This is a genomic window from Thauera phenolivorans (assembly GCF_001696715.1).
Classification (GTDB): Bacteria; Pseudomonadota; Gammaproteobacteria; order Burkholderiales; family Rhodocyclaceae; genus Thauera; species Thauera phenolivorans.
This window is the reverse complement of sequence record NZ_MBFM01000002.1, coordinates 332,894-421,310: the sequence shown is the minus strand read 5'-3', so window position 1 is coordinate 421,310 and position 88,417 is coordinate 332,894. Positions and strand designations below refer to the sequence as shown.

Here is an 88,417-nt window from a genome sequence, read left to right as displayed (position 1 = left end):
TTGATATACTCACGCGCTTATGTCGGAGCAAAGCGTTCAATCCTCTTACATTGCCGACCCGTTCCGGTTCGCGGCCGAAGGCCGAAGCCTGTCCGGGACGGTGGCTGTTGCACGGCTCGTCCGTCTCGCGGATGCGCTCGCGGACGACAGCGGGACGGTGGTCTTCGGGATCGTTGGCCGGCTCGATGCCGAGCGCAGGCCGCAGTTGCGGCTGACGGCGCAGGGCGTGCTGAATCTGCGCTGCCAGCGCTGCCTCGGCGCGATCGCCTGGCCGCTCCAGCTCGACAGCGTGCTGCAGCCGGTGCGTTCGGGCCAGCCGATCCCGGAAGAGGAGCTGGAAGACGACGAGGTCGATGCGATCGAGGTGGATGGCGAACTCGGCGTGCTCGGTCTGGTCGAGGACGAAATCCTGCTTGCGCTGCCGATCGCACCACGACACCAAAACTGTGATTCGCTCCGCCCCGACGGCGGAACGGTAAAGGAATCGCCTTTTGCCAAGCTGTCCGCGCTACGCGGCACGGGCAAGAACTAGGCGCAAACATTTGTATCAGGAGCATTAATCATGGCCGTTCAGCAGAACAAGAAATCCCCCTCCCGTCGCGGCATGCGTCGTTCGCACGACGCCCTCGGCACCCCCGCGCTGGCCGTCGAGTCGACCACCGGCGAAGTGCATCTGCGTCACCACGTGAGCCCGAACGGTTTCTACCGCGGTCGCAAGGTCATCGCCACCAAGGGCGAGTGACCGGCTCCGCTGCCTGATCCCGAGGGCGGCGCAGCGCATCCGGCGCTGCGCCGCCTTTTTTTCCCTGAAGAATTCCTGATTCACGCGAGATGCCGATGGATGTCACCATAGCAGTGGACTGCATGGGTGGCGATCACGGTGCGGTCGTGACCGTTCCGGCCGCACTCAATTTCCTGCGTGCCCACCCCGCAGCCCGCGTCATTCTGGTGGGGCGTGAAGAACTCATCCGCCCCCTGACCGAACAGGCCGCCGCCCGGTTCGGTGATCGTCTGCGCATCCGCCACGCTAGCGAGGTCGTCATGTCCGACGATCCGCCCGCGATCGCGATGCGCACCAAGAAGGATTCCTCGATTCGTGTCGCGGCCGACCTCGTGAAGGCGGGCGAGGCCGATGCGGCCGTCTCCGCCGGCAACACCGGCGCGTTGATGGCGATTTCCCGTTTCGTCCTGAAGACCCTGCCCGGCATCGACCGGCCGGCGATCGCCTCCGTGCTGCCCAACCTGCGCGGCCACTCCTATGTGCTCGATCTCGGCGCGAACGTGGACTGCTCGGCCGAGCATCTGCTCCAGTTCGGCGTCATGGGCGCGATGCTGGTGGCGGCCATCGAGCACCGCGAGCGCCCCAGCGTGGGCCTGCTCAACATCGGCGAAGAGGCGATCAAGGGCAACGACGTCGTCAAGGAGGCGGGCGAGCTGCTGCGCGCGAGCGGGCTCAACTTCTACGGCAACGTCGAGGGCGACGACATCTACAAGGGCACGGTCGATGTCGTGGTGTGCGACGGCTTCGTCGGTAACGTCGCGCTGAAGACCTCCGAAGGTCTTGCCCAGATGCTCGGCACTTTCCTGCGCCAGGAGTTCACCCGCAACTGGCTCACCAAGCTGACGGCGCTGGTGGCGATGCCCGCGCTCAAGCGCTTCAAGCAGCGCGTCGACCATCGCGTCTACAATGGTGCGCCGCTGCTCGGCCTGCGCGGGGTGGTGGTCAAGAGCCACGGTTCGGCCGACGCCTTCGCCTTCGAGCAGGCGATCAACCGGGCGGCCGAGGCGGCGGGCAACAGGCTGATCGAGCGCATCAGCGAACGCATGGCGAGCATGAGCGAGGGGAAAGCATGATTCATGTAAGGATTGCCGGCACGGGCAGCTATCTGCCGGGCGAGCCGGTCAGCAACGACGACCTGGTCGCACGCGGCATCGACACGTCGGACGAGTGGGTCGCGGCCCGCACCGGGATTCGCGCCCGCCACCTGGCCGCGGCGGACGTGGGCGCGAGCGACCTCGCGCGCGTCGCTTCCGAGCGCGCGATCGAAGCGGCCGGCTGCGACCCGGACGATATCGACCTCATCATCGTCGCCACCTCGACGCCCGATTACATCTTTCCCAGTACCGCGGCCCTGCTCCAGTCCAAGCTCGGCATCCGCAACAGCTGCGCCGCCTTCGACGTGCAGGCGGTGTGCGCCGGCTTCATCTACGGGCTGACCATCGCCGAGAAGTTCATCCGCTCGGGCAGCCACAAGCGCGCCCTCGTGGTCGGTGCCGAAGTCTTCTCGCGCATCCTCGACTGGTCCGATCGCAGCACCTGCGTGCTCTTCGGCGACGGCGCGGGCGCGGTGGTGCTCGAGACCTCGGACAAGCCCGGCATCCTCGCTTCCGCGCTGCATGCCGATGGCAGTCACCACCCGATTCTGTGCGTGGCCGGCAGCGTCGCCTCGGGGCAGGTGATCGGCGATCCCTTCCTCCGCATGGACGGGCAGGCGGTGTTCAAGTTCGCGGTGAAGGTGCTCGGCGAAGTGGCCTCCGAGGTGCTCGACAAGGCAGGCGTATCGGCCGAATCGGTCGACTGGCTGATCCCGCACCAGGCCAACCTTCGCATCATCCAGGCCACCGCGAAGCGGCTCGGGCTGTCGATGGACAACGTGATCACCACCGTAGCCCGGCACGGCAACACCTCTGCGGCGTCGATTCCGCTCGCGCTCGACGTCGCCGTTCGCGAAGGGCACCTGCAGCGTGGCCAGCGGATCGTCCTCGAAGGCGTCGGCGGCGGTTTCACCTGGGGCGCGGCGCTGATCGACTTCTGAGCGCCCGTACGCAATCTCGAAAAGCGGAGAAATAATGGCTTTTGCACTGGTTTTTCCCGGTCAGGGGTCGCAGTCCGTCGGCATGATGAATGCTTATGGCGAGTCTGCGGTGATTCGCGAGACCTTCGCCGAGGCGTCCGAGGCGCTCGGTGAGGACTTGTGGCGGATGGTGTGCGAGGGGCCGGCCGAGCGCCTCGCGCTCACGGTCAACACCCAACCGCTGATGCTCACTGCCGGCGTCGCCACCTGGCGCGCCTGGCTCGCCGCGGGCGGTCTGCAGCCGGCGATGGTCGCCGGTCACAGCCTCGGCGAGTATTCCGCCCTGGTCGCCGCCGGCGCGCTGGCCTTTGCCGATGCCGTGCCGCTGGTGCGATTCCGTGCACAGGCGATGCAGGAGGCGGTGCCGGCGGGCGACGGCGCGATGGCGGCGCTGCTCGGCCTCGAGGTCGATGTGGTGCGTGAAGCCTGCGCCGAAGCGGCGCAGGGCGAGGTGGTCGAGGCGGCCAACCTCAACGCGCCGGGCCAGATCGTCATCGCCGGCGCGAAGGCGGCGGTGGAGCGCGCGGTCGACGCCGCCAAGGCACGCGGCGCCAAGCGCGCGGTGCTGTTGCCGGTGTCCGCGCCTTTCCATTGCGCGCTGATGCGTCCGGCGGCCGAACGGCTCGCCGAGCGCCTCGCGAACGTCGCGATCGCGACGCCGCAGATCGAGGTGCTCAACAACGTCGATGTCGCGGTCCGCACTGCGCCGGACGAGATCCGCGACGCCCTCGTGCGCCAGGCCTTCTCGCCGGTGCGCTGGATCGAAACCGTGCAGGAGATGGGGCGCCGCGGCATGAGCCACGTCATCGAATGCGGTCCGGGCAAGGTGCTCGCGGGCATGACGAAGCGCATCGCGAAGGAAGTGGAAGGCGGCTCGGCGCACGATGCGGCGAGCCTGGAACAATCGATTGCTGCGGTGAGGGCCTGAGCATGAGTTTTTCGCTTGAAGGGCAGGTCGCCCTGGTAACCGGCGCGTCGCGCGGCATCGGTCGTGCGGTCGCGCTCGAGCTCGGCCGCCTCGGCGCAACCGTGGTCGGCACCGCCACCTCCGAGGCGGGCGCCGCCGACATCGACAAGGCGATCGCCGATGCGGGTATGAAGGGCGCGGGGATGATGCTGAACGTCACCGACGCCGCCGCCTGCGAGGCGCTGGTGGGCGAGGTGGAGAAGCGCTTCGGCGTCGTCGGCATCCTGGTCAACAACGCCGGCATCACCCGCGACAACCTCGCGATGCGAATGAAGGACGAAGAGTGGGATGCGGTGGTAGACACCAACTTGCGCGCCGTCTTCCGCATGAGCAAGCTGGTGATGCGCGGGATGATGAAGGCGCGCGCAGGCCGCATCATCAACATCACCTCGGTGGTGGCGTCGTCGGGCAACCCCGGCCAGGCCAACTATGCGGCGGCGAAGGCGGGCGTGGCGGGCATGGCCCGCGCGTTGGCGCGCGAGTTGGGCAGCCGCAACATCACGGTCAACTGCGTGGCGCCCGGCTTCATCGACACCGACATGACGCGCGCATTACCTGACGCGGCGCGCGATGCCCTGCTGGGCAATATCGCGCTCGGCCGCCTCGGGCGTCCGGAGGAGATCGCCGGCGCCGTCGCCTTCCTCGCTTCGCCCGCCGCCGCCTACGTGACGGGTACCACCCTGCACGTCAATGGCGGCATGTACATGTCCTGATCGCAGGCGGGATAGCGGTTCCCCGTCGTTTTGGTAGAATACGCCGGCTTTTCCCAATTTACAGACCATAGGGTCTAGAAGGAGTTTTTCATGGAAAATATCGAGCAGCGCGTCAAGAAGATCGTCGCTGAGCAACTTGGCGTGAACGAATCGGAGATCAAGAACGAGTCCTCGTTCGTGGACGATCTCGGCGCGGATTCGCTGGATACCGTGGAACTGGTGATGGCGCTCGAGGAAGAGTTCGAGTGCGAGATCCCCGACGAGGAAGCCGAGAAGATTACCAGCGTTCAGCAGGCGATCGACTACGTGAACGCCAACGTCAAGAAGTAACAACGTCAACGCTTCCTTCCGGGTCCCGCGCACCGCGGGGTCCGGATCGAATCATCATTTCCTCCGCCTTGTTTCCATACGGAGCTGCCAGTGTCGCGTCGTAGAGTCGTCGTGACCGGTCTGGGACTCGTCTCGCCGGTCGGTAATACTGTTCCCGAAGCGTGGGAGAACCTGCTCGCGGGCAAGAGCGGCATTACCGAGATCACCCGCTTCGATGCCAGCACCTTCCCGGTCCGAATTGCCGGCGAGGTGAAGGGTTTCGACGTGGCAGCCTATCTGTCGCCGAAGGAAGCGCGTCGCATGGACGTGTTCATCCACTACGGCATGGCGGCGGGGATTCAGGCCATTCGCGACTCCGGGATCGAGATCACCGACGCGAATTCGGACCGGATCGGCGTCAACATCGGGTCTGGCATCGGCGGCCTGCCGATGATCGAAGACACCCACAACGACTTCCTCAACGGGGGTCCGCGCAAGATTTCCCCCTTCTTCATTCCCGGCACGATCATCAACATGATCTCCGGCAATCTCTCGATCATGTTCGGCCTGAAGGGGCCGAACCTCGCCGTGGTGACTGCCTGCACCACCGGCCTCCACGCGATCGGCATGAGCGCGCGGATGATCGAGCACGGCGACGCCGACCTCATGGTCTGCGGCGGCGCCGAATCCACCGTCACCGCGCTGGCGATCGGCGGCTTCGGCTCTGCGAAGGCGCTGTCAACGCGCAACGACGACCCCGCCACCGCGAGCCGCCCATGGGACAAGGATCGCGACGGCTTCGTGCTCGGCGAGGGGGCGGGCGTGATGGTGCTCGAAGAGTACGAACACGCGGTCAAGCGCGGGGCGAAAATCTACGCCGAGGTCGCCGGCTTCGGCATGAGTGGCGACGCCTACCACATGACCGCGCCGGACACCGACGGTCCGCGCCGCAGCATGGTCAACGCGATGCGCAACGCAGGGATCAATCCCGACGAGGTCCAGTATCTGAACGCCCACGGCACCTCGACGCCGCTCGGCGACAAGAACGAGACCGAAGCGATCAAGCTCGCCTTCGGCGTCGATCTCGCACGCTCGCTGGTGGTGAACTCGACCAAGTCGATGACCGGCCACCTGCTCGGCGGCGCCGGCGGCCTCGAGTCGGTGTTCTCGGTGCTCGCGGTGCACAACCAGGTCTCGCCGCCGACGATGAACATCTTCGAGCAGGATCCGGAGTGCGATCTGGACTACTGTGCGAACGAAGCGCGGCAGATGAAGATCGAGTACGCGATGAAGAACAACTTCGGTTTCGGTGGCACCAACGGCACCCTCGTCTTCCGCCGCGCCTGAGCGGCGGGGCATGGCAAGGCCATGCGTCTGCCGCTGAGGCTCGAACTGCGCCCCTCGAGGGGCGTGATGGCGTCAGTCCTGCTCGTCCATGTGGCGGCGGCACTGACGCTTTTTCATGTGCTCGCGGGCGGGAGCGGCGGTGACTGGGGCTGGTCGCCCGCCGTCACCGCGGTGTTCCTCGGCGGGGTGCTTGCGGCGTCCCTGGCGCAGGCGCTGCGCGGGGAGCTCCGCCGTGCGGGCCGCGCGATGACGCTGGCTGCCGACGGCGGCGTGACGCTGATCGAAGGCAGGCTGGAAGTGGCGTGCCGGGTTCGTCCGGGCGCGGTGGATTTCGGCTGGGCGGTGTGGATGACGCTCGAGCCCGTCGTCGGCGATCGAGCCGGCGAGCGCCCGCGGGCGCGGGCGATGATGCTGGTTCCGGCCAACCTGCCGTCAGGAGGCTGGCGACCGCTCCGGATCTGGCTCCGGCACAAGGCCGGAGCGGCAGCGACGGGCTAGCGGGCGCGCTTGCGCCGCGGCGGGCGGAGGAGGGTGGGGCGCGGGTCGGGCAGGGTCTCGGGGTAGTCGGCTGAAGAGTGCAGGCCCCGGCTTTCCTTGCGCAGCAGTGCGCAGCGCACGATCAGGTCGGCGGTCACCACCAGGTTGCGCAGTTCGATCAGGTCGTTGCTGACGCGGAAGTTGGAATAGAACTCGTGGATCTCGCTCTCCAGCAGCCGGATCCGGTGCTGCGCGCGTTGCAGCCGCTTGGTGGTCCGCACGATGCCCACGTAGTCCCACATCGCCTGGCGCAGTTCTGCCCAGTTGTGGGTGATCACCACTTCCTCGTCGGCGTCGGTCACGCGGCTCTCGTCCCACTCGGGCAGGGTAGGGACGGGCGTCTGCGGCTGCGACAGGATGTCCTTCGCGGCGGATTCGCCGAACACCAGGCACTCGAGCAGCGAGTTGCTGGCCAGCCGGTTCGCGCCGTGCAGGCCGGTGAAGGCGGATTCGCCCACCGAGTACAGGTTGGGCACGTCGGTGCGGGCAGCGAGGTCGGTGACGATGCCGCCGCACGAATAGTGCGCGGCGGGCACCACCGGGATCGGGTCCTTGGTGATGTCGATGCCGAGCTCGAGGCAGCGCGAGTGGATTGTCGGGAAATGCTCGCGAATCCATTCCGCAGGCTTGTGCGTGATGTCCAGATAGACGCAGTCGAGTCCGCGCCGCTTCATCTCGCGGTCGATCGCCCGGGCGACGATGTCGCGTGGCGCGAGTTCGGCACGCGGATCGTGGTCGGGCATGAAGCGGGTGCCGTCGGGCAGGCGCAGCACACCGCCTTCGCCACGCACGGCCTCGGAGATGAGGAAGGACTTCTCCTGCGGGTGGTACAGGCAGGTGGGGTGAAACTGGATGAACTCCATGTTGCCCACCCGGCAGCCGGCGCGCCAGGCCATTGCCACGCCGTCGCCGGTGGCGACGTCCGGGTTGGTCGTATACAGGTAGACCTTGCCGGTGCCGCCGGTGGCGAGGACCGTATTGCGCGCGCCGAAGGTCACCACCGTGCCGGCCTCGATGTCGAGGACATAGGCACCCACGCAGCCCAGTTCGGGGTGGCCGATCTTGTCGCCGAGCACGAGGTCGATCGCGATGTGGTGCTCGAAGATGTCGATGTTCGGATGGGCGCGGACCTGCGCGCCGAGCGTCGCCTGCACCGCGGCGCCGGTGGCGTCCGCGGCGTGGATGATGCGGCGGTGGGAGTGGCCGCCCTCGCGGGTGAGGTGGTAGCCGATCGCGGATTCGTCTTCGCGGGTGAAGGGCACGCCGCGTTCGATCAGCCATTCGATCGCCCGACGGCTGTTCTCCACCACGAAGCGGGTGGCCACCGGGTCGCACAGGCCGGCGCCGGCGGTGAAGGTGTCCTGGATGTGCGCCTCGACGCTGTCGGTGGCGTCGAGCACCGCGGCGATGCCGCCCTGGGCCCACGCGCTTGCGCTGTCGGTGAGCTCGCGCTTGGTGACCAGAGCGACGCGCTGCTGGTCGGCGAGGCGCAGGGCGAGCGACTGTCCAGCCGTGCCGCTTCCGAGAATGAGGACGTCGTACTGTTTCACCCTGTATCCATCCGGCCGATGCGAGAAGGTGAAAAATATAGCACGCGGCGGTTCCCCCAGCATGCCGACATGGGCTCGACGAGGCGGGGTGTGCGCTGCGGTAAAAGCCCTGTCGGCGTCTGAACTAATTGCGGAGGGGCCTGTCTTCAGAACAGGTGTCGTTTTTTGGATTGGGGCGGGCGCTCGCGTATACTCGGATGGTTTTCGTCATCCGAAGCCAGAGACCCATAACCCCATGAGCGATCGTGAAATCGATCAGCAGCTTGTCGAGCGCGTTCAGCGCGGTGACAAGCAGGCGTTCGGCCTGCTGGTAACGAAATACCAGCGGAAGCTGAACCGTTTGTTGTCGAGGCTGATCCGCGATCCTGCCGAGGTCGAGGACGTGGCACAGGAGACCTTCATCAAGGCCTATCGGGCGCTCGGGTCCTTCCGTGGAGACAGTGCGTTCTATACCTGGCTCTACCGGATCGGCATCAACACCGCGAAGAATTACCTGGTGTCCCAAGGGCGCAGAGCGCCCACATCGACCGGATTCGATTCGGAGGAGGCAGAAGGCTTCGAGGATGCATATCAGCTGCGCGACATCAATACGCCCGAGCGGCTGCTGATGTCGAAGCAGATTGCCGAAGTCGTCGACGAGGCGATGGCGATGCTTCCCGAAGAGCTGAGGACGGCGATCATGCTGCGCGAACTCGAGGGCCTGAGCTACGAGGAGATCGCGAACATCATGGATTGCCCGATCGGCACGGTTCGCTCGCGCATCTTCAGAGCGCGCGAGGCGATTTCGGAAAAACTGCGGCCGTTGCTCGATACGGCCCCTGACAAACGTTGGTAGGTGTTGGCATGAAGGACAGACTCTCGGCATTTCTGGATGGCGATCTGGACGGGCAGGCGGGAACGCCGCTACTGGACCGGCTGCGCAAGGATCCCGCGTTGAAGAAGGACTGGGAGGCTTACCACCTGATTGGCGACGTGTTGCGCGGTGAGTCGGCCGGGTCGAGAGATTTCGTCGATCGCGTCATGGCGAAGATCGACGGCGAGCCGGTGCTGTTCGCGCCGGGGGTGGCATCCGCGGCGGCCGCCGGCCGCTCGCGTGGCGGCTGGCAGGCGCTGATGGCCGTCGCCGCCTCGGTGATGGGCGTGGCGGCAGTCGGCATCGTCGCTGCCTCGCTCTATTCGGGTGAGCCGAGAGTGGCGCAGATGGCGGAGATGAAACGAAGTGCGCCGGCGACGCCGGTGCTGGCCCAGGCGCAACCGCGCGATCGCCTGCCGATGCGCAACGTGGCCGCCGACCGCAACATCGAATACGTCTTCGCCCACCAGGGCTTGAGTGGCAGCGGGGCGATGCCCGGCGCCGTGCAATATGTCAGGGCGGTGTCCTCGGTGGTGCAGGATCCGGCCCGATGAGGAAGGTCCTCGTCGCGGTCGCCGGCTGTTGCTTACTGCTCGCGTCCTCGATCGCACGCGCCGACATGCCGGGCGACCCGCTGTCCTGGCTCGGACGCATCGCCTCCGCAGCGGAGCGGGTCAATTTCACCGGCACCTTCATGTACCAGTCGGGCGCGCATTCCGAGACTTCACGCATCGCGCACCGGGTCGACGAACACGGTCAGTTCGAGCGCCTCGAGGTCCTCGACGGCAGTCCGCGTGAGGTGATCCGTGTCGGCAGCGAAGTCCGCTGCGTGCTGCCCGACGAGCGCACCGTGATCATCGATCGGGCCAACTCGCGCCGCGTGTTTCCGGTGCGCCTGCCCGAGACCTTCGGTTCGCTCGCCGAGAGCTATCGCATCAGCAAGGGCAGGGTGAGCCGCGTCGCCGGCTACGAGGCGCAGGCGATCTTGCTCGAGCCGCGCGACAACCTCCGCTACGGCCGCACGCTGTGGGCGGAGCGCCAGACCGGGCTGCTGTTGAAGTCGCGCATCGTCGACGAGGACGGCGGGGTGGTGGAGCAGATCACCTTCAACGACGTTCGCATCGGCGGTGAGATCGGCGAGGAGTTGCTCACCCCGCGCTTCGAATACAACGACAGCTGGCGTGTCGTCCATGCCGGCGGCAACGAGATCGGTCGTGAGGAAACCGGCTGGGGGGCGACGCCGCCCCTGCCGGGCTTCGCCCCGGTGTCGGCGATGAAGCGCCCGCTCGGGCAGGACCGCGGGGAGGCGATCCATCTCGTGTTCAGCGACGGCCTCGCCTCGATATCGGTGTTCATCGAGCCGCTCTCCGCCGAAGCGCCGCAGGACCAGCTCGGCGAGCAATCGAACGGCGCGATCAACATCTACAAGCGCGCCGCCCACGGCCACCTGATCACCGCGCTCGGCGAGGTGCCCGCGCGTGCGGTGCGCCGCCTGGGTGACGCGGTGCAACCCGGCGCGCACTGACATGGAAGCTTTCGCTCGCGTCCAGCGCATCGACAACGATCGCGTCTGGTTGAAGGTGCTCGACGCCGGAGGCGGTTGCGGCCGCTGTCACGAACCGGGCGGTTGCCGTTCGGTGCAGATCACCCAGGCCTTCGGCCTGCCGCGTGACGAGTTCGCCCTGCCGCGCAAGGACGGCGTCGGGGTGGGCGACCGGGTGCGGATCGCGATCGCCGACGGTGCACCGCTGCGTGCGGCGCTCTTGAGCTACGGGCTCGGGGCGGCCCTGCTGCTGATCGGGGCTGCGGTCGGCGCCGGGGTGACGGACGGCAATGCGGACCTCGGTGCGGGCGCCGGGGCACTCGGCGGGCTCGCGCTGGCGGTGCTGTTCAATCGTATCCTCCCGCGCAGCCGCACCTGGCGCGCCGGCCTGCAGATGGAGATCGCTCCCGAGACCGCCTGCCTGCACCCGGACGGGAAGGGCAGCCGATGATCCTCGCGCTGCGCCGGATGCTGGTCGGGGTCACGCTGTCGATGCTGCTGGCCGGCAGTGCGCAGGCGATCGAGTCGCTGCCGGACTTCACCCAGCTCGTCGAGCGCCACGGTGCGGCGGTGGTCAACATCAGCGCCCGCCAGCCCCAGTCCCGGGGCCAGCCGCGCCTGCCGTTCCCGCTTCCCGGGATCGAGGACGACGACCCGGTCTTCGAGTTCTTCCGGCGCATCCTGCCCCAGCTGCCACCCGGCAGCCTGCCGCGGCCGGAGGACGACTCGCTCGGCTCGGGCTTCATCATCGACGCCGACGGCTACATCCTGACCAATGCCCACGTCGTGGAGGACGCCGAGGAGATCCGCGTCAAGCTCGCCGATCGCCGCGAATTTCGCGCGACCCTGGTCGGCGCCGATGCGCGCAGCGACGTGGCCTTGCTGAAGATCGAGTCCAAGGGGCTGCCGCACGTGGTGTTCGGCGACCCGAACGCGCTCAAGGTGGGCGAATGGGTGCTCGCGATCGGCTCGCCGTTCGGCTTCGAGCAGTCGGCCACTGCGGGCATCGTCAGCGCCACCGGCCGCAGCCTGCCGGAGGAGAACTTCGTCCCCTTCATCCAGACCGACGTGGCGATCAACCCGGGCAACTCGGGCGGGCCGCTCTTCAACCTGAAGGGCGAGGTGGTCGGCATGAATTCGCAGATCTACAGCCGCACCGGTGGCTACATGGGGCTGTCGTTCGCGATCCCGATCGATGTCGCGATGAACGTCCAGCAGCAGCTGCGCAGTCACGGCAGGGTGCAGCGCGGACGCATCGGGGTGGCGGTACAGGAGGTGACGCGCGACCTTGCCGACAGCTTCGGCCTGCAGGCCCCTGCGGGCGCGCTGGTGAGCGGGGTGGAGCCGGACGGCCCGGCGGCGCGCGCCGGGCTGCAGCAGGGCGACGTCATCCTGCGCTTCAATGGCGAGGCCGTCGAGCGCTCTGCCGAGCTGCCGCGCATGGTGGCGGCGGTACGTCCGGGCGAGCGTGCGAAGCTGACGATCCATCGCAACGGCGTGATTCGCGAACTGAGCGTCCGGGTCGGCGAGTGGGCGGACGAGGGCGAGGCGCCCGGCGGCGAGGAACCCGAGCCCGAGGAGGCACCCAACCCGCTCGGGCTGGTCGTGGTCGAGCCCAGCGAGGCCCAGCGGCGCGAGCGCGGCATCGAGCACGGCCTGCTGGTCGAGCGCGTGCTCCGCGATGTGGCGGGCGGCGACATCCGCGCCGGCGACGTCCTGCTCGCGATCGTCATCGGCGGCCGTCAGACCCGGCTCGACACGCTGGCGGACTTCGAGCGCAAGGTGCTGCCGCTGTCGCGTGGGCAGCAAGTGACACTGCTGGTCCAGCGCGAGAATTCGAGCTTCTACCAGACCCTGAGGGCAGAGTGATGACACCGACGCGCGAACTGACCGTGATGAGCCGGGAGTGGTGCCATCTCTGCCACGATCTGGTGGACGCCCTGCAGCCGCTGGCGTCCGAGCTCGGCTGGTCGCTTCGGGTGCTCGACGTCGACCAGGACCCCGCGCTCGAGGCGCGCTGGGACGAGCTCGTGCCGGTGGTGCTGCACGGGGAGGTCGAACTCTGCCATTACCATCTCGACGAGGCGGCGGTCCGTGCCTATTGCACCGCTTTCAGCTAGAATCCGCGGCTTGTCAAGGCCAACTCTTCCTCATCGGGTGCCGCGAGGCACCCTTTTTGTGTTCGCATGAACCATATCCGAAACTTCTCCATCATCGCCCACATCGACCACGGTAAATCGACCTTGGCCGACCGACTGATCCAGTTCTGCGGCGGCCTCGCCGAACGCGAGATGGAAGCGCAGGTGCTCGACTCGATGGATCTCGAGCGCGAGCGCGGCATCACCATCAAGGCTCAGACCGCGGCGCTGCACTACAAGGCGAACGACGGCAGGATCTACAACCTGAACCTGATCGATACCCCGGGGCACGTCGACTTCTCCTACGAGGTGAGCCGCTCGCTCGCCGCCTGCGAGGGCGCGCTGCTGGTGGTCGATGCCTCGCAGGGCGTCGAGGCGCAGACGGTGGCGAACTGCTACACCGCGCTCGACCAGGACGTCGAGGTGGTGCCGGTGCTCAACAAGATCGACCTCCCGGCGGCGGACCCCGAGAACGCGCGCCAGGAGATCGAGGACGTCATCGGGGTGGATGCCTCGCATGCGATCCTGACCTCGGCCAAGACCGGCCTCGGCATCCAGGACGTGCTCGAGGCGATCGTCGCCCGCGTGCCGCCCCCCAAGGGCGATCCCGAGGCGCCGCTGAAAGCCTTGATCATCGACTCCTGGTTCGACAACTACGTCGGCGTGGTGATGCTGGTGCGCGTGGTCGACGGCGTGCTGCGTCCCAAGGAAAAGATCCGCTTCATGGCCACCGGCGCCAACTACCTGTGCGAGCAGGTGGGGGTGTTCAGTCCGAAGTCGGTGGAGCGCCAGCTGCTGAGCGCGGGCGAGGTCGGCTTCATCATCGCCGGCATCAAGGAACTCGAGGCGGCCAAGGTGGGCGACACCATCACCAGCGCCACCCGCCCGGCCGCCGCGGCGCTGCCCGGCTTCAAGGAGATCAAGCCGCAGGTGTTCGCCGGCCTCTACCCGGTGGAGTCGTCCGAGTATGACCAGCTGCGCGACTCGCTCGAGAAGCTGCGCCTGAACGACGCCTCGCTGCAGTTCGAACCCGAGGTCTCGCAGGCGCTCGGCTTCGGCTTCCGCTGTGGCTTCCTCGGGCTGCTGCATATGGACATCGTGCAGGAACGCCTCGAGCGCGAGTTCGACATGGACCTGATCACCACCGCGCCGACGGTGGTGTACGAGGTCGTGCTCAACAGCGGCGAGCTGATTCGCGTCGAGAACCCGGCCAAGCTGCCCGACGTCGGCAAGTACACCGAGATCCGCGAGCCGATCATCACCGCCACGATCTTCCTGCCGCAGGAGTACGTCGGCCCGGTGATCACGCTGTGCAACCAGAAGCGCGGCGTGCAGATCGACATGCGCTACCACGGCCGCCAGGTGCAGCTGATCTACGAACTGCCGATGAACGAAGTGGTGATGGACTTCTTCGACAAGCTGAAGTCGGTGTCGCGCGGCTACGCCTCGCTCGACTACGAGTTCAAGGAATACCGCACGGCCGACCTCGTCAAGCTCGACCTCATGGTCGGCGGTGAGAAGGTCGATGCGCTGTCGGTGATCGTGCACCGGGCGAGCGCCCAGTACCGCGGCCGCGAACTCGCGTCCAAGCTGCGCGGCCTGATTCCGCGCCAGATGTTCGACGTCGCGGTGCAGGCGGCGATCGGCTCGCACATCATCGCGCGCGAGACGATCAAGGCGCTGCGCAAGAACGTGCTCGCCAAGTGCTATGGCGGCGACATCACGCGCAAGAAGAAGCTGCTCGAGAAGCAGAAGGAAGGCAAGAAGCGGATGAAGCAGGTCGGCAACGTCGAGATCCCGCAGGAGGCCTTCCTCGCGGTGCTGCGCGTCGAGGACGGCAAGTAAGGCCCGGCCGCTCCCGGCCGCGCTCCTGTTGATGTACACCGGCGCCGCTCGGCGCCGGCAAGCGATGGAGTTTGCGTGAATTTTGCACTGATCCTGTTCCTGCTCCTGGTGATCACCGGCGTGCTGTGGGTGATCGACCGCTTCTTCGCCCGCAGGAACCGGGCGCCGGGCGCCCCCGCGCCCTGGTGGGTGGAGTACGGCGCGAGCTTCTTTCCGGTCATCCTGATCGTTTTCGGCCTGCGCTCCTTCGTCGTCGAACCCTTCAAGATCCCCTCGGGCTCGATGATCCCGACCCTGCTGGTGGGCGACTTCATCCTGGTCAACAAATGGACCTACGGCATCCGCCTGCCGGTGGTGAACAAGAAGCTCATCGAGGTAAATCAGCCGCAGCGCGGCGAGGTCATGGTGTTCCGCTATCCGGCCGACCCGTCGATGGACTACATCAAGCGCGTCGTCGGCCTGCCGGGCGACCGCGTCGAGTACATCGACAAGCGGCTGACGATCAACGGCGAGGCGGTGCCGCTGGCGGAAGCCGGCAGCTATCTGCATCCGGACCGGCTCTACTACTCCCCGCAGTTCAGCGAGAAGCTCGGCGAGACCGAGCACTCGATCCTGATCGAGCGCGATGCACCGCCCTTCCTGAGCCAGGTGATGAACTTTCCGCAGCGCGAAAACTGTACCTATACTAGCGGCGGCGTGCGTTGCACGGTCCCCGACGGTCATTACTTCGTCATGGGCGACAATCGCGACGCGAGCAGCGACAGCAGGATGTGGGGCTTCGTGCCTGACGAGAACATCGTCGGCCGCGCCTTCTTCATCTGGTTCAACTTCAACGACCTGGAGCGGATCGGCCGCTTCCACTGAACCATGGGAATGCAGATGGACAAGAAAGGACAGCGCGGACTCAGCCTCATCAGCGTGCTGATCGTCGGCGCGCTGGCGGCCTTCGTGCTGGTGATCGGTTTCCGCACGGTGCCGGCGGTGAATGAGTACATGGCGGTGCAGCGCATCGTCAAGATCCTCGCCGACGACGCCGAGAACGGCACCTCGGCGAGCGAGCTGAGGCGCAGCTTCGACCGCCGCAGCGACGTCGACGACGTCACCAGCGTGACCGGTGCGGATCTCGACATCGAGCGTGTCGGCGGCAAGACGGTGGTCTCGGTCGATTACGAGCGCCGCGTGCCGGTGGTCGCCAACGTCAGCCTGCTGCTGGAATTCAGTGCCTCAAGCGCGAACCCCTGAGTCGATGTCGATCGATCGCCTGCAGGCCAGGCTGGACTACCGCTTCGCGGATCCCGAACTGCTGCACCAGTCGCTGACGCATCGCAGCTTCGGCCAGGCGAACAATGAGCGACTCGAGTTTCTTGGCGACAGCATTCTCAACTGCGTGGTGTCGATCGCGCTCTTCGCCCGCTTCGGCGGGCTGCGCGAGGGCGAGCTGTCGCGCGTGCGTGCCTCGCTCGTGCGCCAGGACGCGCTCTACCGCATCGCCCTCCAGCTCGAGCTCGGCGACTGCCTGCGGCTGGGCGAGGGCGAGCTGAAGTCGGGCGGTTTCCGCCGGCCGTCGATCCTCGCCGATGCGCTCGAGGCGGTTTTCGCGGCGGTCTTCCTCGACAGCGATTTCGACACCGTGCGCGCCGTCATCGATCGGCTCTACGCGCCGCTGATCGAGGAGATCGACCCCGGCCGCCCGGCCAAGGACCCCAAGACGGCGCTGCAGGAATGGCTGCAGGCGCGCAAGGTGGCGCTGCCGAGCTATTCGATGGTGAACGTGATCGGGGAGGCGCATTCGCAGGAATTCGAGGTCGCCTGTGAGGTCGAAAAGTTCGGCGTGCGCACCCTCGGCCGCGGCACCAGCCGCCGCGCCGCCGAGCAGCAGTCCGCCGAACTCGCGCTTGCCGCACTGAGGAAGAAATGAACGACGACATCCACACCGCCGAAGGCGGCCCCGAACAGGCGTTCCGCACCGGCTTCGTGGCCATCGTCGGGCGCCCGAACGTGGGCAAGTCCACCCTGCTGAACCGGCTCATCGGGCAGAAGATCAGCATCGTTTCCAGCAAGGCCCAGACTACCCGCCACCGGGTCACCGGCATCCTCACCGAAGGCGCGGCGCAGTTCGTGTTCGTCGATACGCCGGGCTTCCAGACCCAGCACCGCAACGCGCTCAACCGCTCGATGAACCGCACGGTGTCGCAGGTGCTGGCCGATGTCGACCTGGTGTTCTTCGTCGTCGAGGCCGACCGCTTCACCGACGACGACGCCCGCGTGCTCGAGGTCATTCCCGCCGACGCGCGCGTGGTGCTGGTGATCAACAAGGTCGACCAGCTCAGGGACAAGGCGCGTCTGCTGCCCTTCATCGACCGCATGCAGGCGCTGCGCGACTTCGTCGAGATCGTGCCGCTGTCGGCCGAGCGCGGCACCAACGTCGACGCCCTGATCGCGACGGCGACGCCGCTGCTGCCCGAAGGCACGCCGATGTACGGCGAGGACGAGGTCACCGACCGCAGCGAGCGCTTCCTCGCCGCCGAGTTCCTGCGCGAAAAGCTCTTCCGCCTGCTCGGTGACGAGCTGCCCTACGGCATCGCGGTCGAGATCGAGAAGTTCGAGGTCGAGGGCAAGCTGCGCCGCATCTTCGCCGCGGTGATCGTCGACAAGGCCGGTCACAAGGGCATCGTCATCGGCAAGGGTGGCGAGAAGCTCAAGCGCATCTCGTCGGAGGCCCGCGCCGAGCTCGAGCGTCTGTTCGACGGCAAGGTCTATCTCGAGGTCTGGGTCAAGGTGAAGAGCGGCTGGGCCGACGACGAGCGCGCGCTCAAGAGCCTCGGCTACGAATAAGGCCTGCCCGCCGTGGCGCCCAGACAGCGCGTCGAGCAGCAGCCGGGCTGGGTGCTGCACACCTTGCCCTGGCGCGAGACCAGCCTGATCGTCGAGGTGTTCTCGCGCGATCACGGCCGGGTGGCGCTTGTCGCCAAGGGTGCGCGGCGGCCACAGTCGGCCCTGCGCGGCGTTCTGATGGCCTTCCAGCCGCTGCTGCTCGACTGGTCCGGCGGCGGCGAGGTGAAGACCCTCGCGCGGGCCGAATGGCAGGGGGGGCAGCCGCTGCTGGTCGGCCGCGCGCTGCTGTGCGGCTACTATCTCAACGAGTTGCTGGTGCGCCTGACCGCGCGCGAGGATCCGCATCCCGGCCTCTTCGAAGCCTTCGGTGCGGCGATGGGCTCGCTGGGGCGCGGCGAGAATCCGGCCTTGCTGCTGCGCCGCTTCGAGCTCGCCCTGCTGCTGGAACTCGGCTACGGGGTGCAGCTCGACACCGAGGCGGAGGGGGGCGAGCCGATCCGGCCCGAGGCGAACTACCTCTATATAATCGAGCGCGGCCCGGTCGCCCTGGGCGAGGCCTATGCGGCGCTCGGTGACGAGCTCACCGTTGCGGGCAGCACCCTGCTCGACATGGCGGCGGGCGAATTCTCCGGCGCGCAGACCCAGATGCAGGCCAAGCGCCTGCTCCGCGCGCTGATCAATCATTACCTCGGCGGACGGATCTTGCAGTCGCGCCGGGTGCTCAAGGAGTTGCAGGAACTGTGATCGAACTCGGCGTCAACATCGACCACGTCGCCACCCTGCGCCAGGCGCGCAAGACCTGGGAGCCGGATCCGGTCTGGGCCGCGGTCGAGGCCCATCTCGGCGGCGCGGACGGCATCACCGTGCATCTGCGCGAAGACCGTCGCCACATCAACGACGACGACGTACGCAGGCTGCGCGAGCTCACCCAGGTCAAGCTCAACCTCGAGATGGCGGCCACCGACGAGATGGTCGGCATCGCCTGCGGGCTCAGGCCCGAGATGGCGATGCTGGTGCCCGAAGGCCGCCACGAGGTCACCACCGAGGGCGGGCTCGACGTCCTCGCCCAGGAGGCGCGGTTGCAGGGTGTGGTCGGCCGGCTGGCCGAAGCGGGCATCGTCACCAGCGTCTTCATCGACGCCGAGATCCCGCAGATCGAGGCCGCGGCCCGCATCGGTGCCCGCGTGTGCGAGGTGCATACGGGGCCCTACGCCCATGCCTTCCATGGCGTCGGGCGCGACGCCGAAAGCCCCGCGGTGCTCGCAGAGCTGGCCAAGGTCGCGGCCGCGGGCGAGGCGATCCGCGCGCTCGGCATGCGCTTCAACGCCGGTCACGCGCTCAACTACTACAACGTGCAGCCGATCGCGCGCCTTGCCGGGGTGCGAGAACTGCACATCGGCCATTCGATCGTCAGCCGCGCGGTATTCTGCGGCCTGCGCGAGGCGGTGGCCGAAATGAAGCGGCTGATGCGCGCAGCGGCCGGGCAGGGCGCCTGAGCGGCGGCGCCATGATCCACGGCATCGGCACCGACATCGTCCGCATCGAACGTGTGCGGCGCGCGCTCGAGCGCCACGGCGAGCGCTTCGCCCATCGCATCCTCGCCGGCGCCGAGCGCACGGCGTGGGCCGAGAGCGTCGATCGGGCGCGCTTCCTCGCCAAGCGCTTCGCTGCCAAGGAGGCCTTCGGCAAGGCGCTCGGCACCGGCGTCGCGGTGCCGGCCACGCTGCACGCGGTGCGGGTGGGGCACGACGCCGCGGGCAAACCCGATTTCGAGTACGACGAGGCGCTCACCGCCTATCTCGCCGAGCGCGGCCTCGGCGCACACCTCAGTCTGAGCGACGAGGACGACTACGTGATCGCCTTCGCCGTCATCGATCGACGTATCTGAGCAGGACTTCCCGATGCAAGCCCATCCGCTCCATCTCCCGCGCGGCCCGCTGATGCTCGACGTCGCGGGCACCGAGCTCGCCGACGAGGAGCGCCAGCGACTGTGCGATCCACTGGTCGGCGGCGTGATCCTTTTTGCGCGCAACTTCAGCGGATCCGATCAGTTGCGCGCGCTCACCGCCGATATCCGCAGCCTGCGCGAGCCGGCGCTGATCGTCGCGGTCGATCACGAAGGGGGCAGGGTGCAGCGCTTCCGCAGCGACGGTTTCACCCGCCTGCCGTCGATGCGCAGCCTCGGCGCACTGTGGGACCGCGACCACCTCGGCGCGCTCGAGGCCGCACGTGCGACCGGCTTCGTGCTCGCCGCGGAGCTGCGTGCGCACGGTATCGACCTCAGCTTCACTCCGGTGCTCGACCTCGACTATGGGTGCAGTCGTGCGATCGGCAATCGCGCGTTCCATCGCGACCCGCAGGCGGTTGCCGCACTCGCCCAGGCGCTCGCCGCCGGCATGGCGGAGGCGGGCATGGGCTGCGTCGGCAAGCACTTCCCCGGGCACGGCTTCGTCGAGGCCGACTCGCACCACGACATCCCGGTCGACGAGCGCGACTTCGACGCCGTCTGGAACGAGGACATCGCTCCCTACCGGCACCGTCTCGGCCGCCAGCTCGCCGGCGTGATGCCGGCCCACGTCATCTACCCCAAGGCCGACCCCGGCCCCGTGCCCCAGCCCGCCGGCTTCTCGTCCTTCTGGCTGAAGGACGTGCTGCGCGGTCGCCTCGGCTTCACGGGGGTGATCTTCAGTGACGACCTCAACATGGAAGGCGCCCGCGTCGCTGGCGACATCCTCGGCCGCGCGCAAGCCGCCTACGCTGCAGGCTGCGACATGCTGCTGGTGTGCAACCGGCCCGACCTCGCCGCCGAGCTGCTCGACCGCTGGGCGCCCATGCTGGACGTGGAGAACCTCCGCCGCCTCGCCGCCGTCGTCCCGCCGGCCGAGGCCCCCGCCTGGCTCGCAGACCCTTTCGCCCTCGAACTCAGCGCGGCCTACCTGCAGGCCCGTGAACGCGTCGCCGCGATCGTTGACGACGCGGGCGCGGCGCCGACCATGACCGCCGCCACGATCGGCGACCGACGCACCGAAGTCCTGCACAAGAACGGATAATCGCGCAGTGCAGGCGCGTCACCGCCGCGATTGCGGCGGTGACGCGGCGCTCGCCGCTCCTACCGGCGTGCGCCGGCCTGTATGTTCATGGGTGTTGCCCCCCGCAACGCCAGATCCAATTTCGCACATGACCGACCCGACGCCCACGCCCCCCGCCTTCGACCCCAGGCCCTTCCTGCGCACCCTCACCGAGGACCCCGGCGTCTATCGCATGATCGGCGCCGACGACAAGGTGCTTTACGTCGGCAAGGCCAAGAACCTCAAGCGCCGAGTCTCCAGTTACTTCCAGAAGACGCTGTCGAGCCCGCGCATCGCGATGATGGTCGCGCAGGTGCAGCGCGTCGAAACCACCGCGACGCGCTCCGAGGCAGAGGCCCTGATCCTCGAGAACAACCTCATCAAGCGCCTCGCGCCGCGCTACAACATCCTCTTCCGCGACGACAAGACCTACCCTTACATCGAACTCTCGGCCGACGAGTTTCCGCGCCTGGCCTATCATCGCGGCGCCTTCGCCAAGGGCGCGCGCTACTTCGGTCCCTTCCCGAACGCCTGGGCGGTGCGAGAGAGCATCCACCTGTTGCAGAAGACCTTCCAGCTGCGCACCTGCGAGAACACCGTCTTCGCCAACCGCTCGCGCCCCTGCCTGCTGCACCAGATCAAGCGCTGCACCGCACCCTGCGTCGGTTTCATCGAGCACGCGGCCTATGCCGCCGACGTCAGGCTCGCGACCCGCTTCCTTGACGGCCAGGCGAGCGAAGTCATCGACGACCTGAGCGCGCGCATGCAGGCCGCGTCCGAGCGTCTCGACTTCGAGCAAGCCGCCGCCTGCCGCGACCAGGTGCGCGTGCTGCAGGCGGTGCTGCACAGGCAGTTCGTCGACAGCCGCAAGGACGAGGACGTCGACATCCTCGCCGCGATCGAGGAGGACGGGCTTACCTGCGTGAACATCGCCATGGTGCGCGGCGGCCGTCACCTCGGCGACCGACCGCAGTTCCCGAGCGGCGCGGCGGTGTCGGGCGCGATGGACAGCCTGCTCGCCTTCGTCGAACAGCACTACAGCCAGCACCCCATCCCGGCGCGCATCCTGGTGAATCTCCCCGCCGAGGCCGTCAAGGAAACGCTGGCCGAGATCACCGACCGCCCGCCCGGCGTGGTGTCGCCGCGCTTCGCCGCCGAGAAGGCGTGGATGGAAATGGCGGAAAAGAACGCCCGCCTCGCGATCCAGGCGCGCGCGCGCGACACCGGGCGCATCGAGCAGCGCCTCGAAGCCCTGCGCGATGCGCTCGGCATGGACGAGGCGCCCCAGCGCATCGAGTGCTTCGACATCAGCCACACCATGGGCGAGGCCACGGTGGCGTCCTGTGTGGTGTGCGAGGCGGGCGCGATGAAGCGCGCGGAATACCGCCGCTACAACATCGGCGGCATCACCCCGGGCGACGACTTCGCGGCGATGCGCCAGGCGCTCGAGCGGCGCTACGGCAAGGTCGCGGCGGGCGAGGGCGTGTGCCCCGACCTGATTCTGATCGATGGCGGCAGGGGGCAGGTGAGCGCGGCGCGCGCGATCCTCGCGGAGGTCGGGCTGGAGTCGGTAGCGATGGTCGGCGTGGCGAAAGGGGAGGGGCGCAAGGCGGGCCTCGAGACGCTGATCTTCCCCGACGGCCGCGAGGGCCTCGCGCTCGGCGGAGAATCGGCCGCGCTGCACCTGATCGTGGAGATCCGCGACGAGGCCCACCGCTTCGCGATCACCGGCCATCGCGCCAAGCGCGGCAAGGCGCGGGTGGGCTCCAAGCTCGAGGACATCCCGGGCGTCGGTCCCTCGCGCCGGCGCAACCTGCTCGCCGCCTTCGGCGGACTCGACGGCGTGCGCGAGGCGACGGTCGAGGACTTGTGTCGGGTCGACGGCGTCAGCCGGCGGCTGGCCGAAGCGATATACTCGGCCCTGCACTGAAAGGAGGCGCGGCGCGCCGCAACAATGCCGATCAACATCCCCAATTCACTCACCCTCGCACGCATCGTGCTGATCCCGGTCTTCGTCGGCATCTTCTACGTGCCCGATGCCTGGCTCGGCGTCGCCGACAAGAACCTGCTGGCGACGATCGTATTCGTCATCGCCGCGGTCACCGACTGGTTCGACGGCTACCTCGCGCGTGCCCTGGGCCAGACCTCGGCCTTCGGCGCCTTCCTCGACCCGGTCGCCGACAAGCTGATGGTCGCCGCGGCGCTGATCCTGCTGGTGCAGCTGGCGCGGGTCGATGCGCTGATCGCGGTCATCATCATCGGCCGCGAGATCACGATCTCGGCCTTGCGCGAATGGATGGCGCGGGTGGGCAAGTCGGCCAGCGTGGCCGTCGCCTACGTCGGCAAGCTCAAGACCGCCGCGCAGATGACCGCGATCCCGCTGCTTCTCTACAATGCCCCGCTGCTGTACCTCGATGTCCGGCTCGCCGGTCAGGTGCTGATCTACGTGGCGGCGGCGCTCACCCTGTGGTCGATGGGCTACTACCTGCGACGGGCGCTTCCGCTGCTCGCAGAACATGGCGAGTGAGCGCCGGAACCGGACGTTGACACCTACGATTTACTGCCTATAATGGCGGTCTTTCCCGAGCGGGAATAGCTCAGTTGGTAGAGCGCAACCTTGCCAAGGTTGAGGTCGCGAGTTCGAGCCTCGTTTCCCGCTCCATCATTCAGGAACCAGATCCGCTCTGGTTCCAGCGGTCCCGGCAGCGAGGGATCGACGAGCAGCTGGTCATGGCGCGATGGCAGAGTGGTTATGCAGCGGCCTGCAAAGCCGTGTACCCCGGTTCGATTCCGAGTCGCGCCTCCATTGAATCAAAGCAGAAAGCCCGCCTTGTGCGGGCTTTCTGCTTTGGCGTGCCGGGCAGCGCAACCGCCCCCGTCTTGTTGCCATTCGCTGGCTTCTTGCTCATCATTCGCGGTTCCATCATGTCGTCGACCACCTCCCGAATGCCCCGGCTCGACGGTTGAACGCTGAACCGCGTCCTCAGCGGTCGGCGCCTCATGGTCGACTGCGGCAAATGGGGGACGCGTGTGGCGGTCCAGGAGCGCAGGCTCGAAAGGGCTCAATTGAGTCAATACGGTGACGAATAATGGATTTTCTCGTTGCTGAGCTTCTCGTCGGCCTCGGCGACGCCCGCGAGGTCGGGCGTTCGTTGCTGCGTCTGACGATCGCGCTGCTGTGCGGTGCGATCATTGGCTACCAGCGTGAGCGGGTCGGCAAGGCTGCCGGCCTGCGCACCCACATGCTGGTCGTCACGGGCGCGGCACTTGTCGTGGTCGCCGCGATCGAGGCCGACATGAACGACGACGCGCTGTCGCGCGTCATCCAGGGGCTGGTGACCGGCGTGGGCTTCCTCGGTGCCGGCACCATCCTCAAGCGGGAAAGCCAGGCGAGCATCCGTGGGCTCACCACCGCGGCCGGTATCTGGATGACCTCTGCGATCGGCGTTTGCGCGGCCCTCGGCCGCTTCGGCACCGCGCTGGCGGCTACCGTCCTTGCGTGGTGCGTGTTGTCGCTGCTGAACCGGTTGGAGGAGAGGCTGGAGGCGGCGCAGCCGTCCGGATCGAATCCGGGCCGTATCGCGGCAGGGCATCACCCTGCGCCTGGGAGGCGCAAAAGAGCAAAGGAGACGACCATGAAGCACAATCCGCACAGTACCGCACCGCGCACCGACGTCAGCGAACCCAAGCCGAAGGGCGAACACGTCGAGGATCTGATCGACGAGGCGATCGAGGAAAGTTTTCCGGCCAGCGATCCGCCGGCGGTTTCGCCGAAGAAGGCCCCGGTGGACAACCCGCCGCCGCCGAAGAAGCAGCCGCCGGGGTGAGCCGGTCCGACCCGGGCCGGTTCGGGCAGCGGGGCGGGAACTCAGGCTCGGCGCTTCCCCGGACATTGAGCTAATCTGGGATGTGTCGCAATGCGAATTTCGCGCTCGCTTCGCGGACGGCGTTGCGGTCGCCGTAGGAACGGCGTGAGTCGCTGAGCACCGCCCTGGTCGAATGCATGCGGCCGCCGCGGCTTGCCGCTTGCTGCCGTTTCGCGCTCTCGTCGATGAAGCATCGCAAGGAGACAAGGCATGAACGACTATCGCCACCACGTATCCGGATTCTTCGCCAACCGGGTCGACGCCGAAAGGGCGCTTTCCCTGCTCTTGGGGCGTGGCTTGCCCCGCGAGCGGCTGTACCTGCTCGACGCCGAGTCGGTGCAGTCCCTTCCCGAACCGAAAGAGGACAGCAACGCGGTATTGAAGGACGTGCTCGTCGATGGCGCCGTCGGCACCGCGGTGGGCACCGGGCTCGGCGCCCTTGCTCAGGTCGCGTTGGTCGCGGGGAGCACGAGCCTGTTCATTGCCAGTCCACTTCTCGCGCCGCTGGCGATGCTGGGCTGGGGCGCCGGCATTGGCGCCCTCGTCGGTGCGGGCGTCGGTGCCACCGCCGGGGGCGGCGGCAAGACCGGGCCGCTGGCGGACCTGGTCCATGACGCGATCGTCAGTGGTCAGGTCGTGCTGGTGGCCGAGACACGCAGTGAGACCGAGACGGCCATCGCCCGGGAGGTCATTGGCGGCGAGGTGGGCGACTACACCGACCTCCTCGCCGAAGGATAGAATCCGTCCGCTTGCTCAGGGTAGCCGGCACGCCGATCTGCGCCCCCCGGCAACCGACTTTTCAGCGAGCCCGCCGCGTGCGGGCTCGCTGCTTTGCAGGGCCTTCACGCACGTCCGACAAGTTGCCTCTTGCATCCTCGTTGCGGCGTGCCCATAGTGCTGGCAAATGCACACAGGAGCCTGACTTTTGAGCGAACTTTTCTCCCGCCGCGTGGCGCTGTTCGACACGGCCGAATCCCGCGAACTGCTGCGCCACTGCCGGCACGGTCTGGAAAAGGAGAGCCTGCGCGTCGATCGCGATGCACGCCTGGCGACGACCCCGCACCCGGTCGCACTCGGATCGGCGCTCACCCATCCGCAGATCACCACCGACTACTCGGAGGCGCTGATGGAATTCATCACCGCCGCCGAGGAGAATCCCGAGGACACGCTCGCCGAGCTCGATGCGATCCACCGTTTCACCTACGGCCGGCTCGGCGCCGAGCGCCTTTGGCCGCTGTCGATGCCCTGCGAGCTCCCCGACGAGGCCGACATCCCGATTGCCTGGTACGGCACCAGCCACAGCGGCCAGATCAAGCATGTGTATCGCAAGGGGCTGGCGGTGCGCTACGGCAAGGCGATGCAGTGCATCGCCGGCGTCCACTACAACTTCTCGCTGCCCGATGCGCTGTGGCCGTTGCTGGACGGCGCTGCCGCCGCGAATTCGGCGGCCGCCCACCAGTCCGCCTGCTACATCGCGCTGATCCGCAACTTCCGCCGCTACAGCTGGCTCCTGATGTACCTGTTCGGCGCTTCGCCGGCGGTCGGCGCGAGTTTCCTGCGCGACCGGGTGCACGACCTCGAGCCCTTCGACGAGAACACCCTTTACCTGCCATGGGCGACCAGCCTGCGCATGAGCGATCTCGGCTACCAGAACAATGCCCAGGCGAGCATCGAGCCCTGCTACAACACCCTGGAGGCCTATCTCGACAGCCTGCGGCGCGCGGTGTCGACGCCGTACCCGCCGTATGAGGCAATCGGCACCCGGCGCAACGGCGAGTGGGTGCAACTGAACACCAACCTGCTGCAGATCGAGAACGAGTTCTACTCGTCCATCCGTCCCAAGCGCGTCGCCCGGCGCTGCGAGCGGCCAATCCAGGCGCTCGGCGCCCGCGGTGTCCAGTATGTCGAGGTGCGCTGCCTCGACATCGATCCCTTCGTGCCACTCGGCATCGAGCTGTCGACCGCGCGCTTCCTCGACGCCTTCCTGCTCTACTGTGCGCTCGAGGAGAGTCCGACGATGTGCGGTGCGGAATGCCGTGAGAGCACGGCGAACTTCGCCCTCTCGGTGAAGGAGGGGCGCCGTCCCGGTCTGTCGCTACGGCAGAACGGCGAGCCGCGCAGCCTCAGGAAGTGGGGCGAGGCGCTGCTCGAGGGCGTGACCGTGTGTGCGGGGCTGCTCGACGGCGCGCAAGGCGGCGAGGCGCACGCGCAGGCGGTTGCGCTGCAGCGCGCCAAGCTGGCCGATCCGGCCCTGACCCCCTCCGCGCGGGTGCTGGCGGAAATGCGCAGCGAGCGGCTCGGCTTCCTCGAGTTCGGCCTGCGGCAGTGCGAGCGCCATACCGAGTGGTTCCGCGGGCGTCCGCTGGAGGCCGCGGCGGAGCAGGGCTTCGAGCAGTCGGCGCGTGAGTCGCTGGCGGCGCAGGCGGAGATCGAACGCACCGACGAGGGCGATTTCGCGGACTATGTCGCACGCTACATGGCGGCCGTCGGCCCGAGCCGCTGTTGAGTCGGCGGGCGCCGGCCCTTGCGGACCGGCGCCGGCTTCACGCCCCGGTGTGCAGCCGCACCCAGGCGGCGTAGGTGTCCATCCAGCCCTGAACGAACTTGCGGCTACGCTCGCCGATGTTGCCCTCGGCGTCGAACAGGCTGTCGTTGGCCTGGATGAAAGCCTCCGGGAGGCCGAGCGTCGGCATGCCGAGACAGGCGAGGATGTTGCGCAGGTGCTGCTGGGCGAGCGCGGTGCCGATCGCGCCCGGCGACACCCCGATCACGCCCGCCGGCTTGTCCTTCCACGAGCTGTCGCCATACGGCCGCGAGGCGTGGTCGATCGCATTCTTGAGCACGCCCGGGATCGAGCGGTTGTACTCAGGCGTCACGAAGATCACCCCGTGGGATGCGGCGATTTCGGATTTCAGGCGCTTGACCGGCGCCGCCTGATTGTCGTCGTCGTCCTGGTCGTAGAGCGGCAGGTCGCCGATTTCGAGCTGGACGAAGCTGAAGTCTGCCGGGCCCAGGCGGGCGAGCGCGGTCGCGAACTTGCGGTTGAACGAGTCGCGCCGAAGGCTGCCGACGATGACGGCGATCCGGTAGGAAGCCATATCGATCTCCTTTTCTCTCGATGGGGGAAGGCCGGCCCGAGGGTCGACCGCGGCCCATTGTGCCCGGGTTCGCGCTCCTGCGCCGCCTCGCGCTGCGGGCGGCGCCGATTCACTCGCGGCGGAAGACGAGGCTGAAGTTGTTGGCCGGCATCGCCGTCACCTCGTCGAGGCGGAAGCCGCAGGCTGCGGCGGTATCGGCCACCGTCTCGAGGTCGCGCACCCCGAAGCGCGGGTCGATCTGCTTCAGCCACGCGTCGAAGGCCTCGTTGCTCGGCGCGGTGTGGGCACCGCCGCGGCGGTAGGGGCCGTAGGCATAGATCGGCGCCCCGGCGGGCAGCAGTCGCGCCGCGCCCTCGAACAGGGCAGGCGTGCATTCCCAGGGCGAATAGTGGATGACGTTGATGCACACCAGCGCGCCGGCCGCGGCCAGCGGCCACGTCGGCGCGAGGACGTCGAGCAGCACGGGCGGGGCGACGTTGGCGAGGCCGGCATGCGCGATCCAGGACTGGATCGAGGCGAGCGCCTCCGGCTCGCGTTCGCTCGGCTGCCATTCGAGGTCGGGCAGTTGGGCGGCGAAATATACCGCGTGCTCGCCCGTGCCGCTGCCGATCTCGAGCACCCTGCCGCGGTCGGGCAGCACGCGCCGCAGGATCGGCAGGATGAAGTCGCGGTTGCGTTCGGTGGCGGGGGCGAAGCGGCGCAGGTCAAACTGCATCTTCAGCGGCCCGCTCTCATTCCTGGATGTGTTCCTTGCGGCGCAGCACCAGCGGACGGCCCTTGTGGCTCTTGTTGACCATCCAGGTCGCGAGCGCGGAGTCCATGTAGTCGGCGTGGCCCGGGAACCAGTCAATCAGGGCGTGGGCCAGTTCGCGCGCGATCTCGTAGTTGCCCTGCGCGACCAGCTCCTGCACCTCGCGCACCGAGGCCATCACCTTGGCGTGCTCGTCGATGTGGCAGTCGCGCGCGGGGAACTCGCCCTCGGTCATCCAGCCGTCTTCCTGGGCGAAATGCGCCTCGGCATGGCGGGCGAAAGCCTCGAGTGCGGCGCCGACCTGATCGTCGCTCGCCCGCAGCAGCGCGTCCACGCAGTCCACGAACTCCCGATGGGTGTCGTCGATCGGGTTGTAGCCGAGGAGGTAACGGTCGCTCCAGGGGAATTCGGGGGTATTGCTCATTGTTTTCAATCCTTTCCAGGGGGCACGCGAGTGCGCGTGCCGGTTCGACCCGCAAGGGTAGACGATGCGTGGCGGCATGGCAAAACATCGCCCTCGACGCCAGCTGCAGGAGCCCTGCCCCCAGGGCGATGACCGGTCACGTCTGCTGCAGGGCGCGTGCGATGAAGTGCCTGGCCACCCGCGGTCGCGGCACGCGCTCCTCGAACCAGCTGCGGACATCGGTGTCGAGGCCGATGCCGTGCATGTAATTGTAGAGCGCCTTGTTCAGCGCGCGGCCGAGCGCGTCGTGGTCGACACCGGTGGGGTCGATGAAGCCGACGTCGTTTTTCGCGAAGCTCACTTCGGGCAGCGGCACCAGCGCCACCCCGTACTCCTCCGGGTTCATGCCCACCGGTGAATGCACGGTGCACGCGAAGCGGTGGAAGAAGCCGGACTGGATGCAGCCGGCCTCGAACAGCTGGCGCACGTACTCGAGCGCGTCGACCGTGTCGTGCACCGTCTGCGTCGGGAAGCCGTACATCAGGTAGGCATGGACCAGCACGCCGGCCTCGGTGAAGGCGTGGGTGACGCGCGCCACCTGATCGACCGACACGCCCTTCTTCATCAGCTTGAGCAGGCGGTCGGAGGCCACCTCCAGCCCGCCCGATACCGCGATGCAGCCACTGTCGGCGAGCAGCCGGCACAGCTCGGGGGTGAAGGATTTCTCGAAGCGGATGTTGCCCCACCACGAGATCGCCAGCCCGCGGCGCAGCAGCTCCTCGGCGAGCGCGCGCAGCGCCTTGGGCGGCGCCGCCTCGTCGACGAAGTGGAAGCCGGTCTGGCCGGTCTCGGCGATGATCGCCTCGATGCGGTCCACCAGCAGGGCGGCCGGGGCGCCGTCGTAGCGGCCGATGTAGTCGAGGCTGACGTCGCAGAAGCTGCACTTCTTCCAGTAGCAGCCATGCGCCACGGTGAGCTTGTTCCAGCGCCCGTCCGACCACAGCCGGTGCATCGGGTTGAGCATGTCGAGCACCGACAGGTAACCGTCGAGCGGCAGGCCGTCCCAGGTGGGGGTGCCGACCTCGGCGAAGGGCACGTCGGGCTCGACGAGGTTGATGTAGCGCACCGCGGCGTTCGTCGTCGCGCCTTCGGGCTGGCGCACGAAGGTGCGCACCAGACGTGATCTGCCGCGCCTGCCCTGCAGGTGCTCGAGCAGGGCGAGCAGCGGACGCTCGCCGTCGTCGAGCGTGACGTAGTCGAAGAAGTCGAACACCCGCGGTTCCGAAAGCTCGCGCAACTCGGTATTGACGAAGCCGCCGCCGAGCACGGTCACGATTTCCGGCTGCGCCGCCTTGATCGCCTGCGCGATGCGGAAGGCGCCGTACACCGAGCCGGGGAAGGGGGTGGAGACGAGCACCAGCTGCGGTGCGTGGCGGGCCAGGGCCTCGAGGGTGAGGTCTTTCAGATACTTATCCACCAGCGTGGGCGGGGCCGCCAGCGCGGCGGCGAGCGGCTCGAAAGTCGGCTGGCTCATCGCCAGGGTCTCGGCGTAGCGCACGAACTCGAAGCGGCCATCGACCGCATCGCGCAGGATGTCGGCCAACTCGTTGAGATACAGCGTCGCGAGATGGCGCGCACGGTCGGCGAGGCCGAGCGCGCCGAAGGCCCAGGCGAGCGGATCGCCGCCCTCGGGATCGTCCGGGTCGACATAGGCGTCCAGCGTATCGAAGCGCGGGCCTTCGGGCAGGAAGGTCCGGCTCGCGATGCGGTGGGCGATGGTCGGGTCGCGGCCCTGCAGGAAGGCGATCGTCGGGCCGATCGTGTAGCGGTAGCGGGCGAAATGCTCGAGAAAACCCTGCACCAGCGGCGTGCGCCGCTTCCTCGGCAGGGCCTCGGCGCGGTCGCGGATCGCGTCGAGGCCGGCGGGCGATAGCAGGCGCAACACGAGCGCGAGCGCAAGGTCTTCCTGCACCGCATCGACCCCGCGCGAGCGCAGGAAACCGGTGAGGTAGGCGGTGGAGGGGTAGGGCGTGTTGAGCTGGGTCATCGGCGGGATGACCGACAGCACGCGCATCGTCCGTTCCGGCATCGGGGTCGCGGCCGGTCCGCTCAGGCGGCGCCGGCCAGCGCCTGCTCGAGATCGTCGATCAGGTCCTGGGCGTCCTCGATGCCGACCGACAGCCGCAGCAGGTCGGCGGGGCAGCGCGTGCCCGGGCCTTCGACCGGGGCGCGGTGCTCGATCAGGCTCTCGACCGAGCCGAGCGAGGTGGCGCGCTTGAACAGGCGCACGCGCGCGGCGACCTCGCGCGCCGCGGCCTCGCCGCCGGCGACGCGCAGCGACAGCATGGCGCTGAAGCCGCCCTGCATCTGGCGCGCGGCGATCTCGTGACCGGGATGGGACGCCAGCCCGGGGTACAGCACGCGGGCGACGCCCGGGTGGTGCTCGAAATGGCGCGCGATGCGCAGCGCCGATTCGGCCGCGAGGCGCACGCGCGCAAACAGGGTGCGCAGGCCGCGGTTCAGCAGCCAGGCCTCGAAGGGGCCGAGCACCGCACCGCCGGCGGCGCGCGCGGCGCGGATGCGGGCCCAGAAGTCGTCGGCCGCGCGCGTCACCAGCACGCCGGCGACGACGTCGGAGTGGCCGTTGAGGTACTTGGTGGCCGAGTGCATGACGATGTCGGCGCCGAGCGTCAGCGGCCGGGAGAACACCGGAGTGGACACGGTGGAGTCCACCACCAGGCGGGCACCCGCGGCATGGGCGAGCGTGGCCGCGCGCGCGATGTCGGTGATCTCCCAGGTCGGATTGGCCGGGGTCTCCACCCACACGAGGTCGGCGGGCTGTTGCAGGCGGGCGGCGAGTTCGTCCTCGCCGGCGTAGAAGTCGAGCGCGATCTGCCAGTTGGCAGCGAACTCGATCAGCCACTTGCGCAGGCTCCAGTACATGTCGTGCGGGGCGACGATGCGCGCGCCCGGCCGCAGCGCGAGCAGCACCGCCGAGGCCGCCGCCATGCCGGAGGCGAACAGCGCCGCCGCTTCGCCCTGCTCGAGCTCGCGCAGCAGGGTCTCGGCGGCGTCGTATGCCGGGCTGGCGTCACGCGAATAGAGGCGGCCGCCGGGCAGACTGCCGTCGGGCGCGCGCTCGAAGGTGGTGGCGAGGTGGATCGGCGGCACGACGTCGCGATAGGGCAGGGCCGGCTCGCCAATCCCCTGGGCCGCCAGGGTGTCGGGTTGAAGGGGGCGGTGTTGCGGGCTCATGTCAGGGTTCCTGGTGCCGTTGCGCAGGGGGCCGAGGCTACTACAAGCCGCACTCGATGGTGTGCAGGAGCGCAGCCCTCTGCGCGATCAGGGGGGCTGTGCTGGCGATGACGGCCGTCATCGCCCTGGGGGCAGGGCTCCTACGGTGCCTGCGTCAGAGGTTGGACCGACTGTAGGAGCGCAGCCCTCTGCGCGATCAACGGCGGCCGAGCGGGCGATGTGTCGGCGCGGCGATCCCGCCGTTCGCCCGGTGGTAGACTCCGATCCCTTTCGGCACACTCCGGAAAGCGCTTCGTGATCCACATCGAGAACCTCCACAAGACCTATCGCGTCGACGGTCGCGAAATCACCGCGCTGCAAGACATCGACCTGCACATCGGCAAGGGCGAGGTGTTCGGCATCATCGGCCGTTCGGGCGCGGGCAAGAGCACGCTGATCCGCACCCTGAACCTGCTCGAGCGCCCGAGCGCCGGGCGGATCGTCATCGACGGCGAGGACATCACCCGCTTCGACCGCGAGGCGCTCTTCCAGCTCCGCCAGCGGACCGGCATGATCTTCCAGCACTTCAACCTGCTCAATGCCAAGACCGTGGCGGGCAACATCGACTGGCCGCTGAAGACCACCGGCCGCTTCGGTGCCGCCGAGCGCGCCGCGCGGGTGGCGGAGATGCTCGAGCTGGTCGGGCTCGCCGAGCACGGCAGCAAGTATCCCGCGCAGCTGTCGGGCGGGCAGAAGCAGCGGGTGGGCATCGCCCGTGCGCTCGCCAACCATCCCAACCTGCTGCTGTGCGACGAGGCCACCTCGGCGCTCGACCCCGAGACCACGCAGGCCATCCTGCGCCTGTTGCTGGACATCAACCGCCGGCTCGGCCTCACCATCGTGCTGATCACCCACGAGATGGAAGTGATCCGCACGATCTGCGACCGCGTCGCGGTGATCGATGCCGGGCGCATCGTCGAGAGCGGGCCGGTGTCCGAGGTCTTCCTGCATCCCAAGCATGCGGTCACCCGCAGCATGGTGGCGCAGAGCGACGCGCTCACCGCCGCGCTGCTCGACCCCGCAGGCCTCGGTGCCAAGGTGCGCGGCCTGCCGGTGCGGCTCACCTATCTGGGCGACGTCACCTACCAGCCCATCCTCAGCCATGTCGCGGCGATCAGCCCGGCGCGGATCACGATCCTGCAGGGCACGGTGTCCACGATAAAGGACCAGCCCTACGGTCAGCTGCTGGTCGAGATCGACGGCACCGCCGAGGAGGTCGAGGCGGTGTTCCGCGCCTTCGACGCATTCAAGATCCACCATGAGGTGCTGCAGTAATGGACCTTTCCCTGATCGACTGGGGCGACATCTGGCAGGCCACCTGGGAAACGCTGGCGATGACCGGCTTCTCGCTGCTGTTTACCGTGCTGATCGGCCTGCCGCTCGGCATCCTGCTCTTCGTCACCAGCAAGAACCAGCTGCTCGAGCAGCGCGGGCTGTATGTGGTGCTGTCCTTCGTGGTCAACGTGCTGCGCTCGGTGCCCTTCCTCATCCTGCTGATCGTGATGATCCCGGTGACCGTGCTGCTGATCGGCACCTCGCTCGGCGTCGAGGGTGCGATCCCGCCGCTGGTGGTGGGCACCGCGCCCTTCTTCGCCCGCCTCGTCGAGAACGTGCTGCGCGAGATCGACCGCGGCGTCATCGAGGCCTGCCAGGCGATGGGTATCCGCACTCACCGCATCATCTTCGGCGCGCTGCTGCCCGAGGCGCTGCCCGGCCTGATCGCCGCCACCACGGTGACCGCGATCACGCTGATGTCGTATGCGGCGATGTCGGGCGTGATCGGCGGCGGCGGCCTCGGCGACCTCGCGATCCGCTTCGGCTACCAGCGCTTCCAGACCGAAGTGATGGTGATCACGGTCGCGGTGCTGGTCGTGCTCGTGCAGTTGCTGCAGTATTCGGGCGACCGACTGGTGCTGTATTTCACCCGCAAGTAAACCCGTTCCCGTGAAGAAGGAGTCGTTCATGTTCCCCTCCCTGCGCAAGCTGCTCGCCGCCTCGCTCGGCTGCCTCGCCGTGGCCGGCGCGGCCCACGCCGCCGACAGACTCGTCATCGCCGCCACCCCGGTGCCGCACGCCGAGCTGCTCGAGTTCGTCAAGCCGATGCTGGCGAAGGACGGCGTGGAGCTCGAGGTGAGGGTGTTCACCGACTACGTGCAGCCCTCGATGCAGACCAACGAGAAGCGGGTCGACGGCAACTTCTTCCTGCACGGCCCCTACCTCGAGGAGTTCAAGAAGAAGCAGAAGAACGACATCCAGGCGGTGGTGGCGAAGATCCACGTCGAGCCCTTCGCCGGCTATTCGACCAAGCACGCGTCGGTGCAGGACATTCCCGAAGGCGGCACGGTGGCGATCCCGAACGATCCCTCCAACTCCGGTCGCGCGCTGCTGCTGCTCGCCCGCCAGGGTCTGGTGACGCTGAAGGACCCGGGCAACATCTCGGCGACCCAGAAGGACATCGTCGACAACCCGAAGAAGCTCAGGATCCGCGAACTCGAGGCCGCCACCCTGCCGCGCATCCTGAACCAGGTCGACCTCGCGCTGATCAACACCAACTATGCGATCGAGGCCAAGCTGAACCCGCTCGAGGGCTCGCTCTTCATCGAGGACGCCAGCTCGCCCTACGCCAACCTCCTCGTCGGCCGCACCGACAACGTCGACAGCCCGGCGATGAAGAAGCTGGCCGCGGCGCTGACCTCGCCCGAAGTGCGGCAGTTCATCCTCGACAAGTACAAGGGCGCGGTGGTGCCGGCGTTCTGAAGCCGGCGGGGCGGATCGCCGCCGATGACGCGGCGTTTGCCGCTGCTACGGGGGGCGCACTTTCTTCGCCCGGCGGGGTCTCATTGGTGTTGGCTGGCATCGGGAGCCCGCACCATGAAGGACGATGAAGACGATCTCACCGTCTACTACGATGGCGCCTGCCCGAGCTGCGTGCGCGATCGCGCGTTCTACGAGCGGCTCGCCGCGCGCGACGGCAAGCCCACCGACTGGGTGGACATCACCGGTCGCGAGGCCGAACTGAGTGAGCTCGGCATCGACCCCGGTCAGGCCTTGCGCGAGTTGCACGTACGCGATGCGGATGGCACGGTACATCGTGAGCTGGACGCCTACATCCTGCTGATGTCGCGGATCGTGGTGCTGAGGCCGCTTGCGTGGCTGATCGGGCTGCCCGGCATCCGTTCGCTCGTGTCCCGGCTGTACCGGCGCATGGTCATGCGTCGGCTGCGCGCAACGCGCCGGCTCTGAACACGGCAGGAGGCACCAAGTGGATTCCAATTCTCCGATCACCGTCGTCACCGGCGCGAGCCGCGGGCTCGGACGCGCAGCGGTGCAGCGCCTGGCCAGCGTAGAGGGCCACCACGTCATCGCCACCGCGCGCGACCCGGCCCAGCTCGAGCCGATGCACTCGCGCCTGGCGATGCTCGGCTGCAGGATCGACTGCCACCCGCTCGACGTCACCGACGACGCGTCGGTCGCCGCGTTGCGCGACTGGCTCGCCGAGCGCTTCGGCCGCATCGACGTCCTGATCAACAACGCCGGGATCTCGCCCGAGCGCTTCGACACCAGCCTGCTCGAGCTGCCGCTCGACACGCTGCGCAGCACGCTCGAGACCAACTTCTTCGGCGTGCTGCGCGTGACCCAGGCCCTGCTGCCGCTGATGCGTGCGAGCGCGGCGGGCAGGGTGGTCAATCTCGCCTCCTCGATGGGGCGGCTGTCGGCGATGGCGCCGGGCGCGCCGGCGTACCGCATCTCCAAGGTCGGGGTGAATGCGCTCACGACCCTCCTCGCCGCCGAGCTCGCGGGCAGCGACATCAAGGTCAACTCGGTCTGTCCCGGCTGGTGCCGCACCGATCTCGGCGGCCCTGACGCGCCGCGTTCGCCGGAGGAGGGCGTCGACACCGTCGTTTGGCTCGCCACCCTGCCGGACGACGGGCCGAGCGGCGGCTTCTTCCACGACCGCCAGCCGCTCGCCTGGTAGCGGGGGTCGTCGCGGGTGCGGGGGCCGCTATCGCGCACAGGGGTGCGCTCCTACGGTGCCCTCGATCAACGCTCCCGCTGCAGGAGCCCTGCCCCCAGGGCGAGAGCAGCCGTCGTCGCCGGCATGGCCGCCGCTATCGCGCACAGGGGTGCGCTCCTACGGTGCCTTCGATCAACGCTCCCGGTGTAGGAGCCCTGCCCCCAGGGCGACAGCAGCCTTGGCTTCGCTTGTGGCGCTGGAGGCGGCGGGGGCATACTCGGGGCACTGCCGCAGGGGGCGGGTCGCGGGCGTCGCTGCCACGACGCGCGCCCGCAGCGCTCACGCAAGGACGACCCAATGCCCCCCGTGATCGACAGCCTGCTCGACACCGACCTCTACAAATTCACGATGTGGCAGGCAATGCTGCATCACCACCCGGCAACCCAGGCGGAATACACCTTCGTCTGCCGCAACACGCCCGCCTACCCGCTCGCCGAACTGCTCGGCGAGGTCGATCGCGAGCTCGATCAGCTGTGCACCCTCGGCTTCGCGCGCGACGAGCTCGACTATCTCGGCGGGCTGCGCTTCATGAAGTCGGACTTCATCGACTTCCTGCGCATCTTCCGTTTCCAGCGCGAGTTCATCACCGCGCGCGCGGTCGGCGACACGCTAGAGATCATGGCGAAAGGGCCGCAAGTGCATGTGATGGCCTTCGAGATCTACCTGCTCGCGATCGTCAACGAACTCTATTTCCGCCGCTTCGACGCGGACGCCGCGCTCGCCGAGGGGCGCGCCCGGCTGCAGGCCAAGATCGAGCGCCTGCGCGCGCTGCCGGCCGAACCGGCGCGCCGCCACCCCTTCGAGTTCTTCGATTTCGGCGTGCGCCGGCGCTATTCGCGGGCCTGGCAGCGCGAAGTGCTGGCGACGCTGCACGCCGAGCTGCCGCAGTACTTCAAGGGCAGCTCGAACGTCATGTACGCGCGCGAGCTCGGCCTGGTACCGATCGGCACCATGGCGCACGAGTACCTGCAGACCTTCCAGGCGCTCGGCGTGCGCCTGCGCGACTCGCAGAAGGCGGCGCTCGAGACCTGGGTGCAGGAGTACCGCGGCGACCTCGGGGTGGCACTCACCGACGTCGTCGGCATGGACGCCTTTCTCGCCGACTTCGACCTCTACTTCGCCAAGCTCTTCGACGGCCTGCGCCACGACTCGGGCGACCCGATCGTGTGGGGCGAAAAGGCGCTCGCTCACTACGCCAAGCTGCGCATCGATCCCCACACCAAGCGCCTGGTGTTCTCCGACGGGCTCACGGTCGAGCGCGCGCTCGACATCTACCGCCATTTCGCCGACCGCACCCAGCTCGGCTTCGGCATCGGCACCAGCCTCACCAACGACGTCGGCCTCGAGCCGCTCAACATCGTCATGAAGCTCACGCGCGGTAACGGCCAGCCGGTCGCCAAGCTGTCGGACAGCCCGGGCAAGCTGATGTGTGACGACCAGACCTTCCTGGCCTACCTGCGGCAGGTCTTCAACGTGCCGGCGCCGGAGGCGGGTCGTGGCTGACATTCCCGTCCTGCCGCTCGCGGTCGTCGCGCGCGAGCTCGAGCGCTTCCGCGCCGCGGCGCCGCTGGTGCACGTGCTGACCAACGAGGTGGTGCAGGAGATCAGCGCCAACGTGCTCCTCGCCGCCGGCGCCTCGCCGGCGATGGTGGTGGCGCGGCAGGAAGTGCGTGCCTTCACCCCGATGGCGGGCGCGCTGCTGATCAACGTCGGCACCCTCCACGAACAGCGGCTCGAGTCGATGCGCCAGGCTGTCGCCACGGCCAAGCTCGCCGGCGTGCCGTGGACCCTCGATCCGGTGGCGGTGGGCGTGCTCGCCTATCGCACCGAGGCCTGTCGCGCGCTGCTGGCGCAGGGCCCGGCGGCGATCCGCGGCAACCCGTCGGAGATTCTCGCGCTCGCTGGCCTGGCCGGCGGCGGTCGCGGCGTCGACAGCACGGTGGGCTCGGAGGCCGCGGTGGAGGCGGCGATCGCGCTCGCGCGCGCCTCCGGCGCAGTGGTCGCGGTGACCGGCGAGACCGACTACATCAGCGACGGGGCGCGCAGCTGGGCCACCCCGTGGGGCGATCCGATCATGACCCGGGTGGTCGGTACCGGTTGCGCGCTGTCGGCGCTGGTGGCGGGCTTCACCGCGCAGGCGCCCGACCGGCTCGACGCGGTGGCCGCGGCCTGCGCGGTCGCCGGTCTGTGCGGTGCGCGGGCCGCGGCGAAGGCCGAGGGACCGGGTTCGTTCAAGTGGAATTTCCTCGACGCGCTCTACCGGCTGCAGCCGGCGGAACTGCTCGCCGGCGAGATCGGTGTCTGAATCCGGATCGGCCCCGAGGGGCCGGTGAGCGCCGGCCGCCGCTTTCCCGCCACGCCGAGCGCGTGGCGCCTGCATGTGCTGCGCCTGGCGGTGCCGATCGTGCTCGCCAACCTCACCCAGCCGATCCTCGCCGCGGTCGACACCGCGGTCGCCGGCCATCTGCCGGATCCGGCGGCGCTCGGTGGCGTCGCCCTTGGCGGGGTGCTGTTCAGCTTTCTGTTCTGGGGCTTCGGCTTCCTGCGCATGGGCACCACGGGCCTGATCGCGCAGGCGCACGGCGCCGACGACCGCGCGGGCCTGCGCGAGGCGCTGCTGCGCGCGCTGCTGCTGGCGGCGGCGATCGGCCTCGGCCTGCTCGCGGTGCAGGGGCCGCTGATCGCCTCGGGCCTGACCCTGCTGGGCGGTGGCGAGGCGGTGCAGGCGTACGCGGCGAGCTACGCCGGTGCGCGCATCTGGTCGGCGCCGTTCGCGCTCGGCAACTACGTGCTGCTCGGCTATCTGCTCGGCCGCCAGTGGGTGAGGGTGGGCCTGCTGCTGCAGGTGTGGATCAACCTGATCAACATCGCGGCCGTGTTCGTGCTGGTGTATCGGTTCGACTTCGGCGTCGCCGGCATCGGCGCGGCGACCGCGGTGGCGGAGGCGAGCGGCTTCGTGCTCGGCCTCGGTCTGTTGTGGCGCCTGCGCGAGCCGATGCCGGCCGGGACGGCGCGCTGGCCGGGCTGGCGGCCTCTGCTCGCCGGTGCCGCGCTGCGCCGGCTGATGATGGTCAATCGCGACATCTTCCTGCGCACCGTCTGCCTGCTCGGCTGCTTCGCCTGGTTCGCGCGCGCCGGCGCGCAGCAGGGCGAGCTGGTGCTCGCCGCCAATGCGCTGCTGCTGAATTTCCAGTCCTTCATGGCCTATGCGCTCGACGGCTTCGCCCATGCCGCGGAGACGCTTACCGGCGCCGCCGTCGGCGCGCGCGACCGCCAGGCGCTGCGCTCGGCGATCCGGATGTCGATGGGCTGGGCGGTGGTGTGCTCGGCGGGCTTCGCGCTCGCCTATGCGCTCGGCGGCGGCGCGATCGTTGCCCTGCTCACCGACCAGCCCGCGCTGCGCGAGGCGGCCGCGATCTACCTGCCGTGGGCGGCGGCGCTGCCGCTCGCCTCGGTGTGGGGCTTCGTGCTCGACGGGGTCTTCATCGGCGCCACCCGCACCCGCGAGCTGATGCAGGCCATGGTGCTGTGCGCCGCGGCCTTCCTCGCGCTCGCGCTCACGCTGCAGCCGGCGTTCGGCAACCACGGCCTGTGGCTCGCCTTCCTGCTCTTCATGGGTCTGCGCGGGCTGGTGCTGTGGCGGATGCTGCCGCGCCTGTTCAGTTCCCGAGCAGGTGCAGCCGGAAGTGCTTGCGGATGAACTCCTGGAACTGCGCGACACCGTCGAGCGCGAGCTTGAGTTCGCCCTGTTCCATCGCGTTGAGCGTCTCGACCGCGATGTAGTTGTCCGGCGTGCGGCCCTGGCGCAGGGCCTCGACCTGGCCGCGCAGCCGCATCAGCACGAGGAAATCGAAGCTCGCCTGCAGGTCGGCGGCCTGGCGCTCGCCGAGCACGCCTTCGGCGGCGAGCATCTCGATGCGGTCGTGGGTGCTGCCGTCGAGCCGGCCGGCCTCGAGCGCGAGCGACTTGATGCCGTCGGTGATCGCGAAGATGCCCGCCTTCTTGATGTCGACCTGGCCGCGGTGCTCGCCGTCCTTCTCGACCTTGAGGCGGCCGAACCAGCCGATCGGCGTCGCGAACCGGGTCATGTTCTGCGCCATGCGCATCAGGAACACCGGATTGTCGCGGGTGTAGGCGTAGATGTGGCGCTTGAGCGCGAGCTCGAAGGCGGGGTCGCCATAGAGCGTGCGCAGGTCCATGAACATGCTGCCGGTCATGACGTTTTCCGGGGTGGGGGTGGCGAGCCACAGGTTGAGCTCGCTGCGCCAGTCCCCGAGGCTGCGCCGCCAGTCGGCGTTCTTCGCCATGATGCCGCCGGGGCAGGGCGGCACGCCGATCGAGATCAGGGCGTCGATCAGCGCCCGCGAAAAGGCCTCGACGTGGGCCACCTCGTCCGGGCCGAGGGCGTCGTCGTAGATGATCGCGTTGTCCTGGTCGGTGGACAGGGTCTGTTCGCTGCGCCCCTCGCTGCCCATCACCACGAAGGCGAAGCTGTCGGGCAGATCGGCGAACTCGTCCGCGCGCAGGATCTGGATGAGCCGCACCTGGATGCGGTCGTTGAGGCCGGCGATCAGCTTCATGATCTCGCGCACCGGGATGCCGGTGGCGCTCAGGTGCAGCACCCGCTCCTGGATGTTGGCGTGCAGCGCGCGCAGGTCGTCGAGCGAAGCGGCGTTCTCGATGTCGAGCACGAGCTGGTGCGGCGAGTGCGCCTGCAGGCGCAGGATGTCGGTGTCGGTGACGATGCCGGCGAGCGCGCCCGCTTCATCCACCACCGCCAGTCGATGGATGTTCCGCCGCGACATGCGGTAGAGCGCCTCGTAGAGGACGTCGTCCTCGCCGATCGTCCATAACGGCGCGTTCATGATGTCGGCGACCCGCAGCCCGTCGGGCGCGCGGCCCTCGGCGACGACCTTGTTGCGCAGGTCGCGGTCGGTGAAGATCCCTTCCGGCATGCCCTCGCGCACGACCACCACCGATGAGATGCTTCTGTCACGCATCGTGCGCACGACCTCGAGCAGGGCGTCGTCGGCCTCGCAGGTGACGACCTGCTGGCGGCAGAAATCCCGAACCGGGCGAAAGAAGTGGTTGTCTTCGGCCATGAGGGCGGCGCTCCGGGCGATTGCAGAATAAGCGGAGATTATAGATCGCGGATGCGTTGACACGGCGTCCGCGTTCGGGTGTAGGAGCGCAGCCCTCTGCGCGATAGACGGCGGTCGTGCGTGTGATGACGGCTGTTATCGCCCTGGGGGCAGGGCTCCCACGGTTCGTTCGTCGACCGCAGTGGTACCGACCTTAGGAGCGCAGCCCCCTACGCGATTGGGGTGCGGGGGCGCGGGATCAGGCGGTGAGGGCGACGGCCTGGGGCAGGGCGGCGAAGGCGGCGTCGGCGTCGATGACTTCGCCGATCATGATCAGCGCCGGTGGCTGGAGGCGCGCCGCCCGCACGTGCGCCGTCAACTCGCCGAGGGTGCTGCGCACTTCGCGCTGGGCGGCGGTGGTGGCCGCGTGCACGACTGCGGCGGGCGTGCTCGCCGGCAGGCCGTGGGCGATCAGCTGAGTGCAGATGATCTCGAGCGCGCCGAGGCCCATGTAGATCACCACCGTCTGGTGGGGACGGGCCAGCGCGGGCCAGTCGAGATCGACCGTGTCGTCCTTCAGGTGGCCGGTGGCGAACACCAGGGTCTGGGCGTGGCTGCGATGGGTGAGCGGGATGCCGGTGGTGGAAGCGGCGCCGGCGGCGGCGGTGATGCCGGGCACGACCTCGCACTCGATGCCGGCCTGCAGACACGCCGCGCGCTCTTCGCCGCCGCGGCCGAAGATGAAGGGGTCGCCGCCTTTCAGCCGGATCACCTCGAGCCCCTCGCGCGCGAGTTCGACCAGCAGGGCGTTGATCTCCTCCTGTGGCAGCGCGTGGTTGCCGGCCTTCTTGCCCACGTACACCCGCCGCGCACCCGCGGGGATCATTTCGATCACCGCGGCGCCGACGAGGGCGTCGTACACCACGATCTCGGCGCCCGCGATCAGTCGGGCCGCCCTTACGGTGAGCAGGTCGGGGTCGCCCGGTCCCGCACCGACCAGGACGACCTTGCCTGGCCGTGTCCGGCGCTGGCCGGACCGTGCTGAACGCTGTGCCTTCGTCATTGACTCGTCGATCATGCCTCGCGCTCCGCCTCGCCGGTGAATGGTCCGAAAGCGCCGGCAATTGCACCGCACGCTACGCCACTTGGATGGCCCGCACTTTATCCCCTCAGACCGTGGGGAAAATTAACCAAGATCAAGGATCACCGGTAGTGCATGAATCGATACTTGCCGCCAGCAGTTGAGGTTGAACATCCGTGCGTCGAACGAGGAGAGAGAAATGCAAACGAGAAAGTGGCTTGGCAAGACCCTGACGCTCGCCCTGTTGCCCCTGGCGATGTCTTCCGCCTGGGCGCAGGACGAGCACAAGGCCGTAACAGAGTCGGAGATGAAGTACCAGGCCGGCACGTCGCCGCTCGGCGACGTCGAGATGCACCAGGACGTGAACCCGAAGGCGCCGAAGATGAGCGCCGAGGAGTTCGAGAAGGCGCGCCAGATCTACTTCGAGCGCTGCGCCGGCTGCCACGGCGTGCTGCGCAAGGGCGCCACCGGCAAGCCGCTGACGCCAGACATCACTCTCGAGAAGGGCACGGAATACCTCAAGGTCTTCATCAACTTCGGCTCCCCGGCCGGCATGCCGAACTGGGGCACCTCGGGCGAACTCTCCGAAGCTGACGTCGACATGATGGCGCGCTACGTCCAGCAAACCCCTCCGACGCCGCCGGAATTCGGCATGGCCGACATGAAGGAGACCTGGAAGGTCCTCGTGCCGCCGGAGAAGCGGCCGACGAAGAAGATGAACAAGTACAACCTCGACAACATCTTCTCGGTGACGCTGCGCGACACCGGCGAGGTGATGCTGATCGACGGCGACACCAAGGAAGTGGTCAACATCGTCAAGACCGGCTACGCGGTGCACATCTCGCGCACCTCGGCCTCGGGCCGCTACCTGTACGTGATCGGCCGCGACGCCAAGATCAACCTGATCGACCTGTGGATGGAGAAGCCCGACAACGTCGCCGAGATCCGTACCGGTCTCGAGGCGCGCTCGGTGGAAACCTCCAAGGCCAAGGGCTTCGAGGACAAGTACGCGATCGCCGGCTCCTACTGGCCGCCCCAGTTCGTGATCATGAACGGCGACACCCTCGAGCCGCTCAAGATCGTCGCGACCCGCGGCATGACGGTCGACACCCAGGAATACCACCCCGAGCCGCGCGTGGCCTCGATCGTGGGCTCGCACGACAAGCCCGAGTTCGTGGTCAACGTGAAGGAAACCGGCAAGATCCTGCTGGTCGACTACACCGACATCAAAGCGCTCAAGACCACCGAGATCGAGGCGGCCCGCTACCTGCACGACGGCGGCTGGGACAAATCCAAGCGCTACTTCATGGTCGCTGCCAACAACTCGAACAAGATCGCCGCGGTCGACGTCAAGGAAGGCAAGCTGGCCGGCCTGATCGACGTGGGCGCGATCCCGCACCCGGGTCGCGGCGCCAACTTCGACCATCCGAAGTACGGTCCGGTGTGGGCGACCGGCCACCTGGGCGATGAAACCATCGCGCTGATCGGCACCGACCCCGAGAAGCACCCGGACAGCGCCTGGAAGATGGTCGAGTCGCTGAAGGGCCAGGGTGGTGGTTCGCTGTTCCTCAAGACCCACCCGAAGTCGAAGAACCTGTGGGTCGACACCGCGCTCAACCCCGACGAGGCGATCAGCCAGTCGATCGCGGTGTATGACATCGAGAACCTCGACAAGGGCTTCGAAGTGCTGCCGATCGCCGAATGGGCGGGCGTGGGCGAAGGCGCCAAGCGCGTCCTGCAGCCCGAGTACAACGTCGCGGGCGACGAGGTGTGGTTCTCGATCTGGTCGGCGAAGAACCAGGAGTCGGCGATCGTCATCGTGGATGACAAGACCCGCAAGCTGAAGCACGTGATCAAGCATCCGAAGCTGATCACCCCGACCGGCAAGTTCAACATCTACAACACGCAGCACGACGTTTATTGATCGTCCCGGCGGCCGCCCTGCGGGGCGGCCGCAGCGACCTTCGACCGAGGGGGCCGGCGCCGCAAGCGTCGGCCCCTTTTCCATGGGGGCGGGTGGGTTGATGGCAGTCAAGGCAGCGCCCGGCCGCAGCCCGCATCCTGATGACCGATGCAAATCAGCGGATGCCGCGATGAAAACCCCGTCTTCCTTCCCGCCGCCCCGTTTCAGGGCGATCCTGTTCGCCGCCGCGCTCGCCGCCACCGGACCGCTCCTCGCCGCCGAGGTCGTGCCCGAGCCCGATCCGCTGCGCACCCGCGAGCTGATCCACATCGTGCGCCAGGACTGCGGCTCCTGCCACGGCCTCACCCTGGCCGGCGGTCTCGGCCCCGCGCTCACGGCCGCCGCGCTCGCCGACAAGCCCGCCGAAGGCCTGGTGGCGACCATCGTCAGCGGCCGCCCCGGCACGCCGATGCCGCCCTTCCTTGGCATCGTCAGCGAGGCCGAGGCCGTCTGGATCGTCGATCAACTGATGCGCGGATTCCCCGCCGACGGTGGCGCCGTGCCCACCGCCCAAGCCCGCTGAACCGTCCGGAGCCAGCAAGATGAATCACAAGAAAACCGCTCGTAGCGAATCCCGCTCCTCGACCCGGCTCGCGCCGGTGGCCCTGTGGGGCCTGGTGCTGCCCGCGATCGTCGCCCTGCTGTCGGCCTGCAGCAGCGTGCCCGCGCAGCACACGGTGCGTGGCACGGGCGATCTCGGCGTGGTCATCGAGCGCGCCGACGGCCGCGTGCAGGTGGTCGAGACCACGGGCCGCAGCGTGCTCGCCACCGTACCCGGGGTGGGCGATCTGTCGCACGCCTCGGTGGTGTTCTCGCGCGATGCGCGCTACGCCTACGTGTTCGGCCGCGACGGCGGGCTGACCAAGGTCGACCTGCTGCTGGCGCGGGTGGACCGCCGCGTGGTGCAGGCCGGCAATGCGATCGGCGGCTCGATCTCGCACGACGGCCGCATCGTGGTGGCGCAGAACTACGAGCCGGGCGGCATCAAGGCCTTCGACGCCGACACCCTCGAGCTGCTCGCCGAGGTGCCGGCGGTGACCGAGGACGGCACCCGCTCGAAGGTCGTCGGGCTGGCCGACCTCTCCAGCAACCGCTTCATCTATTCGCTGTTCGAGGCGGGCGAGATCTGGATCACCGACCTCTCCGATCCGAGGAACCCGAGCACGCAGCGCCTGGCCGGCGGCAAGCAGCCCTACGACGCGCTGGTCACCCCCGACGGCCGCTACTACATCGCCGGCCTGTTCGGCGAGGACGGCCTGGCGATGGTCGACCTGTGGAACCTCGACAAGGGCAGCCGCAAGATCCTGTCCGGCTACGGCCGCGGCGAAACGCCGCTGCCGGTGTACAAGATGCCCCACCTGCGCGGCTGGTCGATCGCCGGCGGGCGCGCCTATCTGCCGGCGATCGGCCGCCACGAGGTGCTCGTGGTCGATACCGACAGCTGGCAGGAGGTCGGCCGCATCCCGGTGCGCAGCCAGCCGGTGTTCGTGATGGCGCGGCCCGACGGGCGCGAGATCTGGGTGAACTTCGCCTTCCCCGAGAACGGCTGGGTGCAGGTCATCGACACCGTCGGCGGCAAGGTCACCGACACCCTGCAGCCGGGGCGGGCGATCCTGCACATGGAGTTCCTGTCGAAGGGCCACGAGGTGTGGCTGTCGGCGCGCGACGACAACAAGGTGGTGATCTACGACACCGCCACCAAGCAGCCGATCAAGACGCTCGACTCGGCCAGCCCGAGCGGGATCTTCTTCACCAGCCGCGCCGCGCGCACCGGCTTCTGATGACGCGCACGCTCACGCTGCCGCAGGCGGTGGACGCCACCGCCTTCCGCCTGCTCAACGACTGGCAGCGCGACTTCCCGCTCGTGCCGCGGCCCTTCGCCCGCATCGCCGGGGCGCTCGGCATCGGCGAGGCGGAAGTGGTCGAGCGCTATCGCAAACTCGCCGCCGAGGGCGTGCTGAGCCGGATCGGCCCGGTGTTCACCCCGCGCCGGCTCGGCGCCAGCGCGCTCGCCGCGCTCGCCGCGCCGCCCGCACGGCTCGAGGAAGTGGCGGCGCGCGTCAGCCGCGAGGCGACGATCAACCACAACTACGAGCGCGAGCACCGCTTCAACCTCTGGTTCGTCGTCACCGCGCCCTCGGCCGCCGAGCTCGACGCGGTGGTCGCGCGCATCGAGGCCGACACCGGCTGCGCGGTGATGGTGCTGCCGCTGGAAGAGGAGTTCCACATCGACCTCGGCTTCGACCTCACTGGCGCGGGCGCGCGCCGGCCGAGTCACCGCGGCGCGAGCGCGGCGCAGGGCGCCGGGCGAGGCGGCGTGCGACGCTGCGACGCGAGCGCGCTGCCCGAGGCCGAGCGCCGCCTGATCGCCAGCCTGCAGGGCGGGTTGCCGCTGGAGGCCGCGCCCTTCGCCGCGGTCGCCGCCGCCGCCGCATCGGACGAGGCCTCGGTGCTCGGCCAGATCGCGCACTGGCTCGACATCGGCTTCATCCGCCGCTTCGGCGCGGTGGTGCGCCATCACGAGCTCGGGCTCGACACCAACGCGATGTGCGTGTGGGACGTGCCCGACGCCGAGGTGTCGGCGCTCGGCCGCGCGCTCGCCGCCGAGCCGGCGGTCACCCTGTGCTACCGCCGCCGACGGGTGCCGCCCGACTGGCCCTACAACCTCTTCTGCATGATCCACGGCAGCTCGCGCGAGGAGGTGCTCGCCGCGCGCGGCGCACTCGTGGAACGCCACCGCATGACCACGCTGCCGCACGCGGTGCTGTTCAGCCTGCGCCGCTTCAAGCAGCAGGGCGCCTGCTACCTGCCGCCGAAGGAGTCCGCCGCCCATGTCTGAACGCCGCCGCCTCGCCGCGGCCCGCGCGCCCGACGAAACCGATCGCCGCCTGATCAACGCGCTGCAGGGCGAGTTCCCGCTCTCGGAGCGACCCTTCGCCGAGGTCGGCGCCGCGCTCGGCCTCGCCGAGGACGAAGTCATCGCCCGCCTGCAGGCCATGCTCGACGACCGCGTGCTCACCCGCTTCGGCCCGATGTACCAGATCGAGCGCATGGGCGGCGCCTTCTGCCTGGCGGCAATCGCGGTGCCGGAGGCCGACTGGGCGCGGGTGGTCGAGGCGGTCAACGCCTTCCCCGAGGTGGCGCACAACTACCGCCGCGAGCACCGGCTCAACATGTGGTTCGTGCTCGCCACCGAAACGCCGGGTGGCATCGCCGACGTCGGCCGGCGTATCGAAGCCGCCACCGGCCTGAAGGTGCATCTGTTCCCGAAGGAAAAGGAATACTTCGTCGAGATGAGGCTGGAGGCTTGATGTCGGCACAACGGTTTTCTCCCGGCACTGGCGGGCAGGACCACGGGGCCCGGCGGCAGGCTGGGCCGGAGGACGCGCTGCAGGCGCTCGACCGCAGCATCGTGCTCGCCACCCAGGGCGGCCTGCCGCTGGTGCCGCGACCGTGGGCGGCGGTGGCCGAGCGGCTCGGCGTCGATGAGGCGCTGCTGCGCGCGCGGGTGGCGGCGATGCTCGAGACCGGCGTCATCCGCCGCATCGGCGCCGTGCCCAACCACTACGCGATCGGCTACACCGCAAACGGCATGAGCGTGTGGGACATCGACGACACCGTGATCGACGCGGTGGGCGAGCGGGTGGGCGGGCTGGCCTTCGTCACCCACTGCTACCGCCGCCCGCGCCACCTGCCCGACTGGCCCTACAACCTCTTCGCGATGGTCCACGCCGCCAGCCGCGAGGCCGCGCTCGAGCGCGTCGCAGAGATCGCGACGCTGATCGAGGATGTGTTCCCGGGGGTCTGCAGGGGGCGGGACGTCCTGTTCTCTAACGGGATTCTGAAAAAGACGGGGTTACGGATCGGGGGGTGACCGCCTCACCGTGGTGCCTGCTATCGCTGTACCGCCGCCGCCAGCTTGTCTCGGATGCAGCGCACGAGGTCAGCGTGCCCGAGCCGTTCGGCGAGCGACAGCGCTCCTTCACCGTTGCGGCGGAGCGGGCGCACATCTGCTCCGTGCTCGAGCAGCAGCATTGCGATGTCGGGCGACTCACCGGAAATCGCTAGCATCAGCGGCGTGTTGCCCAGCGGGTCGCGCACGTTCACCGCCGCGCCCTTTTTCAGCAGCATGGCCACTGCGTTGCCATAGCCCACGGTCGCCTTTCCGCACGCAACCAGCAGCGGGGTGAGGCCGAGGCGATCCTTGGCATTGGGGTCGGCGTTCGCGCCCAGCAGGATCTGCGCGATGATGGTCAGGCCGCGCTTGAGAGCGAACAGCAGGGGCGAGGAGCCATCCTCGAGCGGCATGTTCACATTGAAATTGGCGCGGACGAACAGGTCCACGAGTTCCTTGTCCCCGCGTTCCAGGGCCCGGACGAAGTTCTCTGGCAGGAAGGCGACGCCACGCCGGGCGATCTCGGCCAACGCATACTCGGCAAGCTCTGCGCGCCTGAAGCTCTCCAGCTCGTGCGTATCGCGCAACTGGATGATGTCGGCTACCACCTCGGCTGGAAAACCCTTGCGTCCGCCTCGCCTGTCGATCAGCAGGTCGCTGAAGTAATCGTGGATCTCGGGTGTATCCCAGAGCGCCTCGATCTTGAGCAGGATGCGCTCGAACGAACGCTCGAGGTGAATGGGGTAGCTCGCCCCCATGAACGCAAAGAAGGAATGTTTCATGAGTCCACAGCTTGGATTTTAGGGTTGATTTTTACAACCAAGGCGCCGGTCTGACTAGCCTTGGTCAGCCTCGGTCGTGACCGCGATCACGAAGCCGGTTGGTTCAGCCGGCGAGGGGGTAATGCCGCCGCGGCTCGAGCGCGTCGGATCGATTTCGCATACGCTACCATCAGCCCGCTGCGGCATTTGGCATTTTTCCCCCGTCTACCAGAAAGAGACTCCGTCGATGATGTTGCTCAAGTGCCGCTCCGCTTACGCGAGCTTACTGGGCCTGTTCATATGTGCCCATACCCTTCCGGCGCTGGCAACGGAGGTCGCCTTGGTGGGGCGGATTGGAAGCCGCGCGATTCTCTCGATCGATGGCGGCACGCCGATCACCCTGGCCGTCGGCGCTAAGACGCGCGAAGGCATCCGCTTGTTGGTACTGGACGGAGACCGTGCCGTGGTCGAAGTGGGCGGGCGAAGGCAGCACCTCGAACTCGGCACTCAGCCGGTACGGGTGGACTCGGGCGGAGCCCAGGCAATCACCCTGTACGCCGACCCGCAGGGGCACTTTTTTAGCGAAGTCTTGATCAATCGTGCGCGCGTGCCGTTCATCGTCGATACGGGCGCGACGCTGCTATCACTCGCCGCGAGCGACGCGACGCGTGCAGGAATCGATTTCCGCTCGGGCGAAAAGGCAAGCGCGGTCACCGCTGCGGGCGTGGTGGATGTATGGCGGGTGAAAGTGGAGCGCGTCCAGTTCGGGCCATTCACCTTTCACGGTGTCGAGGCCGCCATTTTCGAATCGGGCCTTCCGGTCGGCCTGCTCGGGATGAACGTGCTGAACCGGCTGGAGATGCGGCGCGAAGGCCAGATGATGAGGCTGGAAAGACGCTACTGAGCCACCCGGTGGGGGGGCGTTTATCCGAATCGCTTGTCCTGAGTATCTCAAATGCATATCCTCGCGTCTCTTCGCACGTGAGGCGGCTGGAGGCGGGGCGATCGTTTTTCCGTTCCTCCCAAGCATGCATTGCCGTCTCGTGCCCATCCTTGCGGGAGGTCGCGAATGCACCGGCGGCAGCTTGGTTTCAACCTTGTCGAACTCAGCGTGGCGACGACGATCCTGGCGATCCTGTCTGCCCTTGCGCTGCCTTCCCTTGCCAGTCTCGTGAGTGCGCATCGCCTTGCAACGGTGACCAACGAGTTGCACACCTCGCTCGTCTTCACCCGTTCGGAAGCGATCAAGCGGGGCCGACGGGTGAGCCTGTGCACCAGCAGCGACCTCGAACGCTGCGTCTCCGGCGTCGGCTGGCACAGCGGCTGGATCGTATTCGAAGATCCGAACGGCAACGCGCAGCGCGAGGAAGGGGAGACGGTTCTGTATGCTGCGCGAGCGGCGGAGGGCGGGGTTGTGGTCACTGGCAATACGCCGGTTCGCAACTACGTTTCTTATCTGCCTTCGGGCCGAACGGCGCTGACCGACGGCGCCCTGCAGATGGGTACCATCACCGCCTGCGGGGAAGGTCGGGCACGGCGGATCGTGATCAGCGCGACCGGGCGGGCCCGCCTGGTGCGTGAGGCTGAATGCGGAAAGGGATGATGCCCCTTTGCCCGGCCGGGACCGCGCCGCGTGCCTCGAGCGGTCCGCCAGAGGTCGCGTGACATTGGTCACATCGATGATGTTTATGTGATCTTTGGGTGCCAACGCTGTATTGCGTGGCGCATACAATCACACATGAGCGCAGCCTGCGTGATCGGCGGGGACCTCCCCGGGCAGCGTGCGCCACCCGTACCATCGAACCGCATCCATCGCAAAAGGCCCAATGAAACCAGCCAGCATCATCGGTACTGCCTCATCAGCCGCTAGCGGTTCCGGCAGGCCTGCGGAAGGGGCAGGCCGCGTGGCTGGCCGCACTGAGGGCGAGGCGGGCGCCCCAGGCGGCGCGCGGTGGATCGATCCGCGTAGGACCGCGCCGGTTCGCAATGGGTTGCCGGTGAGGCAGTAGGAGGTACGCGGTGATCATCTTTCGTCTGCATTTCCTGCGCAAACGCGGGCGCGAGCGCGGCGTCACGCTGGTCGAACTCATGGTCGTGATCGCGATTGCGGCAATTCTTGCGACGATCGGCGTTCCGTCGATGCTCACCTTCATCCAGAACAACCGCCTGGTGTCGCAGGCCAACATCCTGCTTGGCAGCCTGAACGAGGCAAGGAGCCATGCGGTCGCCCGTGCGCGGCCGGTGACCGTGTGCGGCAGCGCCGACGGCGGCGCCTGTAATGGAAACTGGAGCGCAGGCTGGATGAGCTTTGTGGATACGGATGGCAATGGCGCACGTGCAGCGGGTGAGGAAGTGCGGGCTTTCGTCAGTGGCGTTCCCGACGGCGTGGCGATCCGGCTTGCGGGAGAGGTCGTCAGCATACGGTTTACACGGGAGGGAAGCGTGGCAGAGGAGCGTCGTCACACCTTCTCGATCTGTGACGGCCGTGGCAGCGGCAGTGCGCGCGGGGTCATCGTGTTGCCGACGGGCGGAACGCGAGCGGCGACCGACGCCGACGGTAACGGCGTACGCGATGATGCGTCCGGCAGTGACATCCAGTGCTGAAGGGGCAGGCATGACGGTCGGTGTGCGGAAATCGCAGCGCGGCTTCTCGATGATCGAGGTGCTCGTCGCATTCGCGGTTCTCTCCGTCGGGATGCTCGGCATTGCCGGGCTGTTGATGAGCGGCCAGCGCTCCGGCCAGGCTTCCTTCGATCGCACCCAGGCAGTTGCGCTGGCCTCAGACATGCTCGAACGAATCCTGGCGAATCCGGGCGGCGCCGCGGCCTACGAAACCGGGATGGGCAGCAATGCGCTCGGGCGCGGGAACGCGGTTTCGCAGCCGGCAGCCTGCGTGGCAACCGAGTGCACCGCTGCCGAAACCGTCGCCCGCGACCGCTGGGAGTGGGACCGCAGGCTGGACGGCGCGAGCACAAGGGTTGGCGGCAACGCGATCGGCGGCCTGATCCAGGCGAGCGGCTGCATCGAGTTCGAGCCGAATCCGGGCATGGCGAATTCAGGACGGATGAGCGTGATCGTGAGTTGGCTCGGGTTGAGCGAGACCAGCGATGCCCTCGTGGTCGGCGCGGCGGCATGCGGTGACATCGACGACGACGACGCGCGCTTCAGGCGTCAGGTCGTTCTCGACACGATCGTCGTCGATCCGGAGGATCTTGTTCCATGATGCGGCGAACCTCGCAGGCCTGCAGCCGAGGGATGACGATCGTCGAGTTGCTTGTGGCGATGGTGATCGGACTCTTCCTGGTGGGCGCAACGTACTCGATGTTCCTCGCCTACAAGCGCTCCTACACGGTTACCGATCAGGTTTCGCGCATGGCCGAAAACGGGCGTTTCGCCCTACATCTCGTCAGCTCCGACGTGCGTCTCGCCGGCTTTTTCGGCGAAGCCTCGGTGTACAACGTCGACCGCGGGCGGAATCTGGGGGAGGTTTCGAACGATTGCAGTGGTGTTGCGGCCGCCTACGACCTCGACAATTACATTGTCGTTGCCGAGGCGGACGACGATGGGGCGGCGCTTGGATGCATCGACGACGCCGTGCCCGACACCGGCATCCTGATCGTGAAGTCGGTCCTGCCACAACGTCTGGCCGCGGCTGCCGACGAAAACAGGATCTACGTGGCGACCAACCGCCTGCAAGGGGTTCTGTTTTCGGGGGACGACGCAAGCCCGCCGAGCATTTCCGCTACGGGAGATGTGCCCAACGGGGACTACTGGGAATACCGCTTCGTCGCGTATTACATCCGGGCGGGCGCGGCCCCGAGCCTGGCACGGAAGGTCATGCAGTTCGGCGGTGGTCAGCAGCGGATCGTCACCGAGGATATCGTCGAGGGCGTCGAGGAGCTGCGCGCGATGGCGGCTGTCGATGGCGACGGCGACGGGCGGGTGGATCGCGTGCTCGCCCCTGACGCGGTCGACGACTGGACGGACGTCGCGCATCTGCAACTCTTCCTGCTGGTCCGAAGCGTCGAGCCGGAGGCGGGCTACGAGGACGATAAGACCTATAGCCTGGGAGAGGTGGATTTCGGTCCGGTGGGCGACAACTTCAAGCGCACCCTGCTCGAGGGGTCGGTCGCGCTCAGGAATCGCGCATGGTGAGGAAGGCAGGCATGAACGGACGCGCTGAAAGGCAGAAAGGCATGGTGCTTGTGGTTGCGCTCGTGCTGCTGCTGGTAATGACGCTGCTCGGGCTCAATCTCGCCGGCGGCGGCAGCATGGGACTGAGGATGGCGCGCAACATGCAGGAAACCGCGGTATCGCTGCATTCGGCCGAAGCGGGAATTGCCGCGGTATTGAGCCTCATTGTCGATGACGGAAATCCGTTCCAGGACGCGAGCCTGAATGAGGACGATACGCTCGACGCCACGGCGCTGTTCGGGGAATCGGCCCCGGGCCTGCTCACGGACAACGGGGTCGAGCCTGAACTGTTCGTGCGCGAGCGGGCGCTGGAATGCCCCAGAGCCGAAGCGGCGACGAGCGCGGACAAAATCGGATGCGACTACTACCGGATCGAGTCCGAACACGAGGCCGGCGCGAGCGTCCGCGTCGCTAGGGGCGCGTACATGCGCGTGCTGAAAAACTAACTTCGGCGCAAGCCGTATCTGCAATCGGTAAATGAGATGAGTGCTCGTGACCAAAGGGGCTTGAGGAAGGGATCGGCGTGCGCTTCACTGCGCAGCAGTGCGTGGTCAGGCCGGCGTGCGGCGTCCGCCTGTCGCACGACGCTCTTCTGGCTGGGGCTGTTCCTGGGCGCTCAGGCCGCCGCGGACGATACCGAGATCTATCGGCTGGAGGTGGATACCGAGACGTCCCGGCCCAAGGTGCTGATCGTCTTCGACGATTCCGGCAGTATGGATACCAACGTCGTCGGCGAGCGTGCGCCGTACGATCCGAACACCACCTATCCAACGGTTTCGGGGATTCAGGCCGGGAGGTTGTATTGGGCGAACGACCGGGGGGGAAAGCCACCGAGCGCAAAAACTTCCAATTCCCAATGGTTCAATGCGCAGAAGAACCGCTGCGCCTCGAGCTATACGCCGTTGAGCGGGACGGGCTTCTATTCGGGCAACTTCGCCCGGTGGAATTCGAGCAGCTCGACCCGTTGGAGCAGGCTGAGCAGCGAGGCGAACGACCCGCTGCACATCGAGTGCGGTCAGGACGTTTCCTCCAGCAATACCGACAACGGGACTGGAACAGGGACCGGATATCCGCGAAGCAGCACTCCTCGGCCGTACGGATCGCAGAGACAGACTAGTGTGGCGAACCGCTGGGATCCCTATCGGGTCTATACCGCGAACTACATGAACTGGTATCACGGCACGCCGGTTCCTGCGACGCGCACCCGGCTCGAGATCGCCCAGGACGTCATCGGCAGCATCGTTTCGGCCAATACCGGCATCGACTTCGGGCTGGCGGTGTTCAACAGGAACTACGACGGCAGCAGAAATGGTTCGACGGACTACGACGGCGCGCGCGTCGTGCAACGCATCATCGAGAACATGGCGGCCACGGATCGCGCCAACCTGGTGGGCGTTGTCAATGGCCTCAAGGCGGAAGGGTCGACGCCGATCTGCGAGAGCGTCTATGAGGCCTACCGCTACTTGTCCGGGGGGCGCGTCCTGTACGGTCTCGAAAAGCACTCGTCCGATGTGCCGGGGCGCGATGTCGCGGCAGAGTCCGGCAGCAAATACGTTTCGCCGATGGGCGACTGCCAGTACGCCTATATCATCCTGATGACCGACGGCGAGCCCCAGTACGACACCGATGCCAACGACCGAATCAAGTCGCTTACCGGCAAGACCTGCAAGAAATACCGGAATGCTAACAATGCAGGCGACATCGAGAACTGTCTACCGGAACTCGCCGAGTACATGTACAACACCGATCTCGATGGCGACCCGGCCAACGGCGAGCAGAAGGGCATCCTCTACACGATCGGCTTCGCCACGAAGCAGCAGCTTCTGCAGGATGCGGCGACCAAGGGCGGCGGTTTGTACTACACCGCCGACAACGCCGAACAACTGACGGCAGCCTTCCAGGGGGCGCTGACCTCGATCCTCGCGACCCGCTCTACCTTTACCTCGCCCGCAGTGGCGACGAACAATTTCACCCGGACCGAAACCCGCAACGAGGTCTTTTTTGCAATGTTCGAACCGGCCAACGGCACCAACTGGCCGGGCAATATCAAGAAGCTGAGCATCAATCCCGCCAACGGCGTGCTGCTCGATCGCAACGGCAACCCCGCGCTCAATGCTGCGACCGGAGACTTGCTCGACGCCGCCGCCACCTATTGGGGCAGCGACGCGGGCGATGGCGGTGAGGTCGAGGCGGGCGGGGTAGGCGGCGTGCTCGCGGCGCGCGACCCGGACACCCGCGTCATCAAGACCAACACGGGGGACAACAATGCGCTGCAGGACTTCACCGTCGCTAATCTGAAACCGAGCGCATACGGCTTCGACACGGATCAGGCGCTTTACGATCACTTCGGGGTTGCCGACGCGGCCGAGTTCGCGGACCTGCTGGCCTGGTCTCGCGGCTGGACGAGTTCGGCGAAGACGGCCCGGCGCGAATGGATGCTCGGCGACATTCTCCATAGCACGCCGGTCGTCCTCGATTACGGTGCGCGGTCTGGCTATTCGCTCGCTGAGCCGGATCTGAGAATCGTGGCGGGGACGAATGCGGGCTTCTTGCACATGTTCCGGAACTCCGACGGCGCGGAGAGCTGGGCCATATTTCCCAAGGAGCTGGCCCCCATGTTGCGGGAGCGGAAGAACGATCTCGCCGGCGGGGCCACGGTCTACGGTGTGGACGGTGAAGTGGCTTTCTATCGCCATGACGACGACCGGGACGGCACGATAAGCGGCGCTGGAGACAAGATGTATATCTTCTTCGGCTTGCGTCGTGGCGGCAGCACCTACTATGCGCTGGATGTCACCGACCCCGACAGCCCGCGCTTCATGTGGCAGGTTTCCCCGGCGACGAACGGCTTCAGTGAGCTGGGCGAGACCTGGTCGACGCCCGTCGTGACCACGATACCGGGTCATGCCGATGGCGAGGGCAAGCCCAAGCCGGTGCTGATCTTCGGGGCCGGTTACGATCCGGCGAATGACGATCGACTGACGACGGCGGCCGAGGTGGCGGATGTGCAGGGCCGAGGTGTGTTCATCGTCGATGCGGCAACCGGAGCGCTGCTCTGGCGCGCGACGCCGGCGAGCAGTTCGGAAACCAACCTTCAGGTGAGCGGCATGGTGCATTCCATTGCCGCCTCGGTGTCGGTGCGGGACAGTAACGGCGACGGCCTGACCGATCGCATCTACGCGGCCGATGTCGGCGGAAACGTATGGCGCATCGACCTGCCCGGTGCGGCCAGGTCGAGTTGGCGGGTGGTCAAGTTCGCTGCGCTGGCAGGGGACGGGCACGCGGGCGATCGGCGTTTCTTCAACAAGGTCGATTCGGTGTCGACGAGGGATGGTTCCCAGGTCTTCGACGCCGTGCTGATCGGAAGCGGGGATCGCACGAATCCGAACGCGACTGACAACGACGACCGCTTCTACATGCTGAAGGACCTCCGTACGGTGCCCTACACCACGGATGCGGATTGCAGCGACGCCAGCACCGACCCGCGCTGCAGCCTGCCGATCGAGAATGCCGATCTGTTCGACGCCACCGACAACGTCCTGCAGGAAGGAACGGAGGCTCAGCAGAAGGACGGGGCTGAAGACTTGCGCGAAGCCAGTGGCTGGTACATCGATCTGAGCAACGGTGATGGCGAAAAGGCGCTTTCCGAATCGGTGACGCTGGGTGGTCGGGTGGTGTTCAACACTTTTTCGCCCGACACGAGTTCCGGTACGGTCAACCTCTGCATGCCGACGCCGGGTATTGCGCGGCTCTACGTGGTGAAGCTGCAGAACGCAACGGCGACGATCGACTTCACCAACAACAATGTGTTCGATAAGTCCGACCGGTTCCTGACGATCGGCTCCTCGATTGCGGATGTCCCGGGCATCCATGTGTCAGGCGACGGCACGGTCAGGCTGATCTTGCCTCCGGGTAGCGGCGGCGGCGGAAGCGGGCTCGGCGGTTGCGTCGGTGCGGCCTGTAATCCCGGGCCCACCCCGCCGGACTGCCAGGGGCTTACCTGCATTCCGCCGGTACCGGTCCGTACCTACTGGCATGACTGAGCCGACTGGGAGGCGGAGTAATGCAACACCGTGACGGTATCTTGTTGGGCAGCCGGCTGCCGTGCCGGACATGCGGTGGCTTTACCCTGCTGGAGGTGATGATGGTCGTGGTCATCGTCGGCATCCTCGCCGCGATCGCGCTGCCGAATTACAGCCAGTATGTACAGCGCACGCGGCGGATCGATGCAAAGAACCTGCTCCTTGCGGCAGCCGCACGCCAGGAGCAGTTCATGCTCGACCGGCGCACCTATACGACAGATATGAGCGCGCTCGGTTACGCCGCGAATCCGGCTGTCTCGGAGGAGGGTTTCTATGAGGTGGCCGCGGCGGCCGGCGGCTGCGGGAATATTGCGAGGTGTTTCACGCTGACAGCAACGCCGGTTGCAGGGCGTTCGCAGGCGAACGACTCGCAATGCACCGCCTTTTCGGTGACCTCCGCCGGCCAGCGTACCGCGACCGGAAGTCTCGGAAACGATTGCTGGTAAACGTGCTTGACGAGGAATCCATGATGAACAGTGTTTCCGCGCGACGATCGAGAAGGCTGAAATTGACCCGCCTTCTTTCGGCGATCCTGCTACTTGGGAGCGGAGCGCAGGCAAATGCGGCCGATTTTGCGTGCGCAGGCCACTCGCCCGACGGCGAACTGCAATTGGTTTTTGTCCAGGCAGATCAACGTGAGCAGGCCCTCGAGACGGCGCGCGAGCGCGCACCGCGCGGGCGCCAATCGGCTCGGCAGCCGATGGTCGTGGTGAATCAATGCATCATTCTCGGTGAGGAACGGTTCCGGGACCCTGCTGCCAACACCTTGCTCGAACGCACGCCGAGGTAGCGAAGGCGTCGTCCGGGGGTATGTTGCGCACACCCCGCGCGGGAGGCACAGCCGCTTTGGGCGAGGAGTGGGCCGCATCGGCGCCGAATGTGTTTGTCATCTCATCCGACCGGGACGCGGTCGTCGCCGGTTGGCCCGCGCATCGAACGTTCACAGGGCGTTGCGGGTCACAAGGGTGGTTGCGCGCCCGAGCGGCGGCGCGGATTCAGGGAGACAACAATTGACTGGCAAGGAAGGCCTGGCGAACCCCGCCGCGGACGCCACCTGGTTCCGCACCGCCTTCGCCCGCGGTCGCGGCGGCGGCATGCCGTCCGAGACGGCGATGAACCCCGCCGCCGCCCGCCCGGCCGCGGTGCTGGTGCCGGTGGTGGAGCGCGAGTCCTCGCTGTCGCTGCTGCTCACCAAGCGCACCGACCACCTGCATCACCACCCGAGCGAGATCAGCTTTCCCGGCGGGCGGGTGGAGGAGCGCGACGAGTCGCCGGTGGGCACCGCGCTGCGCGAGACCGAGGAGGAGATCGGCCTCGGGCGCAGCCATATCGAGCTGCTCGGCGCGCTGCCCGATTACCTGACCGGCACCGGCTTCCGGGTGACGCCGGTGGTGGGGCTGGTGCATCCGCCGTTCCGGCTGCGGCTCGACGCCTTCGAGGTGGCGGAGGCCTTCGAGGTGCCGCTGTCGCACTTTCTCGATCCGGCCAACCACCAGCGCCATAGCATGATGCATGAGGGCCGGCTGCGTCACTTCCATGCCATGCCCTACGGTGACTACTACATCTGGGGGGCCACCGCCGGGATGATCATGTCGCTCTACAAGGTGCTGAGTCACGGGTAAACCCGCATTCCGGGCGCGCTGAAGGGGGCCGCGTGTGGTATCGTGGGCGCATTCTTTGTGCAGCGCGGCGGCGATGCCGCCCATCCTTTCCGCATGGCCATTCTGGCGGTCTTCATCGCGCTGGTGATTGAGCAGTTGCGCCCCTTGCAGGCGCAGGCGCTGGTGTATTCGCCGCTCGGTCGGTTGTCGTCCTGGGTGCTCGAAAGAGCCGGAAATCGTGCGGCGCAGCGCGGCCGGTTGCCGTGGTGGCTCATCGTGCTGGCGACGACCGTGGGCGCGGCACTCGCGCACGCCTTCCTGTGGGATGTCCACCCCACGATCGCCTTTGCCTTCAACGTGGCGGTGCTGTATTGGGCGACCGGATTTTCCGGCGACCATCAGCGCTTTGCCGACATCGATCTGGCGCTGCGCATGGGCGAGCTCGAGCGTGCGCGCACGCTGCTCGGCGAATGGCGCGGAGCGGACAGCAGCGCCGCCGACGAGAGCGAGGTGGCGCGGCTGGCCATCGAGCAGGCGCTGGTGTCGTCGCATCGCAACGTGTTTGCGGTAATTTTCTGGTTCGTGGTGCTGCCGGGGCCGAGCGGCGCGGTGCTCTACCGGGTGGCGCGCTTCCTGCGGGAAGCGTGGGCGCGGCAGGCCGATGCCGGCTTCGGCGAGCGCGCGTCGTTCGCGCGGCGCGCGTTCGAGCTGATCGACTGGCTGCCGGTGCGGCTCACCGCGGCGTCGCTGTCGGTAGTGGGGGATTTCGAGGACGCCCTGTACTGCTGGCGCACGCAATCGATGAATTGGCCGGACAAGTCGTCCGCTATACTGATTGCGGCCGGTGGCGGCGCGATGGGCTTGAAGCTCGGGATGCCGATCCACCAGTCGGGAGAGATCGTCGAAAGGCCCGAGATGGGCCTGGGCGAGGAGACGAGCGCGGACCACATGCGTGGGGTCGTCAGACTGATCTGGCGCGCGCTGGTAGTGTGCCTGCTGGTGCTCATCCTGCTTACCCTTGCGGGTGTGGCGGGGGGCTGAGGCGGTATTTTTCATAGAGAAGAAGGGGAACAAGGTATGGCAAATCGTGAAGTGGTCGTCCTGAGCGCAGTGCGGTCCGCGGTCGGCGGTTTCGGTGGTTCGCTGAAGGACATGACGCCGGGCGACCTGGGTGCGGTGGTCGTCAAGGAAGCCATCGCCCGCGCCGGCGTGGATCCGAAGGCGGTTTCGTTCGCCGCCGTCGGCAACTGCATTCCGACCGATGTGCGCTATGCCTACGTTGCCCGCCTGGCGACCATCGGCGGTGGCATGAGCATGGATTCGGTGGCCTACGCGGTTAACCGCCTGTGCGGTTCGGCTCAGCAGGCGATCGTCAACTCGGCCCAGGCGATCATGCTCGGCGACGCCGACTATGCAATCGGCGGCGGCGTCGAAGTGATGTCGCGCGGCGCCTACCTGCTGCCGGCGCTGCGCAACGGCGCGCGCATGGGCGACACCCAGGCCTTCGACGCGATGGTGGGCGTGCTCACCGACCCGTTCGGCGTCGGGCACATGGGCGTGACCGCCGAGAACCTGTGCACCAAGCACGGCATCTCGCGCGAAGAGCAGGACGCCTTTGCGCTCGAGTCGCAGAACCGCGCCGCCAAGGCGATCGCCGAGGGCCGCTTCAAGGACCAGATCGTCCCGATCACCTTCGAGACCCGCAAGGGCACGGTGGTGTTCGACACCGACGAGCATCCGCGCGCGACCACCATGGAAGCGCTGGCGAAGATGAAGCCGGCGTTCAAGAAGGACGGCTCGGTCACCGCCGGCAACGCCTCGGGCATCAACGACGCCGCCGCCTTCCTGGTGCTGGCCGATGCCGCCAAGGCCGCTTCCGCCGGTCACAAGCCGATCGCCCGCCTGGTCGGCTACGCGATCGCCGGCGTGCCCAACGACGTGATGGGCGAAGGCCCGATCCCGGCCACCAAGATTGCGCTGCAGCGCACCGGCCTGTCGCTCGACCAGATGGACGTCATCGAGTCGAACGAAGCGTTCGCGGCGCAGTCGATCACGGTGAACCGCGCCCTCGGCCTCGACACGGCCAAGGTGAACCCGAACGGTGGCGCGATCGCCCTCGGCCACCCCGTGGGCGCCACCGGCTCGGTGATCATCACCAAGCTGCTGCATGAGCTGATCCGCGTGAATGGCCGCTACGGTCTGGCCACCATGTGCATCGGCGGCGGCCAGGGCATCACCACCATCTGGGAACGCGTGTAAGCGTCACCCGCCAGCCTGCAAGGCGAAAGGCCCGCTTCGGCGGGCCTTTTTCAATGGGGGAGAGGGATATGGAACGAATCGTCGTGCTCGACCGCGACACCTTGTCGGTGCCCGTGCCGCGGCCGCGCTTCGCGCACGAGTGGGTGGACCATGCGCACACCGCGCGCGAGCAGCTGGCGGCGCGGGTGGCGGAGGCGAGCATCGTGGTGAGCAACAAGGTGCGGATCGACGAAGCAGTGCTGGCGGGGGCGCCCGCGCTGCGGCTGATCGCGATTCCGGCCACCGGCACCAACAATGTCGACCTCGAGGCCTGCCGCCGGCGCGGGGTGACGGTGTGCAACGTGCCGTCGTACGGGCCGCAGTCGGTGGCCGAGCATGTGTTCGCGCTGGTTCTGGCGCTGCGGCGCAAGCTGCTGCAATACGTGGCGGAGGTGCGCGCGGGGCGCTGGGAGCGGGCGCCGAACTTCTGCTTCGTCGATCACCCGATCGCCGACCTCGCCGGCAGCCGGCTCGGCGTGGCGGGGAGCGGGGCGATCGGCAGCGCGGTGGCGCGCATCGGCGCCGGCTTCGGCATGCAGGTGCTGCAAGCCGAGCGGCGCGGTGCGGCGGCGGTGCGGCCGGGTCATGTGGCCTTCGACGAGGTGCTCGAGACCGCCGACGTGCTGAGCCTGCACCTGCCGCTGACGCCGCAGACGCATCATCTGATCGGCGCGGCCGAGCTGGCGCGGATGAAGCCGGGCGCGCTGCTGATCAACACCGCGCGCGGGCCGCTGGTGGATGAGTCGGCGCTGGCGGCGGCGCTGCGGGAGGGACGGATCGGCGGGGCGGGCCTGGACGTGCTGGCGGAGGAGCCGCCGCGCCCGGGGAGTTCGCCACTGCTCGCCGACGATCTGCGCGACAACCCGCGCCTGCTGGTGACGCCGCACGTCGCCTGGGCGAGCCGCGAGGCGCAGACCAAGCTGGTGACCGAGCTGATCGCCAACCTGGAGGCCTTCATCGCGGGCCGCCCGCGCAACGTGGTGAGCTGAGCGGCGCTCGCGGGCGGGGCGGTTGTTATCGCCCTGGCGCAGGGCTCCTACACGGGAGGGCGCCGCAGGCGCGGTAGGAGCGCAGCCCTCTGCGCGATTGCTGTGGTTGTGCTGGTGATGGCGGCCGCTATCGCCCTGGGCGCAGGGCTCCTACACGGGGGGCAGGGCGCCTACACGGGGGGCGCGGTAGGAGCGCAGCCCTCTGCGCGATAGCGGGGCTCGCGGAGGGCTCAGCCCTTGTCCGGCTCGGCGTCGGGTTCGAGCTTGATGGACGCGGAGTTGATGCAGTAGCGCAGGCCGGTGGGCTGGGGGCCGTCCTCGAAGACGTGGCCGAGGTGGGCGCCGCAGTCGTGGCACAGCACTTCGGTGCGGGTCATGAAGTGGCTGCGGTCGACCGCGGTGTCGACATTGTCCGGTTCGGCGGCGGTCCAGAAGCTGGGCCAGCCGCAGCCGGCGTCGAACTTGTGCTCGGAGCGGAACAGCGGCGCGCCGCAGCACACGCAGTGGTAGCTGCCCTGGTCCCATGCATCCCAGTACTCGCCGGTGAATGCGCGTTCGGTGCCTTTCTCGCGGGTCACGTGGTACTGCTGCGGCGTGAGCTGGCTGCGCCACTCGGCGTCGGGCTTGTCGATCTTGCGGCTCATGGGCGGGGCCTCCGTGGGGTCAGTGCAGGTGGCGCGGCATCTGCTCGGCCTGCTCCTCTGGCATCTCGGCATGCACCACTTCGCCTTCGGGAGAGGGGTAGAGCGGCACGCCGCAGTCCTCGCAGTATTCGAGCGGGAAACGATGGCTGAGGTTCACGATGTCGGTGACGCCCGACTGGCGGAGCACGGTCTCGATCTCGGTGACGCAGTCGCTGTTGTCCGTCTCGTCGCCGAGCAGCGGCCAGACGATGCCGTGCACCACCTGCTCGCTGCCGCGCACGCTCAGGCCGATGCGGTATTCCTCGAGGTCGCGGTCCCAGAAGGGAGCGATGGTGGCGCGCAGGTTGGCTGCCGGGGTCTCGAGCGCGGTGCCCAGGAAGGCGACCGAGGCGCGCACCGAGTAGGGGCGGCTGGCCTTTTCCGCGGCGCGGCTGGCGGAAAAATAGGCCTCGGGCAGCACGAGGTCGGTGGCGCAGCCGGGCAGCAGCGGGGCGAGGCAGGCGCCGCCCTGCTGGCGCCACTGGGCGAGCGCGTCGTCGCGGCTGCCGTCCTTCTCCTGCCAGCGGAAGATCGCTTCGCCGCGCGGCACCGCGACCGCGGCGAGCAGGTAGCGGGTGTCGGAGAGGAACTGGGTGGTCTCGGGCAGGCCTTCGGTCTCGATCGGCAGGTTCTTCTGCCCGATCGCGGCGCCGACCAGGGCACGGGCGAAGTCGGCGGTGTCGCAGTAGCCCTGCGGCAGCTGGTCGGGGCTGAAGAGGAAGTCGGCGATCGCGAGGCGGGCGCCGCTGGCGAGCACGTGGGCCTGCAGATGCACCCGCAGGTTGGCGAGCACCGCGGCGGGGATGGCGTTGGCGGGGATGCGGTAGCGCGACCAGGCGAGCACCGGCGCGGCGAGCAGGAGGGTGTCGAATTCCTGCGAGGCGCCGGCGGCCGACTCGGCGCGCGACTCGACCGCGTCGGCCAGTTCGTCGTAGGCGCGGGCATCGACGCTGAAGAGGTGGTCGAGCGCGGCGTTGATGCCTTCTTCGTCGTGTTCCTCGAGGGCCAGGTCGATCGCCGCGGCGAGGCGCAGGTCCCAGTAGCGGTCCTCGATGCGGCTGCCGGAGGCGGCGAGGCCGGTGGCGAGCCAGGCGAGGTGTTCGGCGTTGCGGGCGAGGCCGCCACGGCGCTTCAGGCGCGTTCTTTTCATGTTGAGTCCTTGGGTGATTCCAGCTTCGGCGGCGGAATGAGCGCGCCGCCGAGGACCGCACATTCTAGCCCAAGCCGGCCGGGACTCCCGCGTCAGAATCCGGGGCGGTGCACCCGCACGGTCTGCAGGATGGTGGCGGAGATTTCCTCGATCGACTTGGTGGTGGAGTCGAGCCAGCGGATGTTCTCGCGCCGCATCAGACGGTGGGCGGCGTCGATCTCGTAGCGGCAGTTCTCGAGCGAGGCGTAGCGGCTGTTGGGGCGGCGCTCCTGGCGGATCTGCGACAGCCGCTCGGGCGAAATGGTGAGGCCGAACAGCTTGCCGCGGTAGCGGACGAGGTCGCCGGGCAGCTTGTTGCGGTCGAAATCTTCGGGAATGAGCGGATAATTGGCGGCCTTGACACCGAATTGAAGCGCCAGGTAGAGGCTGGTGGGGGTTTTCCCCGAGCGCGACACGCCGACCAGGATCACGTCGGCCTCGGACAGCTCGCCGTCGGTGGAGACGCCGTCGTCGTGAGCCATCGCGAAGTTGATCGCCTCGATGCGCATCTTGTAGTCGATGCTGTCGGTGATGCCGTGGAAGCGGCCGACGGTGTGGGTGGAGCGCTGGCCGAGCTCGGACTCGAGCGGACCGATGAAGCTTTCGAACAGGTCGAGATAGAGGGCATCTGCCTTGTGCAATGCAGCAACCGTGTCCGCATTGACCAGGGTGCTGAAGACGATCGGTCGCACGCCGTCTTCGCGGGCGGCCTCGCGGATCTGGTTCGCGCACTCGATCGCCTTGTCGATGCCGTCGACGAAGGGCGCGCGGACCTGGCGGAAGCGCGCGTCCGGAAACTGCGCGAGGAGGCTGTGTCCGAGGGTTTCCGCGGTGATGCCGGTGCCGTCGGAGACAAAGAATACGGTGCGGATGTCGGGCTCGCTCATGGTGTCCTGTCTCGTTTGGCTTGGGGCCGGCCGCAGCATTGGGGCAAACCCTGCCGTGCGGTGCAGCACAAAAACCCGTTAAAATTGCATTTTGCTTTCTTCTTACTTTTTTCGGAAGGCCACTCATGACCCGCTACGTCATTCCCTTCAATGAACTGCGCATGTCTGACGTCGAACTCGTAGGCGGCAAGAACGCCTCGCTCGGCGAGATGATCAGCCAACTGCCGGCAAGCGTGCGGGTCCCGGGTGGTTTCGCCACGACCGCCGACGCGTATCGCGAATTCCTCGCCCACGAGGGCCTGGCCGATCGCATCAACGCCGCGCTCGACGCGCTGAACGTGGACGACGTCGATGCGCTGGCGAAGACCGGCGCCGAGATCCGCCAGTGGATCGTCGATACCCCGTTCCCGCCGAAGCTCGAGGCCGAGATCAAGGCCGCCTACGAGGCGCTCACCGCCGAAGGGGAGGGCAGCTTCGCGGTGCGCTCGTCGGCGACCGCCGAAGACCTGCCGGACGCCTCCTTCGCCGGCCAGCAGGAAACCTTCCTGAACATCCACGGCTACGAGAACATCCTGCACGCGATGAAGGAGGTGTTCGCGTCGCTGTACAACGACCGCGCGATCTCCTACCGGGTGCACAAGAACTTCGCCCACGCCGACGTCGCGCTGTCGGCCGGCGTGCAGCGCATGGTGCGCTCCGATTCCGGCGCCTCGGGGGTGATGTTCTCGATCGACACCGAATCGGGCTTCGATCAGGTGGTGTTCATCACCGCCTCGTACGGCCTCGGCGAGACGGTGGTGCAGGGCGCGGTGAACCCGGACGAGTTCTACGTCCACAAGCCCACCCTGGCGCTCGGCAAGCCGGCGGTGATCCGCCGCAACCTCGGCTCCAAGCTGATCAAGATGGTGTTCACCGACAAGGCCGTCGCCGGCCGCTCGGTGCGCACGGTCGACGTGCCCGAGGCCGATCGCAACCGCTTCTCGCTCACCGACGAGGACGTGCTCGAGCTGGCCCGCTACGCGGTGATCATCGAGAAGCACTATGGTCGCCCGATGGACGTCGAGTGGGGCAAGGACGGCGTCGACGGCAAGCTGTACATCCTGCAGGCGCGCCCCGAAACGGTGAAGAGCCAGGACGACGGCCTGGTGATGGAGAAGTACCGCCTCAAGCAGTACGGCAAGGCGCTGACCCACGGCCGCGCGATCGGCCAGAAGATCGGCGCCGGCACCGTGCGCGTGGTCGGCGACGCCTCCGAGATGAGCCGCGTGCAGGCCGGCGACATCCTGGTCACCGACATGACCGACCCCAACTGGGAGCCGGTGATGAAGCGCGCCAGCGCGATCGTCACCAACCGCGGCGGCCGAACCTGCCACGCGGCGATCATCGCGCGCGAGCTGGGCATTCCGGCGATCGTGGGCTGCGGCAACGCCACCGAGGTGCTGCAGGAGGGTGATTCGGTCACCGTGTCCTGCGCCGAGGGCGATACCGGTTACGTGTATCGCGGCAAGCTCGAGTTCGAGGTCGTCACCACCGACATGGGCCATCTGCCCGAGATCCCGGTGAAGATCATGATGAACGTGGGCAATCCGGAACTCGCCTTCGAGTTCGCGCAGATCCCCAACGGTGGCGTCGGTCTGGCCCGCCTCGAGTTCGTCATCAACAACATGATCGGCATCCACCCGAAGGCCATCCTCGAGCTGAGCCAGGTCCCCGCCGGCCTGCGCGCCGAGATCGAGCGCCGTTCGCGCGGCTATGCGACGCCGAAGCAGTTCTTCATCGAGAAGCTGGTCGAGGGCGTGGCGACCATCGCCGCGGCCTTCTATCCGAAGCCCGTGATCGTGCGCATGTCCGACTTCAAGTCGAACGAGTACCGCAAGCTGCTCGGCGGCGAGATCTACGAGCCGGAAGAAGAGAACCCGATGCTCGGCTTCCGCGGCGCCTCGCGCTACATCGCCCACAGCTTCCGCGACTGCTTCGAGATGGAAGTGGCGGCGATGAAGAAGGTGCGCAACGAGCTGGGCCTGACCAACGTGCAGATCATGATTCCGTTCGTGCGCAACGTCGAAGAGGCGAAGGGCGTGGTGGATCTCCTCGCCGAGCACGGCCTGAAGCGCGGCGTGAACGATCTCAAGCTGATCATGATGTGCGAGATCCCGTCGAACGCGATCCTCGCCGAGCAGTTCCTCGAGCACTTCGACGGCTACTCGATCGGCTCGAACGACCTCACCCAGCTCACCCTCGGCCTCGACCGCGACTCCGGCCTGGTGGCGCACGCCTTCGACGAGCGCGACCCGGCGGTGAAGCAGCTGCTGTCGATGTCGATCCAGGCGGCGAACAAGATGGGCAAGTATGTCGGCATCTGCGGCCAGGGCCCGTCGGATCATCCGGACCTCGCCGAGTGGCTGATGGACGAAGGCATCCAGACCATCTCGCTGAACCCGGATACGGTGGTCGACACCTGGCTGAAGCTGTCCGAGCACGCCAGCGGCAGGTAAGTCCGTCCCGCGCAAGGGCAGAAAAGCGACCCATCGGGTCGCTTTTTTTTCGCCTGTAGGGGCCCTGCCCCCGGGGCGATAGCAGCTCGGATCGCCCGCAGACCGTCGTCGATCGTGGACGCAAAAAAAGCCAGCCCCGACCTTGACGGTCGGGGCTGGCGTCCTGATGCGGTTTCGCTTAGCGCGTGGAGCGTGCGATCAGCACCGCCATCTTCGGGTTCTGCTTGGCCACCTCTTGCGCGAGCTCGGCCTTGGCGCGCTGGCCGCCTTCCTCGGTGTTGAGGATGATCAGGTCGCAGCCCAGCTGCCCGGCCAGATCGACCACCGCTTTGCCGCGGTCGTACAGCGTGGCCGTCAGGACCCGGCCTTCGGTCGGGACGCCCTGCGCGTTGACCTCGTTCACATACTCCTGCAGGTTCGCCACGTGCTTCGGATCGATGAGCTTGTCGGTCTCGCTGACCTCGGCGGAAAGAACGTGCTCCGGCGCGAGATACACCAGATGGACCTTCGAGCCGGTCAGCGAGACGAACTCGGAGATCCGCTCGCGGGTCAGCTTGTTGCCGGTGTGATCGACCACGGCCATGATCGTGCCGTAGAGCCGGGACTTGCTGGCGGACACGGCAGCCGCGGGCGCCGTGGTCGGTCCCATCGCCTGCGCAACCGCTTCGGCCTTGCCCTTCGGAATGATCAGCGTGAGGACCAGACCGATCAGGCTGATGCCACCGAGCACATAGAAGATGCTGTGCAGCTCGCCGGCGAACTTGACCGCCAGGAAGGCACCGAAGATCGGCCCGAAGATGCCGCCGATACGGCCGAAAGCAGCCGTCCAGGCCACACCGGCGCCACGGACGTTGGTGCGGTAGTAGTTGGCGGCCAGGCCGTAGATCAGGGTCTGCGTCCCCGAGGTCCCCAGACCGGTGATCGCGATCGTGAGCAGCAGCAGGCCCACGACGAGCACGCTGACGTTAGCGAGTTGCTGAACCTCGCCGGCCTTGGCGACGGCCGGGACGTCGATCGTGGCGGCGATCAGACCGATGGCCCCCATGGCGAGCGCACCGACCAGGAAGCCCAGCGCCACGATGCGTTGCGGGCTGTGCTTGTCGGCCAGCGTGGAGCCGTACAGCGTCCCCACCATGGCGCCGGCGTTGAGCACCAGCAGCAAGGCCAGCGAACCGTTCTGGCCCATGATCGGCAGCATGATCTTGGGCAGCCAGGTGTTGAGCGAATAGACCAGCAGCAGGCAGAACGCCGACACGAAGCCGATGACGATCGCCGGGACGAGATAGACGGTGAACAGACCCGCCCAGCCCGCGCGCTCGTCGGCGGCATTGGCCGCGGCGCTCTGCTGCGGCTTGATCTCGGTCTCGGGGATGGGCACGCCGGTGCGCTCGGAGACGCGGCGGGCTTCGTCCAGGCGGCCGCGCGAGGCCAGCCAGGCCACCGACTCGGGCAGCTTCCAGATCGCCAGCGGCAGCAGGGTGACCAGCGGCAGCGCACCGATCAGGAACATGCCGCGCCAACCGATGATCGGCAGCAGGAAGATCGCCAGCAGCGCCGACAGCAGCGAACCCAGCGGGATGCCCGCATAGGTGAAGGCGGTGGCCAGGTTCTTCTTGCCCGGCGGGGCGAATTCGGCCGCCATCGCGCCCGTGGTGCCGGCCAGCGCGCCGACGCCGAGGCCGGTGATGAAGCGCCAGATGCCGAAGGCGGTGAGCGATTCGGCCATCGCCGACACGGCCATGCCGATCGAGAACCAGGCGATGGCGCCGATCATCACCTTGCGGCGACCGATCAGGTCGCCCAGGGTGCCGGCAATGAGGGCACCGAGCATCATGCCGATCATCGCGTACGAGCCGAGCATGCCGGCATCCTTCGGCGTCAGCGCATGGTCGCCGATCCATTTGGCGGAGTCGGGGCCCATGAAGCCGGGCAGAACGGCGCCGTAGACGACGAGGTCATAACCATCGAAAACCAGGCCGACGAAGGCGAGGGCGATCACCCAGGTGATGGTACTGCGCCGCTTGCGCGCCATCTCCGGGCTGTCCATGGGGATGTTCGGGTTCAAGATTCAGCCTCCTAGCAAAAAATTTTATGGGGAGCGGAAATCTAGCAGATTAAGTTCAAAAATCGAGAATTTTTTTCCGAGCTCCGCGAACGCGCCGCTGAGGTTCGCCGCCATGTCTTGGCAGTGCCATTGTGCAGCACTTGGCGCTGCTTTCGGGCGGTTACAAAAAAAAGCCGCCCGGTCGAAACCGGGCGGCGCAGATGGCTGGAGAACCGCGATCGTCAGGCGACGGTAACCGGGATCTTGCCGATCTTCGCCTGCCACTCCTTCGGGCCGGTTTCGTGCACGCTGCTGCCCGTGGCGTCCACCGCGACCGTCACCGGCATGTCCTGCACGGTGAATTCGTAGATCGCTTCCATGCCCAGGTCCTCGAAGCCGACGACCTTCGCTTCCTTGATCGCCTTCGACACCAGGTAGGCGGAGCCGCCGACCGCCATCAGATAGGCCGACTGGTTGTCCTTGATCGCCTCGATCGCGACCGGGCCGCGCTCGGACTTGCCGATCATCGAGATGAGGCCGGTCTTCTCCAGCATCATGCGGGTGAACTTGTCCATGCGGGTGGCGGTGGTAGGACCGGCGGGGCCGACCACCTCATCGCGCACCGGGTCGACCGGGCCGACGTAGTAGATGACGCGGTTGGTGAAATCGACCGGCAGCTTCTCGCCCTTTTCGAGCATGTCGGCGATGCGCTTGTGCGCGGCGTCGCGGCCGGTGAGCATCTTGCCGTTGAGCAGCAGGATCTGACCCGGCTTCCAGGAGGCGACTTCCTCCTTGGTGAGGGTGTCGAGATTGACCCGGGTGGCGACGTTGGTATCGGCCTTCCAGGTGACCTGCGGCCAGTCTTCGAGCCGGGGCGCTTCGAGCTTCGCCGGGCCCGAGCCGTCGAGGTGGAAGTGCACGTGGCGGGTAGCGGCGCAGTTCGGGATCATCGCCACCGGCAGCGAAGCGGCGTGGGTCGGGTAGTCCATGATCTTGACGTCGAGCACGGTGGTGAGGCCGCCGAGGCCCTGCGCGCCGATACCAAGCGCGTTGACCTTCTCGAGCAGTTCGAGGCGGAGCGCCTCGACCCGGCTCAGCTCGGCGCCGGAGGCGGCCTTGGCCTTGAGCTCGTGGATGTCGACCGGCGCCATCAGCGATTCCTTGGCCAGCAGCATGGCCTTCTCGGGGGTGCCGCCGATGCCGATGCCGAGGATGCCGGGCGGGCACCAGCCGGCGCCCATGGTCGGGACGGTCTTCAGCACCCAGTCGACGATCGAGTCGGACGGGTTGAGCATCGCCAGCTTCGACTTGTTCTCCGAGCCACCGCCCTTTGCCGCGCAGATCACTTCCACGTCGTCGCCGGGGACGATCTCGTAGTGGACCACCGCCGGGGTGTTGTCCTTGCTGTTCTGGCGCTTGCCGGCGGGATCGAGCAGCACCGAGGCGCGCAGCTTGTTGTCCGGGTTGAGGTAGGCGCGTCGCACGCCCTCATTGACCATTTCCTGGACGCTCATGCGGGCGTCCCATTGCACATTCATGCCAACCTTGAGGAATACCACCGCGATGCCGGTATCCTGGCAGATCGGTCGATGGCCCTCGGCGCACATGCGCGAGTTGGTCAGGATCTGCGCGATCGCGTCCTTCGCCGCCGGGCTTTCCTCGCGCTCGTACGCTTCGCCGAGCGCCTTGATATAGTCGAGCGGGTGGTAGTAGCTGATGTACTGGAAGGCATCCGCGACGGACTGGATCAGGTCTTCTTCGCGAATTACGGTCATGGGCTGGTCTCCGTGAGAGCGGGTTGCGGCGCGGCCGCGCCGGGCGGCCGGAATTCTAGCATCTGCGGGGGAGGGGACGCCGCGGTCGCCGCTGGTACGAGGTGTTGGTGCTGTGATCGGCAGTGTAAGTCCTTTGTAAGTTAGCTAATCTTTAATACGGGCCGAACGCGATCGGCCCATCCAGCGTCGTGACAAGAGCAATTCCAGGCCGGAACCAACCGGTCGGGCTGTGTGGTTCGCTTGAAGAACAATCGATCAGTCGAGGAGAGGTGAGTATGTCGAACGAGCAGAAACTGAGCGTGTACCAACCGTCGGAAGAATTCGTCAAGAATGCGGCGATTGCCGGGATGGATGCCTATCGCGCCCTGTGCAAGGAAGCCGAGGACGACTACGAAGGCTTCTGGGCCCGCCATGCCCGCGAAATGCTGGAGTGGAAGGAGCCCTTCACCAAGGTGCTCGACGAGAGCGACGCGCCCTTCTTCAAGTGGTTTGCCGACGGCAAGCTGAACGTCTCCTACAACTGCCTCGATCGCAACGTCAATAACGGCCTCGGCGACAAGGTCGCGATCATCTTCGAGGGCGACAAGGGCGACGTCACCCGCGTCACCTACAAGGATCTGCTCGCCCGCGTGAGCAAGTTCGCCAACGCGCTGCGCTCGCTCGGTGTGCAGAAGGGCGATCGTGTCGTCATCTACCTGCCGATGTCGATCGAAGGCGTGGTCGCGATGCAGGCCTGCGCCCGCATCGGCGCCACCCACTCGATCGTATTCGGCGGCTTCTCCGCCCATGCCCTGCGCGACCGCATCGAGGACGCCGGCGCCAAGGTGCTGATCACCTCCGACGGCCAGCATCGCGGCGGCAAGGCGCTGCCGCTCAAGCCGATCGCCGACGAGGCGCTCGCGCTCGGCGGCACCGACTGCCTGCAGAACGTCGTCGTGGTCAAGCGCACCGGCGGCGAGGTCACGATGGTCGACGGCCGCGACGTCTGGTTGGACGACATCGTCGCCAGCCAGTCCGAGACCTGCGAGCCGGAGTGGGTCGAGGCCGAGCATCCGCTGTTCGTGCTCTATACCTCGGGCTCGACCGGCAAGCCGAAGGGCGTGCAGCACTCGTCGGGCGGCTATCTGCTGCAGGCGATGATGTCGATGAAGTACACCTTCGACATCAAGCCGGAAGACGTCTTCTGGTGCACCGCCGACATCGGCTGGGTCACCGGTCACACCTACATCACCTATGGTCCGCTCGCCTGCGGCGCGACCGAGATCGTGTTCGAGGGCGTGCCGACCTATCCGGACGCCGGCCGCTTCTGGAAGATGATCCAGGACCACAAGGTCAGCATTTTCTACACCGCGCCGACCGCGATCCGCTCGCTGATCAAGGCCGCCGACAACAATCCCGAGGTGCACCCCACCAAGTACGACCTGTCGAGCCTGCGCCTGCTCGGCTCGGTGGGCGAGCCGATCAACCCCGCCGCGTGGGAGTGGTACTACCAGAACGTCGGCGGCGGTAACTGCCCGATCGTGGATACCTTCTGGCAGACCGAGACCGGCGCGCACATGATCACCCCGATGCCGGGCGCGACGCCGATGGTTCCGGGCTCCTGCACGCTGCCCTTCCCGGGCATCATGGCCGCCGTGGTCGACGAGACCGGTACCGAAGTGCCCTGGGGCCAGGGCGGCATCCTGGTGGTGAAGCGTCCGTGGCCGGCGATGATCCGCACCATCTGGGGCGATCCCGAGCGCTTCAAGAAGTCGTATTACCCCGATGACTTCAAGGGCAAGCTCTACCTCGCGGGCGACGGCGCGATCCGCGATGTCGACACCGGATACTTCACCATCACCGGCCGCATCGACGACGTGCTGAACGTCTCCGGTCACCGCATGGGCACGATGGAGATCGAATCGGCGCTGGTCGCGCACGAGTCGGTCGCCGAAGCCGCGGTGGTGGGACGTCCCGACGACGTCACCGGCGAGGCGATCGTGGCCTTCGTGGTCCTGAAGGGCGCGCGCCCGACCGGGGACGAGGCGGCCAAGGTGATCAAGGAGCTGCAGAACTGGGTCGGCCACGAGATCGGCCCGATCGCCAAGCCGAAGGACATCCGTTTCGGCGAGAACCTGCCGAAGACGCGCTCGGGCAAGATCATGCGCCGTCTGCTGCGTCAGCTTGCCAAGGGCGAGGACATTCTGCAGGACACCTCGACCCTGGAAAACCCGGCGATTCTCGAGCAGCTCAAGGGCTGAGGATGGCTGCCGGGCCGCACGGCCCGGCACGCCACCGAATGACGGGAGGGGAGGCCCGCCGGCATCCAGCGGCGGGAAATCAGGGGATGGGGCGCGCGCAAGTCGCGCCCGTGCATCACGCAACGCGCCCAGTCCGCCGGCAAGAGCGGCGGGCGCGTTCGCACTCAAGGTATGATTCGCTCACCGCAGTCGGGAGGGGATGCGAATGATGCGCAAGGGACTCGCGGGACAGCGGCTGGTCGCGGTCTTTCTCGCCGGCGTTCTGCTGTTCGACTTTCCGCTGCTGTCGCTGTTCGACCGCCCGCTGCGTGTATGGGGCGTGCCGCTTCTCCATTTCTATGTGTTCGTCGTGTGGGCGGCGCTGATCCTGGTGATCGCGTGGATCGCCGAGCGCGGCGCACGCTGATCCGGAGTCGCCGATGCTGCCCGGCTGGCTGATCGTCGCAGCATCCTTCAGCTACCTGCTGGTGCTGTTCGCCGTCGCCTACTTCGGCGACCGCCGCGCCGACCAGGGACGCTCGATCATTTCCAACGCGTGGACCTACGCGCTCTCGATCGCGGTCTACTGCACCGCGTGGACCTATTTCGGCAGCGTCGGACGGGCCGCTTCGGGCGGCATCTGGTTCCTGCCCACCTATCTCGGCCCCACGCTCGCGATGTCGCTCGCCTGGCTGGTGGTGCTGAAGATGATCCGCATCGCCCGCACCCATCGGATCACCTCGATCGCCGACTTCGTCGCCTCGCGCTACGGCAAGAGCCACCTGCTCGGCGGCCTGGTGACGATCATCGCGGTGGTCGGCACCGTGCCCTACATCGCCCTGCAGCTGAAGGCGATCTCGAGCGGCTATGGCCTGCTGGTGGGCGAGCTCGGCGCGCTTCGCGACGGCGAGGGGGCGGTCGACAGCGGCTGGTGGACCGACGGTACGCTCTACATCGCGCTGACGCTGGCGCTGTTCACCATCCTGTTCGGCACCCGACATCTCGACACCACCGAGCGCCACGAGGGCATGGTGGCGGCGATCGCCTTCGAGTCGGTGGTCAAGCTGCTCGCCTTCCTCGCCGTCGGCATCTACGTCACCTTCGTGCTCTACGACGGCTTCGGCGACCTCTACGCACGCGCCGTCGCGGAACCGGATCTCGCCGGCGTGCTGGTCTTCGACGGTACCGGCAGCATCGGCTACGGCGGCTGGTTCGCCCACGTCGTGCTGGCGGGGCTGGCGGTGATCTTCCTGCCGCGCCAGTTCCAGATCATGGTGGTGGAGAACGTCAACGAGCAGCATCTGCGCCGCGCCACCTGGCTGTTTCCCGCCTATCTGCTCGCGATCAACATCTTCGTGATTCCGATCGCGCTCGGCGGGCTGCTGCACTTCGGTCGCGGCACCGTCGATCCCGACACCTTCGTGCTCACCCTGCCGCTCGCCCACGACCAGGCGGCGCTCGCACTGCTGGTGTTCGTCGGCGGCCTGTCGGCGGCGACCGGGATGGTGATCGTGGAGGCGATCGCCCTGTCGACCATGGTCTGCAACGACCTGGTGATGCCGATGCTGCTGCATGTGCGCCGCTTCGGCCTCGCCGCCCGGCGCGATCTCACCGGCCTGCTGCTCGGGATCCGGCGGGGCGCGATCGTCGTCGTGCTGCTGCTCGGCTATCTCTACTTCCGGCTCGCCGGCGAGGCTTATGCGCTGGTGAGCATCGGCCTGATCAGCTTCGCCGCGGTGGCGCAGTTCGCGCCGGCGGTGCTCGGCGGGATGTACTGGCGCGGCGGCACCCGGGAGGGTGCGCTCGCCGGCCTGTCGGCGGGCTTCGCGGTGTGGGCCTACACCCTGTTGCTGCCGTCCTTCGCCAAGTCCGGCTGGCTCGCGCGCGACTTTCTCGACGCGGGCCCGTTCGGCATCGGCCTGCTGATGCCCGAGCAGCTGTTCGGCCTCGGCGGCATCGACAACGTCAGCCACGCCTTATTCTGGAGCCTGCTCGCGAACATCGGCTGCTACCTGGGCGTGTCGCTGCTGCGCGCGCCCACCGGGCAGGAGGCGAGCCAGGGCACGCTCTTCGTCGACATCTTCCGCCGCGGCGAGTCGGTGCCGACCAGTTTCTGGCGCGCGGGCGCCGAGGTGCGCGAGCTGCTGCCGCTGGTGGCGCGCTTTCTCGGCGAACGGCGCACCCGCGATGCCTTCGCCGCCTATGCGCGCTCGCACGGCCTGAGCGGCATCGACCAGCTCAAGGCCGATCCCGAACTCGTGCATTTCGCCGAGACCCTGCTCGCGGGCGCGATCGGCAGCGCCTCGGCGCGGGTGATGGTGTCGACCGTGGTGAAGGAGGAGCCGCTCGGCCTCGACGAGGTGATGAACATCCTCGACGAGGCCTCCCAGGTGCGCGCGTATTCGCATCAGCTGGAGGAGAAGTCGCGCGCGCTCGAGGCCGCGACCGCGGAGCTGCGCGCCGCCAACGAGCAGCTGAAGGAACTCGACCGCCTCAAGGACGACTTCATGTCCTCGGTGACGCACGAGCTGCGCACGCCGCTGACCTCGATCCGGGCGCTGTCGGAGATGATGGTGGACGACCCCGACATCGACATCGACAGCCGGCAGCGCTTCCTCGGCATCATCGTGTCCGAAACCGAACGCCTGTCGCGTCTGGTAAATCAGGTGCTGGACCTCGCGAAGATCGAGTCGGGTCATGCCGAATGGCACAATACCGACCTCGACATGCGCGAGCTCGTGCAGCATGCGGTGGAGACCACCGCGCAATTGATGCGGGATCGCGGCGCGATCGTGGAACTGGCGCTGCCCGATGCGGTGCCCAGCCTGCGCGCCGACCGCGACCGCCTGCTGCAGGTGGTGCTGAACCTGCTCTCGAACGCGGCCAAGTTCGTGCCGGTGCCGGGCGGCAAGGTCTGGGTCTCGCTCGGCTGCGATGGGGAGCGGATCCGCGTCGATGTGCGCGACAACGGGCCGGGCATCCCGCCGGCCCAGCAGGGGGTGGTGTTCGAGAAGTTCCGCCAGGGCGGCGATTCGCTCTCACGTCCGCAAGGCACCGGCCTGGGGCTGCCGATCAGCCGGCAGATCGTCGAGCATTTCGGCGGCCGGCTGTGGCTCGAGTCGACGCCGGGGGAGGGGGCGACCTTTTCCTTCGAGTTGCCGCTGGCGTCGGCGGCCGCCGATCAATGACTTAGAATGACGCCCTCGGGGGGAGACGCATGGCCAAAAAAATACTGATTGCCGACGACGAGCCGAACATCGTCATTTCGCTCGAGTTCCTGATGAAGCGCGAGGGCTTCGACGTGCTGATCGCCAACGACGGCGATGAGGCCGTGCAGCGCATCCGCGGCGACCGCCCGGATCTTGTGCTGCTCGACGTGATGATGCCGAAGAAGAGCGGCTTCGAGGTCTGCCAGGAGATCAAGTCCGACCCGGCGCTGGCGGACATCCGCATCCTCATGCTCACCGCGAAAGGCAGGGACACCGAGGTGGCGAAGGGCCTCGCACTCGGTGCCGATGCCTACATGACCAAGCCCTTCGCGACGAAGGAGCTGGTGGAGCGGGTGCGCGAGCTGCTGGAGCGCTGAGCGATGTCCGCCCGCATGCGCTTCATCCTCTCGGTGATCGTGCTGGGTCTGCTGATGACCGGCCCCTTCCTGCTCACCGCGATGTTCGTGTGGCTCGAGACCAAGGGTGCCGATCGGCAGGTGCTGGTCGATGTCGTCACCCCGCACCTGCCGATCGGCACCCTGCTGACGCTGGTGGGCTTCGGCGCCGGGGTCGCGGTGCTGCGCGGCCTGTTCCGGCAGTACGTGCAGGGACTGCTGCGCATGGCGGAGAACCTGCGTTTGATGCTCGGCGCCAACCGGGGCTTCCGGGTCGAACCCGAGGGGCCGCCCGAAGTGCAGCTGCTGGCGCGCGCGGTCAACGAGCTCGCCGAACAGCGCGACAGCCTGACGGCGGACGTGGAAGCGCAGATCGGCCGCGCAAAGGCCTCGATCGAGGAGGAGCGCAACCGGCTCGCCGCGCTGATGTCCGAGCTCACCCAGAGCGTCGTGGTGTGCAACCTCGATGGCCGCATCCTGCTCTACAACAACCGCGCGCGGCTGCAGTTCCGCGCCCTGTCGGACGCGCCTGCGGTGGCGGGCGGCGGTGAGCTGATCGGGCTGGGGCGTTCGATCTACGGCGTGTTCGACCGCACCATGATCGCCCACGCGCTCGACACGATCCAGCAGCGCCTGAAACGCTGCGGCCAGGCGCAGGCCAATTTCGTCACCACGACGCGCGCCGGCCAGCTGCTGCGGGTGCAGATGGCGCCGGTGCTGGCGGCAGAGCCGGCGATGGCGGGGGAGGAGGCGGGGGGCGAGGCGAAGGCGGCGCTGCCCGTCGACGCCCTCGAGGCTGCCGAGGCGGAGGTCCCCACCGCCCGCACGATCACCGGCTTCATCCTGATGCTCGACAACATCACCCGCACCTTCGAGACCGAGTCGCGCCGCGACCAGATGCTGCACAACCTGACCGAGGGCAACCGCGCCTCGCTCGGCAACGTGCGCGCCGCGGCCGACATGCTCGAATACGAGGATCTCACCGACGACATGCGGCGACGCTTCCGCAAGGTGGTACGCGACGAGGTGGAGGCGATGAGTGCCCGCCTCGACGACACCGCGCGCGAGTTCGCCGACTCGCTGAAGGCGCGCTGGCCGCTCGAGGAGATGCTCGGTTCCGACCTGATCGCGGCGGCCCGCCGGCGCATCGAGGAGCGGCTGTCGCTGCCGACCAAACTCGAGGAGGTCGACGAGGCGATCTGGCTGAAGGTCGACAGCTTCTCGCTGATCCAGGCGCTGACCTACATCGCGAGCCGGCTGTCGGACGAGTTCGGCGTGCGCGAGGTTCGCTTCCGCCTCACCGCCCACGGCCGCCTGGTGCATCTCGACCTGATCTGGTCGGGGCAGGCGATGAGCACCGAGACGGTGATGAGCTGGGAGCTCGAGTCGATGAACATGGAGGGCGAGCGCTCCCCGCTGAGCGTGCGCGACGTCATCGAGCGCCACGATGGGGAGATGTGGCTCGAGCGCGAGAAGGTGCGCCACCGTGCCTTCTTCCGCATCGTGCTGCCGGCGGCCCGGCCGCAGGAGCAGGTCGAGTCAGAGACCTTCCTGCGCGGCGAGAGCCGGCCCGAGTACTACGACTTCGACCTCTTCCAGTGGTCCGAACGCTCGCACGCGCTCGATGACCGGCCGCTCACCGCGCTCACCTATACGGTGTTCGACACCGAGACCACCGGACTTCACCCCTCGCAGGGCGACGAGATCATCCAGATCGGCGCGACGCGCGTGCTCAACGGCAAGCTGCTGCGTGGCGAGTCCTTCGAACAGCTGGTCGATCCGCGCCGCCCGCTGGCGCCCGAGTCGGCGAAGATCCATGGCATCACGCGCGAGATGCTGCGCGGGCAGCCGACCATCGACAAGGTGCTGCCGGCCTTCCACGCCTTCGCCGCCGACACCGTGCTGATCGCCCACAACGCCGCCTTCGACATGCGCTTCCTGCAACTCAAGGAAGCCGAGACCGGCCTGCGCTTCGACCAGCCGGTGCTCGACACCCTGCTGCTGTCGGCGGTGGTGCACCCGAACCAGGATTCGCACCGCCTGGAGGCGATCGCCGAGCGGCTCGGGCTCACGATCATCGGGCGCCACACCGCGCTCGGCGACGCGATCGTCACCGCCGAGGTGCTGCTGAAGCTGATCCCGCTGCTGGCGGAAAAGGGCGTGGTGACCCTGCGCCAGGCGCGCGAAGCGGCCGAGCAGACCTACTACGCCCGGATCAAGTACTGAGATGCCGGCGCGGGCGGGGCGGGGCTGATGCCTGGGCAGTTCTCGCGCGAGCTCAGGCGCTACTACGCGCTGTACACGCTCACCTTCGTCTTCTTCGTCGTGGTGCTGGCGATCGGCGAGCAGTACGGCCTGAGCGAGCGGGTGATCAGCCACGTCTTCCTGTTCGTGACGATCGCGGTGTATGCAACGATCGGCGTCATCAGCCGCACCTCCGACGTCACCGAATACTACGTCGCCGGGCGTCGGGTGCCGGCGGTGTTCAACGGCATGGCGACCGCCGCCGACTGGATGAGCGCCGCCTCCTTCATCGGGCTCGCCGGCACGCTGTATTTTTCCGGTTTCGAGGGGCTCGCCTTCGTCACCGGCTGGACCGGCGGCTTCGTGCTGGTCGCCCTGCTGCTCGCGCCCTACCTGCGCAAGTTCGGCCAATTCACGATCCCCGACTTCCTCGGTGCGCGCTACGAGGGCAACGCCGCACGCCTGATCGGGCTGGCGGCCACCATGCTGGCGAGCTTCGTGTATCTGGTCGCGCAGATCTACGGCGTCGGTCTGGTGACCAGCCGCTTCATCAACATCGAGTTCGAGATCGGCCTCTTCGTCGGCCTCGCCGGGATCCTGGTGTGCTCCTTCCTGGGCGGCATGCGGGCGGTGACCTGGACCCAGGTGTCGCAGTACGTGATCCTGATCATCGCCTACCTCGTTCCGGTGGTGATCCTGTCCTACAAGATGACCGGCATCCCGGTGCCGCAGCTGATGTACGGCGGCGTCGTGCAGCAGATCGGCGAGCGCGAGGAGGTGTTGTTCAATGCGCCCGCGGAGCTGGAGGTGCGGCAGATGTACCAGCAGCGCGCCGAGGAGTACGCGCGCAAGATGGCGGCACTGCCCGCGTCGCTCGAGGACGAGCGGCGGGCGCTGATCGAGCGGCTCAACCAGTTGCGACTGGATAACGCGGGCGCGCGCGACATCGCCCAGACCGAGCGCGAGCTCGGCGAGCTGCCCCGCACCACCGCCCAGGCGCGGGCGATCTGGTCGCGCGAGCGGACGCTGGCACTCGAGCGCGCGCAACCGCCGCCGCGCCACGCCGAGGCGCATCCGGGCGATACGCCCGAAGCCGCGACGGTGGCGCGCAGGAACTTCCTCGCCCTGACCTTCGTGCTGATGCTCGGCACGGCGGCGCTGCCGCACATCCTGATGCGCTACTACACCACGCCGGGCGTGGCGGCGGCGCGGCGCTCGGTGTTGTGGTCGCTGTTCTTCATCTCGCTGCTCTACCTCACCGCGCCGGCCTATGCCGCCTTCGCGAAGTGGGAGGTGTACACCAACGTGGTGGGCTCGAGTCTCGCGGTGCTGCCGGACTGGGTCGCATCCTGGGGCAAGGTCGGACTGGTCAGCATCGACGATCTCAACGGCGACGGCATCCTGCAGCTGGCCGAGCTCAGCATAAACACCGACGTCATCATGCTCGCCACGCCCGAGATCGCCGGGCTGCCCTACGTGATCTCCGGGCTGGTGGCGGCGGGCGGGCTGGCTGCCGCGCTGTCGACCGCCGACGGCCTGCTGCTGACGATCTCGAACGCGCTGTCGCACGACCTCTACTACAAGGTGATCAACCCCGAGGCGAGCACCCACCGCCGGCTGGTGATCTCGAAGTCGCAGCTGCTGGTGGTGGCGGTGGTCGCCGCCTGGGTGGCCTCGCTGCGCCCGGACAACATCCTGTTCATGGTCGGCCTGGCCTTCTCGATCGGCGCCGCCGCCTTCTTTCCCGCGCTGGTGCTGGGCATCTTCTGGCGGCGCGCGAATCGTCCGGGGGCGATCGCGGGCATGCTCGCCGGGCTCGGCGTCACGCTCCTGTACGCGGTGCGCACCCATCCCTTCTTCGGCGGCTCGATGGAGAACGCCTGGTTCGAGATCAACCCGATCTCGGCCGGCGTGTTCGGCGTGCCGCTCGGCTTCGCCACGATCGTGGTCGTCAGCCTGCTGACCCGGCCGCCCTCGGCCGAGGTGCAGGAACTGATCGATTTCGTCCGTTATCCGCAGCTGCCGGGGAGTCAAGAGAAGGGCGGCTGAAGCGGGCATCTTGATTGCGGAGCGATGCACCCCACATAGGGTGCAGATCCGATTTCAGAGGAAGAGCGCCATGCGATTCGACAAACTCACGACCAAGTTCCAGCAGGCCCTCGCCGACGCCCAGAGCATCGCGGTGGGTAACGATCAGCAGTTCATCGAGCCGGTTCACCTGCTGCTCGCCTTGCTCGCGCAGGAGGACGGCAGCACCGCCTCGCTGCTGCAGCGCGCCGGCGTCAACGTGCAGCCGCTGAAGGCCGCGCTCACCAAGGCGATCGAGCGCCTGCCGAAGGTCGAAGGCCACGGTGGCGAGGTCGGCATCGGCCGCGACCTCAACAACCTGCTCAACGTCACCGACCGCGAGGCCCAGAAGCGTGGCGACCAGTTCATCGCCAGCGAGATGTTCCTGCTCGCGCTTGCCGACGACAAGGGCGAGGCCAGCCGCTTGCTGAAGGAGCATGGCCTCGGCCGCAAGGCGCTCGAGGCGGCGATCGAGGCGGTGCGCGGCGGCGCGGCGGTCGACAGCCAGGAGGCGGAAGGCCAGCGCGAGGCCTTGAACAAGTATTGCCTCGACCTCACCGAGCGCGCGCGCAGCGGCAAGCTCGACCCGGTGATCGGCCGCGACGACGAGATCCGCCGCGCGATCCAGATCCTGCAGCGCCGCACCAAGAACAACCCGGTGCTGATCGGCGAGCCGGGCGTGGGCAAGACCGCGATCGTCGAAGGGCTGGCGCAGCGCATCGTCAACGACGAGGTGCCCGAGACGCTCAAGGGCAAGCGTGTGCTGTCGCTCGACATGGCGGCGCTGCTCGCCGGGGCCAAGTACCGCGGCGAGTTCGAGGAGCGCCTGAAGGCGGTGCTGAAGGAGATCGCGCAGGAAGAGGGGCGCATCATCGTCTTCATCGACGAGCTGCACACCATGGTGGGCGCGGGCAAGGCAGAGGGTGCGATCGACGCCGGCAACATGCTCAAGCCGGCGCTGGCGCGTGGCGAGTTGCACTGCATCGGTGCCACCACCCTGAACGAGTACCGCAAGTACATCGAGAAGGACGCCGCGCTCGAGCGCCGCTTCCAGAAGGTGCTGGTCGAGGAGCCCTCGGTGGAGTCGACCATCGCGATCCTGCGCGGCCTGCAGGAAAAGTACGAGATCCATCACGGCGTCGAGATCACCGACCCGGCGATCGTCGCCGCGGCCGAGCTCTCGCACCGCTACATCACGGATCGCTTCCTGCCGGACAAGGCGATCGACCTGATCGACGAGGCGGCCGCGCGGATCAAGATGGAGATCGACTCCAAGCCCGAGGTCATGGACAAACTCGACCGCCGCATGATCCAGCTCAAGATCGAGCGCGAGGCGGTGAAGAAGGAGAAGGACGAGGCCTCGCTCAAGCGCCTGCAGCTGATCGAGGAGGAACTCACGAAGCTGCAGCGCGAGTACAACGATCTCGAGGAGATCTGGAAGGCCGAGAAGTCGCGCGCCCAGGGATCGGCGCACATCAAGGAAGAGATCGATGCGGTGCGCGCGCAGATGGCGGACTTTCAGCGCAAGGGCCAGCTCGACAAGGTGGCGGAGCTGCAGTACGGCAAGCTGCCGCAGCTCGAGACGCAGCTGAAGTCGGCCGAACAGGCGGGCGAGGGCGCCGCCCCCAACAAGCTGCTGCGCACCCAGGTCGGCACCGAGGAGATCGCCGAGGTGGTGTCGCGCGCGACCGGGATCCCGGTAAGCAAGATGATGCAGGGCGAGCGCGAGAAGCTGCTGAAGATGGAAGAGCGCCTGCACCAGCGGGTGGTCGGCCAGGACGAGGCGGTGCGGCTGGTGTCCGACGCCATCCGGCGCTCGCGCGCGGGCCTCTCGGACGAGAACCGGCCGTACGGCTCCTTCCTCTTCCTCGGCCCCACCGGGGTGGGCAAGACCGAGCTGTGCAAGACCTTGGCCGAGTTCCTGTTCGATTCCGAGGACCACCTGATCCGGGTCGACATGAGCGAGTTCATGGAGAAGCACTCGGTCGCGCGCCTGATCGGCGCGCCGCCGGGCTACGTCGGCTACGAAGAGGGCGGCTATCTGACCGAGCAGGTGCGGCGCAAGCCCTACAGCGTGATCCTGTTCGACGAGGTCGAGAAGGCGCATCCGGACGTGTTCAACGTGCTGCTGCAGGTGCTCGACGACGGCCGCATGACTGACGGCCAGGGGCGCACGGTGGACTTCAAGAACACCGTGATCGTGATGACCTCCAACCTCGGCAGTCAGATGATCCAGGCCATGGCGGGCGACGACTACCAGGTGATCAAGCTGGCGGTGATGGCCGAGGTGAAGACCTTCTTCCGTCCGGAGTTCATCAACCGGATCGACGAGGTGGTGGTATTCCATGCGCTCGACGAGCGCAACATCGCCAGCATCGCGCGCATCCAGTTGAAGTATCTGGAGAAACGGCTGGGCAGGCTCGAGATGGGCCTCGAGGTCAGCGATGCCGCGCTGGCGGAGATCGCCGAGGTCGGATTCGACCCGGTATTCGGTGCGCGCCCGCTGAAGCGAGCGATCCAGGAGCGGATCGAGAACCCGCTGTCGAAGGCGATCCTCGAAGGCCGCTTCGCCGCCCGCGACACGATCCGGGTAGACGTGGTCGACGGCCGTATCGACTTCGAACGCGCTCTCTAGCGCTTGAGCGCTTCGTCCGCGAGGCCGCCGTCATCCCCTGGGGTGGCGGCGGCCTCGTCGCGTTCCGGCGTGCGCAGGGCATCGAGGTCGGGTGGTTCGGTGCGGAAGCGGAAGGCATTGCGACCCGCCTGCTTGGCGAGGTACATCGCCGCATCCGCGCTGCGCAGCAGCTGTTCGATCGTGGTGCCGTCGAACGGATAGAAGGCGATGCCCACGCTCACCGAGGGGAGCAGCTGCCGGTGTCCGATCTCCACCGGCTCGCTCAGCACCGACAGCATCTTGGCTGCGACGGCCCCCGCGTCGCGGCGGCGTTCGATGCGTGTCAGAAGGGCGACGAACTCGTCCCCACCCAGCCTTGCAAGCAGATCCTCCTCGCGCATGCAGCTCGACAGCCGCTTCGCGATCGTAGTGAGCAGAGTGTCGCCGACGTCGTGGCCATAGGTGTCGTTGACCGCCTTGAACTCGTCGACATCGATGAAGAGCACCGCCATCGTATCGTCGTGGCGCTGGGCGGCGTGAAGGACCGCGTGGGCGCCCTCGAGCCAGGTCGCCCGATTCGGCAGGCCGGTCAGGGTGTCGTAGCGGGCGAGGTACTTGATGTGTTCCTCCGCTTCGCGGGCGGTGGTCACGTCCTGCACGGTGCCGCGCAGTCGGACCATGCGGGCATCCGACCACTCGCTCTCGATGCAGAAGTTCAGTACGTGCGCAGGCAGGTCGCTGATGCGGCAGTCGAGGCTGATCCGGGCCGGCGCGTGACCGACCGTTTCGAGCGCGTCCGCGAGGGCCGCGCGATCGCGCGGAACGACCCGTTGCGTCAGGTCATCGAGCGTGAGGCCCTGCCCGGCGGGCAGCGCGAGCAGGCAGTCGAGCTCGGCGGAGCGACGGAGCCGATCCTCCCCGGCGGCCAGCTCCCAGCTTCCCATCCGTGCCAGTCGTTGCGCCTCGGCGAGCTCGCGCGTGCGCTGCTCGACCAGCGTGGCGATGCGTCGGTGCTGGCCGGTGCTCACCAGCAGGAAAGCGCCCAGCAGACCGACCGCGAACGGCGCCACCGCCGCGGTCGCCCAGACGCCCCAGCTGCGCATCTCGGCGAGATAGTCTTCGTTCGCCCGGGTATCGAGCGACCACTCGCGACCGGCGAATTCAAAGGGGAACGAGCGGCCGACCGGGCCGGCAAGCCAATCGTCGGCGGCGCAGCCCGTCGGGCCGGCGAGTCTGCGGCGGGACGAGTCGGCGCCGCCGACTTCGACCAGGCAGGCGTCCACGTTGCGCCTGCCGGACTCGCGCGCGAGCCTGGAAAGGACGTCGTCCATGCGCAGCGCACTGGCGACGACGCCGCGCAGCCGCATCGTTCCGTCGTCCTGCGGCGCACGAACCGCGAGGAAGACGACGATTCCGGTCTTGCTGGCCCGCTCTTCGGCGAGCAGGAGGCCTTCGGTGGCAATCGGGAGGCCGGTGGCCCGCGTCTCCGCCACCGCTCGGGAAGTCGCCGGCAGGCTGAGGGCATCGATACCGAGCACGCGCGTCGCGTCCGCCGCGGGCTCCACGTAGAGCGCCGGCAGGTACTCGGGCGCCGGCCCGGCGCGCAGGATGTGGCCCGTCGTGCTGTGGCTGCGGATGCTGAAGCCGGGCTCGCCGCTCGCGCGCACCGCGGCTTCGAAGTCGGCACGTTCGACGGACGGGACCAGCGGACGCCAGGTGAAATTGATCGTATCCGGTTGACGTCTGAGCCAGGGCTGGACGAATTGCTGGAACTCCGCCGGCGTGACGTTCTCGCTGGCGATGATCAGTCGCTCGATTGACATCAGCACGTCGATCTGCGTGCCCAGTCGCTTCTCGAGTTCGCCGGCCAGGTGGCGGGCGTCCCGGTCGAACTGCGCCTGGACGCGCTCCGACTCCCACAGCAGCAACTGGCGGAAGCCGAACCCGAGCAGGAGCAGGGCCACGGCCAGCGGCACGGCCACGCCCAGCCGCCGCGAACGCCAGTGCTCCGCGGGCTGACCGAACAAGGCGAACATCAGTGGTGCCATGATCAGCACGCCGAGGGTGTCTCCCATCCACCAGATCCACCCGTTGAAGGCGAGCTCGCCGGCAGCCAGGCGGCCGGAGGCGTACAGCGCCGGAATCGCGATGCATGGCGCGATCAACGAACTGAGCGGTGCGACCAGCGTCAGGAAGGGGACGATCGAGCGCGGGGTGTCGAGCAGGCAGGGATAACCGACCAGTCGGCGCGCGAGGGCGGCGCCGAGCACCGCCTGCAGGCTCACCGCGAGCGCAACTGCCAGGCTGCTGAGCGCCTCCGGCCGGGTGACCTGGTCGCCGTGCAGGATCGCGGCCTGGACGGCGAGCGAACCGAGAAAGATCGCAGGCCAGCTGCGAGTGCCGAATATCAGCAGCGCCGAAAGGCCGAGCCCCGCAGCCGGAAAGACCGGTGCGGCGTATCCGGGCGGCACCGCCACGGCGAGCGAAAGCCAACCCGTCAGTGCATAGGCGAGCGTCAGCAGGACGAAGCGGGAGGGGGCGGCGGGCATGGGGAAATTATAGTCAGGATATGACAACGTGAACTGCCGAACGCTGTGCGCTGAAGGTCGGCCGGATACGGTGTAAACTGCAGCCCTTTGTCGCCGCGGCCCGAGCGCCGTGGTGCCCCAACAGGTTTGCCCGGAAATCAAGATGCTCGAGTCCGTTCGTAAAAACAAGCGCGTTGCCCAGGTGATCCTGGCGATCATCATCGTTCCCTTCGCCTTCTTCGGCATGGATGCCTATTTCACGGACGGTCCTGGCGGCAGCGATGTCGCCACGGTCGGCGGAACCACGATCAGCGCGATGGAGTTCGATCGGGCCTTGAGTGATCAGCAGGATCGCATCCGCAGCGCGGGTGGCGAACTCGATCGCGCGATGCTCGAATCGGACAGCTTTCGTCGGTCAGTGCTCGACAACCTGATCAGCCAGCGCGTGCTCGCGCTTTACGCTGCCGAGAACCGTTTCGTCGTCACGCCGCAGGAACTGCAGCAAACGATCGCGGAGGTTCCTGCGTTCCAGGAGGACGGACGCTTCTCCCTGCAACGCTACGAGACCATGCTCAGTGCCCAGGGCATGAGTCCGCAGATGTTCGAGGCGCGTCTCGCGCAGGACGTGCGTATCCAGCAGCTCGCCTTGCCGGTGGGGGAGACCGCGCTGCCCGCGAGGGCCTCCGCGGAGCGCTTCCTCGCCGCCCAGCTCGAGCAGCGTCGCGTGCGCGAGGCCCGCTTCCCGGTTGCACGCTACGTCGATCGGGTGATCCTGGACGAAACGTCGGTCGAGAAGTTCTACGAGGAGAACCGCGCCCGCTTCGAGCGCCCCGCCCGAGTCCGAGCCGAGTACGTCGTGTTCGATCAGGCGGCGCTCGAGGCGCGCGTGGATATAGCGGAAGACGACGTGCGTGCCATCTACGAAGGCAATCAGGATCGCTTCGGCCGGCCGGAGGAACGGCAGGCGCGGCACATTCTTCTGGAGCTCGCGGCCGATGCGAGCGAGGAGGACGTCGCCACGGTGAACGCGCGGGCCGCCGAACTGCTCGCCCAGTTGCGACAGGACCCGTCCCGTTTCGAAGCGCTCGCGCGCGAGAATTCGAGCGATACCGGATCGGCGTCTCGCGGCGGAGACCTCGGCTTCTTCGCGCGCGGCGCGATGGTGCAGGCCTTCGAGGACGCCGCCTTCACCCAGAGGGAGGGCGAGATCGGTGAGCCGGTGCGATCGGAGTTCGGGCTTCACATCATCCAGGTCACCGCAATCAAGCCGAGCAGCGTGCGTCCGTTCGAGGAGGTGCGTGGGGAGATCGAGGCCGATCTGCGGCGTCAGGCGGCGGGCCGGCAGTTCGCCGAGCAGGCCGAGATCTTCGCCAACACCGTGTACGAGCAGCCCGATAGCCTCCAGCCGGTGGTCGAAGTGCTCGGCGTGCAGGTCCAGACCTCCGACTGGATCGAGAAGGGCAGCGATTCCATCGGTCCATATCGAAGCGAGCGCCTGTTGTCGGCGCTCTTTGCCGACGACGCGGTCAAGAACAAGCGCAACACCGATGCGATCGAGGTCGGCTCGAACACCCTCGTGGCGGCGCGGATCGCCGAGTTCGAGGATGCGACGCAGCTGTCGCTCGAGAGCGTGCGCAAGGAGATCGAATCCGAACTGCGGGCGGAACTGGCCAGAGCGAGTGCCGCGAAGGAGGGCGTCGCTGCCCTAGGAAGGCTCGACGCAGGGGAAGAAGCCGGTGTCGCGTGGAGCGATCCGCGCAGTGTGAGCCGGGGGGGCCCGAGCCTGCCCGCGGCGGCCATGCAGGCGGTCTTCGGCGCGCCGACGGGAAAGCTGCCGGTCCAGGTCGGGGTGACGTTGCCCGAGGGCGATTATGTGATCTACCGCATCGACGCCGTCGAGCGTCCGCAACTGGCCGAAGACGACCCCCGTCTTCAGGCGGTGGGAGAGCAGTACGCACAGCTGCTCGGGGCACGCGACTTCGACGTGCTGCTCGCCGAACTTCGCAAACGCTACGCAGTGGAGGTGCGGCTGCCGGGCGTCGCCACCGAGTGAACGAGGAGGTGTTCGGCGGTTCGAGCCCGTCAGCACCCACCATGCGTGAAAGAAGCCAGGCGCGGTCCTGGCTTTTTTTCTGC

Annotated in this window: 79 protein-coding genes, 2 tRNA genes and 1 pseudogene; 67 read left to right on the top strand and 15 right to left on the bottom strand. The window is 67.7% G+C overall.

Going from position 1 to position 88,417, the window contains the following annotated elements:
* Window positions 1-19: 19 nt before the first annotated feature.
* From BB334_RS05450 to BB334_RS05410, 9 genes are all read left to right on the top strand, one after another.
* Window positions 20-532 (top strand): YceD family protein, encoded by a 513-nt coding sequence (locus BB334_RS05450; RefSeq protein ID WP_068805354.1) that lies wholly within the window; start codon window positions 20-22, stop codon window positions 530-532.
* 30 nt (window positions 533-562) lie between these two features.
* On the top strand, window positions 563-742 hold the full coding sequence (gene rpmF / locus BB334_RS05445; protein WP_068805351.1) for a 50S ribosomal protein L32: 180 nt from the start codon (window positions 563-565) through the stop codon (window positions 740-742).
* Between the two features lie 95 nt (window positions 743-837).
* On the top strand, window positions 838-1,854 hold the full coding sequence (gene plsX, locus BB334_RS05440; RefSeq protein ID WP_068805348.1) for a phosphate acyltransferase PlsX: 1,017 nt from the start codon (window positions 838-840) through the stop codon (window positions 1,852-1,854).
* Window positions 1,851-2,816, top strand: coding sequence for a beta-ketoacyl-ACP synthase III (locus tag BB334_RS05435; protein ID WP_068805346.1), 966 nt, complete (start codon window positions 1,851-1,853; stop codon window positions 2,814-2,816). Before plsX ends, BB334_RS05435 begins: the two co-directional genes overlap by 4 nt.
* 34 nt (window positions 2,817-2,850) lie before the next feature.
* The gene (gene fabD, locus BB334_RS05430) at window positions 2,851-3,783 is read left to right on the top strand and encodes an ACP S-malonyltransferase (RefSeq protein ID WP_068805343.1); all 933 of its coding nucleotides are present in this window, start codon (window positions 2,851-2,853) and stop codon (window positions 3,781-3,783) included.
* A 2-nt stretch (window positions 3,784-3,785) separates the two neighbouring features.
* Entirely contained in the window at window positions 3,786-4,535 is a 750-nt protein-coding gene (gene fabG, locus BB334_RS05425; RefSeq protein ID WP_068805341.1) for a 3-oxoacyl-ACP reductase FabG, read from the top strand.
* A gap of 90 nt (window positions 4,536-4,625) precedes the next feature.
* Window positions 4,626-4,865: an acyl carrier protein gene (gene acpP / locus BB334_RS05420; RefSeq protein ID WP_068805339.1), complete on the top strand. Its 240-nt coding sequence runs from the start codon at window positions 4,626-4,628 to the stop codon at window positions 4,863-4,865.
* Window positions 4,866-4,955: 90 nt separating this feature from the next.
* On the top strand, window positions 4,956-6,191 hold the full coding sequence (fabF, locus tag BB334_RS05415) for a beta-ketoacyl-ACP synthase II (RefSeq protein WP_068805336.1): 1,236 nt from the start codon (window positions 4,956-4,958) through the stop codon (window positions 6,189-6,191).
* A 21-nt stretch (window positions 6,192-6,212) separates the two neighbouring features.
* Window positions 6,213-6,689 (top strand): protein YgfX, encoded by a 477-nt coding sequence (locus BB334_RS05410; RefSeq protein ID WP_068805334.1) that lies wholly within the window; start codon window positions 6,213-6,215, stop codon window positions 6,687-6,689.
* Here the strand turns inward: BB334_RS05410 and nadB are convergent.
* Window positions 6,686-8,278 carry an L-aspartate oxidase gene (gene nadB / locus BB334_RS05405; RefSeq protein ID WP_068805332.1) on the bottom strand — a complete coding sequence of 531 codons (1,593 nt, stop codon included), beginning with the start codon at window positions 8,276-8,278 and terminating at the stop codon, window positions 6,686-6,688. The two genes, BB334_RS05410 and nadB, sit on opposite strands and share 4 nt — an antisense overlap.
* A 235-nt stretch (window positions 8,279-8,513) precedes the next feature.
* On the opposite strand from nadB, the gene rpoE reads away from it, so the two are divergent.
* The 22 genes and pseudogenes from rpoE (at window position 8,514) to gshA (ending at window position 26,932) form a co-directional block, all read left to right on the top strand.
* Window positions 8,514-9,113, top strand: a complete 600-nt coding sequence (gene rpoE / locus BB334_RS05400; protein ID WP_068805330.1) for an RNA polymerase sigma factor RpoE — start codon at window positions 8,514-8,516, stop codon at window positions 9,111-9,113.
* An 8-nt stretch (window positions 9,114-9,121) separates the two neighbouring features.
* Window positions 9,122-9,685 carry a sigma-E factor negative regulatory protein gene (locus BB334_RS05395; protein WP_068805327.1) on the top strand — a complete coding sequence of 188 codons (564 nt, stop codon included), beginning with the start codon at window positions 9,122-9,124 and terminating at the stop codon, window positions 9,683-9,685.
* Entirely contained in the window at window positions 9,682-10,656 is a 975-nt protein-coding gene (locus BB334_RS05390; RefSeq protein ID WP_068805325.1) for a MucB/RseB C-terminal domain-containing protein, read from the top strand. The genes BB334_RS05395 and BB334_RS05390 overlap by 4 nt, the downstream gene beginning before the upstream one ends.
* A gap of 1 nt (window position 10,657) precedes the next feature.
* Entirely contained in the window at window positions 10,658-11,125 is a 468-nt protein-coding gene (locus BB334_RS05385) for a SoxR reducing system RseC family protein (RefSeq protein WP_068805323.1), read from the top strand.
* Entirely contained in the window at window positions 11,122-12,543 is a 1,422-nt protein-coding gene (locus BB334_RS05380; RefSeq protein ID WP_068805321.1) for a DegQ family serine endoprotease, read from the top strand. The genes BB334_RS05385 and BB334_RS05380 overlap by 4 nt, the downstream gene beginning before the upstream one ends.
* Window positions 12,543-12,805: pseudogene (locus tag BB334_RS05375) on the top strand (glutaredoxin family protein); the annotation flags it as partial. The gene BB334_RS05380 and the pseudogene BB334_RS05375, both read left to right, overlap by 1 nt.
* Before the next feature lie 55 nt (window positions 12,806-12,860).
* Entirely contained in the window at window positions 12,861-14,657 is a 1,797-nt protein-coding gene (lepA, locus tag BB334_RS05370; RefSeq protein WP_068805317.1) for a translation elongation factor 4, read from the top strand.
* 75 nt (window positions 14,658-14,732) lie between these two features.
* Complete coding sequence (lepB, locus tag BB334_RS05365; protein WP_068805314.1) at window positions 14,733-15,521, top strand: signal peptidase I; 789 nt, start codon at window positions 14,733-14,735, stop codon at window positions 15,519-15,521.
* Window positions 15,522-15,536: 15 nt separating this feature from the next.
* A complete protein-coding gene (locus tag BB334_RS05360; RefSeq protein WP_068806165.1) occupies window positions 15,537-15,899 on the top strand; it encodes a DUF4845 domain-containing protein in 363 nt (120 codons plus the stop codon).
* Window positions 15,900-15,903: 4 nt separating this feature from the next.
* Window positions 15,904-16,575 (top strand): ribonuclease III, encoded by a 672-nt coding sequence (gene rnc, locus BB334_RS05355; RefSeq protein WP_068805311.1) that lies wholly within the window; start codon window positions 15,904-15,906, stop codon window positions 16,573-16,575.
* On the top strand, window positions 16,572-17,492 hold the full coding sequence (era, locus tag BB334_RS05350) for a GTPase Era (RefSeq protein WP_068805310.1): 921 nt from the start codon (window positions 16,572-16,574) through the stop codon (window positions 17,490-17,492). Before rnc ends, era begins: the two co-directional genes overlap by 4 nt.
* Window positions 17,493-17,504: 12 nt before the next feature.
* Window positions 17,505-18,236, top strand: coding sequence for a DNA repair protein RecO (gene recO, locus BB334_RS05345; protein WP_068805308.1), 732 nt, complete (start codon window positions 17,505-17,507; stop codon window positions 18,234-18,236).
* Window positions 18,233-18,988 carry a pyridoxine 5'-phosphate synthase gene (locus BB334_RS05340; protein WP_068805306.1) on the top strand — a complete coding sequence of 252 codons (756 nt, stop codon included), beginning with the start codon at window positions 18,233-18,235 and terminating at the stop codon, window positions 18,986-18,988. The genes recO and BB334_RS05340 overlap by 4 nt, the downstream gene beginning before the upstream one ends.
* Window positions 18,989-18,999: 11 nt before the next feature.
* Window positions 19,000-19,380: a holo-ACP synthase gene (acpS, locus tag BB334_RS05335; protein ID WP_068805304.1), complete on the top strand. Its 381-nt coding sequence runs from the start codon at window positions 19,000-19,002 to the stop codon at window positions 19,378-19,380.
* Window positions 19,381-19,393: 13 nt separating this feature from the next.
* A complete protein-coding gene (gene nagZ, locus BB334_RS05330) occupies window positions 19,394-20,542 on the top strand; it encodes a beta-N-acetylhexosaminidase (RefSeq protein ID WP_068805302.1) in 1,149 nt (382 codons plus the stop codon).
* A 127-nt stretch (window positions 20,543-20,669) separates the two neighbouring features.
* A complete protein-coding gene (uvrC, locus tag BB334_RS05325) occupies window positions 20,670-22,490 on the top strand; it encodes an excinuclease ABC subunit UvrC (protein WP_068805300.1) in 1,821 nt (606 codons plus the stop codon).
* Window positions 22,491-22,514: 24 nt separating this feature from the next.
* The gene (gene pgsA / locus BB334_RS05320; RefSeq protein WP_068805298.1) at window positions 22,515-23,087 is read left to right on the top strand and encodes a CDP-diacylglycerol--glycerol-3-phosphate 3-phosphatidyltransferase; all 573 of its coding nucleotides are present in this window, start codon (window positions 22,515-22,517) and stop codon (window positions 23,085-23,087) included.
* Window positions 23,088-23,146: 59 nt separating this feature from the next.
* Window positions 23,147-23,222: transfer RNA gene (locus BB334_RS05315), tRNA-Gly, on the top strand.
* A gap of 70 nt (window positions 23,223-23,292) precedes the next feature.
* A tRNA-Cys gene (locus BB334_RS05310) sits at window positions 23,293-23,366 on the top strand.
* A 283-nt stretch (window positions 23,367-23,649) separates the two neighbouring features.
* Window positions 23,650-24,387: an MgtC/SapB family protein gene (locus BB334_RS05305; RefSeq protein WP_068805296.1), complete on the top strand. Its 738-nt coding sequence runs from the start codon at window positions 23,650-23,652 to the stop codon at window positions 24,385-24,387.
* Window positions 24,388-24,636: 249 nt separating this feature from the next.
* The gene (locus tag BB334_RS05300) at window positions 24,637-25,164 is read left to right on the top strand and encodes a hypothetical protein (protein ID WP_068805293.1); all 528 of its coding nucleotides are present in this window, start codon (window positions 24,637-24,639) and stop codon (window positions 25,162-25,164) included.
* 187 nt (window positions 25,165-25,351) lie between these two features.
* A complete protein-coding gene (gene gshA / locus BB334_RS05295; RefSeq protein WP_068805291.1) occupies window positions 25,352-26,932 on the top strand; it encodes a glutamate--cysteine ligase in 1,581 nt (526 codons plus the stop codon).
* Between the two features lie 37 nt (window positions 26,933-26,969).
* Here gshA and BB334_RS05290 read toward each other — a convergent pair whose 3' ends face one another.
* From BB334_RS05290 to BB334_RS05270, 5 genes are all read right to left on the bottom strand, one after another.
* Window positions 26,970-27,524, bottom strand: coding sequence for an NADPH-dependent FMN reductase (locus BB334_RS05290; protein ID WP_068805287.1), 555 nt, complete (start codon window positions 27,522-27,524; stop codon window positions 26,970-26,972).
* Window positions 27,525-27,633: 109 nt separating this feature from the next.
* A complete protein-coding gene (locus BB334_RS05285) occupies window positions 27,634-28,239 on the bottom strand; it encodes a DUF938 domain-containing protein (protein ID WP_068805284.1) in 606 nt (201 codons plus the stop codon).
* Between the two features lie 16 nt (window positions 28,240-28,255).
* Window positions 28,256-28,699, bottom strand: a complete 444-nt coding sequence (locus BB334_RS05280; protein WP_068805281.1) for a bacteriohemerythrin — start codon at window positions 28,697-28,699, stop codon at window positions 28,256-28,258.
* 136 nt (window positions 28,700-28,835) lie between these two features.
* Complete coding sequence (locus BB334_RS05275) at window positions 28,836-30,752, bottom strand: B12-binding domain-containing radical SAM protein (protein ID WP_408646419.1); 1,917 nt, start codon at window positions 30,750-30,752, stop codon at window positions 28,836-28,838.
* Window positions 30,753-30,787: 35 nt separating this feature from the next.
* Window positions 30,788-31,933, bottom strand: a complete 1,146-nt coding sequence (locus BB334_RS05270) for a trans-sulfuration enzyme family protein (RefSeq protein WP_068805275.1) — start codon at window positions 31,931-31,933, stop codon at window positions 30,788-30,790.
* Window positions 31,934-32,227: 294 nt separating this feature from the next.
* Between BB334_RS05270 and BB334_RS05265 the strand changes: the two genes are divergently transcribed.
* The 8 genes from BB334_RS05265 to BB334_RS05230 all read left to right on the top strand — a co-directional run bounded on the left by BB334_RS05265 (window position 32,228) and on the right by BB334_RS05230 (window position 39,687).
* Window positions 32,228-33,247 (top strand): methionine ABC transporter ATP-binding protein, encoded by a 1,020-nt coding sequence (locus BB334_RS05265; protein ID WP_068805272.1) that lies wholly within the window; start codon window positions 32,228-32,230, stop codon window positions 33,245-33,247.
* Window positions 33,247-33,906: a methionine ABC transporter permease gene (locus tag BB334_RS05260; RefSeq protein ID WP_068805270.1), complete on the top strand. Its 660-nt coding sequence runs from the start codon at window positions 33,247-33,249 to the stop codon at window positions 33,904-33,906. The genes BB334_RS05265 and BB334_RS05260 overlap by 1 nt, the downstream gene beginning before the upstream one ends.
* Before the next feature lie 28 nt (window positions 33,907-33,934).
* On the top strand, window positions 33,935-34,729 hold the full coding sequence (locus tag BB334_RS05255; RefSeq protein ID WP_068805267.1) for a MetQ/NlpA family ABC transporter substrate-binding protein: 795 nt from the start codon (window positions 33,935-33,937) through the stop codon (window positions 34,727-34,729).
* A gap of 114 nt (window positions 34,730-34,843) precedes the next feature.
* Window positions 34,844-35,215 carry a thiol-disulfide oxidoreductase DCC family protein gene (locus tag BB334_RS05250; RefSeq protein WP_068805264.1) on the top strand — a complete coding sequence of 124 codons (372 nt, stop codon included), beginning with the start codon at window positions 34,844-34,846 and terminating at the stop codon, window positions 35,213-35,215.
* A 19-nt stretch (window positions 35,216-35,234) separates the two neighbouring features.
* Window positions 35,235-35,948 carry an SDR family oxidoreductase gene (locus BB334_RS05245; RefSeq protein ID WP_068805261.1) on the top strand — a complete coding sequence of 238 codons (714 nt, stop codon included), beginning with the start codon at window positions 35,235-35,237 and terminating at the stop codon, window positions 35,946-35,948.
* Window positions 35,949-36,284: 336 nt separating this feature from the next.
* Window positions 36,285-37,490, top strand: a complete 1,206-nt coding sequence (gene pncB, locus BB334_RS05240; RefSeq protein ID WP_068805258.1) for a nicotinate phosphoribosyltransferase — start codon at window positions 36,285-36,287, stop codon at window positions 37,488-37,490.
* Window positions 37,483-38,292, top strand: a complete 810-nt coding sequence (thiM, locus tag BB334_RS05235; RefSeq protein WP_068805255.1) for a hydroxyethylthiazole kinase — start codon at window positions 37,483-37,485, stop codon at window positions 38,290-38,292. The genes pncB and thiM overlap by 8 nt, the downstream gene beginning before the upstream one ends.
* 24 nt (window positions 38,293-38,316) lie before the next feature.
* Window positions 38,317-39,687, top strand: a complete 1,371-nt coding sequence (locus BB334_RS05230; RefSeq protein ID WP_068805252.1) for an MATE family efflux transporter — start codon at window positions 38,317-38,319, stop codon at window positions 39,685-39,687.
* On the opposite strand, the gene BB334_RS05225 is transcribed toward BB334_RS05230, so the two are convergent.
* Together BB334_RS05225 and cobA are read right to left on the bottom strand one after the other, a co-directional pair.
* Entirely contained in the window at window positions 39,647-41,089 is a 1,443-nt protein-coding gene (locus tag BB334_RS05225; RefSeq protein WP_068805249.1) for a putative nucleotidyltransferase substrate binding domain-containing protein, read from the bottom strand. The genes BB334_RS05230 and BB334_RS05225 overlap by 41 nt on opposite strands.
* A gap of 238 nt (window positions 41,090-41,327) precedes the next feature.
* Entirely contained in the window at window positions 41,328-42,131 is an 804-nt protein-coding gene (cobA, locus tag BB334_RS05220; protein ID WP_068806162.1) for a uroporphyrinogen-III C-methyltransferase, read from the bottom strand.
* Between the two features lie 217 nt (window positions 42,132-42,348).
* Here cobA and BB334_RS05215 point away from each other — a divergent pair, with 217 nt between their 5' ends.
* From BB334_RS05215 to ahbB (BB334_RS05190), 6 genes are all read left to right on the top strand, one after another.
* Window positions 42,349-44,073, top strand: coding sequence for a cytochrome D1 domain-containing protein (locus tag BB334_RS05215; protein ID WP_068805246.1), 1,725 nt, complete (start codon window positions 42,349-42,351; stop codon window positions 44,071-44,073).
* 169 nt (window positions 44,074-44,242) lie between these two features.
* Window positions 44,243-44,635: a c-type cytochrome gene (locus BB334_RS05210; RefSeq protein WP_083200295.1), complete on the top strand. Its 393-nt coding sequence runs from the start codon at window positions 44,243-44,245 to the stop codon at window positions 44,633-44,635.
* 19 nt (window positions 44,636-44,654) lie between these two features.
* The gene (locus tag BB334_RS05205) at window positions 44,655-45,893 is read left to right on the top strand and encodes a cytochrome D1 domain-containing protein (protein WP_068805243.1); all 1,239 of its coding nucleotides are present in this window, start codon (window positions 44,655-44,657) and stop codon (window positions 45,891-45,893) included.
* On the top strand, window positions 45,893-46,951 hold the full coding sequence (ahbB, locus tag BB334_RS05200) for a siroheme decarboxylase subunit beta (protein WP_068805240.1): 1,059 nt from the start codon (window positions 45,893-45,895) through the stop codon (window positions 46,949-46,951). Before BB334_RS05205 ends, ahbB (BB334_RS05200) begins: the two co-directional genes overlap by 1 nt.
* Window positions 46,944-47,423 carry an Lrp/AsnC family transcriptional regulator gene (locus tag BB334_RS05195; RefSeq protein WP_068805236.1) on the top strand — a complete coding sequence of 160 codons (480 nt, stop codon included), beginning with the start codon at window positions 46,944-46,946 and terminating at the stop codon, window positions 47,421-47,423. Before ahbB (BB334_RS05200) ends, BB334_RS05195 begins: the two co-directional genes overlap by 8 nt.
* A complete protein-coding gene (ahbB, locus tag BB334_RS05190) occupies window positions 47,423-47,986 on the top strand; it encodes a siroheme decarboxylase subunit beta (RefSeq protein WP_158014359.1) in 564 nt (187 codons plus the stop codon). The genes BB334_RS05195 and ahbB (BB334_RS05190) overlap by 1 nt, the downstream gene beginning before the upstream one ends.
* A gap of 20 nt (window positions 47,987-48,006) precedes the next feature.
* Here the strand turns inward: ahbB (BB334_RS05190) and BB334_RS05185 are convergent, their stop codons facing one another.
* Window positions 48,007-48,789: an ankyrin repeat domain-containing protein gene (locus tag BB334_RS05185; RefSeq protein WP_068805233.1), complete on the bottom strand. Its 783-nt coding sequence runs from the start codon at window positions 48,787-48,789 to the stop codon at window positions 48,007-48,009.
* A 76-nt stretch (window positions 48,790-48,865) separates the two neighbouring features.
* On the opposite strand from BB334_RS05185, the gene BB334_RS05180 reads away from it, so the two are divergent.
* The 13 genes from BB334_RS05180 (at window position 48,866) to BB334_RS05120 (ending at window position 61,932) form a co-directional block, all read left to right on the top strand.
* Window positions 48,866-49,672, top strand: coding sequence for a retropepsin-like aspartic protease family protein (locus BB334_RS05180; RefSeq protein ID WP_232756655.1), 807 nt, complete (start codon window positions 48,866-48,868; stop codon window positions 49,670-49,672).
* Between the two features lie 165 nt (window positions 49,673-49,837).
* Complete coding sequence (locus tag BB334_RS05175) at window positions 49,838-50,371, top strand: GspH/FimT family pseudopilin (RefSeq protein ID WP_068805230.1); 534 nt, start codon at window positions 49,838-49,840, stop codon at window positions 50,369-50,371.
* Between the two features lie 416 nt (window positions 50,372-50,787).
* On the top strand, window positions 50,788-51,372 hold the full coding sequence (locus tag BB334_RS05170; RefSeq protein WP_068805227.1) for a GspH/FimT family pseudopilin: 585 nt from the start codon (window positions 50,788-50,790) through the stop codon (window positions 51,370-51,372).
* Between the two features lie 10 nt (window positions 51,373-51,382).
* Window positions 51,383-51,991, top strand: coding sequence for a type IV pilus modification protein PilV (gene pilV, locus BB334_RS05165; protein ID WP_068805224.1), 609 nt, complete (start codon window positions 51,383-51,385; stop codon window positions 51,989-51,991).
* A gap of 32 nt (window positions 51,992-52,023) precedes the next feature.
* Window positions 52,024-52,923 carry a PilW family protein gene (locus BB334_RS05160; RefSeq protein ID WP_198531185.1) on the top strand — a complete coding sequence of 300 codons (900 nt, stop codon included), beginning with the start codon at window positions 52,024-52,026 and terminating at the stop codon, window positions 52,921-52,923.
* Window positions 52,924-52,934: 11 nt separating this feature from the next.
* On the top strand, window positions 52,935-53,408 hold the full coding sequence (locus BB334_RS05155) for a PilX N-terminal domain-containing pilus assembly protein (RefSeq protein WP_158014358.1): 474 nt from the start codon (window positions 52,935-52,937) through the stop codon (window positions 53,406-53,408).
* 36 nt (window positions 53,409-53,444) lie between these two features.
* A complete protein-coding gene (locus BB334_RS05150; protein ID WP_083200293.1) occupies window positions 53,445-57,005 on the top strand; it encodes a pilus assembly protein in 3,561 nt (1,186 codons plus the stop codon).
* 20 nt (window positions 57,006-57,025) lie between these two features.
* Window positions 57,026-57,490 (top strand): type IV pilin protein, encoded by a 465-nt coding sequence (locus BB334_RS05145; RefSeq protein WP_068805212.1) that lies wholly within the window; start codon window positions 57,026-57,028, stop codon window positions 57,488-57,490.
* A 20-nt stretch (window positions 57,491-57,510) separates the two neighbouring features.
* Window positions 57,511-57,834: a hypothetical protein gene (locus BB334_RS05140; RefSeq protein WP_158014357.1), complete on the top strand. Its 324-nt coding sequence runs from the start codon at window positions 57,511-57,513 to the stop codon at window positions 57,832-57,834.
* A gap of 304 nt (window positions 57,835-58,138) precedes the next feature.
* The gene (locus tag BB334_RS05135) at window positions 58,139-58,666 is read left to right on the top strand and encodes a CoA pyrophosphatase (RefSeq protein WP_083200319.1); all 528 of its coding nucleotides are present in this window, start codon (window positions 58,139-58,141) and stop codon (window positions 58,664-58,666) included.
* 93 nt (window positions 58,667-58,759) lie between these two features.
* Window positions 58,760-59,686 carry a CobD/CbiB family protein gene (locus BB334_RS05130; protein ID WP_068806151.1) on the top strand — a complete coding sequence of 309 codons (927 nt, stop codon included), beginning with the start codon at window positions 58,760-58,762 and terminating at the stop codon, window positions 59,684-59,686.
* Between the two features lie 36 nt (window positions 59,687-59,722).
* The gene (locus BB334_RS05125; RefSeq protein WP_068805205.1) at window positions 59,723-60,904 is read left to right on the top strand and encodes an acetyl-CoA C-acyltransferase family protein; all 1,182 of its coding nucleotides are present in this window, start codon (window positions 59,723-59,725) and stop codon (window positions 60,902-60,904) included.
* Window positions 60,905-60,972: 68 nt separating this feature from the next.
* Window positions 60,973-61,932 (top strand): D-2-hydroxyacid dehydrogenase, encoded by a 960-nt coding sequence (locus BB334_RS05120; RefSeq protein ID WP_068805202.1) that lies wholly within the window; start codon window positions 60,973-60,975, stop codon window positions 61,930-61,932.
* Between the two features lie 230 nt (window positions 61,933-62,162).
* On the opposite strand, the gene msrB is transcribed toward BB334_RS05120, so the two are convergent.
* The 3 genes from msrB to ppsR all read right to left on the bottom strand — a co-directional run bounded on the left by msrB (window position 62,163) and on the right by ppsR (window position 64,691).
* Window positions 62,163-62,576, bottom strand: coding sequence for a peptide-methionine (R)-S-oxide reductase MsrB (gene msrB, locus BB334_RS05115; protein ID WP_068805199.1), 414 nt, complete (start codon window positions 62,574-62,576; stop codon window positions 62,163-62,165).
* 19 nt (window positions 62,577-62,595) lie between these two features.
* On the bottom strand, window positions 62,596-63,765 hold the full coding sequence (locus BB334_RS05110; protein WP_068805189.1) for a DUF2863 family protein: 1,170 nt from the start codon (window positions 63,763-63,765) through the stop codon (window positions 62,596-62,598).
* Between the two features lie 92 nt (window positions 63,766-63,857).
* Complete coding sequence (gene ppsR / locus BB334_RS05105; RefSeq protein ID WP_068805186.1) at window positions 63,858-64,691, bottom strand: posphoenolpyruvate synthetase regulatory kinase/phosphorylase PpsR; 834 nt, start codon at window positions 64,689-64,691, stop codon at window positions 63,858-63,860.
* A gap of 125 nt (window positions 64,692-64,816) precedes the next feature.
* Here ppsR and ppsA point away from each other — a divergent pair, with 125 nt between their 5' ends.
* Entirely contained in the window at window positions 64,817-67,186 is a 2,370-nt protein-coding gene (ppsA, locus tag BB334_RS05100; RefSeq protein ID WP_068805183.1) for a phosphoenolpyruvate synthase, read from the top strand.
* 178 nt (window positions 67,187-67,364) lie between these two features.
* Here ppsA and BB334_RS05095 read toward each other — a convergent pair whose 3' ends face one another.
* Both BB334_RS05095 and BB334_RS05090 read right to left on the bottom strand, forming a co-directional pair.
* On the bottom strand, window positions 67,365-69,251 hold the full coding sequence (locus BB334_RS05095) for an MFS transporter (protein ID WP_232756654.1): 1,887 nt from the start codon (window positions 69,249-69,251) through the stop codon (window positions 67,365-67,367).
* A gap of 221 nt (window positions 69,252-69,472) precedes the next feature.
* On the bottom strand, window positions 69,473-71,005 hold the full coding sequence (locus tag BB334_RS05090; protein WP_068805180.1) for a fumarate hydratase: 1,533 nt from the start codon (window positions 71,003-71,005) through the stop codon (window positions 69,473-69,475).
* A gap of 275 nt (window positions 71,006-71,280) precedes the next feature.
* Between BB334_RS05090 and acs the strand changes: the two genes are divergently transcribed.
* From acs to clpB, 7 genes are all read left to right on the top strand, one after another.
* Window positions 71,281-73,245, top strand: coding sequence for an acetate--CoA ligase (acs, locus tag BB334_RS05085; RefSeq protein WP_068805178.1), 1,965 nt, complete (start codon window positions 71,281-71,283; stop codon window positions 73,243-73,245).
* Window positions 73,246-73,453: 208 nt separating this feature from the next.
* The gene (locus tag BB334_RS05080) at window positions 73,454-73,651 is read left to right on the top strand and encodes a hypothetical protein (protein WP_198531195.1); all 198 of its coding nucleotides are present in this window, start codon (window positions 73,454-73,456) and stop codon (window positions 73,649-73,651) included.
* Between the two features lie 13 nt (window positions 73,652-73,664).
* The gene (locus BB334_RS05075) at window positions 73,665-76,412 is read left to right on the top strand and encodes a sensor histidine kinase (protein ID WP_068805171.1); all 2,748 of its coding nucleotides are present in this window, start codon (window positions 73,665-73,667) and stop codon (window positions 76,410-76,412) included.
* A gap of 29 nt (window positions 76,413-76,441) precedes the next feature.
* On the top strand, window positions 76,442-76,810 hold the full coding sequence (locus tag BB334_RS05070; protein WP_068805168.1) for a response regulator transcription factor: 369 nt from the start codon (window positions 76,442-76,444) through the stop codon (window positions 76,808-76,810).
* Window positions 76,811-76,813: 3 nt separating this feature from the next.
* Window positions 76,814-79,054 (top strand): 3'-5' exonuclease, encoded by a 2,241-nt coding sequence (locus BB334_RS05065; RefSeq protein ID WP_068805165.1) that lies wholly within the window; start codon window positions 76,814-76,816, stop codon window positions 79,052-79,054.
* A 27-nt stretch (window positions 79,055-79,081) separates the two neighbouring features.
* Window positions 79,082-81,121, top strand: a complete 2,040-nt coding sequence (locus BB334_RS05060; RefSeq protein WP_068805162.1) for a sodium:solute symporter family protein — start codon at window positions 79,082-79,084, stop codon at window positions 81,119-81,121.
* Between the two features lie 70 nt (window positions 81,122-81,191).
* Window positions 81,192-83,774 (top strand): ATP-dependent chaperone ClpB, encoded by a 2,583-nt coding sequence (gene clpB, locus BB334_RS05055; RefSeq protein ID WP_068805158.1) that lies wholly within the window; start codon window positions 81,192-81,194, stop codon window positions 83,772-83,774.
* Here the strand turns inward: clpB and BB334_RS05050 are convergent.
* Complete coding sequence (locus tag BB334_RS05050; protein ID WP_068805155.1) at window positions 83,771-86,302, bottom strand: diguanylate cyclase domain-containing protein; 2,532 nt, start codon at window positions 86,300-86,302, stop codon at window positions 83,771-83,773. The two genes, clpB and BB334_RS05050, sit on opposite strands and share 4 nt — an antisense overlap.
* A 142-nt stretch (window positions 86,303-86,444) precedes the next feature.
* Here BB334_RS05050 and BB334_RS05045 point away from each other — a divergent pair, with 142 nt between their 5' ends.
* On the top strand, window positions 86,445-88,334 hold the full coding sequence (locus BB334_RS05045; protein WP_068805153.1) for a SurA N-terminal domain-containing protein: 1,890 nt from the start codon (window positions 86,445-86,447) through the stop codon (window positions 88,332-88,334).
* Window positions 88,335-88,417: the final 83 nt, after the last annotated feature.

What these genes read in the sequence shown, in the direction of transcription:
- BB334_RS05450 (WP_068805354.1), top strand. Translation starts at nt 20, where the DNA reads ATGTCGGAGCAAAGCGTTCAATCCTCTTACATTGCCGACCCGTTCCGG.
- rpmF (WP_068805351.1), top strand. Translation starts at nt 563, where the DNA reads ATGGCCGTTCAGCAGAACAAGAAATCCCCCTCCCGTCGCGGCATGCGT.
- plsX (WP_068805348.1), top strand. Translation starts at nt 838, where the DNA reads ATGGATGTCACCATAGCAGTGGACTGCATGGGTGGCGATCACGGTGCG.
- BB334_RS05435 (WP_068805346.1), top strand. Translation starts at nt 1,851, where the DNA reads ATGATTCATGTAAGGATTGCCGGCACGGGCAGCTATCTGCCGGGCGAG.
- fabD (WP_068805343.1), top strand. Translation starts at nt 2,851, where the DNA reads ATGGCTTTTGCACTGGTTTTTCCCGGTCAGGGGTCGCAGTCCGTCGGC.
- fabG (WP_068805341.1), top strand. Translation starts at nt 3,786, where the DNA reads ATGAGTTTTTCGCTTGAAGGGCAGGTCGCCCTGGTAACCGGCGCGTCG.
- acpP (WP_068805339.1), top strand. Translation starts at nt 4,626, where the DNA reads ATGGAAAATATCGAGCAGCGCGTCAAGAAGATCGTCGCTGAGCAACTT.
- BB334_RS05410 (WP_068805334.1), top strand. Translation starts at nt 6,213, where the DNA reads ATGCGTCTGCCGCTGAGGCTCGAACTGCGCCCCTCGAGGGGCGTGATG.
- rpoE (WP_068805330.1), top strand. Translation starts at nt 8,514, where the DNA reads ATGAGCGATCGTGAAATCGATCAGCAGCTTGTCGAGCGCGTTCAGCGC.
- BB334_RS05395 (WP_068805327.1), top strand. Translation starts at nt 9,122, where the DNA reads ATGAAGGACAGACTCTCGGCATTTCTGGATGGCGATCTGGACGGGCAG.
- BB334_RS05390 (WP_068805325.1), top strand. Translation starts at nt 9,682, where the DNA reads ATGAGGAAGGTCCTCGTCGCGGTCGCCGGCTGTTGCTTACTGCTCGCG.
- BB334_RS05385 (WP_068805323.1), top strand. Translation starts at nt 10,658, where the DNA reads ATGGAAGCTTTCGCTCGCGTCCAGCGCATCGACAACGATCGCGTCTGG.
- BB334_RS05380 (WP_068805321.1), top strand. Translation starts at nt 11,122, where the DNA reads ATGATCCTCGCGCTGCGCCGGATGCTGGTCGGGGTCACGCTGTCGATG.
- lepA (WP_068805317.1), top strand. Translation starts at nt 12,861, where the DNA reads ATGAACCATATCCGAAACTTCTCCATCATCGCCCACATCGACCACGGT.
- BB334_RS05360 (WP_068806165.1), top strand. Translation starts at nt 15,537, where the DNA reads ATGGACAAGAAAGGACAGCGCGGACTCAGCCTCATCAGCGTGCTGATC.
- rnc (WP_068805311.1), top strand. Translation starts at nt 15,904, where the DNA reads ATGTCGATCGATCGCCTGCAGGCCAGGCTGGACTACCGCTTCGCGGAT.
- era (WP_068805310.1), top strand. Translation starts at nt 16,572, where the DNA reads ATGAACGACGACATCCACACCGCCGAAGGCGGCCCCGAACAGGCGTTC.
- acpS (WP_068805304.1), top strand. Translation starts at nt 19,000, where the DNA reads ATGATCCACGGCATCGGCACCGACATCGTCCGCATCGAACGTGTGCGG.
- nagZ (WP_068805302.1), top strand. Translation starts at nt 19,394, where the DNA reads ATGCAAGCCCATCCGCTCCATCTCCCGCGCGGCCCGCTGATGCTCGAC.
- uvrC (WP_068805300.1), top strand. Translation starts at nt 20,670, where the DNA reads ATGACCGACCCGACGCCCACGCCCCCCGCCTTCGACCCCAGGCCCTTC.
- pgsA (WP_068805298.1), top strand. Translation starts at nt 22,515, where the DNA reads ATGCCGATCAACATCCCCAATTCACTCACCCTCGCACGCATCGTGCTG.
- BB334_RS05305 (WP_068805296.1), top strand. Translation starts at nt 23,650, where the DNA reads ATGGATTTTCTCGTTGCTGAGCTTCTCGTCGGCCTCGGCGACGCCCGC.
- BB334_RS05300 (WP_068805293.1), top strand. Translation starts at nt 24,637, where the DNA reads ATGAACGACTATCGCCACCACGTATCCGGATTCTTCGCCAACCGGGTC.
- BB334_RS05290 (WP_068805287.1), bottom strand. Translation starts at nt 27,524, where the DNA reads ATGGCTTCCTACCGGATCGCCGTCATCGTCGGCAGCCTTCGGCGCGAC.
- BB334_RS05285 (WP_068805284.1), bottom strand. Translation starts at nt 28,239, where the DNA reads ATGCAGTTTGACCTGCGCCGCTTCGCCCCCGCCACCGAACGCAACCGC.
- BB334_RS05280 (WP_068805281.1), bottom strand. Translation starts at nt 28,699, where the DNA reads ATGAGCAATACCCCCGAATTCCCCTGGAGCGACCGTTACCTCCTCGGC.
- BB334_RS05275 (WP_408646419.1), bottom strand. Translation starts at nt 30,752, where the DNA reads ATGCGCGTGCTGTCGGTCATCCCGCCGATGACCCAGCTCAACACGCCC.
- BB334_RS05270 (WP_068805275.1), bottom strand. Translation starts at nt 31,933, where the DNA reads ATGAGCCCGCAACACCGCCCCCTTCAACCCGACACCCTGGCGGCCCAG.
- BB334_RS05260 (WP_068805270.1), top strand. Translation starts at nt 33,247, where the DNA reads ATGGACCTTTCCCTGATCGACTGGGGCGACATCTGGCAGGCCACCTGG.
- BB334_RS05255 (WP_068805267.1), top strand. Translation starts at nt 33,935, where the DNA reads ATGTTCCCCTCCCTGCGCAAGCTGCTCGCCGCCTCGCTCGGCTGCCTC.
- BB334_RS05250 (WP_068805264.1), top strand. Translation starts at nt 34,844, where the DNA reads ATGAAGGACGATGAAGACGATCTCACCGTCTACTACGATGGCGCCTGC.
- pncB (WP_068805258.1), top strand. Translation starts at nt 36,285, where the DNA reads ATGCCCCCCGTGATCGACAGCCTGCTCGACACCGACCTCTACAAATTC.
- BB334_RS05225 (WP_068805249.1), bottom strand. Translation starts at nt 41,089, where the DNA reads ATGGCCGAAGACAACCACTTCTTTCGCCCGGTTCGGGATTTCTGCCGC.
- cobA (WP_068806162.1), bottom strand. Translation starts at nt 42,131, where the DNA reads ATGACGAAGGCACAGCGTTCAGCACGGTCCGGCCAGCGCCGGACACGG.
- BB334_RS05215 (WP_068805246.1), top strand. Translation starts at nt 42,349, where the DNA reads ATGCAAACGAGAAAGTGGCTTGGCAAGACCCTGACGCTCGCCCTGTTG.
- BB334_RS05210 (WP_083200295.1), top strand. Translation starts at nt 44,243, where the DNA reads ATGAAAACCCCGTCTTCCTTCCCGCCGCCCCGTTTCAGGGCGATCCTG.
- BB334_RS05205 (WP_068805243.1), top strand. Translation starts at nt 44,655, where the DNA reads ATGAATCACAAGAAAACCGCTCGTAGCGAATCCCGCTCCTCGACCCGG.
- ahbB (WP_068805240.1), top strand. Translation starts at nt 45,893, where the DNA reads ATGACGCGCACGCTCACGCTGCCGCAGGCGGTGGACGCCACCGCCTTC.
- BB334_RS05195 (WP_068805236.1), top strand. Translation starts at nt 46,944, where the DNA reads ATGTCTGAACGCCGCCGCCTCGCCGCGGCCCGCGCGCCCGACGAAACC.
- ahbB (WP_158014359.1), top strand. Translation starts at nt 47,423, where the DNA reads ATGTCGGCACAACGGTTTTCTCCCGGCACTGGCGGGCAGGACCACGGG.
- BB334_RS05185 (WP_068805233.1), bottom strand. Translation starts at nt 48,789, where the DNA reads ATGAAACATTCCTTCTTTGCGTTCATGGGGGCGAGCTACCCCATTCAC.
- BB334_RS05175 (WP_068805230.1), top strand. Translation starts at nt 49,838, where the DNA reads ATGCACCGGCGGCAGCTTGGTTTCAACCTTGTCGAACTCAGCGTGGCG.
- pilV (WP_068805224.1), top strand. Translation starts at nt 51,383, where the DNA reads ATGACGGTCGGTGTGCGGAAATCGCAGCGCGGCTTCTCGATGATCGAG.
- BB334_RS05160 (WP_198531185.1), top strand. Translation starts at nt 52,024, where the DNA reads ATGACGATCGTCGAGTTGCTTGTGGCGATGGTGATCGGACTCTTCCTG.
- BB334_RS05155 (WP_158014358.1), top strand. Translation starts at nt 52,935, where the DNA reads ATGAACGGACGCGCTGAAAGGCAGAAAGGCATGGTGCTTGTGGTTGCG.
- BB334_RS05150 (WP_083200293.1), top strand. Translation starts at nt 53,445, where the DNA reads ATGAGTGCTCGTGACCAAAGGGGCTTGAGGAAGGGATCGGCGTGCGCT.
- BB334_RS05145 (WP_068805212.1), top strand. Translation starts at nt 57,026, where the DNA reads ATGCAACACCGTGACGGTATCTTGTTGGGCAGCCGGCTGCCGTGCCGG.
- BB334_RS05140 (WP_158014357.1), top strand. Translation starts at nt 57,511, where the DNA reads ATGATGAACAGTGTTTCCGCGCGACGATCGAGAAGGCTGAAATTGACC.
- BB334_RS05135 (WP_083200319.1), top strand. Translation starts at nt 58,139, where the DNA reads ATGCCGTCCGAGACGGCGATGAACCCCGCCGCCGCCCGCCCGGCCGCG.
- BB334_RS05130 (WP_068806151.1), top strand. Translation starts at nt 58,760, where the DNA reads ATGGCCATTCTGGCGGTCTTCATCGCGCTGGTGATTGAGCAGTTGCGC.
- BB334_RS05125 (WP_068805205.1), top strand. Translation starts at nt 59,723, where the DNA reads ATGGCAAATCGTGAAGTGGTCGTCCTGAGCGCAGTGCGGTCCGCGGTC.
- BB334_RS05120 (WP_068805202.1), top strand. Translation starts at nt 60,973, where the DNA reads ATGGAACGAATCGTCGTGCTCGACCGCGACACCTTGTCGGTGCCCGTG.
- msrB (WP_068805199.1), bottom strand. Translation starts at nt 62,576, where the DNA reads ATGAGCCGCAAGATCGACAAGCCCGACGCCGAGTGGCGCAGCCAGCTC.
- BB334_RS05110 (WP_068805189.1), bottom strand. Translation starts at nt 63,765, where the DNA reads ATGAAAAGAACGCGCCTGAAGCGCCGTGGCGGCCTCGCCCGCAACGCC.
- ppsR (WP_068805186.1), bottom strand. Translation starts at nt 64,691, where the DNA reads ATGAGCGAGCCCGACATCCGCACCGTATTCTTTGTCTCCGACGGCACC.
- ppsA (WP_068805183.1), top strand. Translation starts at nt 64,817, where the DNA reads ATGACCCGCTACGTCATTCCCTTCAATGAACTGCGCATGTCTGACGTC.
- BB334_RS05090 (WP_068805180.1), bottom strand. Translation starts at nt 71,005, where the DNA reads ATGACCGTAATTCGCGAAGAAGACCTGATCCAGTCCGTCGCGGATGCC.
- acs (WP_068805178.1), top strand. Translation starts at nt 71,281, where the DNA reads ATGTCGAACGAGCAGAAACTGAGCGTGTACCAACCGTCGGAAGAATTC.
- BB334_RS05080 (WP_198531195.1), top strand. Translation starts at nt 73,454, where the DNA reads ATGCGCAAGGGACTCGCGGGACAGCGGCTGGTCGCGGTCTTTCTCGCC.
- BB334_RS05075 (WP_068805171.1), top strand. Translation starts at nt 73,665, where the DNA reads ATGCTGCCCGGCTGGCTGATCGTCGCAGCATCCTTCAGCTACCTGCTG.
- BB334_RS05070 (WP_068805168.1), top strand. Translation starts at nt 76,442, where the DNA reads ATGGCCAAAAAAATACTGATTGCCGACGACGAGCCGAACATCGTCATT.
- BB334_RS05065 (WP_068805165.1), top strand. Translation starts at nt 76,814, where the DNA reads ATGTCCGCCCGCATGCGCTTCATCCTCTCGGTGATCGTGCTGGGTCTG.
- BB334_RS05060 (WP_068805162.1), top strand. Translation starts at nt 79,082, where the DNA reads ATGCCTGGGCAGTTCTCGCGCGAGCTCAGGCGCTACTACGCGCTGTAC.
- clpB (WP_068805158.1), top strand. Translation starts at nt 81,192, where the DNA reads ATGCGATTCGACAAACTCACGACCAAGTTCCAGCAGGCCCTCGCCGAC.
- BB334_RS05050 (WP_068805155.1), bottom strand. Translation starts at nt 86,302, where the DNA reads ATGCCCGCCGCCCCCTCCCGCTTCGTCCTGCTGACGCTCGCCTATGCA.
- BB334_RS05045 (WP_068805153.1), top strand. Translation starts at nt 86,445, where the DNA reads ATGCTCGAGTCCGTTCGTAAAAACAAGCGCGTTGCCCAGGTGATCCTG.